This is a genomic window from Vibrio sp. 1CM7H (genome assembly GCF_023161645.1).
Classification (GTDB): domain Bacteria; phylum Pseudomonadota; class Gammaproteobacteria; order Enterobacterales; family Vibrionaceae; genus Vibrio; species Vibrio diabolicus.
The window spans coordinates 230,686-346,028 of sequence record NZ_JALNTV010000002.1 but is presented as its reverse complement, the minus strand read 5'-3'; the positions used below and the strand labels follow the sequence as shown (position 1 = coordinate 346,028).

Below are 115,343 nucleotides of genomic sequence, written 5' to 3'. Positions count from 1 at the left end.
CAATGAAATATTGAATCAACCAAGGGCCGCCAGCGCTGGCTAACGCTGCGATAAACAGCAAAGCAAGTCCTTTAATCATTGGCTTTGGTTGAGATAATGGGTAAGACATCAACCGTTTAAACGTACTGGTCTGGTTCATTCATTATTCCTCCATCGCCTGTTCTAGTTTTTGGTACTCGAACATTTCGGCGTACCATCCCTGATGCGCTAATAAAGCGCTATGTTGCCCACGTTCAGTAATGTGGCCGTGATTCAAGACAATAATCTCGTCTGCTGCTTCCAATGCGGTGAGGCGGTGTGCAATAACGATTAGGGCTTGATCACGGTAGTGTGTTTCCAAATTCTTAAGGATTTGATGTTCGGTCCGGCCATCAACAGCGGAAAGTGCATCGTCCAAAACCAACACTTGGGCATTCAACAGCATAGCGCGTGCTATCGCAATACGTTGTTTTTGCCCGCCGGAGAGTGTAATGCCTTTTTCACCGACTTCTGTTTGGTAGCCTTCAGGAAACTTCTCAATATCGTCATGTATACAGGCTAACTTTGCAGCTCTATAGACTTCTTCTTTCTCTGCATTAGGGTTACCTAAGGCAATATTATCGAAGATAGATTTGGAGAATAGAAACGGGCTTTGATTAACCACGGCAAAGCGGTTGCGCCACTGAGGAAGTAGGGCATCTTTAATCTCAACATCCCCGAATGTAATTGAACCGTTTGTTAGGTCGTGCTGACGCAAAAGCAGCGTTAGCAGGGTTGATTTTCCGCTTCCGACAGGGCCAGCTACTCCCAACATTTTACCGGGCTTGAGCTCGATTTTTATTTCGGCTAGAGCTGGTGGTAAATCACTGGACCAGTGGAAAGCATCGATATCAATTTTTAATGGCAGTGGTTTATCTTCTAATGGTTTATTTCCACTGACAATCTCTGGTGTTTCATCAAAGATCTCTTGTAGGCGATTCCATGCTGCGGAGCCTCGCTCTAAAATATTAAATAAGAAAGCGAAGGCCAGCATAGGCCATATCATCAACCCTAAATACATCGTAAAGGCTGTTAGATCACCAAGCGTGATCTCTCCCTTATCGACAAGGTAAGCACCAGCAGCGACACTGAGAAGGAAAGAGAGGCCGATGGTGAGTTGGATAGCTGGATCAAATCTCGCGTCGACTCTAGCGACGGCGATATTTTTCTGACCGGTATCATCGACTACATCTTCAAAGCGCTGTTGTTCTTGATTCTCTAACCCAAAAGCTCGCAACATTCGCACGCCGTTAAGTGACTCTTGCGTCATGTCTGACATGGTAGAAAAGGCTTCCTGAGCAATGCGGAAACGTTGATGCAGTATACGGACAATAAAAAAGATGATGATTGCAAGAAACGGCATTGGAAGAAGTGCCATAACGGTGAGCTTCCAGCTAACTTGCGTTACCATGATGATTAAAACTGCAATACCCGTGATCAAGGAATCGGCTGCCGTTAAAACCCCTTCGCCGGCTGTCATTACGATGTTACGTACATCATTAGTACCACGCGCCATCAGATCACCGGTCTTATAACGTTCGAAAAATCGGGGTGGTTGTGTCGATAAGTGCCTATAGAGACGATTACGTAGAATGGTTCCGAGTTCCCAGCTTGCGCCGAAAAGCCAAATTCGCCATAAGATACGGCATCCATAAATGGCAAAGATCAGTGCAGTGAGTCCCAAGAGCCACAGAATCAGCGTATTTGTATCTAACGTGTTATCTACGACCCCATCAACGATGATTCCGACCGCTTTAGGAGGAACAAGTTGTAGAGTTGATATCACAGCGAAAAGCAAAATCGATCCGACATAATGCTTCCACTTTTGTTGGAAATACCAACGTAACTGCCAGAATATTCTCATCACGCCTCCCGCTTTAAATTATTGAATTTGTTATAGAACTATTATTGAGCGAAATGATGAGTTTACAAGCACAAATTATTGGCGGTCGGAAAAACGATAGATTGTTTCGATTACGGGCGTGTGCGGTCGCGAATTACTTGTTTTCTCGCTGCAAGCTAACTATGAAACAACATTATGTGAAATAGTTGTTAATAATGGGTTTTGGGGCCAGTATTCTGCTAAAAGCGATGAAAGCACCAAAAGTGCAACTGTTACTTTCACTCACTAGGGGAACTAGCAGTCGTCAGTTTGTATTTTGTAGCTGACTTGGCCACCTGGAGTTTCTGGGTAGTAAACTTCGACATAACACATATGGTCTGGACCAACAGGTTTGTTTGCAAAGCCGATAAGGAAATAGGGTTCGTCCGGGCTGTCTACCCCGTACCAAGTATTGATAGTGAGTTGAGGGTCGAAACCTGCCAGCTCTTTTGCGGGAATGACATTCTTAATAAATCCAAAGTAACCAATTAGGTCGTTATTGCCGTCATTATCTAGATCAATGTTATATTGTTTGCCGCCATCTATCGTCTCTTGAGATTGAATAACGGCTTTAGTGTACACAAAGTTGTTTGCAGTCATGAGCGCTTCCCTCGCGCCATATAGTACTGCCACTCGGGCATCTTTTTGCAGACCAAGAAATTTAGGAAGGGCAATAACACTAACGACACCAAGGATAATGATGCACACAATGAGTTCAATGAGGGTAAATCCTTGAGAGCGATGCACTGCCTTTTCTCCATGAGTCATGAATAGTTTGGCGGCTATTTTGATATAAAAATGCGTAGGTCAAGTATTAAAAAAGGATGGGAAGGGGTGACCAAGCTTGCAGATCTTAAGTATAAAACAAGTTGCTTATTTTTTGCATGCTGTTGGGAGGCGGCTATCGAATAAGAGAAGAGAGTTAAATTCGGGAGGATAAAATACCTCCCGAAATGAGCAATTAAGACTCGTTTGCGACGGCTTGACCGCTGCGCTTAAATACAAATCGCCAAATAAATAAGACAACGGCAATATAGGCTAGACCTACACCTAACGCTTGCCAGTGCATGCCGTTATACATTGCGATTGGCATAAGCGAGATGATGAAAATGTCCGTAATTGAGCCTGGAACATAAGCGATAGCATAGTCGTCTAACACTTTACTGCGCATTTTGGGGTCGACAATGCGTAATAACGCGATACCCATAGCGACTGTACCTGTTAACCATCCCCAAGAGAAAATGCCTTTCTCAAACCAGTCATCTCCCATGATGCGAGGTGCAACCCAAAAGATAAGCCATAGCGTGAACGCGATACCACCAATTGCGAGCACTACCATTGGCATTAAATACTGCGCTAGAACCGTGATCTTAATCGCTGAAATACCAAAGATGATCAGGTAATCCGTACTAATACCCGCTGCGTGTTTGAATGCGCCGTCACATAGGTAATGAGATGCCTTGGTTTGCTTAGCGATGATTCGAACTAACATACCGCCCAGAAAGCCAGTAACGAAAGTCGGAATTTGTACCTTATCGTGGAAAGAAGATAAGTAGTTGGCTGCTACATAAGAGAAAGCCGTTACCACTACAACCAGCGCCGCGTGAATCGCGAAAGAATCGACTGACAATGATGACATCGTATCTTTCATCACAGGTTCTTGATCGTCAGGTTTCACTAAGCCTTTGCGTTCGTGTTCGTCCATGCTGTCGAATGTCGTAAAGCTACGAATCCAGCCCATTTTCAACGCAAACTGAAGCATTAACATGCCCACAGAGATTGAAATAAAGATCCCAACTGTGGCGAACGTTAAACCGAGCGTGAAGCCATCTTCCCAACCAAGTCCCGTGAAGATTTCACCGACTACAGATGCTGAACCATGTCCGCCCATGAATCCAGCGGACATGGTTACGCCAAACCCAGGATTAATCTCAGGCCAACAGAAGGTGGTAAGTACTAAACCAAACATTGCTGCAAACAGCCATTGCGACACGGATGCAATTTGGTTAAACGCCCACAATGAGCCTGCTCGTTGAGCAACCACTTTTGGTGACGGGACATCTGTTGCTAAACCCAACGCAGAAAAAAGTGCAGCAGTTAAGAGGCTTGCGTTTGCGGTAAAGGTATCTGTCCAAGGTAATACGTTAAGCAGAGCTGGGCCAAAAATAAGACCAAATAACCCAGCCAATACAGCAGATGGAATGTACATGCGTTGTAGTAAAGGCATATGTACACGAATTACTTTTGCTGCAATTAATAGTAAGCCAGCGATGGCTAAGTCAGTCAGCATTAGACCTTTTGGCATTTCTTGTCCTCCAGTAAATGCGTTCAAGGGGCTCATCCTTTTAACCAGCCTTGATGTAATAAATAACTTCCAGCACAAAACCACGAAAATAGTCACTCATGTGACATCGCGTCATGGTTGTTCTAGTCAGCACTCTATTGCGCTGTCGAATTTGTATTAACGGATCTGTTGATCCTTAAATCTATAAAGTGAGTGCAATTGTTGTGAGTGCTCACGAAGTGTTGAGAAATTTGAATAAATTCCTCGATCAAGTTTCTGATAGTTCACTCAGGAAGGGCGTGTATCCTAGTCAGTTTGTCAGCGCAATGCAATTGAGCGTCATCAATATTTAGTGCCTAAAAACTGGGCACTTGTAATTAAATATTTGATAAATAAAAATATTGAACAAGAAAAATAATTTGTCGATATGATAACTTTTTGTGATTTGAAGGGGGATTTTGCCACTTTAAGGAGGGATTTTTTGGAGGAATCGAGAAAGTAGTAATATCAGCAAGAGCTAAAGTAGAGTGATTCGTGCAAATATCATGCGTTATAGGGGGGGCCGGAATTTCGCCCCCAGAGCTACAAAGTGCTTGTTTAAATTCGGTTGTCACCAGTACTAAACGCGATAATTTGACTGATTTCGGTCAAGCTTCTTCCACTTTCTTGCTGCCACTGAATAAAGGCTTTATTAGCAGAGTCCAAGGACTTTTTCGTGTCTTTGCCGCCTTCAATGATCTTGCAGTTGCGTAAATAAGCTTCGACATCGTTAGACAGAATAAAAGTGTCCACGCCCATTTGGCGTAAAGTGTAAGGGCCTGTATTTCCCCCCAAACGACTACCATGCTTCTTCAAGTAGCCCCATAGATCCGTGATCTTTTCCCGAGGCCATTCAGCAATCATGTTACTGAACGAGCCATATTCGATTCTTGCTTCATGGATCATGCGAGCGTTGGCCGGAATCGACATGACTTTGGTGAGGTGGCGAATGATGCGTTTGTCGGTTGCTTTGGTTTCCCATTGCTCATCAGACAGCATCAATAGCGGCTCGATTTTAAAGCCGAAAAATACCTCTTCGAAGTTCGGCCACTTGTTGCGAACCACACTCCAAGAAATTCCACTTTGGAATACTTTCATCGAAAAAGCGGCGAGCCAACGGTCATCGGGAATCGCTGCTAATTCCTCTTTACTTAATGGGTGAGACAATAGCGCTTCAAGCTGATCTTCTCCGCCTTTTCGCTCAGCAGCACGTTGATAAATCGCGTCAAATTTTTCGATACTCATAAAAGAAGTTAGTCCTAGTTTATGTCGATATTTGCGAAACATACTACGCTTAAGTGGCTGAATCGTAAATTGATGGAGTGTCACAAATGAAGAAGGTCACATTAACGTTTGTCGGGGAAGGTTCGGAGCGTATCGCGGATAAATTTTATACTTGGCTGGCTGATGGCGGATTAGAAGACAGCTTAATTGAGACTCTATCGGACAGAGAAGTATCGGTGGTCGGTATTAGCGATATGGATAACGAAACGCGCGATGTAGTAATTACGACAGAAATGAATTAGCGCGTTGTACACGACCAAAACCAAAAGAATGCGATACAAAAAAGCCCTTCGTCGGAAGGGCTTTGTACGTCTAACTCGTCTTCTTGTATAGAGTGGGTTTAATGATGAACCAGCGTTAAACCGCTTGGTAGAGCATCACCGAAGACGCGTTTTGATTCGCTTTCTGAAAGCTCTTTCACTTCTTTAACTAGTGATACCCAAGATTCGGGCACTTTACTTTGTTTCAGCTTCGTTAGAACTTGCTCTCGGTAATCGTCAGAAATATCAAACAGGCGGTCACCCGTCTTACGACAAATCATTACGGCTGCGAACGCGATCATTGGCTCTTTCTGCCAGTTTTGTTCCAGTAATTTAGGTAGCCACTGTTCCGCTTGTTCACGAGGAATGACGTTGTGCTGGCTGCCATAAAGTGGCGTTCGCGATGCCAAGCGTCCCAATGCCCACCAGTGCGCTTGTTCAAACTGGTTTTGGTTGATGGCTTTGCTCAAGAACCACGTTGCCAATAGAACTTTGTCTTCGACTTCTAGGTGTTCAAGCGACGCCGCCAATCGAACCATGGATTCATAACCCATGTCTTGTGCCGCTTTAGCTGACTGTGGGTTTTTCATCGCGCCAGGGTGTAGGTATTTCGCGATGTCCGCCAAGATGGTCTCTTGCTGCTCTTGGCTTAAACCACCGGCAATACGACGCCAGAATACCCACCAGTCAGTCCAACCTTGATGGTTTTTAAACTGAATGTTTTGTTGGTAGAGGCCCCAAACTTGCTCAATGCGCCAAGAGTCTGTTGGATCGCCAAAGCCCGGACGCAGTGCAAAGCCCGCCAAACGAAGCCAGTTTTTCTCGTGTTGTTCAGAGCGACGGCGACGTTTACGACCTTGTGCAAAGGTATCAAACAGTTGACGTAGGGTAGTGAAATCCCACTCGTCACGTTTACCGAGCTTCTTCTCAAGATCTTTGGCTAAGGTTTTGATCTCTTTGCCTTCTGCGCTTTTTTTGTTACCGCTGTATAGGCGAGCGATTAGCTCCTTACATTCGTCCAGTTTAGGGTGAAGCTTAACTTGCTCGCTGTCATCGGTTTGCTTGTTACGGACTTCAAATTCGAGTTCCCAACGTTTGTTGTCGTCCTCGGCGCTGACACACTCCATCTTAAGAGTGCCAACTTCTGTTAGTTGACAAGCCAATTGCACTTCGACACGTTCTTTCTGGTTAGCTTGCAGTTCGGCACCTTCACCTTCAAGGGTGGTGATATAAGGCGGCAGCGGAGCAAACAAGTCTGGGTCAACATCAACCATCACGCCATTTTGAATGGCGGTGTTATTGGTTAAGGTATCGTGGGTAGAAGTCAGCAGGTTAAAGCGGACTGGCTCTCCAAGAGTGAGCGAGAAACGACGACCGCTTAAACGGATCTCATGGCCTTCTTCTGTTCCTTTTGCAAGCAAACAGAGCGCTTTGCCCATTTTGTTCTTTTCTTGAAGATGCAAGAAGTAAGAACGCGCTGCACCGCCACCAATTTTAAGCTGCGCACCACGACGTGCTTTACCAAACGCAACAGCACCCAGTGCAACAGACCAATCTGGATGTGGGTTATCTAATACCGTAACTGGTGCGCCGCGCCAGTCAGAAAGTAGGGCGGTGACACGTTCAGTCACCAGATCACTGTTAAACACGCCTCCGTTCAACAACACGCCAACTGGAATCGCGTTTTGTTTATCGTCTTCAATGCCAAGAGCGGCACGAGCGACTTGCTGGTGCTGAGTTAAGAACTCGGCAACGTGCTTGCTCACCGCTGGGTCAGCAACGTATGGAAGGCCAAACTCGACAACCGCGCTGCGGCGTTTGTCTGGTACTTCACTGAAATCTGAAAGCGGGAAGAAGCCATCTAATGCGATTTGGTGCACTTCTTGTTTGCTTAGAGCAATACTCTTTGTGCCCCCAAGTAGCTTAGAGCCGCTACCTAACATGGTGATCTTCACTTCGTCAGGTGCGCTCGCTGAAAGCAGGTTCTCTTTCGCTTTACGTGTTTGCTGAATTAGCTTTGTTAGGCTTGCTGCAGTGAGCTTCTTACTTTTATTGAAGCGGCTTTCTGCAAGGTGTGCTAATGCTAAGTCGAGGTTATCACCACCCAGCATCAAGTGTTCGCCAACGCCAATACGATCAAGGGCTAGCTCATCTTGAGAAGAGAAACTGGCTTCAATCAAGCTTAAGTCGGTGGTACCACCACCCACATCGCACACCAGAATCAGCGGTAACTCTTTGAGCTCATCAGCTGCGGTTTTCTGATGGCGTGCGTACCAGTCGTAACATACGGCTTGTGGCTCTTCGAGCAGGACGATTTTCTTTAAACCTGCCAACTCTGCGGCTTCAAGCGTGAGCTTACGAGCGGTTTCATCGAACGATGCTGGAACGGTCACAACCACATCTTGGTCTTCTAGCTTGTTACTAGGATGTCGGTAGTTCCATGCTTGACGAATGTGGTTAAGGTAGCTTGCGCTGGCAATGACGGGCGAGACTTTATCTACGTCTTGCGCGCCAGCCCAAGGGAGAATGTCTGAGCTACGATCTACCGCTTGGTGCGATAGCCAGCTTTTTGCACTGGATACCTGACGTCCTTCCACCTTCGCGCCTAATTCGCGAGCCCATTCACCAACGATGACATTGTTAATGTCGCCAGCAACAGGTTCGTTGTCCCAAGGAAGAGTGAGGTCAGAAGAGGAGATTTGACCTACAGCTGGATGATAGCGGAAAGAGGGCAGAAGTGGTTTACGAACGACTTCGCCCGGACCAATCAGTTGGTCGATGTCAAATAGGGATACTTCGGATTGTTCAAGGTTGTCGGTGATTTCACAGTAGGCCACCACAGTGTTTGTGGTGCCGAGGTCAATACCAACAAGGAAACGAGGAGATGCCATACAAAACCAAACCTTCGTGTATTTAAAAACGGCACCCGATTGGATGCCGTTTGACTTCTAATTATTGTTCTTCGTTTGAGTCACTTTTCGCGTCTTCGCGCACATCGAACTCAACATGCCATTTTTGCCCGTTATCAGCGGCAATGGCTTCTAAGTAAAGCGTACCAAGCTCTGTTACGCGAGAAGCTAGGGTAACTGGAACCACTTCACCTTCACGACGACCTTCAGATACAGGCAGCGTTACTTGGATTTCTGGTAGCTCTTCAAGCTCTTCTGGTGCCCAGTAGTCAAGGTGAGTACCTGCTAGGTCGTCACGACGAACGGTTGAGCCGAAGAATTGGAAGTTAACTGGCTGGCCGATGATCAAACCAAACTCTTGGCTTGGTACGTCAACGCTTGAGCCTTCTTCCATACCAAATGGTGCTACACACAGTGCTTCCATTGGAGGCGCCATGCCCGGAATCGCAGGCATCGCACTTTCGATACCCACGTAGTACGCCGAAGCAATACCGCCGCGGATACGAACGCCTTGACCACGACGCACAGAGCCGTAGTAAGCCGCACCGCTAGCAACTGCAAGGTCTAGATCCACACCTGTTAGGCGTTTCGCCATTTCTGCGTCTGCTTCAATTAGCCATTCGTTGATCGTGTCTTCTAGACGAGTGGCTAGAAGTTTTGATTTCAGCACACCACCGTTGAATAGGATTGCCGTTGGTTTGATGAAGTCAGCCGATTGCGCTGCATCCGCGCCTGGCATACCTGGCATGTTTGCAAATGGGTTGAAATCTTGAGCTTGCGCTGATTCACCACCGCTTTGCGCTTGTGCTTGCTTAGACAAGAACGCTGCAATGTGACGAGTAATACCCGCATCTTGTGCGTAAGGCAGACCCATTTGTGTTAGTGCGCCACGGTTACGTTGAACAGGGTGGTCCGTAATCGCAACTTGAGGGAAGAAGCCGTCAACCAATGTTTGTTGTACTTCTTCTTGAGTCAGTTCTGTCTTCAACGTTGCGCCAAGCAGTTTAGAACCGCGGCTTGGTACCACGATTGGTACTGACTGAAGTTCGCTGTCGTTCAATAGCGCTTCTTTCGCGTCACGACATGCGTGCGTCATCGCCTGAACTTGCCATGGCTGTAGCTCTTTGCCTTCTTGCGCTAGCTTCATCTTCAAGCGGTACGCAAGTGCAAGGTCCATGTTGTCACCGCCAAGTAGGATGTGTTCACCTACCGCGATGCGGTTCAAAGTTAGGTTGCCGTCGTCTTCAGTTACTTCAACCAAAGAAAGGTCAGTTGTACCACCACCGATATCGACCACAAGCACGATGTCGCCAACTTCAACTTCGTCGCGCCATTTGTCGTTGCTGTTATCAATCCAGTTGTAAAGTGCAGCTTGTGGCTCTTCTAGAAGCGTTAGGTGCACAAAACCAACGTTGCGTGCTGCTTCTGCAGTTAGATCACGAGCAGCAGGATCGAAAGAAGCCGGAACCGTAATGGTAACGTCTTGATCGGCAAGTTTGTGATTTGGGTTCGCGTGATTCCAAGCATCTTTTAAGTGCTCAAGGTATAGCTCGGTTGCGCGAAGAGGGGATACTTTTTCCACTTCTTCTGGGCTACCCGCTGGTAGGAATGCGTCACGACGGTTTACACCACCGTGGCAAAGCCAAGATTTTGCACTTGCAACAAGACGAATTGGTGTTTTTGAACCTAGGTTACGTGCAATTGCACCAACTAGAGCTTTTGGCTCGCTCGACCACGGAAGAACACGTGATTGCGGGTTCATTTCGTGTTCGTGTGGTTGGTATAGGAAAGAGCCTAATTGGCTACGAGTCTCTACCGTACCCGGCGCAGTCAGCTGCGGGATAGGCATAACTTCAACGCGAGCATCTTCGTCATGTGTATCAACAAAAGACATGACACAGTGTGTTGTACCTAAGTCGATACCGACACTGAATTTAGGCGTCTGTTGTGTTTCAACAGACACTTCTTGAGAATGGTTTTCTTGGTTCATGTGTTCCATTACAGCTCAACCTCGGCTGGAGCAATCACAGATGCATCGTAGTTTTCTGCCAGCTTAGGAAGGTTCATCGATGTTGCCTTCCAGCCTTTGTGCACTAACGTGCCTTGGAATGGCGCGCTGCCTGTCACGTTGCCAGTAAGGCGGATTTCTTGTGGGTTGAAGCCTTCTTCAACCGTAATACGAGTTTCTTCGTCTTCGTTGCGAACGTGCGCAAGTGTTACGTAATCGTTCAATACTTTCTGGCCACCAGTATGAATTACGCGAGCTGCTGCGCCTACTTCTTCATCAGAGAATGACGTTAGGTCTTCTTGTAGGAAGTCGATCAGACGAGCTTCTTGCTGCATGATAGAAAGCAGCTGCATTGCAGAGTCTGTTGATGCTGTTGCAAGTTTCGATTCAACTTCAACCACTTTTTCAACGACTTTCTCAACTTCAACGACTTTTTCTACTTCGACGATCTTCTCAACTGGCTTCTCAACTTCGACGATTTTCTCGACCGGTTTTTCTACGACTTTCTCAACCACTTTTGATTTGCGAGAGACCGCGACTAAAAGAAGCAAAACGCTCGATGCGGTTAGGCCAGCGTGAAGCATATCGAACGTTTGAGGAATTAGGTTCAAATCAATGTTCATGACGTTTTTTCTCTTTCTATTGATTATTGGTGCTCAGTATTGGCTCATATGTGTTCACTAAAACGATCGTCTTTGCGATCTTGCACCAAGTTTAGACATTAAAATGATGACGGATGGTAGCATATTCAAGGCTTAAGGCTGTAATAATTCGTGACTATACCGTACGAACAGCGTGAAAAATCGACGATCGGACTGCCCAGCATAGGTTGTTGCTTGATGTTTGTGCGTTGCTAACGCAGTATTTCAATAGATCCCGAAGTTTAACTTACGGAAGTATCAAAATTAAGATATGACACAAAGCACCGCTCACAAGAGCGTTATCAAACGACATTCAGACTCTATTCTAGCTTTTGCAGCGACGTTGTGTGTCACTGCTGGTGTGGTCGGTGCTGCTTATACGATGCAGCAACGGTATACGCAGACGACGTTTGATACATTAGCTGACCGACAAGCAGAATCACTGAAAGCGAACGTCGAAAATGATTTAAAGTTTATTGGTGCAGGTGCAAACTTTTTTCATTCGATTGAACGTACCTATTGGTCTTCGTTCCCAATGTATGCGGAACAAGTAATCAATAGCTCGCGAAGTCTAATCGGACTTCAATGGATGCAAAAGGTCGAATTCGAAGACCTTGATGAGCATATTTTAAAGACCCGTCAAACATTTCCTAATTTCCAACCGTTTACCGTTCCTAAAGATGGCCCCAAAACCTACGGGTACATTTTTGAACACAAAGAGCCAATTTTTATCGCATCGGATATTTATCCAAGAACACCAGAAAACCTTTCTCTATTAGGTTTCTATTTTTCACGTAAACGCTTCGATCTCATCTTGGATGATATATCCACAAATGGGCGAGCAAATGTCTCGGATAAAGTTCGCTTACTGCAAGATGGGTATGACAAGTCCATTCCTAAAACTGGGCTGCTAGTGTTCCATCCAGTGTTTGACTTCGAGAACAAACATTTATTAGGTGTAGTGACAGGGGTGATTCGAAGTACGGTTTACTTTGAGGATTTGATCACGAAAACCGCGACTGAGCTAGATATGTCGGTGCGCGTAGAAGATTTAGGCTTTGACGCAGCAGATGACCCCGTTCTCTTCCAAAGTTCAAACTGGGACAACATTCGAGGAACGGTTATAAGCCGTACCATTCAACTGCCTAATCGTGAGTGGCGGATTGATTTTAAACTTTCTGATGCCGTCTCTGCTTGGGAGCGTTCTATTTTAGCGGGCACGACATTAGCCGGGTTGGTAATCGCCTTTTTGATTAGTTGGATTGTGAATTTGCAGTCACGAGAAAAAGAGCGCTTGGCGGTCATGTTAGAGCTTAAAACCGTCGAATTAAAAAGGATGGCTGAGCGTGACCCTCTAACTCAGTTACTTAATCGCCGAGCGTTTAACGATCATTTGCTTAGCCAGATAAACAAAGGTGTTAGCTTCGCATTGGTTGGTTTTGATATCGACCACTTCAAAGTTATAAATGACAAGCATGGTCATTTAGGGGGAGATGAAGCATTGCAGCATGTGACTAAGCTAGTCAGTGCGAATCTAAAACCTGGAGACCGATTTTATCGTGCTGGTGGTGATGAGTTCTGTATTATTTCTAAAGTCATTGATAAAGAAGCACTGGAAGCTTATCTGGAAAAGTTGCGGAGCATCGTGGCAAGTACGGCTTTTGACTATGGCGATACTTCAATCATTTGCACGTTAAGTATCGGCGCGGCTGTCCATAAAGATGAAGATCCTGAAAGCTTGTATCACAAAATGGATAATCAACTTTATTTGAGTAAAAAAAACGGTCGTAATAATGTGTCGATTGGCGATTAAATGGGCGTGCAAATTCGAGTTTTACACCGTGTTACGGTAGAATCCCACGCTTTAAAATTTTATGTTAGGAATCAAGACAAACTATGAACCATAACCGTATTGTATGCTTCGATTTAGAAATGTGTTGCTGGAACGAAAATGGCGTCGGCAGCACGGGTGAAATTATCGAAGTTGGGTTGGCTGAAATAGATTTGTCTAGAGGCGAGATAGTCAAGCGAGCTCAATACTACGTAAAACCTGAACATGATGAAGTTTCGCTGTTTTGTGCCGAGCTAACAGGTATTACGCCGCGTAAAATTGAAAAACAAGGGCGCCCATTAGAAGAAGTGCTTAAATCCATGGTTAAGAACTTCGGTGGTCGTAACAAGATTTATGCATCATGGGGCCGAGATGACCTCATCCTGCTTGAAGAGTGTAAGCAAAAAGGTATTGAAGCGCCATTTACGGAGTTCATCAACTTAGCGACGCTTTATCGCATTCAAAATCGTCTTAAGGATAAGCGTATTGGTCACCGAGCAGCTCAAGAAGCAAAAGGCATTGATTGGGAAGGGCGCCAACATTCTGGTTATGTGGATGCGTACAATTTAGCGAAGCTTGCTCTGACTATGCTTTAATGGTCCGATATAGATAGACAAACTTGTAATCAAATCGTCATTCAACCATTGTTGTTTTGTCATGGAATCTGTTTAGTGTAGAGCTCGTTAAACACATTCATATCTTGACCAGTATTTTAATAACAATGTCGTTGGCTTATCGAAAAAACGCGCGTAATGCGCGTTTTTTTATGGCTATAAAACTCATCTTCGACATCATTTCACGGTAGACTTGAAATAGCTTGCGCGACTTACATGTTTACCTTGTTGCCTTACTGAGATTGCAACTTTGCTCGAATGAACTCACTGTGATCAACGTAGAGTAGTTCTGCTGTTTTGCGGATCACTGCATCTTCTAGTGGATCAATTTCGCCATCGGCATAAGCCACTTCCCACATGCTTTTGATTAAGTTGTAGCGCGTTTCTTGAGTCAGTTCTCTCAGTTGAGAAGTAAAATCGTACAGAGACGCGGAGTCTTTTATTTTCTGTTGCGCTTGATCTAACAAAGCATTTGATTCTTCTTCATTTAATGACAGAAGCTTCATCAATAATGAACGCTTTGTTTCTTGCTCTTTATCATCGACGTTATGGTCTGCGCCAGATACTTCACACAGCAAGCACGCGATAGCCATATTCGGAGAGAGTGTGTTGGTTTGGCTTAAATCAGAGCCTTCAATGAGCTGTTTAAATAATGAGGTAAGAGAGTTAAACATATTGAACACCGAGCTATTGTTTATTTGGTTAACATGGTCATAAATACGGTAGATCTCAAGGTGTAGTATCAAAATTAGCACGCCGTTGACAGTCAAGAGCTTTGCTCATCTACCCAAATCCCTCGCACTTTTAAGTTCAGTCAGAATGACTTGGCGTCAAGAAAGGGCAAGTCATTTTGGGAGCGAGATTTAGCCTTCGGCACGAGTTGGTGGAAAATGTACCTCTTCACCATCGCTCGTTAGAATGCTAATTTGGCTCGGCTTTCCTTCGTCATCAAGACGTAGCTCACCAATGGCACTGTGGTTAACTAAGCGATAAAAATTGTGCGAACTTGGTGCGCGTTTGTAGATCTTTAGCCGCTTACGTTTTGTGAACCAGTTTAAAGGCGAACGAGGGCTATATAGCAGTCTATCTAGACCATCACAAATATTGAGCAATTGGGTTGGGAACTGATTTTTAATCCCGCTACAGGTGATTTGATAGATATTCGGACTATTTTTTCGGTAGCGAAGTTTAATGTCGTATGCAAAAGAGTAGTGCACGTCGCCAGAGAGAATAACGAAATTGGTCGGCGTCTTAGTATGTGTAAAAATACTAATAAGCGTATTCGCACTCCCGGGGTGCGCCATCCAGTTTTCAGCGTCGACCATCAACGGTTTACCAAGCATTGTCACTACTCGCTGCAGTGCTTCGATAAACTTCACTCCGAACATTGGCGCGGCAGAAACAATGATAACTTTGTCTTGATGAACAAGTTCTTGGTGGAACTCAATCATTGCTTCCCAGTCCATTAACCCAGAGGGCTTGTTCATTTTAGACTCAGAACGCCAGCGTCTGGTTCGCGTATCTAGCACGACAACTTTTGGCGTCGTCGGAATGGTGTAATGCCAATTCTCAAAGCGATACAAATATTGAATAAATGCATCTTGAGTTTGTGAGGAACCCTCGTTGAAAAAGCGTTGAGCGATACTCATAAACTCATCATTGAATTTTTCTGGCGCGTTTCCCCACCCTTGGCAGAGCCAGTAGGCAATCAGGCTGTTCCCGATAATACGTTTCGCAAAGGCGTTGCTGTACGCGGCTTGTTCCCAGCCTATGGTAAGGTTCCAATCGTCGGTGACATCGTGGTCATCAAAGATCATGTAGGTTGGAATGTGAGCAAGTAAGCGTTGAACCTTATCCAGACCTGAGACGAATTTATCTATTTGAGCTTTTTCTTCGCGCCATTGCTGTTGCCATTTGGGTTCGAGAGTTGCTCCGCCGACAGTAAACTCATTTTCTAATAAGCGATCTGTCCGAATAAGCTTCCATAAGGTCGGAGACCAAACCAATAAGTACATTGCAAAGCATTCGGCAAAGCTTATTAGATGGTTTTCACACTCTTTGGCGCTGAATATTGGCGTCCCTCTGTGCGGGAAAAACGTACTCAGTAAACTGCCATCATTCACATAATGAGGCAACAATTTGTCCCGACCATAATAACAAGCTGAGTGCTGGTAGAGGGCATTGGTATTTTTTATCGGCGCTTGCTCGAATTCTTCGCCCGGTAAACCGAGTAGGGCAATGACTTGTTCGATGGCGTCCAGAGTAGGGCCTGCAACATGGTCTGCGTAGATTTGGTCACCACTCATGATGAGCATATCTGGTCTTTCTTCGATGGTTTGAGATGCGATTTTATGATCCGCAGCGACCAATGTATCTTTACTGAAGTGGTGGGGATTCCGGCACGAGCCATGCAGAACATAATCTGCTTTTTCGCTGATTAGGAACTCAACGCCCAAATTTGGACAGTTATCTCGTTCATAAGTCAGATGAGGAAGCATTTCCGTTACTGAGCCGTGTTGCGTTTGTATTTGATAGCGTAACGTTTGATGGGTCGGAAACTCGCCCTTTAATTGCAACAAACAGCACCATGCATTGAGACCGATTTGAAGCTGTTCTTTTTGCTCACTTAAGGGGGCTTGATGAATGACGGAGGCGTTTTCATCCGTAATTTGCACCATACCCTCCAAGCGTTGGGTGGTGACTAGCCAAATATTGATTTCAGTTGCGGTCACTTTGCGCAAAATCGGACCTGCAACGATAAGAGGAAGTGAAGATGTTTCAGTCGTGTTCATCAATGCTGGCAAAACGGCTCCTTATGTGTCAGCTTCTTCTTCTAATATTTCGATAACTTGTGAACTGCTAAGTTCATGTCCCATAAGGAATAAACCTAGCATGGCATCGGCTTTTGACGCGTTATCACTGTCTTCATCCAAAATCTGCTGAAGTCGCGTTCTGATTAGATCTATTTCGTGCTCGACGAAGCCGCGTCCCTCTTCGTCTCCCTGACCATCTTCTGGAGCATTATCAAAGTGCAAAAATAACATGTCACCATCAAGTTGAGTCCCTATCAACCTTTCAGGCAGCCATGCTTCTCCCATCACAATGTCTGGGTCCGTGTCTGCGGGTAAATGATTCAAGGTAGAGATAAGTTCTGATGCTTTCACTTTTTACTTCATTATGTTTGATTTAGAACTAAGCTAGAGTTTTAAGAGCTTGTTACGATAGTAAAAATATTCACAAATAAGCTCATCTAGTCGTGCAATATTAATATAATCTTGGGACTCAAACTGTCACGAGGATGACAACATTTGTCATTGTAACGGCTATCATCAGAAGAACATAAGCTTTAAATGGCAAATCATTGATGTTTGCCTGCTTCTCAACCAACATTTTTCGAACTCATGAAGAGATTAATTCTAACAACACTCACTTTGCCTTTAGCTGCGATGACTTCTTCTGCGTATGGTGTAGAAGAGCAAACGTGGGGAATTGCAGCGATGTATCGCACCGCATCGATCCCGTTTTATACCGCCGATAATGACTCGACGGTGAGTACATTTGTACCAATGATGTTCTTTGAAAACGAGCATTTGTATATCAATGGCATTGAAGGCGGCGTTTTTCTGTATGACGAGAGTGATTCTGACTGGCGCGCGAGTGCGATCATGCGATTGAGATTTGTTGATATTCCCATGTCGCTACAAAATGCCAATGAAGGGGACAGAGTCGACTTTGGTGGTCAAGTTCGTTATAGCATTAACGACAACTGGCGCGCGGAAGTAGAACTAATGACGGACGATGAACTCCAGTTTCACTCTAATTATCGCCTTGCCGCTAATTATGCGTTTGGTGATTGGGAGTTAGAGCCATCTATCACGATTCGATACAAAGACGCTGACTTCAACAGTGAATATTATGCGTTTAAAGATGTTACTGGGGAAAGAATTGGAGCAGGACTTGACGCCAACCTCGGCATCAAAGCGCGTTATCATGTGACTTCCAACTTGTATTTATTGGGGGAGACGAGTGTCACTCGCTTAGATGATAATGCCTACAACAGCCAGCTTGTAGAGGACCGATATCAAGGTGAAGTGTTTGTCGGTTTTGGCTTTTTCAACGATAAAGGCAAAGCTCCGAAATCAACACTGAGCAATAAACCATACCTACGTATCGCGCATGGTTGGGCGACGCCTTCAAATATTGGTGAAATATTTAGCTTTGAGAGAGAAAAAGACCCATACGACAATCAACTTACTTCATTATTTTATGGGCACCCGCTAACGGACGAGTTGTTTGGTTTTCCTCTTGATATTTATTTAACGCCAGGTTTGGTTCATCACTGGTCGTCCAGTGTACAGTCCGCGAGCACAGAATACGTGATGGCGATTAAGGCTTATTATACCGTTAATTGGCCAACGACTTGGCGATTTGGTGTTGCGGAAGGTATGTCATACGTCGACAACATTACCTACATCGAAGGAACCGAAATGGAAGACAAGGGTTATACACCAAGTAAGCTACTGAACTACTTAGACTTCTCGTTTGATGTAAATATAGGTGACTTATTCAACCAAAAAAACTGGGAAAATATGTGGGTGGGTTATTCATTGCATCACCGCTCAGCAATTTTCGAAAGTGCGTCCCAGTTTGGGCGCATTAAAGGCGGAAGCAACTACAATACAATTTACTTCCAGTTCGAGTTTTAGAGCATCGTAAGATGCATATAGGTCGGATTTGCAACTGACTTCTTTATCGCCCATTATGAGTAATGATGAATAATACAATGCTGCTTTCAACGCGAACCTTCGTGTATCGTGCCAAAGTTAAGGCTGTTTGTGATGCATCTGATGAATCGGATGGCATGAGCACCATGAGTATCGACTCCTCATTCAATATTCAAATTGAGGCCATAAACTGTACCAACGATGAATTTGCCAAGCGCTTTTTTTTCGTCCACGGGGAAGGACATTTAGAGAGTGATGAATGGTTAGTGTTGTACGTCAATTCTCTTGAGGTTGACGTTGGAGACGATCTCGAAATTCCGAGTGATGTCGCGTTTGATGCGATGATTGAGAATATGATAAACGAAGCTGAGCAGTCTTTGGAAAAGCTCTATCACGAAGCGCTACACAACTTAGAGAAAGTGAATCGCTCTGGGAGAAATAAGATAACTTCTAAACACGATTAGGGTATTTTGATCGACAAGGGATTGGCGCGAACCAATCCCTTGTTATTTACATTCTACTATCTAGCTTAGGCCAATTTACGCTATCGCTGCAAGTTGGCTCTGCGCTTCAGAAATGCCTTTCGCAGCGAAATCTTCACCCATGTTTAGCGCTTCCGCATAAACAAATTCCACATCAGTGATACCAACGAAACCTAGCACGGTACGCAGGTATGGTGTGACGTTGTCTGTTGGTGAATCTTTATGGATACCACCGCGAGTCGTGATGACAATCGCTTTCTTACCTTCGATCAGGCCTTGAACGCCGTTTTCTGTGTATTTGAATGTCACGCCAGCGCGAGCAATCAAATCAATCCAGTTTTTAAGCTGAGTCGGAATCGTAAAGTTATACATTGGTGCGGCAATAACCAAAGTGTCTGCGGCTTTTACTTCTTCAATAAGGGTATCCGACAGTTCGACAACCTCTTGTTGTTCTTGTGAAAGATCTTCCGTTGCGCGAAGTGCAGTGGCAACGGCGAAGTCCAAAACTGGTAATGGGTTTGCAGCCAAATCACGAACAGTTAGCTTGTCTTGGTCTACATTTTTGATGAAGTCTTCAACCAGTTTGTTTGATTGAGAGTAATCGCCAAGGATGCTTGATTTTAGAGCTAGTACACGAGACATAATGGTTATTCCTTAAATAAGTGCTTTTGACTATGGGAGCCATTATAAGCGAGGCACGTTGGTTAAAAAGTATAGGGATTCGCTGAACATGTTCGAAAAATTTGAATGTGGTTTCGGTTATCTTGTTGCAGATCTTGTGTGATACAATCCGCGCAGTTTTTGTAATGAAAAGAATAGGAAACGCTTTGACTTCGTCACAGCCCCCAAAAAAGAATCCCGCTGAAGAGCAAGCGACACCGTCAAATGGTGTGCAAAAGGCGACAGCGAAACAAGATAAAGCACCTCAGGCTCAAGTGAATAGCGCGGCGTCTCTACGCAAAGCGTTAAGCCAGTGCATGATGCGTGACCGCTTCCGTTTAAGTAAACGCATTTCTGGTGCGAGCAAAATTAAGAAAGATGCAGCACGTAATGCTGTGTTTGATGAAATTGCACTCGACATTGCCAAATCAATGATGGTTGCTGAGCAACGTGGCAGCTACAAGCCAACGATTGAATATCCAGAAATTCTGCCCGTCAGCCAAAAGCGTGACGACATCGCTAAAGCGATCGAAGAAAACCAAGTGGTTATCGTCGCGGGTGAAACCGGTTCAGGTAAAACCACTCAGTTGCCAAAGATCTGTGCAGAACTTGGTCGTGGCAAATTCGGTTTGATTGGTCATACTCAGCCTCGTCGTCTTGCGGCGCGCTCGGTTGCGAACCGTATTGCTGAAGAGATGGAAACCAAGCTTGGTGAATTTGTTGGTTACAAGGTTCGATTCAACGATCAGATCTCTGAAAATACCCAAATCAAATTGATGACGGACGGTATCTTGCTGGCTGAAATTCAGCATGACCGTTTCTTGAATCAATACGACACCATTATTATCGATGAAGCGCACGAGCGCAGCCTTAACATCGATTTCATCTTGGGTTACTTGAAAGAGTTGCTACCACGTCGTCCTGATTTGAAAGTGATCATCACGTCGGCAACCATCGACCCAGAGCGCTTCTCAAAACACTTCAACAATGCACCAATTATTGAAGTGTCAGGGCGTACTTACCCAGTAGAAACCCGTTACCGCCCACTAAGCGGTGATGACGACAATGATCGTGACCAACTTGAAGGCATCTTCGAAGCGGTCGACGAATTGTGCGATGAAGGTTTAGGTGACATCCTGATCTTCATGAACGGTGAGCGTGAAATTCGTGATACCGCAGATGCACTGTCTAAACGCAATCTGAAGAGCACCGAAATTGTGCCGCTTTACGCGCGTTTGTCGGCGGGCGAGCAGAACAAGATTTTCCAACCTCATACTGGTCGCCGAATTGTACTGGCAACCAACGTGGCAGAAACCTCGCTAACCGTTCCGGGCATCAAGTATGTTATCGACCCGGGCACGGCGCGCATTAGCCGCTACAGTTACCGAACTAAGGTTCAGCGTCTTCCAATTGAGCCGGTTTCTCAGGCGAGTGCGAACCAACGTAAAGGTCGTTGTGGTCGTGTGGAAGATGGTATCTGTATCCGTCTGTACTCAGAGGAAGATTTTGAGTCGCGCCCAGAGTTTACCGATCCCGAGATCCTGCGTACCAACCTAGCATCGGTTATCTTACAGATGACCGCACTTGGCTTGGGCGACATTCAAGCCTTCCCATTTGTGGAAGCGCCGGACAAACGTAACATCCAAGATGGTGTTCGTTTGCTGGAAGAGCTTGGCGCGATTAATTCTGAGGTAAAAGACCCGAAAAAACGCCTGACTTCCATTGGTCGCCAATTAGCGCGTTTGCCAATCGATCCACGCTTGGCGCGTATGGTTTTGGAAGCGCCAAAATATGGTGCGCTTAAAGAAGTGATGATCATTGCAGCGGCCTTGTCGATTCAAGATCCACGCGAGCGTCCTTCAGACAAACAACAATCATCAGATGACAAGCACCGTCGTTTCTTCCATGAAGAGTCGGACTTCCTGACGTTTGTAAATTTGTGGGAATACATCCAAAAGCAGCAAAAAGCCTTGTCTAGCAACCAGTTCCGCAAGCAATGTAAGCAAGACTATTTGAACTACTTGCGCGTGCGTGAGTGGCAAGATGTGTACTTCCAAATTCACCAGTCGATGCGTGAAATGGAATTCAAACTGAACGATGAGCCTGCGTCTTACCATGGCGTACACAGTGCGATCTTGGTTGGTTTGTTGTCGCACATCGGTATGAAAGACCAAGAAAAGAATGAATATCAAGGCGCGCGCAACGCTCGTTTCCATATCTTCCCTGCATCGGGTCTATTTAAGAAACAACCTAAGTGGATAATGTCAGCCGAGTTGGTGGAAACCTCGAAACTTTGGGGCCGTATCATTGCCAAGATTCAGCCGGAATGGATTGAGCCATTAGCCAAACACCTTATCAAGCGCAGTTACAGCGAACCGCATTGGTCGAAGAAACGTGCGGCGGTGATGGCGCACGAAAAAGTCATGCTTTACGGCGTGCCAATCGTACCGAAACGTTTGGTGAACTACGGCAGTATCGATTCGACCGTTAGCCGAGAAATCTTTATTCGTAGTGCGCTGGTGGAAGGCGAGTGGGAAACCAAACACGCGTTCTTTAAGCAAAACCGTAAGCTTCTGCAAGAAGTGGAAGAGCTTGAACACAAATCTCGTCGTCGTGACATCTTGGTGGATGATGATGAGCTGTTTGATTTCTATGACCAACGTGTTGGTACCGAAGTGGTGTCTGGTAAACATTTCGATACGTGGTGGAAAAAAGCATCGAAAGAAGATCCTGAACTGCTGAACTTTGAAAAAGAGATGCTGTTCAAGGGCGACGCTAGTCATGTCACCGACTTGGATTACCCGAACTTCTGGCATCAAAATGGTTTGAAGCTCAAGTTGAGTTACCAATTTGAACCAGGCGATGATAGTGACGGTGTCACAGTGCATTTGCCGTTGCCGATTTTAAACCAAGTTGAACCAGCGGGCTTTGACTGGCAGATCCCGGGTTTGCGTCATGAGCTTATTGTTAGTTTGATTAAATCGCTGCCGAAGACGATTCGTAAGAACTTTGTACCTGCGCCGAACTATGCCGATGCATTCTTAGCACGCGTAACACCAATGGAAGCGCCGCTGCTAGACTCGCTAGAAAAAGAACTGCGCCGCATGACGGGTGTAGAAGTGTTGCGTGAAGACTGGAACTTGGAACAGGTGCCTGAACACTTGAAAGTCACGTTCCGAGCGGTTGATCATCGAAATCGCAAACTGAAGGAACATAAAGACCTTCACGAATTGAAAGAGAGCTTGAAAGACAAAGTTCAAGAAACGCTTTCCAAAGTGGCAGATGACGATATTGAACAGCAAGGTCTGCATACGTGGAGCTTCGGTGAATTGCCGAAAGTGTATCAACAAAAACGTGGTGGCTACGATGTAAAAGCCTATCCAGCACTTGTTGATAGCAAAGACAGCGTTGAAATCAAACTCTACGAAACGGAGTACGAGCAGATAACGGCAATGCGTGCTGGTCAGCGTCGTTTGATTTTGTTGAATGTGCCGTCTCCAATTAAATATTTGCACGCTAACTTACCGAACAAATCGAAGTTGGGTTTGTATTTTAACCCTTACGGCAAAGTGCTTGATCTGATTGATGACTGTATCGCCTGTGGTGTCGATAAGCTTATTGAAGAGCAGGGTGGCTTAGTTTGGGAACCAGAGAAGTTCGAAGCGTTGAAAGAACACGTTCGTGCTGAACTGGGTGATACCGTCGTAGAGATCGCGAAACAGGTTGAGACTATTCTGACAACGGCGTTCAGCATCAATAAGAAGCTAAAAGGCAAAATCGACTTCACAATGGCGTTTGCTCTGTCGGATATCAAAGCACAAATTGAAGGCTTGATCTTCAAAGGTTTTGCGACGGAATGTGGCTGGAAACGCTTGCCGGATATTCTTCGCTACATGCGTGCGATAGAGCGTCGTATGGAGAAGTTGCCAATCGATCCAAACAAAGATCGTTTACATATGCTGAAGATTGAATCTGTGACTCAAGACTATAAGGAGTTGCTGAACAAGATCCCGAAAGGCGTGGCCATTCCTGAAAACGTAAAAGAAGTGCGTTGGATGATTGAAGAGCTTCGAGTGAGTTACTTTGCTCAACAATTAGGCACTCCTTATCCTGTTTCTGATAAACGAGTCAAAAACGCGATTGATGCTTGCTAATCAACCAGTAAAATAGCGTCAGATTTGTAATTATCGCGTATGAGGTTACTGGTACACTAATTGCTAGTAACTCAATAAGCGTAAATTTTTAGTTCTGGGAGGCAATGGTTCGCCTCCCTTTATTTGTAGTACCAACGACTGAGTTATGCAGACGTGGGAATAATAAAGAGTAAAGGTAGATGATGAAAAAAACTCTATTAGCAGTGGCGCTACTTGGCGCATCTTCTGCGGCAATGGCAGATTCTTGGATTTACGGTGGTGCAACAGTAGGTCAGTCTGACTACAAAGGTGAGACGGATACATCATACTCTGTTCACGTTGGTACAGGCATTCTACCTATCATTGGTATTGAAGCTGGTGTAACGCAACACGGTGAATTTAACGTAAATGGTCAAGACACTAAGCTAACGTCTTACTACGCAGCACTTAAGCCAAGCATCGACTTTGGTCCACTGCATGTGTATGCAAAAGGTGGTTTCCACCAGTGGGACAAAGAAGTGAAAGGCGGTAAAGACGATGACGATTTGGATCTAATGTACGGTGTAGGTGCTGAGTACTTCATTTTTGGTCCGATGTCTGTTGGTGCTAGCTACATGAACTACACGGCGGGTAAAGACGATATCGGCACGTTCTCTGTTAACGCAACACTGCATTTCCTATAAGCGTCTAGCTTTCTAACATCCATATGAAAAACACCGACTTTATGTCGGTGTTTTTTTGTCTGGAAGTTACAAAACAAAAGTAGAACATAAATTATTCACTTTTGGATCTTAAAATGCTCATGCTTTCCAATATATAGTGGCGATTAAATGCGCATATTTGCGTAATGTTTCGCTTAGGAATCGCTCAGGAAGGGATAGTATGAAAAAAACACTCTCGTTATTAGCTCTAACGTTGTGCTCAACATCAGCAATGGCTGACTCATGGATTTACGCTGGCGGTCAAATTGGTCAATCTGATATTGATAGCGAAAACGATACAACCTACGGTATTCATGTAGGTACTGGTATTTTGCCATTCATTGGCATTGAAGCAGGTTACTTTAATCACGGCAAGGTGGATTTATCACTGAGTGGCAGCAGGGGTAGTGCTGATTTTGATTCATTCTATTTAGCAGCGAAACCAAGCATCGACTTTGGGCCGCTTCATGTCTATGCCAAAGGTGGCATCAATGCATTCAATGTTGATTATGACGGCGGACTGAGAAATCTAGATAAAGATGATGGTGTCTCCTACATGTATGGTGTCGGTGCCGAATACTTCTTGCTCGATAATGTTTCTATTGGGGCAAGCTATCAAGCGTTTGGCGTGGATATTGACAGCGATAGTGACACCGTGAGCAGTGTGACGGGGAATATTACCTTCCATTTCCTATAATAATCAGTCTCTATGAAAACTTTACTGACTTGGTTTCATCGCTATCTTTGAAACCAAGTCAGTGTTACTTATCTCAATTTACGCGCCCATCAATGATAAAGCCACAGAGCGCAAGTATTTCCAGTGCTTTTCGAACGATCAAATTACGATAAAATCAATCGTTAGACCTCATAATTTTTGTGTTGATATTACTTTGTTCTCATCTGCCTTTAACTGAGCCAAAAATGCAATAAATGGCGATTTTTTGCAAAAATATGTGATTGCTGCTAAACTTCGCCCCGCTTTAAAACTTTAGAGTTCAAATTAATGGAGGGCGGTATTGGAGTTCTTCTCACCTGAGGGGCGTTTCAAATTCACGTTAAATTTGTATTTATGGATAATGCATTTAAAAAATATAGTATCGACACAACAGACTATCAGGTTGGACAGGACAACGTTCAAAAGTGGGGATTCGACATACATAACCCCGTTTTTGGCATCAGTGCGGGTCTCGTTGTTTTCTGTCTAATTTCACTTCTTCTTGTTGAGCCAACCACTGCTCGTGATGTATTAAACGGTCTGAAAAACGGAATTATCGAACAGTTTGATGCGTTCTTTATGTGGTCGACAAACTTCTTCTTATTATTCGCTGTTGCTCTTCTTTTTTCTCCGCTGGGTAAAATCCGCTTAGGTGGCAAAGAAGCAACGCCGGATCACTCAACCGTTTCTTGGTTGTCGATGCTCTTTGCAGCTGGTATGGGTATTGGCCTTCTGTTCTGGAGTGTGGCGGAGCCGACCGCGTACTTCACTGATTGGTGGGGAATGCCACTGAACGCAGTGCCATACACCGAAGAAGCGAAATCTCTCGCAATGGGTGCCACCATGTTCCACTGGGGTGTGCATGGCTGGAGTATTTACGCACTCGTTGCACTAGCACTTGCGTTTTTTGCTTTTAACAAGGGTTTACCGCTTTCATTGCGCGCGGCGTTTTATCCAATTTTTGGTGACCGAGCATGGGGTTGGCTAGGACATGTTATCGACATTCTTGCCGTTTTATCCACGCTGTTTGGTCTTGCAACGTCGCTGGGTCTCGGTGCTCAGCAGGCGACCAGTGGTATTAACCATGTCTTTGGTCTAGAAGGCGGCATTGGTACACAAATGATTGTGATCACCTTTGTTACCTTTATCGCGGTGCTGTCAGTAATTCGTGGTATTGATGGTGGTGTTAAGCTACTGAGTAACGTCAATATGGTGGTTGCGTTTGCCCTGCTTATTTTTATTACCTTTATCACGTTTGATACGGCGTGGGGTTCGCTACGCGACACAACAATGGCTTACATTGAAAATATTATTCCGTTGAGCAACCCCCACGGTCGTGAAGATGAAACTTGGATGCACGGCTGGACGGTATTCTACTGGGCTTGGTGGGTATCTTGGTCACCGTTTGTTGGTATGTTTATCGCGCGTGTGTCTAAAGGTCGTACGGTTCGAGAATTCCTGTTCGCAGTGATCGTTATTCCTACTGTCGTTACCTTGATTTGGATGTCTGTATTCGGTGGTATCGCGCTTGACCAAGTGGTGAATAAAGTGGGGGAGCTAGGTGCAAATGGTCTAACTGATATTTCACTGACTCTGTTCCATGTTTACGATGCGCTACCGTATAGCTCAGTGATTTCAATGCTTTCTATCGTGCTGATTCTGGTGTTCTTTATTACATCATCAGACTCTGGCTCACTGGTTATCGATAGTATCACTGCGGGCGGTAAGATTGATGCACCAATTCCACAGCGTATTTTCTGGGCTTGTATTGAAGGTGCAATTGCAGCCGTTATGCTTTGGGTTGGTGGCAAAGAAGCCTTGCAAGCATTGCAGTCAGGCGTGGTTGCAACAGGATTACCGTTTACCTTTGTTCTGTTGTTGATGTGTGTAAGCTTGGTTAAAGGGTTAAGAACCGAACTGTCAGCTTACAAATAAACACTATCCACTATTGAATTTAAATGCCGAGCCTAATGCGCTCGGCATTTTTTATTTCTACTTTTCTTTTTCAATAATTCCGTTACAGTTTGGGATTATTCCCACCTCATTTAACAGCATTATGTCACTGGCTAAACTCATTCTTATTCGTGGACTTCCAGGTTCAGGTAAAACAACCTTAGCAAAGCAATTGGCGATAGAGCTTGGTGCTAAGCATTTTGAAGCTGACATGTATTTTGAAAATGATGAAGGTGATTATCACTTTAATCCAACTGAGTTACCCCAAGCGCATGAATGGTGTTTTCAGCAAACTCGAAAGTGGTTGAACAAAGGGAAAGTCGTGATTGTGAGTAATACGTTTGTTCGGCACTGGGAGATGAAGCGTTACTTGGACTATTGCGTGAAGAAGAGCATTGAGGTGGAAGTTAAGGTGTGTCGCGGAGCGTATCAAAGCATTCATGATGTGCCACCAGCGACCATCGAAAAGATGCGACGCCAGTGGCAAGAGTGATCGTTACCAGAACCAGGGGTTACTGACCTCGTCCGTCAATCATCACAACGAATGTTTTACTCATGATTGAAAGGTCCATTGAAATCCAAGAGTAGAACGAACCCAAGCTGAGTGCGTAACTGTGGTCAAAACCAACTTTACGTCGTACATCTTCAATACAAGCATCATAGCCTTGGTTAACTTGCGCTAGGCCTGTAATTCCTGGTAATACGCCATATGTGCGTTCTACAAAATAAGGGATTTCATCTTCCAACTTTTGGTAGAAAGCAGGGCGCTCTGGACGTGGCCCGATCATAGACATTTCACCTCTCAACACATTAAACAGCTGTGGTAACTCATCTAAACGCGTCTTACGTAAAAAACGTCCTACTGGTGTGATTCGAGGATCATTCTCGGTTGCCCAAACTGCACCGGAGCGTTGCTCCGCATCAATATACATGGTGCGAAACTTCATGATCTGAAAAAGATCCATTTTTTCTGGTGTACAGCGCCCAACACGTAGTTGACGATAGATCACTGGGCCTTTCGATGTGATTTTTATAGCTAGCGCGATAAATGGGAATAGTGGTGCAGTGACGAGCAAAATAAACATTGCAACCAGTACATCAAACGTTCTTTTCGCGTGGCATACATTTGAATCGTAGCGTGAGTTTTTCATGATGCTTTCCTTATTGGTTGACGCGTTTCCAACGTCCATTTTCCATTCCTAGCAAATACTTCATACCGCCGATGAAATTGGCGAGATGACCAATGACGATGTAGCTAATCAGTTTAAAAGGTTTGACTGTGTTAAGTGCAGGCACCAAGTAAGTGACAAGTGCGATACCATAAACACAGGCTTGAGCGAGCAGCATTACTTGAAAAAGCGGGTTGTGTGCCAGTAGTAGTGAACAAACCAAGCAAACAATCATCAAATAGGGTGTTGCTAAGCGCAGAACCTTTCCCGATAGAAATGCAAAGGCAGTGCCACGATAGCGAGGTAGCAGTAATTTCTTTAATTGCATGAGCTGCTGCATGTTACCCGCTGAAATTCTTAGGCGTCGCTTGAAGTCTGCGTCGTCTGAGCTTTGTTCGAGTTCAAGAGCTAGCATGTTAGGTTCGTAGATAGCGTTATAGCCTCGCAAAACGATTCTCATAGGGAGAATAAAATCGTCATTGATGGTGCTGACTTCAAGTGGTTCAAATAGGTGGGTTCTGAATGTATAAAACGCACCGTGAGAACCAATCGTTGAACCCAGCAAGGATTCTTGGTGCTTCACTCGAGACTGGTATTGCCAGTACGCTGCTTCACCTTGGTTATCGGTACTCATTATTTGATATGTCGCGTTAACCACTCCAACCTTCTCATTTTGATAATGCTGACTAGCTAGCAACAGAGAATCGCAAGAAATCAATGCCGATGTATCACTCAGTGCGGTAATGTCCGAGCTAACATGACGCATTTCTTCGTTGAGTAGGGCAACTTTACCGCGATTGACTTGGTGGTCATTAATGATGAACAGTGTATCGGAGCAGATTGCTTCTTGAATCGTCGCTTGAGCAATCTCGGCTGTGTTATCTGTGCAGCCATCACATGCGATCACCACTTTCAATTTATCTCTTGGGTAATCTAAGCTCGCAAGGTTGCGGATCTTTTCTGCTATCCATTGTTCTTCATTGTAGGCGGGCACGATGACAGTAATAGATGGTAACTGACTGTCTGTTTGAGAGGCTTTGTAAGCTCGCTCTACAAATGGTGCTGTGGTTTTTTGCTGTTTTAAAGGAAGCCATTTAAGTAGCAATGGATAACCAACATGATGATAGACAATCAAAAATGCGGATAAACCAAAACCTGTAATCCAAAGTAAATCATTCATAGCTAGCCTCCTTGGCCAAACGTGAGTAGCGACTCACCATGTCTCTGATATCAAAATGTTTGAGAATAAAAGTTCGAGGAGAACCATGGGTTGATTTCAATTGCAGCGACAAAGCTTCCGCCAAAGAGAACACTCGGTTGGCTTCAACCAATGTGCTGTTAATCGGGCAGAGCGTCTCTTTCACGCCACCCACATCGGTTGCGACACAAGGAATGTCACATGCTTGAGCTTCTAGTGTTGAGAGGGGGAAGCCCTCTTGAAGCGACGGCAAACAAAATAAATCGAGGCTTTGGTAAAAGCTGGGCATATCATCGACCAAGCCTAAAAAGGTAACGCGATCCTCAAGTTTTAACGTTCTAACTTGTGCTTCCAATTGAGCTCTCTGAGAACCATCTCCAGCAATGGCTAGGTGTGTGTTTGGCGTAAGATGAGAGAAGGCTTCGATAAGCACTTTATGGCCTTTAACTGCTTCTAAACGTCCAGCTACTCCAATCACGGTTTTGTTGGCTGGAAGCCCAAACAAGTTTCTCTTGGTTGCTTGATTACCGCTTTGAAATTTCTGGCAATCGATTCCATTGTGAATGGTGCAGACTTTGCGGTAATTCAGTTTTGTCTGGATTTGTTCGGCGACAAAGTTCGCATCGGCAACCACATGTGGACGAATCATTTTTAGCAGTAGGGACTGCAGTCGAGCTGACTTTCTGTTATTCAGATGCCAGGCGTCGTGCTCAGTATGGATAATTACTGGCACCTGCGCTAAGCGTGCCGCAATCCCACCATATAAGAGTGGTCCGATATGGTGAGTGTGGACCACATCAGGCTTAAGTCCTTTGAGCATGGAAGTCAGCGTACTGATGGTTGTCCCGCTGAATCCAGGTTTCTTATTGAGAAAGTGCAGTTGGCCTTGGTAGGCCGAGAGTTTTGACCAGCATTGCAGTGCTTGCGCTTTGCTTCCCTCTAAACTTACGACAAACACGGAATGATTTGGTTGCGCAAAACGAAGCATCTCTAATACGAGCGTTTCCAAACCGCCAGGAGCTAAGTGCTGCACGACGTGTAATATCACTTTTTTATTGCGTTGAGTGCTATTTTGTTTTTGTCTGAATTCCATTCTCAAACCCTCGTTGAGTTCTTTGTTTATTTAGGAATTGCAGACTGCGTGCCAATAAATTAAGTGTTTAAAAACATGAGGTTAATGACAATGCATATGAAGGGCGATGTTTATTCTCAATTTGAGATTCATATTAGTGGAAACCTTACACGGAGTTAGAATAAGCACAAAAAGAAAAGCACTCGCTGAACGAGTGCTTGTAATGGAGTGTTAACGGCTGTTAGCTTCCGTATACCACTTTAGGTAGAGTGGTGATCACAGGAACGCCAAGATGCTTTTCTAATGCTCTTTTAGAGCGGATAGAGTTATCTGCTAACTCAAGTATCGTCGCTAATCCAATGCCCAAACCCGCGCCACCGATAAACCCTAAAATAACAAACACAAAACTAGGTAAGTTAGACGGAATGGTTGGTGTGAAAGGTTCATCAATGATTTTCACGCGTTTATTCTCTTCAAATACGCCAAGTGAACCAGTTAATTGAGCCATTTCATAACGCTCCACAAGGTCATCATACATTTCTCTTTTTACCGCGACATCACGAGCTAGGCGGTTGATTTCTGTTGCTGTGCTACCAAATCGATGCGCATTACTTTCTAACTCTTGAATCATTGTTCGTAAGCTATTGGTTTCTTCTGTGAGGGCTTCAAAGCGTCCGCGCATAATTTGCAGTTGGTGAAGCTGAGAGACCAGAAGAGGCTGAGCTTCTCCAAGACTGTTTACGGTGGTATTGCTTGCGATATCCCAAAGTTGGGCGCTGTTTAATTCCGGTTGTTTAGAGTTCAATAGTACTGAGCGCTCTTGCTCCAAGCGGTTTAACTCTCGTAGCTTGCCTTGAACCATGCTATGCGCCTCAGTGTACTTGGCGCGAAGCAAAGTGAGCTCACTACGAATGTCGATGATTTGTTCTTCAAGCTTACCGATAACCGGGTTGGTTTTAGAAAGTTGTTGGTCCAAACTACCTAGGCTTCGGGTAACACCAGCAAGCTCCGCTTCTTTTTCTGCCAAGGTTTGTTTAAGGCTTGCCAGACGAGTCAGGCTTTGTGCTTGCATTTCAGGCGTCGCGTGAGAGTAAGTATTCTTGTATTCCGCGAACGCTTGCTCTGCTTTATCCAGCTCTTCTCTGCGTTTATTAATATGGATGGTTAAAAAGTGACTTGAATCTTTAATTGAAGATCGTTCAGGAGCTAAAAGCTGTTCGACAAAATGTTCGCTGACGGAGAGTAACATCGACTCCATGCCATTCGGTTTGCCACTTCGTAATTGGATTTGAATGAAGTCCTTACCAAGCTGCTGAACAGACAAACGCGACGCGAGATCTTTAATGATGAACTCTTGCTCTTTGGCACTCATTTCGTCACTAATCAGCGCTTGTTCTTTTGCAACTGAGTACAAAACATGTCGGCTTTTTAGCAAGGTACTGAGTGCGCTCAATCGATCTTTCAGCATGGTTGAGACGGCAAGATCTTGAAGGAATGGGTTCATTTTCGCTGTCTCTTGGATAAGCATACTGGTATGAGCGACATAAGTCGTCGGAACCAGTTTACTTACGATGAAACCCAGCACAGGCAATACAAGCATAGGAATAACGATCATGTAGCGACGTCTCCAAGCTCCATGTAACAGTACACTGAGGTTTTCTCTTAAATCGTTCATAGCGCCCTCACTAATTTATCAACTTGGTTGGCTCTTGCTTCCCAGCTTTGCTGTTGAACAAATGACTTTGAATCTGTCGGTGGCGGTAGGAGGTGATCGAGACTGGCACGCACGTCTTCGACATCTTGAACCACATGGAGCATATGTTTGTAGGGCATTAATGCGGGAAAGGGTGTGCTGATAACAGGGGTTCCTGTTGCCAAGTACTCAAGAAGTTTAAGCGGATTACATGCCTTGATTTGAGCGTTATCAACAAAGGGCAACCAACTGGCATCCCAGTGTTGAGAGTAACGTGGCAGAGTGTGATGCGCTCTCGGGCCCAGGTAGTATATGTTGCTTCTTTGTGGAAGTGGATTATCACTGAACTCGTTGGGGCCGATGAACACGAGATCCCAGTCAGGCGCTTGGTCTGCGACTTGGGCAATTAAGTCGTAGTCTAACCATTCAGACAAACTGCCATAAAAGCCCAGCACTTTGCGACCATTATTAGGAAAATCTTCAGCCTTAGGTGCTGGCTCAGAAAATAGACTAAAGTCGACACCGTGAGGCAAAGTGACGGTTTTACCAGATGGAAATTGAGTGGCGAGTTTGTCACTTGCTGTATAAATCACATCAGCCGTGTTAACCAGTGTACGTTCATGCTTGGCAACCGTGTCGTGGTCAACACCAGCTAAAGCGCTAAAGTCATCGCCACAATAGTAAATTAGCCCACGTGAATTCATTTCCGCACAAACATCTGCGGCCGTCGGGAGAGATGTCCAAAATATAGGCTTATCAAAACCAAGAGCGTGTAACTGTTTATTGAGCTGGTATTTCATAATCTTAGCCGCTACTTTTCTTGCCAGCGCAGAACTTGGAGCAGGAATAGTGAGTAGGTTAATGGTGTGAATATTTGGGTTTATTTCAGACTCTAACGTTGGCTTATGCGATCCAGCGTTATTAAACACACGAGTGAGCTTGTTTAACGCACGTTGCATGTCTTTAGCGGTCAGCCTAGGTTGACGCAGACCGATTGAGTTAACCCAAAGGATGCGGTGGCTCGTTGCTAGTCGTTTGACAATGTGTTGAGTGGAGGAGGGTAGCCCGCCAAAATCTTCTCCAAATACTACGATGTCTGTCATGTAGCTCTCCTTGAGTCTTCGTTATTTGATTACTAATCAAGAGAGTAATCACAATACGTGCCAAGGATTTATTTGTTATAAAACAAGTAATTAGACTTTCTATTGGTATTTGAAATTAGGGTTTCTCATTTTGACAATCACTTTGAACGATTCGGCTAACGACAACCGTTAATGCTGCCAGAATGTAAATTGGCCAAGTGAAACCTTGAGTGAGGAAAGTACCTGATACGATGGTCCCGATAAGCCCACTTAAGACTGCGTTTGCTCCAACAGAGAGGGTGTAATCCGATGTTGGCGTCAGTAGTGAAATAGAATGCAAAGAGGTTCGAATCAATGACACAATCAATGTAATGAACACGGCGAGTCCAACAAACCCCGTTTCTGCTAATACGCCAAACCAAGTACTGTGTACGGCGTGATTGATACCATCCCAGTGAGGGCTATAGAAATAGTAATTGAAGTAGAAATTATCAAGCCCAACCCCAGTTAACGGATGGTGGAGAGCCATTTTAAATGCGGCTTCCCACGCGTAAAGTCGCCCCATCGCAGAGGCATCTATACCATCCTCGGCTGCGCCACCCGATTCTCGCCCTGAGATACCAGCAAATGCGTAGAGTACGATGGCTGCGACGGCGCCTAGTACTAAGACTAACGTTTTGCTTTTGATATGCTTAAAGGCAAAGTACGCAAATACCGATAGAGAGCCTAACAAGCCCCCGCGGCTTTGTGTCTCAATAATCGCAAAAAACAATACCAAACAGGTAACAAGTGCGAAGAGTCGGAGATGCTTAGGTGAACGTTTCTCCATCAACTGACTAACGGTAAAGGCGAGGGGAAACATTAATACCAGCGCCAAGTCGTTCGGATCGCCGAGTACTGAACCTATTGAGCGTCCAATCGATACGCGCGTGCCTTCGACTAAATCAATGCCATTCGCTGCGTTTTGTAATGCGACTAAACCAATCAACAATCCGGCGAAAATTATTGCTTTCGACATTTGTGCTAACTGAGCAGGCTTGGTAATAAGCCAGGTGATCGCCAATGTCATAATGATGATTTTCCAATAGGTATTTTTGAAAACTGTAATGGCAATGTCACGACTGGATGCGAAGACGATGCCGATGATCACCAGCCCCCAAAATATGCACAGCCATTTTAATGAAGGGTGCCAAAAAGCCGTAAGCTGGCGACTTATCAAAAGGTGGAAAGCAAGTGCGGCCAGTGCCCCTAGTGATAGTAGCAATGGGATCTTAAAGTTATAGATAACGGGAAACGCTTCATGAATACGGAAGAATGAAAAAATAACGAACAGCGTGACAAGCCAAAACGTTTGGTTGAGAACGAACAGTAAAGCCAGCGGGGCGAAACATAGTGCGACAATCAAAATAGGGTGAGGCATAACAATCCAAAGCAGGCCGATACAGACGGTAATCGTCAGCGCTGCGATGGACTGCTTTCTTCTCACCTTGGTTTCAGTCATAACGAGTATCTCTTCACCTGTCCACGCCACTTCACCATGTATCGAGTGAGCGCATTTAGCGTCTCTTTACTCATATAGCGAGTAGCTATCCCTGCCAGCAAAGTGCATGTCAAAATGCAAATTGCGATGGCGATGCCTATTGATTGTGAAGAGTGAAGCAGGAACAGTGCCACACCGGAGATAATCTGCAATAAAACCATCAGACTTAGGTGAAAAGGCAACGGCATGCATTGTTGACCTACCACATAAGTAAGGCCAAGCTTACACAGTTGAGCGTAATAAAGCGCAATGAAAACTCCATAGATACCCAGGGACGATAGGCCAAACAGCAAAGCAATTGCAACGCATGCTGAGACGACATTAATACCCAGTAACCAGCGAGTACGACGCTTGTACAAAATGGAAATATTAATGAGCTCGCTCCACTCTTTTAGCATAGCGATAGGCAGTAAAAACAAGCTGAACAGTACCGCCTCATGATAGGTTTCTGGTAACAGGTAAGTGATCATCACCATTGCTAATGTGCCGACTGAAACACTTAACCCTGTAATGTAAATCATGCCTAGATGAGTGATGCGCACAGCTTCTGTACTCTTACGACCTTCTAGGTAATTAAATCGACGTGGCATCCACCACATGCCAAATGGCTGAACTAAAATACACATGCCAACCGCAAATTTTACGGCTATCGCGTAAATCCCTAAGGTCGCAAGTGAGGCGTTCGCGCCGATGAACCAGCGTTCAGCGCCATTGAGACAAAACGCAACCAATCCAGCCATCATCATTGGCAGACAGTAATTTAGGTATTGTTTCGCCACTGTCATACTTGGCAGAGTCATGCTGTAGCGGTTAATGATGTGCAGCCAGACAAACTGAGTAATAGCAGCCAACAAGCCACCCCATAAAACAGAAATAACATGTGGGTGAACAGACAGCGCCGTGATGATGAAAATGACCTGAAAAACAGTGGTAGTCACCATGACGTTAAGTAGGGTTCTTGCTTTGTCGTCCTGTGTTCTCAACCAAGCTGTGCCGATTGCGATACTGCCTTCTAGAACGATAGCAAACATAATAATAGCAAACTCGACTCGCGTAAAAGGCGCAGGAATAGGCGCGAGCATAATGATAGCGAGTAGGCATAAAGCCACGATGCCAGCGATGAACAAAGCAAGTGAGTACAGCTGGTTTAGTAGGCTTGTGCGCGTATTTTTATCCTTTTCAACCCCGACGAATCGATACAGCGCTTCATGCAAAGCGAAACTGACGAATAAGGTTGTGACAACGCCAAAGGTGGTAAGCAGTTCAAGCTTGCCCATTTGTTCTGGTGAGAGAAAGTGGGGCAATACAGGCAGCATGATTAAGCTGATGCTTTTGTTTATCACTAACGCGATAGCGAACAGCGACATATTGGTCATTGCTTTAGACATGGTCATATCCTTTGATGTATCGCGGTGTTTTGAGTTTACAATCGCCATTCGGTGCGGATTCTGCTGCAAGGTGCTGAGCGATTGGCAGATAACAACGTTCGGCCGTATAAAGTTGAGAAACGTTGAGAGCTTCGATACCCATTGTCACTTTCATCCATGGAGACTCATTCAAAAGGCGAATTGCGTTATGTAACGACGCCACATTGTTTGGTGTGTACTTGATGCAATTGCGGCCATGCGTCAATACGCGATCCCAGTAGCTATCATCATGTGGGATGACGATGCACATGCCTGCTGCGAGAGCTTCTAGAATGGATAATCCAAAAGGTTCGTTAACACTGGTGGAAACAAACACACCACACTGAGAGCGTAGGTCATCTAGGTTATCTGGGCATTCATGCCATTCAACACCTTTGGTGGTGAAATCTGGTGTTGAATATTCCACACCTGCCACATTTGGTTTGATGTAACACACGGTAGATTTGATCTCTTTTGTCTTATCAAGTGTTAAAGCATCAAGAAAAAGATCGATGTTCTTCCATTTTAGTAAGCTAGCTGCCCAGAAGACGCGGTTTGAAATCGGATTTGCTTGTTTTGGCCAGCGGTCTCTCGATAGTCCGTTAACAAACGTAGAAGCATTCAAACCACACCAATAGCGTTCAGTGGCTGGTTTCTCTGTTTTGAGGTAGACCTGTAAGGCCTCTAGCATCGATTCTCGGGTGTTTGCCAAGTAATAAATTGCGGATGCTTTTACCAAGCAGTAGCCGGAAGATCTTGAACGACCAATTGGACCATGAACCATTTGTACCACAGGCTTTTTGCTGATTAATCTTAGTAAGTACAAAGGCATATCATTACTTGGGCAAGATAGACCTAAAAAGCTATCTATCTTTGGTAGTTTCATGCACGCAAAAATCAGTTGGATAAAGTAATACGCGTTCATTAACCAGTAAGTGAGGCCATGAGTGGAGCTCAGTGGTGATGGTTTGATTTTGATAATCTGCACACGAGGCGTATCACTAAGCAGTGACTCCCAATGTTCTGGGTTCGTGGTCAGCAGATAACCAATTACGTTCAGTTTATCGCACTGTTTGAGGAGCTCTGCATTCGCAATCTTAGAACCACCTTGCATTGGGATGGCGTCGAACATTAATACACGTTTCATGACTGGGCTCCTCAATTGATACTCAACCAGCGTGAAAGAGGCTTCATGCAGTGAGTCATTGGCATTGGTGTAATACTGTTGTTCTCAAGCTCACCTTCATAAATACGTTCAATGGCGCTTATAGATGCTGCAGTCGTGAGGTTTTGGCTAGCATGAAGATAGGCGTTTTCAGCTAGCTTGTTTCTTAGAGCTACATCTTGCATGACTTGTTGGATAGCGTTTAATAAGCTTGCCATTCCGCGATTCTGGTACAGTAGTGCAGAGTGATTATGCTCGAACAACTCAGGAATGCCTCCCGTTTTAGGAGCCACGATAGGCAGTTGAGCTAAAGCCGCTTCCCCGAGCACGAGACCAAAGGCCTCTTCATAGGCGCCGCTAATAAAAGCGTCTGCATTCCCAGACATCCATGCACCTGCATTGCTTTTTTCCCCGACAAAGTGGACTCTGTCTTGGATACCAAGATCCGAAGCAAGTTGTTGCAATGTTTCTCTTTCCTCGCCATCGCCAACGATAACAAGATGAGGATTATCGTGATGGTAATTGTGCATGCGCACAGCGCGAATAAGGCGGTCGAATCCTTTTCTTTTAATCAACGAACCTACCGAGAGAAAGGTAAACGCTTGTGGAGGTATTCCGAGGTGAGCCTTGATATCAATGGGCGTATCAGAGTCCAGAAGCGATACACCGTTGTGCACAACATAAAGCTGGTCTTCTGGGTAACCGTCCTGAATAATTTCACGACCGACATCTTTACTAACGCAAATCAATTTTGGGGAGAGGTGTAACCCAAGAGAGAAGCGATCTCGCAATGTATAGTGACAATGAAGTTGGGTGACAAGTGGGATGTGATTCATGCGTGCAGCCAAGCACATCCATTGACAAGGACCACCGCTATTAACGTGTACCAAGTCGATATTGTGTTTTTCAATCAGTGCTGAGCCCTGTTTGATAAGGCTATTCCATCCGCTAATATCCCAGCGAGGTGCACTCCAGCCACCAACGAGATTGAAAACAGAATGTTCCGCTTCAATTCCGAGCGATTGACACTTATCGATTAGTGGCTGGCAGTTTGACCACACGAATGGCTCAAACTTATCACGGTCAATCCCTGAGATGAGATCCAGAAGTACCACTTCACTGCCGCGAATCCAGTTATCACCATAATGAACATATAGAATGCGTTTTGGAGTAGTCATAAGTCACCTCTGTCTCATCATTAACTTGTGTTAACTGCTGAGTTGCAACAGAGATGCCAAAATATGCCATTAGTTTATGTGTTTGAATATTATTAGATATTTGTGCTTGGCCTTAAGGGGATAAGCAATATTCTCATATTGAGAACCAATATGGCTTATTGCTCCGTTTCAATTTGATATTTTCGTAGCAATACAGGAATAACGCTTTGCGCCGAGAAATCATCAATAATGGTCTGCCGAGCGTTTTGACGAATGTGAGATTGCTGCGCTTCATCAAGAGACATCCAATGTTTAAGGCATTGAGCGAGAGATGGGACGTCATCGACAATAAAGCCATTTTCGCCAGTTTGGATAATATCGGGCAAGCGACCCACGCGTAGGCTCATCACGACTATTCCTCTAGCCATTGCTTCAAGCGCCGCCATAGGCAGGCCTTCATAGCGAGAAGAAATTACCAGCACGCCAATGTTTTTCCAAACGGTCTCCATTTCAGTTTGATGACCGAAAAATGTCACATTTGAAGGGGCAATGTGGGCGAGTGATTCTCTTTCGGGTCCATCACCGTAAACACTAAACTGCAGTGTTGGGCAGAGCTTAGCCACTTCGATAAATTGGTCGGCACCTTTTTCTTGGCTCAATCGGCCGACGAAGGCGATTTCTTGATAGTTGAGATTACAATCGGGAATCGAAACAAAGTTATTCAGCAGTTCCGAAGGGAAAATGACTTTGCGCTGAATGCTTGGGCTGACGGAAAAGCAGTGGTTAGAGAGGTAGCCTGAACTTCTATCAAGCCAATCATAGAGCCACATTTTGCCCGAGGATGATTCTCCTGCATGATAAGTTGAAATCAAGCGAGGAAATGTGCGCGTGAGTAGCTTGGCACAGCGCGCTAAGATTGACGCTTTGTAACCGTGGGAGTGAATGACCGATGGTTGGTGATTGGCGACCGCGCTTGTTAGGTGTTTGATCTTTAATGCCTTATGTGGCTCACCAGACAAATGGTTCAAGTAACTCACAGGGATGGTGGATTCTTCTGCTTTCTCTACAATCTGTGCTGGTGGCGAGTACTCAGTCGTTAAGACAACACGTGCTTTGTGCCCAAATGTCATTAATCCACGAGCAAGCTCTATGACGTGACTTTCGATACCGCCAAACAGGCGGCTATCAAGAAAAATCCAAATTTCACCAACGGCAAGTTTCTCAAGATTGTTCGAGATTAATTTCATCCGCTTCCCACGCTTGTTTTTTTCGGTAAACCGTAGATGGGCTTAGCTCCAGCATTACGGCGGCATTGAGTACGTTGCCATCACAGTATGCGATTGCGTTTTGAATCGCCTCACGCTCCACTTGCCACATAGGGCGAATGGTTCCATCAGAGTTAAAGTACGGCGAGGCAACCGCTGAGGATTGTATGTTAGGTTCCGGTGTCGGTATTGACGGTTCTCTAGCGGGGGCCGATTGTTCCTCAATATACACAGGTTGGGATGTTATTGTTGGAGGGGTTGCTGGCTCTTGAGTTACATGTGCGGGAGTGGATGTTCTCACCGTTTTAGACTTTCTAGTCAGTTGAGCGGGTAGGTGATTCACCGTGACTTTTTCGTCATTATTAAGCACCACAATGTTACGTATGATGTTTTGCAATTGCCTTACATTACCCGGCCATTCGTAGTGCTTGATGATATGTTGAGCTTCGCTGTCGATTGTTGAGAATTTCTTTTTGTCCTGTTTAGCATAAGTGGTCAAAAAGTGTTTGGCTAACGTGACGATGTCACTTCCTCGCTCGCGCAGAGGGGGCATATCGATAGGTATTACGTGTACACGGTAATACAAATCTTCACGAAAACGACCTTCTTCCACTTCTGTTAATGGATCTCGGTTGGTGGCACAAATGATTCGGACATCCACCTTCATCTCTCGAGTGCCGCCAAGCGGTGTGTAGGTTCCTGTTTGAAGAAAACGGAGCAACTTCTTTTGCATCTCAAGTTCCATTTCACACAGTTCATCGAGAAAAAGCGTACCACCGTGAGCCTGCGTCGCAGCACCTTTTCGGTCTGTTGTGGCTCCGGTAAATGCGCCTTTAACATGGCCAAAAATCTCACTTTCCATTAAATCTCGTGGGATAGCCCCGCAGTTTATAGCAATAAAAGGTTTGTCTTTACGATCGCTCTGACGGTGCACGGCTTCAGCACAGACTTCTTTACCTGTGCCGCTTTCACCCACAATAAAGACACTGGCAGATGTTGGAGCAACGGCATCAATGGTTTTATATACCGCCTGCATTGGGAGGCTTGAACCGATGAATCCGTGATAGTTATGGCGATCAAACTTGGACTGAATGTTTTCTACTAAATCTTCCAATTTGGCGCGTTTGAGGTGTAATGCAACAGAAGTTTTTAGGCGATCGGCGTTAATAGGTTTTTCTAAGAAATCTTCCGCACCTTTTTGAATTAGGTTAACGGCTAAGTCTACGCTGCCGTGCGCTGTAGCAATAATAACTGAGGTAGGAATGTCATTCTGGTTGATCCAATCCAACACGTCTTCACCAGACATATCGGGCAGTTTCAAATCGAGAATGATGAGCTGAGGTTTGCTTCTTTCAATAAATTGAATTGCTTCGCGACCTGTTTCGACATGAAAAATGTCATAAGGTTCGTCTTTGACATACTGCTTATAAAGTATGGCTAGTGAAGTAGAGTCTTCTACCAGTAACACCCTTGGTCTCATAGTCCTATCCCAACGTAGTTCGTTTCATTTTTATGATTTTTGTCAGCACTATTATTTGTATTTGGCGTGATGAGCGAGTTATATGGCTTAGTGCTCTCTAGTGCTGAATATTCTCAATTTGAGAAAAGCGTTATCTAAGTATTAGCACAAGGTGGGAAATTTGCGAAAAATCCATACTTTTTAATTGATTAAGTTAAATTGTAAATGTCTTAGATGATATCGGCATCGCACTTTAATAAGTGCGATGATTCATAAGATAATTTATTATTGAAACGGTTACTCGAACCCTTGATCTTTTCGCTTTTCTAGCGCGTCAAACGATTCATTTGCCAGCTGGGAAAGAGACTCACAGAGAGCCAATGCTTCTAGTGTTTTCCCTTCCACACAATATTTCTCAATCATTCTTGCTTGTCTGGAAAGCGTTCGGTTACCTAAAGCAAGGGCAGAGCTGCCGAGTGTATGAACTTCGAACTCTAATGTTTGGAGGTCTCTCGCGCTTAATGCTTGCTCTATTTTCTCCATGCGCTCTCGTGACTCTTCAATATAGTGTTCAATCAGCGTAGGGATGATTTCGGCGCACGTATCTTTGATCATTTGCTGGAGAATGTGTTCATCCACCAATTCTTGTTCGATAGTCGGTGTGTTATTTGCAGTCATATTGGCGCTCCCTATAACATAAACAGTTCACTTTTCTTAATTTGTTGAGATATCTTTTCTTTCCACTTTTTGGGTAAAAAGCGTAGCTTGGAAACTTGGCGGATCAACTCATCTTTCAGGCTAGGTGTATGCTTCATATTCAGCACGGAACCAATCAAATTCGCATCGCTAGCATCAAGTAGTTTTTTGGCTTGTTCGAGTTGGGTTGCCGTCGTAGAGCCATAATGTGCGACTAATAAGGTGGCATCACATACGCCCGCAATCACTTGAGGGGCAATATTGCTTCGGTTGACACTCAGAAGTGGAGATGTGTCTATCACGACGCGCTCGTATTGCGTTAACCACTCTGCAATATTGCGCTTCAGCATTGTCGGGTCTCGGTACGCCAATTGAGTGCTGGCGAGAGATGGAGCAGGGAGACCGACTAAGGTTTGATGCGTATTTTCTCTAGTGATCAGGTGGCCAACTTTTTCGGCATCATCAAACTCGTGAATGGTGCGATAAGCGGGCTTGAACAGGTTAAGATCCACATACAAAGTATTGTGTCCAGCTAAAACCAGACGCTCTGCTAGAGATGAAGCAACGGAAGTGACGCCGTCTTCAGACTTACAACCCACAACACAAATCGTTTTGTGGCCTTTCTGTTCACTCTGAAGATAAATTTGCTCAATCTCAGCGTGAGTGGCAGGAATAGTCATTACAACGCTCCTATTAACACGATGGTTGTGGTGATTTGTAAAATATCTCTTAATCCGGCTCTCGCTTTTTCAGCAAAGCTTTCGTCTTTATGTGGAATGTAAATAGTGTCGCCTGCACGGATGACTGGTAAATCATAAATGTTGGCGGTTTTGCTAAAGTTCACCAAATCAAATGTTCGAGCTTGGCCCTGACAGCAAGACATGTTGACCACACTGATTTTTTCAAGATACGCATTGTTTGTCGGGCCTCCTGCTTCGGCCAGCAAGTCAAGTACCGTCATGTTGTCATTAAATACATAGCGCCCAGGGTCTCTTACTTCACCTAATACACGCACGGTGGATTCTTTGGAGCGATCCAACCAGTTTTTGTTTTTTTCCGGAATGTAAATGGTATCGCCGGGACGAATGTGGGGCAGAATAGACTCATCGCCCGTTTCAAAGTACATCGACAAATTCAATTTACTCACTTTGGCATAGCCTAGGCCACGGTGCGTCACACGAATATTGTGAATATCGGCATCCATTGTTGGTCCATCGGCGGCAGATAAAATATCCAGAAAGTGCATCTCTTCGGTAAAGCGATAGCGGCCTGGGGCATTGATTTGACCGAAAACATATATCGAGGCATCAGAGCTCTGGCTTACCCATTGCGATTTGTTGTCTGATGGATCGTCAGGTAATGCATGGACTCTTACTACCGTGCCAGCAGAAACTTGGGGCAGATTCGATGTTGGTGAGCCATCTAAAATGTACTGATCTAAATCGAACTGTGTCATTTGACCATTATTGGCGACTTCAATTTTGGTGGTGTCAGCTCTACGTGTTGGGCCGCCAACATGCGCAAGCAGATCAATTAAATCCATTTCGTCTGACCATTCAATACGTCCCGGGCGCACGACTTCTCCCATCACAGCGACCGCTCGACTTGGCGCCACTTTTAGCCATGACTTCTCGTTGAAATCGGTTTTCTCAGGGACGAAAATCGCGTCTCCAGGTCCGACATTCGGTGGTCTAACCGAAGACAGCCCCTCGGTATGCGCGGTTAGGTCGAATTTGATGACCTTACCATCGGCTTTTATGACACGAATTTGGCGAGATTCTGCATAGCGAGTAGGCCCGCCTGCATTGGCGAGAATATCCATGAAGCTAGCGTCTTGCTTTCCTTCATACGCGCCAGGGTGGGCAACTTCACCCATGACATAAACCACATTTGCGCCCGCTTTGATTTCTTCTTCCTGTTTTGGAACAAAGATGGTGGCACCCGGTAGGATTTCTGGTAGTAAGCTTTGATCACCCGTATCCAGATACTTTTTCAGATTAAACATGGTTGGGTTGTTATTTGTGATCACGCGAATTTGCTCAACACTGGCATATCGTGTTACGCCGCCAGCTCTCATCACGACATCAACGAGCGTGGTGTTCGGTTTGTAAGAGAATGAGCCGGGAGCATTAACTTCACCAAAGACTTTGATGGCACGAGCGGAGTCTGCGCTATCGCCTGAGTTCGCGAGTTTTGCTGCATCAAATTCTTGCTCAATATTCCCAACGAGTGGAGATGCTGGAACAAACAGTACGTCCAGCGATTCCAATTTCGGGAGCTGGCTATTATCACCAGTATCAAGGAAACGTTTGTAGTCAAACTCGATGTTTTTGTCGCCGCGTTTAACGATCATTTTATCGAGCTGAGCACCAGCGCGAAGGCCGCCAGCTTCGTATACAAACATTTGAATGTTGGAACCTGAAGGTAAGGTATATTCCCCGGGTTTGACCACGTAGCCTTGGACTGACACTAATAACTGTTGTTGTTTGATAAAGACTCGAGCGTTGTTTACGTCACGATACACGGTTTTTAGCGTTTCGATAATCACGTCTTGGAGCTGTTGTTCATTATATCCAGCAACAAATACAGGGCCGACTTCCGGTAAGTTAATACGCCCACGGCGATCGACTTGAAACCCTTTATTTAAAGACGCTTCTCCAGGTAGGTTAATCTGAATTAAATCGCCAACCTTAACAGTATTGTTTCCATCTGCTGACGAAGTAGGTACCCAAGCAACCAAGCACAAAAGAACTAAGGTGATAAATGGTTTCATCGTGTTCATAGCGCACCTCCTACAGATAGATTGCGATTTACTGAGGTATCGCTATCTGAATTAGGGCTAATAACCTCGATGCTTACGCGGCGATTGGTTAAACGCACGGCAGGTGTTTCACCCTCGTAAAGCGGCAGGCTATCTCCCACAGATTTGGTGGTTACGCGTTCTGAAATGATGCCAAATACAGTCAGGTAACGCTTCACTTGTTCTGCACGCGCTTGAGCGAGTTTCTGGTTGTAATCTGGTGAGCCAGTGACATCGGCATGCCCAGTCACCACAAGAGTTAGGTTAGGGTGGTCACGTAAAATGTAGGCAGCTTCTGCCAAATGTCCCATGTACTTTGGATTAATTTCTGCTGAATCGACAGCAAATTGATTATCAATATTGAGGAGTGCATAAATTTCAGCGACGACGTTCAAATCGCTACGCAATGCTTCAATATCATCGGGTGGCGTACAAGTGGTTTGGCTTAATACATAGTCGAGTTGCTGTTCAAGTTGGTTTAAACGTCGACGCTGAATCACCAGGTCGTTAGCAGCATCGAGTAGAAGTCCGCCTTCTAACTCACGTGCGATTCTGTTTTGCTTCTCAAGTGCTTGCACGACTGCTGCAGGAAAGCACCAGCGTGCGCCTTCTTGAATCAACGCGTCTAGGTGTAGCTTGGTGAGTTGCCAATCAAACCTCAACCCATGCTCTGGACCTAACGGTTCATCGGGCATGACTGGGGAAAACTGATAATTTTCAATTGAGATATCTTGATAGTTTTCCGCCAAGCCACCTTTTCCGTGGTCTGGGTAGTCAAACGACGAACAACCAAACATGCCGACAACAAGAGCGCTTACTACATATCGTCGTATAAGATTTACCATGCCAACCTCCGTTTAAACCGGTATTTTTAGTGTCCTTTTGAGTTAACGGGAATAGCATGGTTAATACGAAGCAAGCTCATGATTTCTAAAGGTTGGCCTGATACGTTTTCAATACTCATGCTTCTTTCACGTTCAACTAGACGCTTATATAAGTAAACAATGGCACCAATCCCTGAAGAATCAAGAAATTGGACGTGCTGTAGGTTAATTTCGACTTCTTTGTGATGATTGTCGTGAATTACTTCATCAATGTGATGTTGTGCTTGTCGACAGCCACTTGCGTCTAAGTCACCAAAAAATTCAATGGCTAATTTGTCTTGATTAATTTCTAGTTTGCGTAATTCCATGACTCTATCTCCGTTTGTTTTCTCTACTTGGATATAGAGCAGGTAACGTGCCAGATTTAAATGCGTATAAAATCAGATAGTTATGATTTTTGGTTGATGTCATTCAAATTGAGAAGGAATAGGTTCTCAATTTGAGAATCAAAAACGCATAGACAAACGGCTTGTTCAGGAGAGAGGTCGAATTAATATCGAGTGCTAAAGCAAGAGTCTCATCGAGATTAGGTTGCGACTTGATTTGAGACTCACTCATCCTATTGTGAACAATGTGTAAATATTAAATGCAAAATCTGTCTAAAGTTTATGATTGTCCTTGCAAATCATTACTTAAGTTGATTGTTCTGAGTCGAAGAATGACTAGTAACAAATAGGTCATCGAGAGGAGTTACGGTTCAATAAAGGCGCTTTTTTGTACAAGGTCTTCTTATGCCATTAAAAATGACATTAATCGCGCTGGCTGTTATGACAGCGTCTTCACAGCTTCAAGCTGATACTTCTCTCACGCCTCCAGTTTCTCTTGCGCAAAGCTATCAAGATGGTATCGATGTATCTGAATACTGGTATAGCGAAAAACTCGACGGCATTCGCGCCTATTGGACCGGACAACATCTTGTGACGAGAAATGGTAACCGAATCTACGCTCCAGATTGGTTTATAGATTCACTACCTGACTATCCGTTAGATGGTGAGCTATGGGCGGGACGAGGCAATTTCCATCTCGTACAACAAACGGTTTTGGATAAAACGCCTGTGGAGTCAGCTTGGCGAAACATTGATTTTATGATCTTTGATATGCCGTATTCTGCTGGTGATTACCGGAAGCGTTATTACAACATCAAAGACTTAGTGCTCGAAGTAGACCAACCTCATATCAAATATGTCGAACACCGTGCGATCCAAAATGAAGCTCACCTGTTTGCGCAATTGGATAAGATTTCAATATCCGATGGTGAAGGGGTGATGCTACGTAAGGTATCAAGTCGTTATCAAGCTGGACGTGGTAGTGATTTACTTAAACTGAAACGATACGCGGATGATGAAGCGCTAGTCGTGGGCTACAAGCCAGGCTCGGGGCGTTTATTGGGTATGATGGGGGCGATGTTAGTTCGCTTACCAGATGGTACAGAGTTTTACATTGGTAGTGGGTTTACCGATGAAGTGCGTCGTCAGCCTCCGAAAATAGGTTCAACCGTCACGTTCAGGTACAACGGTTTTACTCATACCGGTAAGCCACGTTTTGCCCGATTCTTGCGTGAGAGGCTGGAGGAATAGAACGCTCTGTACTTACTATTTACCAACGGTTACGCCGCATCGCTTGAAGAGACCCTGCCAAAACTGAACGTGGTTTAGGGTTTCTTGTCTAAAGGTTTTGTGTGCCTCTTTTATACCATATTGATGACCATGAAGTTGCATACGCTTTTCTATCAAGGTGGCGCCATCATGAAGTTGCTGATAGGTACTGTCTAAATAGGCTAAGTAAGGTTGCACTTCTTCAACATAAATGGATTGAAAGACATTTCTTAGGTAGCGGAACTGGGTCACGTTTCGGTTTGGCCCGCACAACACATTATTCTGATGTTGTTCAAGTAACTGAGTCGTAGCTTTTAGCCAGTGAGAAGCGTTTATCATAGAATAGTAAAGCCGTCCGATTAAACGAGATTTCTCTAGCTCTTCTTGATATTGCACAATCTCAATATCGGGCAGACGTGAAATGGCGCGATGAGGCAAGCCGTGCATTTCACTGAAAAGGCGATAGACGTCGTTAATACGTGCAACATCATTTGGTGTTTCTTGAGATAGCCAATCCGACGCCGTTAGCTGCTTTTGCATTGCATCACTCGCGAGTAGCAAGTTGTCAAGATGAGTACCTAAATGTTGCCACTTAGTCGAATAAAGCTCTGTTAATGTAGTACGTTCTTCATCGCTGAGCTGAAATTCGGATAGGCATCGATTCATGACTCGTAACAGTGAAGTTTGGTAATCAAAATCATGAAATGCATCCTGCACCTTACCAAGTTGCGAGTTTTTCTCGGCAAGTAGATTGAATAATCCACACTGGCGTAATTGGTAGCTTTCTAGTAAACCAATCGATAGCCTTGGAAGTGGCTCGAATAAGTCACGTTTTGCAGGTATGGTCACAGTAGGTTGCGATTCGATTGGAAGAGTAGGAGCGTCCAACACATTGGCGACACGTTGGTGATACTTGTCAAACATGGCGTTTTCTGGGTTGAACCAGCTATCGCAACCGTTAAGAAACAAGACTAAGAACAATAAAATAGACCGCACAAATATCCTTTTTATAACTTCGTATTCGTCACCCAGAGAGCAGACTCTACTGGCTCACAAGCTTGCTATAAGTATACTCAACAGCGTTATTATTCGATCAAAAAAGCCAGCGTGTGCTGGCTTTTTTCTTATTATCACTGAACTGAAAAGTTCAATTGCACCTCTGGTTCTTGGCGGTGCATCCAGCGCATTCTTACCCCTAACATAAGTGCGGCAGAAGAAAGGCCGATGATAAAGCCTAGCCAGAAACCTTGCGCTCCCATTGGCTCGACGATCCAGTCTGTGCGGCCAAGGACGTAACCCATTGGTAAACCAAGAATCCAGTAGGCGATAAACGTACGGTTGAAGATGGCTCGCATATCTTTATAGCCACGCAGTGCACCTGCCGCGATTACCTGAACTGCGTCCGTACATTGATAAACAGCAGCAAATACGAGCAGTTGCATCGCTAGAGTGATGACTTCTGGGTTGCTAGTGTAAAGTTCGGCAATCCATCCACGAGACAATACGGTTAATATCGCTGTAAGAACAGATAGACCTAGACCAACCATTATGCCCACTCGTGAAGCAACGCGAGCGCCATCAACGTTTTCTTCGCCAAGTCGGTGTCCGACACGAATACTCACTGCCGCACCGATACTCATTGGAAGCATAAATACTAGCGACGAGAAGTTAATCGCAACCTGATGCGCAGCAACGATGATTGGTCCTAGTGGTGAGACCAATAATGCAACGACAGCAAATAGTGTCACTTCAAAAAACAGCGCTGCTGCAACAGGAAAACCGAGCCTGAACAGACGAACTTGCGCTTTCCATTGTGGTCGATGCCATTCACCAAATAAGTTGATGCTTTTAAGTCGATCTGATGTCATTACATAAAGCAATAGTAGGGCAAACATAACCCAGTAAACAATCGTGGTTGCAACACCACAGCCAACACCGCCTAATTCAGGTGCACCAAACTTGCCATACACGAAAATCCAGTTTAGAGGAATGTTGAGCAGTAAACCGATAAAGCCAATGACCATTGCTGGTTTCGTCAATGACATACCATCCGTAAAGCTTCTAAGCGTTTGAAAAAGCAAGAAGGCAGGGACTGCTAAGATAACAGCATGAATGTACCCCACTGTTTTTTCTGCCATCAGCGTTTCAACATCCATAAATCCGAGAATAAATTGGGTTTGAAGCAGCACTGCAATAATCGGCACACTGATCAACAATGCCAAAACGACGCCTTGTTGAATTTCAAACGGGATTTTTACTCGACGACCAGAGCCATTTAACTGTGCGACAACAGGGACTAACGCCATTAACAAACCCACACCAAATAAAATGGATGGAAGCCAAATACTTGAAGCGACAGAAACCGCAGCCATGTCGGTGGCACTAACGCCTCCGGCCATAACGGTATCAACAAACCCCATACCAGTTTGAGCAACAGATGCGATCAATACCGGGGTCGCCAATTTGATGAGACTTGATGCTTCTTCTTTATAGCGATGCACGAAAAATACTCCAGAGCGGAACAATAAGTTGAAAGAATGAGAGCGCTCGAGGACAAAAGATGTGGTGAACTGATCTGATGGTTGATTTTAGTCACGATAAGGTGAAAAAATGCCTCGGAGAAACTCCGCGCAAATGATAAACAATTGTATGTTTATATTCCATAGTTAGGTTGCGAATAGTGGATAACACTAACTTAATGCTCGCTAAGCTCAGGATACGCTAATACTGAGAGCTGTAATAAATCATGTTAATGTTAGAAGCATGTATGAGAACAAGGCTCCATTTTTCAATAGGTCGTTGCTCTATAATCTACAGGTTTTATCTCGATACACAGTGCTGTGCTTAAGGCTCTGTCATCGATTGCAGCTTGTATGAAATCAATAGGTAAAAAGAATGTTTACAGGAATAGTTCAGGGTACGGCGAAGGTCGTTAAAATTGATAAAAAAGAACGCTTTCAAACGCATGTTGTCGAGTTAAGCGAAGAGCTTTGTAAAGGATTAGAAATAGGTGCATCTGTCGCTCACAATGGCTGCTGCCTGACCGTGACCAAAATTAATGGCAACCTTATCAGCTTTGATTTAATGCAAGCGACATTGGCTCTCACCAACTTAGGCGAGCTAGTTGAAGGTGGCAGCGTAAACATTGAGCGAGCTGCCAAGTTTGGTGATGAAATTGGCGGACACAGCATGTCTGGCCATATTAGTTTGATGGCTGATATTGTCGAGATCATCGATACGCCTAATAACCGCACGATTTGGTTCCAACTGCCGCAAGAATCAATGAAATATGTATTAGCGAAAGGTTATATCGGCTTGGATGGTTGTTCTTTGACGATTGGTGAGGTTGAAGCGTGTCGTTTTTCAGTACACCTAATTCCAGAAACCTTGCAACGAACACTCTTTGGAGTAAGACAAGTAGGGGACCGCGTTAATATTGAGTTTGACCCTCAGACTCAAGCCATAGTTGATACTGTTGAGCGAGTTCTCGCAGCAAAACAGCTTTAGAATGATAAAAAGGAGCCAAGCGCTCCTTTTTAATTCAAGTGACTTTGTGTTTCCAACGCTTACATGCTCGAGTTGTTATTCGTAATTGTCATCGATAAACAGTTCGACTTTATCTTGCAGCTCATCTACTCGCATATTTAAGTGAATGGCATGGCAACAAGCTGGGCAATCATCATAAAACTCTTGGTCACCATTACTTGCATCTAGTGTAATGCCGATTGAATGTCCACAATGGGGGCATTTGACATGCCTTTCGGTATAATTTTTCATACAACAACTCCTAATATCGCAGGGCTTTTAAACACTCTATTCTTTAAGGAAGTACAGCCCTTCACTTACTTTGCCTACAAGGAAAATAGGCACAATCCAAAGTTAAGTCTCCTTTGATATTAGGTGGAGTTGTTGCTAATTGAGTCGAAATAAGTATAAAACTTGACCCCAAACTCAACCTTGAGCTTAGGGTCATTTTCTGTAGTGATGTGCCTCGAGGTTTTACATCTCGAAATATGCAGTGGCTTCCAAATTAATAAGAAATAATTTTATTAATAACTTGTTGAGCCTGCTCCAAGTAATGGCCGCCAAATAAATTGCAATGGTTGAGAATATGGTAAAGGTTATAGATATCTTTACGCTCTTGATAACCAGCAGAAAGTGGCATAACAGATTCATAACCTTGATAAAATTCCGGCTGAAATCCACCAAACAGCTCAGTCATCGCAATATCACACTCCCTGTCACCCCAGTAGCAGGCGGGGTCGTAACAGATAGGGCCACATGCCGTGAGAGCCGCATTCCCATTCCATAAATCGCCATGCAGCAAGGAAGGCTCTGGAGCATGGTTTGCTAGCAGTTGTTTTACGACATCTATAAAGTCGTCGATATCAACTAAAGTGACGCCTTTTTCTTTAAGAAGTTGTAATTGCCACCCTATGCGTTGTTCAGCAAAGAAGACACACCACTTCTTGTGCCACTTATTGGGTTGTAGAGTGGATCCGAGATAGTTATCCGTATCAAAACCAAATTCCTTTTGCTCGCCCCATTGATGAAGGTGAGCTAATTGCTGTCCTAATTTAAAGCTGTTTGGGCCATCTTCTAATGGCTTTGTTGGAAGGTAGTTAAGAATTAGGAATGAGGCGTTTTTGGTTTTACCAACCAATACAACCTCTGGAACAAATAGGGTAGATGTCTCGCGCAAAAGATGCAGACTTTCTGCCTCAACTTCAAACTTAGACAAAAACTCGCGATCGTTAATTTTCACGAAATAGCGTTGTTCGCCGTCATTGATCATGTAGCTTTCACTGATATCCCCACCAGACAGTCTTACTTTTTCCGTGATCTGGTACTCGAATAATAAAGTATCAGAAAGCTGTTGCGATATTGCTTGCCACATACAAAACCTCGCGAATCTATTTGACCACCAACAGTTTAGGATAAAAAGCAAGGTGTTGGCGCTACGTTGAGCATACTTCGTAAAGAAACCTTCCTCTCAGTGTAGTCAATTTGTATAAATGTGAATCAAATCGCTTATAAGCCTCTGATTTGTCGGCATAGCATATGGAGATGAACGTATACAACAGGTATTATTATTTTTTTGACGTTAGTTCCATTGGTGACATGAAAATACTGATATGTGATGACTCAGCGGTTGCAAGAAAGCTCATTGCGCGCTCCATCGTACAAGATACATCATTGCACCTGATCGAAGCTCAAGATGGGTATGAGGCGCTAAATATTCTTGCGGAGCAAAATATCGATATTTTGTTTCTCGATTTAACGATGCCGATCATGGACGGTTTTGAAGTCCTCGAGTCATTACCTGTTAGTCACTACCAGACTAAAATCGTCATTATTTCTGGAGATGTTCAACAAGAGGCAAAACAGCGCTGCATAGAGCTAGGTGCTCAAGCTTTTATCGCTAAGCCTCTGACAGAAGAGCAGGTGATACCGCTCTATGAACAATTGGGGCTGCACTATGCGTTCAAGCCTAGCCATTCGATTGATCCTAAAATCCAGATTTGCGAGGAGTTCTCCTCATTAGCCAAATTCCGCGAGATTGCAAACATTGCCCTTGGTAAAGGGGCTGCGATTATGGCAGACCACTTACACGAGTTCATCCAACTTCCTGTTCCACATGTTGGTCCGTTATCCTATGGCGAACTTCATATGACGCTTGTCGACGTTGTTGGGCGTGATGGCTCCGTCGCGGTTGCGCAGAGGTTTGTTGGTGGCGGTATTCATGGTGAAGCTCTGGTGTGTTTACGTGGTAGAGACATCAATCAAATTGGTGAGAAGTTAGGCTATCTGCTTGAGTTTACGCCTCATAATGAAATCATTTTGAATATCTCGAACTTACTGGTTTCTTCATTTCTCACATCGTTAGGGGATCAGCTCGACAAGCAATTCTCACTTCGTCAGCCAGGCATTGTGGATACGTTAACGCCTTACTGTGAAGAGCAGGGTGAATTAGGTGAGCTGTTTACTATCGAATACACCTACATGGCAGAAGCGCTCGATTTTGAGTGTGAGGTACTGTTTTTAATTGATAAACCATCCGTAGAAATTATTTATGAAATCATGGAGCTAATCTAATGTCCGATATTACGCTGGACATAGCAGACTTTCATTGGGTCACACAAATTCTCGATACGATGGATTCAGGGCTTATCGTGTTGGATCAAGAGTATAAGGTCTGTGTGTGGAACAGTTTTATGCAGTCATACAGTGGCGTTCTGTCACAAGAAATCCTTGGCCAATGTTTATTTGATCATTTTGAAGAATTGCCAAAAACTTGGCTAGAAACCAAGATAAAAACCGCCGCCGATCTGGAAACTCGTTCCTTCTCTAGCTGGGAAAACCGACCGTACCTTTTTAAATTCAACAATTTTTCTCCGGTTTCAAACAGCAGTGATTTCATGTATCAAGACATCGTAATCACCCCGTTAATCGGGCTCTCAGGAGAGGTCAGCCACATTGCTATTCAAGTGAATGATGTCTCTGAAACGGCAAGAAATCGCATTCATTTGAAAGAAACAAATCAACATTTGTCTGAAATCAGTCGCAAAGATGGTTTAACAGGTTTATTTAATCGTGCTTATTGGGAGCAATCGCTGAAAGAAGAGTTTGCTCACCTAAAAGTTATCGACGGACCATGCTCATTAGTAATATTTGATATCGACCACTTTAAAAAAGTGAATGATACCTATGGTCACCCGACGGGAGATGAAGTCATTCGTCGTACTTCTTCGTTATTAAGAAAGACAGCAAGAAGCAGTGATGTGTGCGGTCGTTTTGGTGGAGAAGAGTTTACGGTATTGCTTCCTCATACGAATCAAGAACAAGCTTGCTATTTCGCGGAGCGTTTACGTAAAAGAATTGAGCAAGAGATCGTGAAAGTGGAAGATTTTTTGATTAATTACACGATAAGTATTGGTGTTTGCGAGTATAAACCTTATTTTGAAACTCACACTCAATGGTTAAAGAGTGCCGATGCTGCGTTGTATCGTGCAAAAGAAAACGGTCGTAACCAAACTTGTTTGCATGAAAATGACTGAAATACAAAAAGGTTTGAAGAAACCCTGTATCCGAACGCAGTGAGGCAAAGCGCAATTGTTTGAAAAACATCCAGTTGGTTCGTGAATGTTTGTTAATATGAAATAAGTTAATGAAATTTTCTCGGCATGTCTTACTATTGAAACTATTCCGCTTTCAGCTTCGAAGGCTTGCAATAAACGGAGAAAAACAGTGGTTTTAGAAACCGATGGATATCTCGCTCTTATCGAGCACTTGTCGCTAAATCTAGATATTTTCACGACTGAAATTGGCGACACTGGATCCGAAAGCATCGAAGATGTCGTCACCGATATGGTGGCTTCAAACATCATGGCGATCTTTGAGCAAAACCCAGAGCTTCACTCAAGCGTACGCTTCAAATTACTAAAAGAAGCGGATGCGGTTGTTGAAGATCTTGGTGAGATATTGGCTGGTGTATGGCATAAAAAAGCGACTAATGAACAGATCACGTTCCTTGATGAATACATCGCTTTGGTTAAAAACCTATTCGATACTGCCGTTGCTACTTACGATTGATATTGTTTGATACCAGTCATCTCCAATTCTAAAAGTAAGAAGAGTTACATTGTAACTCTTCTTACTTGCCAAAACTTAGATGCCCAGTATGGGTTGTCGATTCTTGAAATGATCACACCTTTAGACGTTGACGCATGCATGAACTGCTTGTTACCCAAGTAAATCCCTACATGATAGGTCGTCCGTCTTGTCTTAAAAAACACCAAATCTCCTTGTTTGGCGTCCGTCCAATGTAATTCCACACCTTGTTTCGATTGTTGTCTCGTTGTCCTGGGTAACGATAGCTGATAAGCCTCAACAAAGGCTTTTTGCACAAATGCCGAGCAATCAATACCAGATTTTTGTGTGCCGCCTAAGCGATAAGGTGTGCCATGCCATTCTGTATAAAACTGGAACAAGTCAGGGTTATTGTCCAATAACTGATTTGTAGGTGTTGTCACTTGCACTTGCTCGCTAGGTTCAGGCCCAGAAGAGCAGGCGCTTAGTAGCACACTGATTATCAAAGGAAAATATACTCGACGCAAATCACCACCTGTCATCTCTACGACTCACAACTGAAATATTAGTGTCATAACCAATCCATAGTATGGGCTGCAAATCACGGTTTTGTCTCACAAATGTGACGGAATCACTGCAAAACCGATTCAACCTTAAGAAAGAATAAAAATTGATTATGGCAAAGCGAAAACGCTCACGCACATCACTTTCACTGATTCAGGCTGTTAGTGCAACATTTTTAACTATCATAACTCTTGTTATAGCCCTTTCTGTCTCAAGTTTCAAAGGAATGGAACAGGTAGGAGAGCAATTTGAAGACTTGTCGCAAAAAGCGTTACCAATCGCGATGGCGAACGCAAAGTTAACCAGGAATGTATTGGAGATGGTTAAGCTACTCAACCATGGTATGCAAATTACTGAGCCAAAAGAGTTGTCTCTAATAAAAGAGCAAATCGATTCACTTGCGACTCAAAGTAAAAGTTTGGTTGGAGAAGCTTCTGGTGTTGCTGAGCAACTCTCTGAGGAGTTAGATACAAATTTAGCGCGTTTACGTAACATCACGCAGTCCATTTTACTGAAGCAATCTTCAGTGATAAAAATTCAAATGGATATTGATGCAGGAGTTGGTGGGTTCCGCTATGGACTCAGCTCTATCGGCCCGGAAATGAATCGAATCAGCTCGTTTCTTAGTGCCGAAAATCCTGAATCGAGTGATGCCGCCAACCGATTTATTGCCTCAGCGAGCTCAATGGAAAGCACGTTCTTAGTAATGATGATGCATTCTGAACTGAGCAAAGCCGAAAAAGAATACCGAGAAATGCGTAACCGTATTGCAGGTATTAATCTCGCCTATGAAGATTTCCAGTCTTTACATCCAGAAGTAAGCGAATACGCAAGCCTAACGGCACCGTACGAGATGGTGAAGCAAGGCTTTAGTGAAAAGGGCGTGCTACGTTTGATCCTCGCCAAACTAGAACAAGGGAAAATGCAACGTTCAGAGTTTAAACAGGCTTCGATTCTTGCGGATGAAACCATGCGGTTACTTGATCAAATATCACAAGCAGCTGGTGAGTTGATTGCGGATAAAGAGAGTGTGGTCAATGACACTATTCAGTCAGTGAGTGTTATGATCGTTTTTGCTGCGTGTGTGATTTCTTTCATTATTCTGATCACTTGGTTCAGTCTGAAGTCATGGACAAACCGAGGGTTAAGAAATGTACTAACGCGTCTTTCCGCACTTACCGAACATGACTTCCGTGACAATGCACAAGAGGTTGGCCCTTATGAGCTGAAAGAAGTAGCAAGAAAACTAAACCAAGTGATTGATTCAACAAACAACTCTATCCAAACAGTTACACGTAACTGTGAGACGCTTTATCAGACGGCTGAAGTAAGCCACAGTGCAGCTGAACAAACGAGCGATGGGCTGACGACACAAAATGAAGCATTGGCGAGTATGATCACGACCATTACGCAACTTGAAGCCTCCATTCGTGAAATCGCAACAGTGACAAATGCCTCGTCACAGGACTCGATGCTTGCTACCCAGCACACTGAAAAAGGCGTTCACGTTGTGGAACAAAACCGTGAACGTTTGGAATCACTTGAAAGCTCTTTGGATATGAATGAGCGATCTATGTTAGAACTAGACCAGCGTGTTAAGCAGATTCGTGAAATGGTCGACATGATCAGTGGTATTGCTGACAACACAAACTTGCTTGCTCTCAACGCAGCAATAGAAGCCGCTCGAGCTGGTGAGCAAGGGCGTGGGTTTGCGGTCGTCGCAGATGAAGTCCGCAAACTAGCAAGTGATACTTCTCAACAAACAACGAACATCCGAGCAATGATGAGTGAGCTTATTACCGCAGCAGAGCGTTCTCGCCAAGCGGTAAGTGATTCAAGAGAAGAAATGGCCCACGCGCTGCAGTCCAGCAATGAAGTGAAATCGACATTCTCTGATATCAACCTTGCGGTCAAACACATTCAAGAACGTGTTGAGCAAATCTCTGTTGCCACGGAAGAGCAAGAACGTGCGACGGCGGATGTGTCTCAATCCATCAATAATATTTCCGAGCTTGGAGAGCGTACAAAGCTACAACTTGAATCCATGGTTGAAAGCTCTGAACAAGTGGCAGAAATTGCAGGGCATCAACAAGCGATGTTGCATAAATACGAGCTACATCAGTCCGCCTAAGTGACATGTTTTTATCTTCTATAAGCAGAACTTCGGTTCTGCTTTTTTGTTGCTTCTACGCAACTTCTCATCGCTATTCAAATCGCAAAAGTGAGTTATATCGCATCTTGCTCATTTCTTAAGGGCTGAGTTATCACTACGTGGTGTTAATGCTATCTCGGTGAAACAAGATGGCTAGAATGTTGTCCGAATTCAAAGGAATGAATCATGCAACTTCATGCGATTCCTTTATATCCAGAACAAGCCAAAGCTTTCTGCTTAAACAACGAGGAGTGGTTTTGTGATCGATAAAGTTTGTCCCGTCGTTCTGCGTAAGCAAAACCAAGAGCTCCTACTTTTTAAACATCCGTTGGCGGGTATTCAGCTCGTCAAGGGCACTATTGAGACGTTTGATGAAAGTTACATCACGGCTGCAAAGCGGAAGCTTGCTGAAGAATCTGGAATTACGCACGTTATCTCCGCTCGGTATTTATGCTCATGGGACAGTGGCTTTCAAAATCAAGTATGGCACTTTGTTTCGTGCGAGTGTGCTGACCTAGCGGATTCATGGACGTTTCATACGCAAGACGATGGCGGACATGATTTTGCGTTCTTTTGGCACGATATAGGGAGCGATATTTCCTCACAAGCGCATACCGTTTTTCAGAACGCACTGGAAAAAGTTCGAAAACTGATAGACCAAGGAGCGGTTTGAATGAGACTTCTGTTCTAACATTGGTGTATTTGAGCGAAATGCCAAAGCTAACACTATGCTTCTATCAGGAGCGAATAAATTTCTTTCGCACGCCTCACGTACTGTTTAAAGGCACTGTCGATCTCAAAAATGGCTATGAGATTACAAATGTTTAACTGACTTCTATATGCTTTGCGCATTCATTCAGATAAGGAAACGATAATGGATAAATTCGTCGTGTTTCTCTTATGCCTTTTTATGACAGTTGGCGGTGTGGTTCATCTTTATGACAACATTGCTAACGGTTTTTTGCCTTATGATTTTGCGCCACGCTGGTTGAATATTTATTGGAGCGCATTGGGGCTGTTAGACTTACTAGCGGTGTATCTGTTGGTGAAGCACCTTCGTTCCGGATTAGTACTTATGCTATTGATTCTGACGACCAATGTTATTTTTAGCTCGCACGCTCACTATACATTAGAAATATTGGACAACAATGCCGCACTTCAAATGAAAACACTCTTTTTAGGTTTTTCATTCGGCGTATCTATCTGGTTATGGAACGCGCGTAAACATCGACAATCACGCCAGATATTTCGTTAACTTTCACTTTTCATCACTCAATTAAGGATAGTAAACAGGGATTCGTTATGAACGATTTTAAAGACTTGGCCAGTTTCGCTGGTTTCAGCGTATTGACAGGTTTAAGCTTTGGTACCACTTTCTTCAGTCTGGCTTTTCTATACAGCTCAATAGAAGCACAACAAGCAATGAATACTAATGCTTTGGTGTGCACGGTGCTTGGTGTGGTTGGTTTATTTGTTGGTATTACTCAGTTAAACAAAAAACGTCAACTAACGGAGAGTGAATCCACTAGCTAGCATCGTAAGGATGAAGTGGTGTTTAACTGGTTGGTGTTTAGGTTTAGTCTATTCGCTTTGTTTACGCACTTCATCCACAAAAACTTTTCTTCAACTGTTGCGTCTTCTTCGGTTATAGCGAAAAGGTTGAGTTAACAGCTTGTCTAATCGTTGTTCTGCTTCATTCCTAATTTCCGGTATACCAATTACGACATCATCATGGCCAAGTTCAGGCTGAGCTCGATATGTCCCAAAAAGTCGGTCCCAAACAGAAAGGAAGAAACCGAAATTCGAGTTGGTTTCTTTTGCTATCACGGAATGATGAACGCGATGCATGTCTGGCGTCACTATGACGTTTCGCAGTTTCTGATCCGCTGATAAAGCCAGTTTTGCATTACTGTGATTAAACATCGCACTGGCATTGAGCACTATTTCGAATACCACGATAGCGATAGGAGAAACGCCTAAGATAAATACAGTGGCAATTTTGACACCCATCGAGATGATGATTTCGATGGGATGAAAACGTGCGCCAGTAGTGACATCAATGTCGAGATCGGCATGGTGCATTCGATGAAGCTTCCACAGTGGCTTTACATAGTGAAAGACCACATGCTGAACGTAAATGACTAAATCAAGCAGAATAACCGCTAGAAGCACGTTTAACCAAGCGGGCAGGGAGAGCAAATTAAATAGTCCCCATTGTTGCTCCTGAGCGATAATTGCAGCTTGAAAGGCGGCGATAGGCATGACTAACGCAACAATCAAGCTATTCACAGCAACCAGTGATAAGTTATTGACCCAGCGAAACCCGCGTGAAGCGGTAAGTGTTTTTCTCGGCAGTTTGTTTTCCCAAAGGGCACAAAGTAATAATACGCCGAGAAAAAAGCCTAATCTTATCCACGAGGGATCTTGAAACGTCGTTTCTGTCACTGTCATTTCCTTATTTATTACTTTATCTATGACCGAGATAAGAGTGAAATTATTTCAACAAACAGTAAGGTGCTTTGAAGGGCTTATCTTGAGGCGAAACCATAATGTCAGTAGAATCGCGCTCTACTTTTTACTTGGCATTACTTACCATGAGAATTCACGCTTTCCACCGTTTATATCAGTACCGACAATCTATCTCAACCAAGCCTTTCAACGCGCGTGGATGTAAAGTGGTTCGTTGTCAATATTGCCAGGTTTCTGAGCAACACTGTTTGTGCGAGCTTCAGCCAAACATCAAGGCTAATATTGCATGTATGTTGATTGTTTCTGAAAACGAAGTATTTAAGCCAAGTAATACCGGTCGTCTAATAGCTGATACGATTCAAGAGACTTACGTGTATCAATGGAATCGAACAGAGCCGTCTGAGGAGATGCTGGAGCTATTACAGGATGACAACTACCAACCAGTGATTGTATTTCCTGCAGACTATGTGGATGACCCATCTCGTTTAATTGAAGATCTGGAGCCTGCGCGATTAATAAACGAAGAGGCTCAGAACAAAAAATGGTTGCTGATCTTTATTGATGGTAGCTGGCGTGAGGCACGAAAAATTTTCCGTCGCTCTGAGTTTTTACAGTCTCTACCAGTTTTATCTATCGAGCCGGAGTGTTTATCAGAATACATCATGCGCCGTTCTGAGAACGAGCAGCATCTTTCGACCGCCGAAGTTGCGACTTTAGTTTTGAAACAAGCCGGTGAGAACAAAGCATCGGAATGCCTTCAATTGTGGTTTGAAGCCTTTAGAGAAACCTACATGTTGACCAAGACCCGAGTCAAAAACGATCCCAACCGACCGCATTTAAAACGTTTCAAAGAGTGGGTGAAAACCGAGAGCTGACTCTAAGGAATGAACTTTTGTTGATGGCATGTTGTTCAACTGGCTGCGGTGAGGGTATAAATCTGCATTCGGTCACGGTTTGCAGGCGTACAGATATGGATAATGCCATTAGTTTATACTTTTGACTCCAGCCATTTTTGGAGTCGTTTAAGCATTTTTTAGGAGAGAAATACATGTATTACGGCTTTGATGTCGGTGGCACTAAAATTGAATTTGGTGCATTTAACGAGAAGCTTGAGCGTGTAGCGACGGAACGTGTACCTACACCAACAGACAACTACGAGCTGCTGGTTGATACCATTGCGGAATTGGTTAACAAATACGATGCAGAGTTTGGCTGCGAAGGTACGATTGGTCTTGGCCTACCAGGTATGGAAGACGCCGATGATGCAACTGTACTAACAGTTAACGTTCCTGCGGCAAAAGGCAAACCACTTCGTGCTGATCTGGAAGCTAAAATCGGTCGCAGCGTAAAAATTGAAAACGATGCAAACTGTTTTGCGCTATCAGAAGCATGGGACGAAGAGCTTCAAGATGAGCCTTCCGTACTTGGTTTGATCCTAGGCACTGGTTTTGGTGGCGGTTTTATCTACGATGGTAAAGTTTTCTCTGGTCGTAACCACGTAGCAGGTGAGGTGGGCCATACTCGTTTACCTATCGATGCTTGGTTCCACTTAGGCGAAAACGCACCTCTGTTGGGGTGTGGCTGTGACAAGAAGGGTTGTTTAGACAGTTACCTTTCTGGTCGAGGCTTCGAGCTTCTTTATGCCCATTACTACGGTGAAGAGAAGAAAGCGATCGACATCATCAAAGCGCACGCAGAAGGTGAGGCGAAAGCCGTCGAGCACGTTGAGCGTTTTATGGAGTTGCTGGCTATCTGTTTTGCAAACATCTTTACAGCGACTGACCCACATGTTGTTGTGCTGGGTGGTGGTCTTTCAAACTTCGAATTGATTTATGAAGAGATGCCAAAACGCATCCCTAAACACTTATTGTCTGTGGCTAAGTGTCCTAAGATCATCAAAGCAAAACACGGTGATTCAGGCGGTGTACGCGGTGCTGCGTTCCTAAACATCAAGTAGTGACTGAAACGTTACTCGATATAAAGTAAGAAGAAATCTACGCCCCGTTTAGACCATCAAGGTAAAAACGGGGCTTTTTACTTATATATAGAAGTAACTCATATACCCAAGTAACTTCTATATGCTTGGGTATAGAGCACGAACAAAAATAGCATGCATAAAAAAACTCGCGACGAATCGCGAGTTTTCTGTTTACAGCTAAGCTTATTTGTTCTTTTTGCCTACGCCTAGGTTTTCTTTTTGAGCTAGGGTAATTTTGCTAAAGCCTAATTTTCTGAAGTAGTTATCGCGGTAGTTGCGCACAGCTTTAGTGTCAGATACTGCTTCGATTTGTTGCTCCATCTTTAGGAACTCAGTGATATCGATACCTTCTGCTTCTGCAACCGCTTCTTGAATGTTGCGGTGCTGCTGGTATGAGAACGTCAGTTCTTTGTCTTGGTCTTTGTAAGTGTAAAGAATGGTGCGAGCCATAGCTGTCTCTCTGAAAAGGTTTCTGTATTAAACAAAAAGGCCAGACTCGCTGACCTTTGAATTTCTAGTTTGGGCTAGATTCTGCCTTGAAGTGGGATAATTGTCACGCTTTCTCCCGCTTTTACTGTATCAATAGCTGGGGAGATTTCGATCAAACAGTTCGCCTCACTCATTGAGCGCAAAATACCAGAGCCTTGCTTGCCTGTTGTACGAACGGTTAAACGGCCAGTGTTATCCAGTTCATAGATTCCTCGACTAAACTCGGTACGACCTTGGCGAGAACGGAGGTTTTCTGTGGCAATGGCACTGACTTTGAGTGGCTTCCAGCCTTGCTCACCTTGTATCTTACGCAGTGCAGGCTCAACAAAATTAATGAAAGAGACCATCACGGCAACAGGGTTGCCCGGCAGACCAAAGAACGGCTTGTTGTTGATTTGACCAAACGCGAGTGGACGTCCCGGACGCATGTTGATTCGCCAAAAATCGATTTGACCAAGTTTATCCAAGGCAAGTTTGATGTAATCCGCATCACCAACGGATACGCCACCAGAAGTCATAACCACGTCCGCTTGCGTCGATGCGTTTTCCAACGCTTCAATCATTAACTGTTCGTTGTCTTCCAGAATACCGAAATCCAAGATCTCGCAGCCGAGCTTTTCAAGCATGCCCATGATGGTAAAACGGTTGGAATCGTAGATAGAATTCGCTTTTTGCTCTGTTCCCGGCGCTTGTACTTCGTCACCGGTGGAGAACACGGCAACTTTCAATTTGCGGAACACATTCGCTTCACCAAAACCGAGAGAAGCGATCATGCCCATTTCTGGAGAGGCTAGGCGAGTGCCTGCGGTAAAGACGTCACTGCCGATAGCGAGATCTTCACCTGCTTGACGAACGTTTTGGCCTGCTTTGATATTCGCACCATTAAAGGTGACCTTGTCACCTTCTTGAGAGGCTTGCTCACGCATGACCACTGTGTCGCCGTTAAGTGGTGTTGGTGCGCCGGTCATGATCTTCACCGCTTGACCAACTTCCAGAGGCTGATCGTAAGCATGGCCCGCCATCACTTCAGCAACCACTTGGTAGCTATCGCGCTCAATATCATCACTGCGGATGGCATAACCGTCCATCGCGGAGTTGGTGTATTGCGGCACACTTACTGATGAAATGATATGTTCCGCGAGAACGCGGCCATAGGCGTTTTCAATCTTGCATGCTTCTATTTCCGAAACCGTGTTCACCAAAGAAAGGATTTTTTCTTGGCCTTGAACCACAGAAAGGAAAGCAGGAGAAAGTGTGTCGCAACATGCGGCCTCTTTCTCTTTGTTTTTTGGCACTTTCGCTTCTTGAACATACTGAATAACGAACTGAGCAATCGCTTCAAGATCATTGATGTTCATTTGTGGCAGTTCAGAGTCCAACTCCGCACTGTCGGAAGCGATAGCAATGATGTTTTCATCGTGAGGGTAAAGCCAAGGCTTACCCACTTCTTCACGATGCAATTCAATTTTAGGAAACGCGATGTTTTTACAGCCTTCAACTAAAACCACATCAAGCTTGTCTTCATCAAAACGTGTTAAGAGGTATTCAAACTCTGCTTCGGCCTCTGGCGTTTCTGTCATTAACGCAAAACGGTTGCGAGAAGCAATCAGCATTTGAGACGCGCCAGCTTTGCGTAAACGGTAGCTGTCTTTACCCGGCTTATCGACATCGAAGTTGTGGTGCGCATGTTTTAGCATGCCAATGCGTAAACCTGCTTCAGTCAGCTTTGGCAATAGCGCTTCAAGTAGCGTGGTTTTGCCTGTGCCTGAATAAGCTGCAAAACCAAGAATAGGAATATTTAGCGTGTGTTTCATGATTCTAATTGTCCAAATTGCGCCAGTTCTTCCGGAGTGTTCAAGTTGACGAAACAGTTTGGTGAGTCGCTAAAGTCAACGTAACTGGTGTTGCACTCTTTGTAGAGCAGAATGATTTTTCGGTCGCCACGTTCTAAAAATGCGGTGAGTTTTGGCAGTACGCGCTTGTGGTAGAGCGTAAAAACAGGTTGCTGATGGTCACCATCATGAGCGACCAAAATATCACTGTCTTCTTTGGCGGCTTGGCAGAAACGCTCGACAAGGTCGGTGTTAATTTGTGGGCTATCGCAAGGTACAAATCCGACCCAGTCAGTTTCAGCATGCATCAAACCCGCGTGAATACCGCCCATAGGCCCAGGGAAATCTTTGAATTGATCACTAAATACGAAACCAAATTTGCTGTACGCATCTTGGTTTCGGTTGGCATTAATTAAAATGCGTGGTGTTTGTGGAGATAAACGTTTTATAACGTGTTCGATGAGTGGCTTCTGATTTAATTCAATCAGACCTTTATCTTTTCCACCCATACGGCTGGCTTGGCCACCAGCCAAAATGACCCAACTAGTTTGTGTTGGTTGAAGCATATGCATTCTCTTGGGATGTTTCTTTTGGTATGACATACAACAGAGGAGACTCTATCAAAGTCTTGTCTTTAATCCACCACTGTTTTTTACATAAGTCGGTCAGTGCGTTGGTTTGATGGCTTGTCACCACGATACTGGAACCACGATCCAAAAGATCTTTCGCCATCACCACCAACCGTTCAATGGATTCTTGGTCTAAAGACGCACTTGGCTCATCCATCAATAAAATCGACGGTTTTAAGATCCAAGCCCTTGCCATGGCAACGCGCTGTTTTTCACCGCCGGACAACACGGAAATATGTTCGTCCGCTAAGGTTTCTAAACCTACCATGCGCAGCGCGTGAATAACTTGAGCTCGCTTATCTTTTGGTGTGTCTTGTTGATATTTCACGCCATAGACTACGTTCTCATATACAGTGCCGTCAAAAAGGTAAGGGGATTGATGGAGATAAATCACATCGACACGACCATTGCGACGCGTCAGCCTTTTCAGCCACGTATCTTTTGGCGCAACAACATCGCCAGTAGAGGGTTTGAGCAAGCCGGCAAGGATTTTGAGTAGGGTAGTTTTGCCCACACCATTGTCACCCTTGAGATAAATGGCATCATTTGGGCCGATGGCTAACTCAGGGATGTGGAAAAGCACACGCTCTTTAAAGCGCATGGATAACTGCTCGGCGGTGATTTTTATAGTCATAATGCGCCTCTACATGGGGTTAATGGTGAGTCGTTTGTTTGCTTCATGTTCTATGTTCTGAGGTAGCCTTTGCCTCTCATACTTGATAAGAAGAAGTTTAGTGCCAACGCTAAAGATAGTAATACAATTCCTAATGCAACTCCTTGCGCAAAAGCACCTTTGCTGCTTTCCATTGCGATAGCGGTCGGAATATTGCGCGTTACGCCCATAATGTTTCCGCCTACCATCATTGAGCAGCCCACCTCGGTTACGATACGTGAGAACCCTGCAATGATAGCTGCGAGTACAGGAAAGCGGGTTTCCCAAATCATTGTAGCGGCCACGCGCGGAATGGAGACGCCTAGCGTGATGGCAGTTTCCACAGCGCGACGGTCGCTAGATTGCAATGCACCATGCATCATCGATACCAAAACAGGGAAACAGATCACCATTTGGCCGAAAATCATCGCCTTCTGAGTGAACAGCATTTGCCAGTCTCCCCAAGGGCCAGCGCGCGACAGCAACATGTACAGCAACAGGCCAATCACGACGGTAGGGACCGCTTGCAGCGTATTCACGATCGACAACAAAAACCATTTACCGCGAAAGTCGGTATACGCCAGTACAAAGGACATCAAAATAGCCGGCAATACCACTAAAGATATTGCCGTGATAGAAACACTAAAGGAGACCGCAACGATCTCCCATAGGTCTGCATCAAAATTCACCAGTAAGCGAAGCGCTTCCAGTGTTGTATCAGCAAGATTCATATTGCGTTATTTGCTCTCAGCATTCGCAACAAACAGTTGTTTACCGTTTAGGCGGAAACCATTGATAAGTTCCTGTCCGCGAGGGTTCACCAACCAATCACTGAATGCTTTCGCGCCTTGGTAGTTGATTGTTGGGTAACGCTCAGGATTAACAAGAATAACTTGGTACGGGTTAAACAGTTTTTCATCGCCTTGGAACAGAATTTCTAGATCCAATTTGTTTTGATAAGCCAACCATGTGCCGCGGTCTGTCATGGTGTAGCCTTGCATTTCAGACGCCATGTTCAGAGTTGGGCCCATACCTTGACCTACGCTGCGGTAACCGCCAAAGTTTGGTTCGATTTTAGTTTGAGCCCAGAAGCCCATTTCTTTTTTGTGCGTACCAGAATCATCGCCGCGAGAGATGAACGTTGCGTTTTTGTTTGCGATCTCTTTGAATACATCTAACACGCCTTCGTCATTTTTGATTTTTGCTGGGTCAGCTTTCGGGCCAACAATTACAAAGTCGTTATACATCAGTTTACGAGGTAGAACGCCGTAGCCTTTCTCAACGAATGTGCCTTCGGCTTTTGGTGCGTGTGTCATCACCAAATCTACGTCACCGTTTTCGCCCATTTTTAAGGCCTTGCCAGTACCCGCAGCGATAACATCGACTTTGTAGCCCGTGTCTTTTTCAAATTGTGGAAGCAGGTAATCAAGTAACCCTGAATGGTAAGTACTGGTAGTGGTTGCTAGGCGAACGTGCTCGCCATCTTGAGCGGAAAACGCAGAGTAACTTACAAGCGTGATTGACGTCGCAGCCAGAGTTAGCGCAATTTTTTTCATTTTTATATGTTCCTTTCCAATGATTCTTTGGCTTTTCTCCCGATGTATTGGGAGAGGCCTCTTGGGCGAGAGCGATTAGTTCAAAGTGCAAGTTGTCTTAGGGTGTTGGAATAACAAACACCAACATCCTGAGATCACTTGAATACGCCCTGTAGCCACCTCATAGCAAACAAGATGCCAACCTTTTACAAGCGAAAAGTGCTCGATTTATGCACTAAATCATGGGGTTATTTGCACAAAAGTTTGCGTTGGTACAAAATGTCGCACTTTTTGTAGGGTATCTCTGTTTAAACTTGGTACACTCTGTCTCATCCGAAGCCATCTGGGGTAAATATGTCTACTCAATCCCATATTAGTACAAACCAACAATATAACGCCTTTTCCGTACTGGTCGTTGATGATGAATTGGGCATGCAAGCCATTTTGAAAAAGGCATTGGGGAAGCTTTTCTCACATGTCGACACTGCTGGCAGCATCGAAGAAGCAGAGCAACTGCGTAATTCTCGACATTATGATCTGATTTTACTGGATATTAATCTGCCGGGGCGCTCTGGGATTGAGTGGGAAGAAGCGTTTGAAGATGACGACAAACGTGCCGATGTGATCTTCATGACGGGCTATGCGGATTTAGAGATTGCTATTCGCGCACTTCAACTTGGTGCTTCTGACTTTATCCTAAAGCCCTTCAACCTAGAACAAATGCTAAAAGCGGTCAGTCGCTGCATGGACCGACGTCTAAACGAGCGCATGCAGTACGCCATGAAGCGCGATTACCAACGTCACAATACCTCCGAGATCATCGGTGGTTCAGAGAAAACGCGTCAGCTTAAGCAGCTTATTAACCAGTTTGCACCGTCGCGTGCTTCTGTGTTGGTCGAAGGTGAGTCGGGTACGGGTAAAGAGCTGGTTGCGCGAGGTATTCACCAAGCGAGTGGGCGAACGGGCCCATTTGTGCCAATCAACTGTGGCGCCATTGCGCCAGAGCTACTTGAAAGTGAGTTATTTGGTCATACATCGGGCGCGTTTACCGGTGCGAAAAAATCTCGTGAAGGTTTGTTCCGCGTAGCAAATGGCGGCACCTTGTTCCTCGATGAAATCGGGGAAATGCCACTTGCAATGCAAGCGTCGCTGTTACGCGTTTTGGAGCAGCGTACTATCCGTCCTGTTGGTTCAGAAAAAGAAATCAGCATTGATGTCCGTATTGTTGCAGCAACCAACCGAAACCTTCAAGAAGAGGTCAATCAAGGCAACTTCCGCAGTGACCTGTATTACCGTTTAAACGTTCTGAAAATTGAAGTGTGTCCTCTGCGTGAGCGCAAAACCGATTTGTTTGAGCTCGTGCCATTTTTCAGCAATATGCTGACGCGCGAGCTCGGTATGCCTGCGCCAAAATGGGCGCACGAGGACATGGAAGCCATGAGTGAGTACGATTGGCCGGGAAACATTCGTGAGCTGAAAAACTTGATTGAGCGATGCATTTTGCTTGGCAAACCGCCTGCGCATTATTGGCGGGAGCTAAATGGTGGACACTCATTGCCTAATGTGTCGATTACTGTTTCTCACTCTGCTGAACTACCGACATTTAAAGAAGGTAGAGAGTTCACCGGTGAGGGGTATCCAAACAACTGGACTCTGAAAGAAGTCGAAAAAGCGCATATAAAACAGGTCGTTAATTTGCACGAAGGCAACAAGTCAGCCGCTGCTCGTGACTTAGGCGTTGCGCGTAAGACCTTAGAACGTAAGTATAAAGAATGGGATTCTGAGGATGAGGAATATGCCGACTAACGGCCCGAAGCACAAAGGATTGTCGAAATGGACGCACCGTTTTAAAACCATGGTGCGTTATCGCTTATTATTTTTAACCTCCGCACCTATCTTTCTGACTTTGATAGCCCTGATCGGGATTACCATTTATTGGTCCATCCATTATACGTGGCAAAATGCACTGCTTGATGTTTCTGAGCGTCTTGGTGTTGCGAATAACAGCGTAACGTTGTTACAGCAAAAGCAATCGAATTACGTACGTGCGTTTGCTGACTCATACGATTTTCGTATTCGCATCAATCAAGGGATACCGCAAGATGAGCTGCAAAAGTGGGTCACTGAGCAGAAGAAACGATATGCTTTAGATTTTCTCTCTTTCCAACGCGTCAACTCGATGGAAAACAAATTCCGCTTTATGGATCTCACTAAGCGAGAATCGTTTTTTGATGTACTCAATAAAGAAGAACTCGAACGCCTCGATCCTGAACTCGCTAAACGAGCGGAAGTGCCTATTCTTGCCAACGGGGGCATGGAAGCACGTGGGCTAGTCAGTCGAACCGTGATTCCTGTGCATAGCCAAACGAATGATTTGATCGGCTTTCTTGATGGTGGTTTGCTTCTCAATAACAGCACTGTATTGGTAGATCAAATTCGCGACTTAATCTATCTCAGCGATAATGATCGCCTTCGTCCCGTTGGCACATTGACCGTATTTCTTGATGATTTGCGTGTGAGCACCAACGTTCCTCTAGACAGCGAGCATAGGTTAGGGCGCGCCATAGGCACTCGCGTGAGCGCAGAAGTGTATAACCAAGTACTTTCAAAAGGTGAGCAGTGGGTTGACCGAGCCTATGTGTATGACGCTTGGTATATTACGGCGTATCAACCGATCAAAGACCAATACGACAACGTCATTGGTATGCTTTATACCGGTTACCTAATGTGGCCATTCGTTAAAGCCTACATGACCAACATTGCAGAAATTAGCTTGATTACGGTTATGTTATTGCTGGTTTCCGGCGTGATGGTATATCGCGGTTCTTATGATCTGTTTCGACCGATCGAACGCATCCATAAAGTGGTGAAGCAGGTCCAACAAGGAAAAGAAAAACGGATTGGTCCGTTGGGATTGGATGCCGATCATGAACTTGCGCAGTTAGCCAGACAGTTTGATGATATGTTAGACGCGCTAGAAGAGCGCAAAATTGAACTGAAGAACTCCGCAGCGCAACTTGAATGCAAAGTTCAAGAGCGTACGGCAAGCCTTAGAGAAAAAACCCAAGATCTAGAGCTGCATATTCAATTGCTTAACCAAACCCGCGACAAACTCGTTGTTCATGAAAAACTGGCAGCACTGGGAGAACTCACCGCGGGGATTGCTCACGAAATCAATAACCCAACCGCCGTGATCCTTGGCAACGTGGAGTTGATCCACTTTGAGTTGGGTGACGATGCAAGTCGAGTACAAGAGGAGATTGATGCGATTCACGCGCAAATCGACCGTATTCGCAATATCACGCGCAGTTTATTGCAATACAGTCGCCAAGGTGGTGTTCAAGATGAAATCACTTGGCAACATGTCAATCCTATTATTGATGAAAGCATCACCTTGGTTAAAACGGGCACCAAGAAACGCGACGTTGAGTTTGTGACTGACCTGCAAGCGCATACGTCCGTTGAGATAAACCGTCACCACTTGCTACAAATCTTAGTTAATTTGCAAATGAATGCCATTCACGCAATGAACGGCAAAGGCACGTTAACAGTAGTCAGTGAAGACTGGATTGACGAGGGCGAAGTGAAAGGAGCCTCGATTCATGTCATTGACGAGGGTTGCGGTATTAAGCCAGAAAACTTGAATCGAATCTTCTCACCATTTTACACGACGAAGCGAGAAGGCACAGGGTTAGGGCTGTCGGTCTCCCAAAGTATTCTTAGCCAAACGGGTGGTGAGCTAAAAGCCGAGTCGGAATGGGGAAAGGGCAGTAAATTCAGTATTTATCTACCTAAAAAAGCCGAACTGATCCTAGAGGTGACGAATATCGCTTAGTCACTTGTTGTAAGCATTACGGAAGAAAGAGCCAGTTATAATACTGGCTCTTTTTTGTATTCAATGACGCATTTGTGCTTGAGCTTTTTGCTTTGAAGAAGCACTGCGATGGTTTCACTAGCGATGAATTAATAAAAACAACACTTGCAGTATGTAGCATGAACAAGTACCGTTGCCCGGTTTTTCTAAATACACCCCAATTGCTAAGGTAAAGGTTTTGATCTCCACAGCGAATATTACTCAACAATTCGGCGCTAAGCCGCTATTCGAAAACATTTCAGTTAAGTTCGGCGAAGGTAATCGCTACGGCTTAATTGGAGCTAACGGTTGTGGTAAATCAACCTTTATGAAGATCCTCAGCGGCGAGCTTGAGCAAACCAGCGGTAACGTGAGTTACGATCCAAACGAGCGCGTTGCAAAACTAAACCAGGACCAGTTCGCTTACGAAGAATTTACGGTAATCGATACCGTTATCATGGGTCATAAAGAGCTATGGGAAGTGAAGAAAGAGCGTGACCGTATCTACTCACTTGCTGAAATGAGTGAAGAAGACGGCATGAAAGTGGCTGACCTAGAAGTTCAGTTTGCGGAAATGGACGGCTACATGGCAGAAGCCAAAGCGGGCGAGCTTCTTCTTGCGGTGGGTATTCCAATGGAGCAGCACTTCGGCCTAATGAGTGAAGTGGCGCCGGGCTGGAAACTTCGTGTGCTTCTAGCGCAAGTTCTATTCGCAGACCCAGACGTTATGCTGCTTGACGAACCTACCAACAACTTGGACATGGATACGATCCGTTGGTTGGAAGACACGCTAAATGCGCGTAACTGCACCATGATCATCATCTCGCACGACCGCCACTTCCTAAACTCAGTATGTACGCACATGGCTGACTTGGATTACGGTGAACTGCGCATTTACCCAGGTAACTATGATGAGTACATGACAGCAGCTTCTCAAGCTCGTGAACGTCTATTAAACGACAACGCGAAGAAGAAAGCACAAATTGCTGAGCTACAAACGTTCGTTGCACGTTTCTCAGCAAACGCATCGAAAGCAAAACAAGCGACATCTCGTGCTAAGCAAATCGACAAGATCAAACTGGATGAAGTTAAAGCGTCTAGCCGTCAAAACCCATTCATTCGTTTCGAACAGTCGAAAGAGCTGTTCCGTAACGCTCTGATTGTTGAAAACCTAAGCCAAGGTTTCGAAGAGGACTTGTTCTCAGACTTCAGTGCAATTTTTGAAGTGGGTGAGCGCGTTGCGATCATCGGTGAGAACGGTGTGGGTAAAACAACACTTCTAAACACGCTTGCTGGTGTGCTTGAACCGCGTGCGGGTGAGTACAAATGGTCTGAAAACTCAAACATCGGTTACTACGCGCAAGACCACGCGCATGACTTTGCAGAAGACATGAACCTAACGGATTGGATGGGTCAATGGCGTCAAGAAGGTGATGACGAGCAAGTCGTTCGTGGTTTCCTTGGTCGTATGCTGTTTGGTCAAGACGACATTAAAAAGTCAGTAAAAGTACTGTCTGGTGGTGAGCAAGGTCGTATGCTGCTTGGTAAGCTGATGATGCACAAGCCAAACATGCTGCTAATGGACGAACCAACCAACCACATGGACATGGAATCGATTGAATCTTTGAACACCGCGCTTGAGCAATACAAAGGCACGTTGTTCTTCGTATCTCACGACCGTGTATTCGTAGACTCGCTAGCAACGCGTATTATCGAAATCCGCGATGGCAAGATCACGGACTTCAAAGGCACGTATTCTGAGTTCCTAAAATCTCGTGGCGTTGACGCGTAATTACTCGTAAAGCGTTTAAAAAGCAAAAGCCTCGCTATTTAGCGAGGCTTTTTTAATTGGTCTTAATCCTTAAACTGACCGGTTATATACGCATATATGCCGACGACACCAAATGTAATGATCATTGAGAGCATGATGCCACTGGGCGTGAGCAAAAAATTCCACAGTTGGTCATTGTCCATAGTTCACATCCTTTGTGAATGAGCTGTAGTTAGCATCAATTAAAGCAAGCGTTGTTATTGCTACAACACATGTTGCTATTTCTGACTTATATCGTTTAATTAAGCCTTCATAACGTGATGATTTACTTATCCCAATTGTTATAAGTTTACACGAATCGACGGTTTTGTATTATTTTCTCGTCAACGAGATGCACTTTCGCCTTTCACATCAAACTCAATCTTGTCGGCTCCGGTAAATACTTGGAAGCGTAAACCTTTTGCTCGCGCAATCGTCGTAATGCCAAATTGTTTCGCAAGATCTAACCCCATTTGAGTAACGCCAGAGCGAGAAAGCAGAACAGGAATGCCCATTTGGGCCACTTTAATCACCATCTCTGAAGTAAGGCGACCAGTTGTGTAGAAAATTTTATCTTCACCTGTTTCTTCTTTGAGCCACATCTCACCTGCAAGCGTATCCACTGCATTGTGGCGGCCGACATCTTCCACAAATGACAATACCTCATTGCCTTTGCAAACCGCACAGCCATGCACCGCACCTGCTTTTTTGTAGGTGTCGTTGTAATGAGTAAGCGCTTCTAGTGCGGAATAGATTTCTGATTGTTTAAGCGGAACTTGAGGCACTTGGTAGTTTTCAAGCTGCTTCATCACGTTGCCATACATGGTGCCTTGACCACAGCCAGATGTGACGGTTTTCTTTTTCAGAGCGCCTTCTAAATGTTCGGTATTTTCTTTAGTAATCACCGCTGCGGAATGCGTTTCCCAGTCAATAATGACGGATTCAATCGCTGCTGGATCGGACAGGAAGCTTTGGTTTTTCAAATAACCCAGTACTAACGCTTCTGGACGCGAACCTAGCGTCATGAGCGTGACCACTTCTTTCCAGTTCAGCATGACCGTAAGAGGGCGCTCGCACGCGATTTGCTTCGTGAGCTTTTCGCCGTACTCGTCGTACACATCGACTTCAATGGTTTGCAGGGGATTTTCACTGGTTTTAATAATATTTGGTTTCAGCACAGTCGTGTCCTAGTGATTAAGAGCGTTAGGTTGCTACGCATTTAGCTTGCTAAGTGGTTAGCAAAGCAAATCTCGTTCCAAAATAGCGGTTCCCACAATAATTGCGAGGTTTTATGTCAACAACGCATTAAAACTGCGAGTTCGCAGTAATGACACATCAGTACATTTGAGTTTCGGCTAGTTTGGTACTTATAGCCAGAGGACATGAATAGGCTAAGCTTTATCAGTGTGGCTCGTTTATTGCTTATAAGTCAATAAAATGGTCGAAAGTAAGGTCAAAGTGTCCTGCTTGCTTTCAGACCAAAATAGAAAAACTGGGTGAGTTATGTCGGATAAGAAAGATTTCGAGAACAATTACGAGAAGACTGAAGACGCATGGCCAATTGGCGTAGAGCTTGTTGAGCATGAGATCAGTACAGGGATTTGGGTGACAACCCAATGGCAGTTGACGGGATTTGCGCTAAATCCGACGGAAGAGACTCCTGATGTTTGTCTATTGCAACTGCACAAAGACGAGCGTACAGACTACCGCTTTAACTTAAGCTCTCAGCAACCTAAACTTTTTTTAGTGATGGATAACGTCGAGTCTGGTGAAAAACCAGCGATACAGTTACTAACGGCTTCACAATCTGTCGCGGCGCAATATATGGATGGCGACAATCTTGTACTATCCAACGATATGCCGTTAGCCGTTCAGGCTTGGATGGAAGCCTTCATCGGTCGCCACGGTGAGTTGTTAGAAGTAAGACGTAAGAAACGCAAAGGAGCGGGCAGAGCAAATGGCAACTAGTTTTTTAAGCCGTTGGTCGAAACGTAAATTAGAAGAACCTTCCCAACATGATGAAGAGATCACGCCGATAGCAGAGACGGAGCAATCCGAAGATTGTGTCACAGCGCTTTCAAACGCTGACGAAAGCTCAGACGCTTTGAACGTCAACGAGGTTAGTCAGTCACCAGACATTACCGCGAGTGTAGAGACTGAAAAGCCCGAAGAAATGTCTGTGGCGCAACTGCTGGTTTCTGAAGCTTCAGAAAGTGTTAAGAAAGCCGCGCTGCGCAAAATGTTCTTGTCCGAAGAATTTAACGTGCGTGATGGCCTAGACGATTACGATGATGATTACAGTAACTTAAAGTCACTTTCTAAAGACGTCGCAGAGACGCTGCGTGATTGGGTTAAAGAAAAAGTGGAAGAAGAACCAGACGCTGAAACGGCGCAAGGATCTGAACTTAACGCTGACGATATCGCATCTGAGGTGGTTGAAGACTCAGAACTAAACGCCGAAAAAAGTGCCGGAATTACCCAAGATGAAAACGAACTGTATATAAATACAGTATCTGGTGAAAGTGATACTTTTGCTGAGGAATCACCGCCTAACGAGGTGAGACAAAATATACCACACAAAGAATAGGTACATTTTGACTAAACACTCAATGAACCGGCTGGGACAAAATGTCTCAACCGGTTTTTTTATCCCTACTATTTGCCGGTAAAATGTCTAAGTGATTGAATTTTAATTGATATTTTATTGGCATGACATTTGCTATTTGTTGCTCAATACCAATCTGGTTGAAGTTAGCACGGACGCACTGCGTAGTATTCATCGCCTATAGATGGCGGAATAAGAATGCTCATTGATAAGATAATCAGCAGAATCTCCGGCGCTAACTACACTAAGAGATGGAAAAGACTATCCATGTTCATAAATGGAATTGAGCAATGCTGAAACAATTATTAGAACAAGCAACTTCCAATAACGGTAAAGCGAGGCTGTACGCTTTCGAAAATACCGTAGAGTTGACCAATCTTATTCCACCAACCGTAAGCTATGAAAGCGGCGGTAATACTTTGATTGTGGGCCCAACGGCAATCATCGAAAGTGCGGCAGCGCAATTGTCGCAAATGAACAGCCTAACGCTGCTTTCTACCGATGGCGAAAAGGGCACAAATCCCGAGCTTTATTACGCCAATTCGGTTCAGGTTTCAGGGTTCTTAGGTACGTTTGAAGTTCTGATTGAAAATCATGGTTCGACCAACAATCTTGCCAAGGTCGCGATCAATAGCGATTGTTTCGATATCGTACTCGATCTTTGCCTTAACAGCTGCATGTCGGAAGAAGTCCCAGTACCGGGCTACTACCCAGTAGGTCGTGGCTATCCGAAACTGGCTGAAGCGTTGGAAGAGATTCCAACCTTAATGGGGACGTTCGATAAACCGAAATTCTTCCGTTTAGATACCGATTTATGTGCACACAGCTCTCGTGGCGTAAAAGGTTGCGAACGGTGTGTGGATGCTTGTCCGGCAGGGGCACTATCTAGTGAAGGCAGCGACAAAACGGGCCATCGCATCGAGATCAACCCATACCTATGTCAAGGCGTCGGTACTTGTGCTACAGCGTGTCCGACAGAAGCGATTCATTACGCACTGCCAAACCCTGAAGATACGCAAAAGTTTATTGAACGTACGCTCGCCAACTATGAGCAAGCGGGTGGTTTAGAGCCTATCGTATTGATTTGCAGTTCTCGCCACGAGAGCTACAACGTGATGGCACTAAAAGCATTGCCAGATAATGTGATTCCAATTGTGGTGGAAGAACTGCCTTCGGTTGGTATAGATACTTGGTTCGCTGCGCTTGTGAACGGTGCCACTCAGGTGCTGTTTGCGGCTTCGCGTTTTATGCCGCAAACCATTATTCGTGTGCTGAATAGCGAAGTAGGTATTGCTCAAGAGCTGCTCGACCAGCTTGGTATCGCCAAAGAAACCATCGACATTCTGTATCTAGAATCACTACGTGAAGGTGCTCCGACACTTTGTACCGAGTCTTTTGATTTGGCATTAGGTGATTTGCAAGGTAACAAACGTCAGCGTCTATTTACGGCGTTGGATGCGTTGTCAGCATCGCGTATTCCAGTTGAGAACATTGTTGAACTGCCAGCGAATGCACCTTACGGCACGGTTTCTTGTGAAAGCAAAGATTGTACGTTGTGCATGAGCTGTGTGGCGGTGTGTCCAACGCGTGCATTGCATACGGACGGACAATCTCCGTCGCTTAAATTCGTCGAGCAAGACTGCATTCAATGTGGGCTGTGCGAGAAAGCGTGTCCAGAGAAAGTGCTGACGCTTACTCCTCGTATGAACTGGGTGAAAGAAGAACGCCAGAAAGCGGTTGTGATTCATGAAGAAAAGGCAGCCGAGTGCATTCGCTGTCACAAGCCTTTTGCTCCGCAATCGATGATCGACATGCTGCAAAACAAGCTTCGTGGTCATTCTCATTTCTCTGATGAAGCCGCCATTAATCGCATCGCCATGTGTGAAGACTGTCGTGTGATCGACATGTTTGAGTCGATGGCTGCTGATCCAATGAATCAATTGAAATACTAGGAGCTCGCAGTGGATACACAACAAGAACAAACACTGAGAACGGACATTTATCTCGTTCTATCCGCACTTTTTCGTAGTGCGCCAAGTGATGAAATGCTGGCGTTCTTGAAATCGCTAGAAATTGAACCGTCTGAGAGCGCGATGCAAAAAGCTTGGCTCGCACTGCAACAAGCCGCGAACGAAGCGCAGCGAGAAGCGTTAGAAGAAGAATATCAAGATCTGTTTATTGGCATTGGACGTGGTGAAGTTGTGCCATTCGGATCTTGGCATCGCACTGGCTCGATGATGGAAAAACCGTTAGCGGAAATTCGTCGCGATTTGGATCTTTTAGGCATCGAACGAGAAGAGAACGTGAAAGAGCCTGAAGACCATATTTCTGCACTGTGCGAAGTGATGGCAATGCTGACAGGTGAAGAGGAAGAACTTCAACAAGCGGTGTTTAACAAACACATCGCCCCTTGGTTCCAATCTTTTACGCGCCAACTAGAGAGCGCAGAAAGCGTGAACTTCTACAAGCCAGCTGCACAGCTTTGCGATGCATTTTTAACGTTAGAGCAAGTGCGCTTTAGCGTGAACACCAAAAGCAGTAAGAGCAAATTAAAAATTGATGTGAAAAACGTCACTGATTACGAGTAATCGAGCAGTACTTGGTCATATCGATAGAGAGGCATGAGTCTCCAAAGATCTACCGTAAGGTAAGGAAGCAATGATGAAAGATAATAAAGAAATAAACACAAGCCGTAGGGATCTCCTAAAAGGCTTCACAACCGCTGCCGTTGCTGGTGCTGTTGTTGCGGGAACCACGAAAGTGGCCGTTGCTTCAGAAACGGTTGAGCCTTCTGAAAAAGACGTGAAGAAGAAAGGGTATCGTGAAACTCAACACATTCGCGATTACTACGACACACTTTAGGAGATAACGGATGAAACTTGTCAAACGCTCCGACAGTGTGAGCAAAGAAACGAACCAGCTTGGCGTATCTCGTCGTGCATTCATGAAAAACACTTCGCTTGCCGCTGGTGGCGCAGTGGTTGGTGCTAGTCTATTCGCACCGGGAATGATGAAAAAAGCGCAAGCAAAATCAGTCGATCCAGAAGCGAAAACAGAAGTGAAACGTACTATCTGTTCTCACTGTTCAGTGGGTTGTGGTATTTACGCAGAAGTTCAAAATGGTGTTTGGACGGGTCAAGAGCCTGCATTCGACCACCCATTTAACGCCGGTGGTCACTGTGCAAAAGGCGCCGCACTGCGTGAACATGGTCACGGTGAGCGCCGTCTTAAATACCCAATGAAGCTTGAAAACGGTAAGTGGAAAAAGCTTTCTTGGGATCAAGCGATCGAAGAAATCGGTAACAAGGTGATGGACATCCGCAAAGAGTCTGGCCCTGATTCGGTTTACTTCTTGGGAAGCGCAAAGCACAGCAACGAACAAGCGTACTTGTTCCGCAAAATGGCATCACTTTGGGGCACTAACAACGTTGACCACCAAGCGCGTATTTGTCACTCAACAACCGTGGCGGGTGTAGCGAACACTTGGGGTTACGGTGCGATGACCAACTCTTTCAATGACATGCACAACTGTAAGTCGATGCTGTTTATTGGTTCAAACCCAGCTGAAGCACACCCAGTAGCGATGCAGCACATTCTGATCGCGAAAGAGAAGAACAACTGTAAGATCGTCGTAGCGGATCCTCGTCGTACACGTACGGCAGCAAAATCGGATCACTATGTATCACTTCGTCCTGGTTCTGACGTTGCATTCATTTGGGGTGTGTTGTGGCACATCTTCGAAAACCAATGGGAAGATAAAGAGTTCATCCGTCAACGTGTATTCGGTATGGATGAGATCCGTGCTGAAGTGGCGAAGTGGACGCCAGCAGAAGTTGAGCGTGTAACAGGCGTAAGCGAAGAAGACGTTTACCAAACAGCAAAACTGCTTTCTGAAAATCGCCCAGGCTGTATCGTTTGGTGTATGGGTGGTACTCAGCATACTACCGGTAACAATAACACACGTGCTTACTGTGTGCTTGAGCTAGCACTTGGTAACATTGGTAAATCAGGCGGCGGCGCAAACATCTTCCGTGGTCACGATAACGTACAAGGCGCAACCGACCTTGGCGTACTTTCTGACACGCTACCGGGCTACTACGGCCTTTCTGAAGGCGCTTGGCGTCATTGGTCAAAAGTGTGGGAAATCGATTACGAATGGATTAAAGGTCGTTTCGATGACAACGCTTATAGCGGTCAGAAACCAATGCACAGTGCAGGTATTCCTGTATCCCGTTGGGTGGATGGTGTACTGGAAAACAAAGACAACATTCGTCAACGCGAAAACATCCGTGCAATGTTCTACTGGGGACACGCAGTGAACTCTCAAACACGTGGTGTTGAGATGAAAAAAGCGATGCAGAAGCTGGACATGATGGTGATCGTGGACCCATACCCAACGGTTGCTGCGGTAATGAACGACCGTACCGACGGCGTTTACCTGCTTCCTGCAACAACGCAGTTTGAAACATACGGCAGTGTTACCGCTTCTAACCGCTCTCTACAATGGCGTGATCAGGTTATTGAACCTTTGTTCGAATCAAAACCAGACCACGAAATCATGTACCTGCTTTCGAAGAAACTGGGCTATTCAGATCTTCTGTTCAAAAACATCCGTGTTGAAAACAACCAGCCAGTTATTGAAGACCTAACGCGTGAATTCAACAAAGGCATGTGGACGATTGGTTACACAGGCCAAAGCCCAGAGCGTTTGAAAGCGCACCAACAAAACTGGCATACGTTCCACAAAACCACATTGGAAGCGGAAGGTGGCCCTGTGAACGGTGAAACCTACGGTCTACCTTGGCCATGTTGGGGTACACCGGAAATGAAACACCCAGGTACACACATTCTGTACGATACGTCTAAGACGGTTGCAGAAGGTGGCGGTAACTTCCGTACGCGCTTTGGTGTGGAATTTGAAGGCAAGAGCCTTCTTGCAGAAGACAGCTACTCGAAAGGCTGTGAAATCAAAGATGGTTACCCAGAGTTCACTGACAAGTTATTGAAACAACTTGGTTGGTGGGACGATCTAACTGCTGAAGAGAAAGCGGCAGCGGAGGGTAAAAACTGGAAGACTGACCTTTCTGGCGGTATTCAGCGTGTCGCGATCAAGCACGGTTGCATTCCATTTGGTAACGCGAAGGCGCGTGCGATTGTTTGGACGTTCCCAGACCGCGTACCGCTGCATCGTGAACCACTATACACACCACGTCGTGACCTTGTAACGGACTACCCAACTTGGGACGACAAAGATGCCATCTTCCGTGTTCCTACGTTGTATAAATCCATTCAAGAGCAAGACAAATCTGGCGAGTACCAAATCGTTCTGACTTCTGGTCGTCTGGTTGAATACGAAGGTGGTGGTGAAGAGACGCGTTCAAATCCATGGCTTGCCGAGCTTCAACAAGAAATGTTTGTTGAAGTGAATCCGAAAGACGCGAACGATCTTGGCTTTAGAGATGGTGATGATGTTTGGGTTGAAGGTGCAGAGAAGGGACGCATCAAAGTGAAAGCGATGGTTACACGTCGTGTGAAACCTGGCTTGGCGTTCATTCCGTTCCACTTTGGCGGTAAGTTCGAAGGTGAAGACCTACGTCCTAAATACCCAGAAGGTACACAGCCTTACGTTGTTGGCGAATCGGCCAACACGGCAACCACTTACGGTTACGACCCGGTTACCTTGATGCAGGAAACCAAAGTAACCCTATGTAACATTCGTAAAGCGTAAGGAGTCTGACAATGGCACGAATGAAATTTCTATGTGACACCAAACGCTGTATCGAGTGTAACGGCTGTGTTACTGCATGTAAGAACGAAAACGACGATGCGCTTGAATGGGGCATTCAACGTCGCCGCGTGGTAACACTAAACGACGGTGAAGCTGGTGAAAACTCTATCTCTGTTGCTTGTATGCACTGTACCGATGCGCCTTGTATGGCAGTTTGTCCAGCTGATTGTTTCGAACATACCGAAGACGGCATCGTTCTTCATAATAAAGATCTGTGTATCGGTTGTGGTTACTGTTTGTTTGCTTGTCCGTTTGGCGCACCTCAATTTCCTAAACAAGAGGCGTTTGGTGAACGTGGCAAAATGGATAAATGTACTTTCTGCGCGGGCGGCCCAGAAACAGAGCCTGGCTCTGAGGAAGAACGTCAAAAATACGGTGCGAACCGTATCGCAGAAGGCAAGTTACCGATGTGTGCATCGCTTTGTTCAACCAAAGCGCTGCTTGCGGGTGACGCAGAGAAAGTCTCTGACATTTTCCGTCAACGTGTGGTAGAACGCGGCGCGAAAAACGCAGGTTGGACAGACGGAAACGATCTTTCTTACGATGCGACGAAAAGCTAAGTAAGGAGAGGCACATGTTAAACACGCTTAAACGTGCATCTCTAGCAATGCTGTCAATGATGACGGCATTGCTGCTGACTTTTGCAATGCCTGCTTCAGCAGAGGAACAATCTTCTAAAGTTATTCAACAGGAGATTACGCAACTCGCCGGGGCAGACTATTGGCGCGAGGTCAGAGAGGGGCAAGAGGGCTATACCACGTCTCAATCGCCAGAACATGGCGTATTGATCAGTAAACCTGGTGAGACTTGGTACATTCTAAAAGAGAAATGGATGTCTCCCGCTGGTGCTGTCGCGATTTTCGGCAGTATTGCAATGGTAATCATGGCTTACGTACTCGTTGGCCCTTTAATGCTTAGCAAGCCGCGTACTGGCAGAAAGATGAAACGTTGGTCTCGTTTAGACCGCGCGCTTCACTGGAGTATGGCGTTTACATTCTTAACGTTGGCATTCAGTGGTTTGATGCTGGTTTACGGTAAGCACTTCTTAAAACCGTACGTTCCTACTGAGTTCTGGGGCTTTATCGTCATGTTGGCGAAGCAGTACCACAATTACATGGGACCATTGTTCTTCATTTTGCTGATGCTCGTGCTCTTTAAATGGTGGCGCAAGTCGATTCCAAACATGACTGATGTTCGTTGGTTCATGAAAATGGGCGGTATGGTTGGTAAACACAAAGGCACACATCCGTCAGCTGGTTTCTCAAACGGTGGCGAGAAGGCAATCTATTGGTTATTGATCTTCTTTGGTGCTATCGCGGCAGTGAGTGGCTTAGTTCTAGATTTTCCTATCTTTGGCCAAACTCGCCGTGACATGGAGCTTTCTAACTTAGTTCACGCGATTTCGGCACTGATTCTAATCTGTGGCTTTATCTTCCACATCTATATTGGTCTATTTGGTATGGAAGGTGCGTTAGAAGGCATGGTGACTGGTGAAGTTGACGAGACATGGGCGAAAGAACACCACGATCTTTGGTATGAAGAAGTGAAGTCCAAAGAAGCGATGGGCGAAACAGATACGGCACAAACGGAAGCAAAAGGAGCGAAAGCGAATGAACAAACCTCATAACGGGATTTGGGTTACGTACATCCTGAGCTGTCTGACCCCGTTTACGTTTCTGATCTCAGGCGTTATCGCAATTATCTATGCTGGTTACCGATTAGATAAGGGAGAAGACAGCGACGTAGTGATTTCTCATTACTACGGTTTAATTCGTACCTTCTTTCTCTACCTGACGTTTTTTGTTGTGTTGATCGTCACCGTCGCGACTTCTAACGGTGTACTCGTTGGCGTGAGTGATTATTGGTTGCATAGTACTTTGCTTGAAACCATCGCTTACTTTATTCCTTGGATAGGGATGGTGTTTGCTGCATTAGCCATCTTGGTGTGGTTTATGCGAATGTTTCAAGGGATGCAACAACTGCGCAATAACCAACCACACAGACCATCGACAGGTCCAAACCTTTAATCAGTATTCTTTAAGCAAAACCGCCGTAATAGGCGGTTTTTTTGTTGCTGTCATGTCTCAAATATGAAGCGCTGAGTCCCACAGGTGATACTTGATGCAACTTATTGAGTGAATTTACGTAACTGGGCAGAAAATCATAGTTAAGTAAGAAACATGTAAAAAAATCGCGTCGCGATGAGACATTAGTCTCACTCACGCTATTGTTCATTTACTCAGGATTCATCGTCCCGTTAAAGTACGCTGCGCTCAGAAATTCAAAGAGTTGCATACGTGAAAATTGCCATCAATACATTCAGTCTACGCATACAGAGGAATCTCTATCGGAGGATGTTTGACTAAGGCATCTTGCTCTCACAAATAAAAAGAGCGAAACGAGCATTAAATGATGCGGCAAGGTAAGAAAAGGACAAACACGTTACGGCTATGATCCCTCAATTCGTCATTCCTATCACGAATCGCTTTGGCGAAAGTTATCACTTCTCTGGTCAGTTACTTACTAGCGGCGAACCTAAAACATTCGTGACCAAACAAGAGGCAATAGAGTTTCTTGAGAGCTTTGGTGAGCTTGACCTTCGCTCTGTCGAAGACTTGTTCTATTTGATTGGTCAATTCAAGCCAAACATACCTGACGGTGAGCTTACTTCCCAACACTATAATTCAACGTTTGCCAATGCTTTGGTGAACGGTGACTTGCATGTTGCTCGAATTGTACCGACCGGAGAAAACTACGCACTCTCCTCTGCGGTTACGCCTCCACCGACTCAAAATACCGTCAATGCAAAACCATCGAAGGGAAAGGGGAAGTCGAATAAAAAGAGTGGAAGAAGTGCCGCATCTGCTAAGCCTCAACAACAAAGTAGCGAAAAACATGAGAAAGCCGGTGATCCTGTATCACTTGTGACGGGTGAAGAAATTCTCGAACTCTATGATATCGAGCTACAACAAGGTACTACTTGGCAGCGTACTTACCGCTCATCGCAGTCGGATGTAAATCATGGAATGGGCTTTGGTTGGCGACATGCATTTCAGTTTGAATTGCACGAGAAGACCGACGAGAAAGACAATGTTATCGCTTGGAAGTTTGTTGACGATAAGGCAGATATCACAGAATTTGAGCCAGTAGATATTGGAGCGACAAGTTACCAGATATACGCTGGTGCGAGCTGTTATTTCCTAAATTCAGCAACTCGGATCGTGACGCTCGCTAATGGGCATCAATATCGATTTGAACAGAAAGATGATCGTTGGCTTGTTAAACAAGTCAGAAATGGCACGTTTTCAACGTTTCAACTGCAGTATTCTCGAAACCATCGATTGATCGAGATTGCATATAACAAGCGTCCGGTTCTTGAATGTCAATATGATAAGCAAGGACGCCTTGTAGAGCTGCTTAATGCAAAGTCCCAAAAAGTTCTGACAACTTATACCTATGATGAGCACGATGATTTGGTCAGTGCAACCAATCATTTGGGCTTGAAGGAACAGTACCAATACCGCGGCCATTTAATTGTTAAGCGTGTACGACCAACTGGCTTTACTCATTATTTTGAATGGGATGGCGAAGGTGCTAACGCGAAATGCATCAGGAACGTTGGGGACGCAGGAATTTATGACTATCGCTTCCATTATCAGGGAAATCATTCTTCTTATTCTGACTCGTTAGATCATCAATGGTCTTTCTTGCATGACGAGCAGGGTAACTTACTCGAGAAAATAAGCCCCACCGGTAAAACTTGGCGATGGCAATATGATGAATTAGGACGAAAAGCACAAGCTATCTATCCTGATCAGTCAACGGTCAATTATCAATATAATCAGCATGGTCAATTAGTTTCTAAGTTTCATTCCTCTGGCAAAGAAATTCAATATGGTTATGACGGCTTAGGTAAGTTAGTTAAAACGGTTTCACCTGACGGGGATATCGAGAAGGCTTACTACAATAGCCTCGGTCAAAGAGTTTGGGATACCGATCAGTTCGGCTGTGTCACGGAATATGATTACGATAAACACGGTCAAGTCGTCAAAAAAGAGTCTGAAGATGGTAAGAAAAGTCAGTGGTGGTGGGATGAACAACAAAGACTTATCGCGAATGAAATAGACGGTACATTACTTCGTTACAGCTATAACGAAGAAGATCTAGTGAATGGCGTCGCTTATCCCGATGGGTGTATTGCTCAACTCGCTTATGATCAATTTGGCAGGCGTACATCAGTTCGTTATTTTAACGACGAAGACAAAGTCGGTTATAGCGAAGAATATTCTTACGATGAGCACAGCCGTGTTGCTCAGATTCGAACGCCAGCAGGCATTACCTCGTATCAGTGGGGAGCACTCGCGCAACAAGAAGCAGTCATCTTCCCCGATGGCAGCCATATTTCTTATGAATACGATCAACAACGTAACCTGACTAAATTAGTTCGGAGTGACGGCTTAGAATTCGAATTCCTGTATGACGATGAAGGCCAGCTATCAGGAACTGTTGGGTTTGATAATCTACAAAGCCAATTTGATTATGACGATATGGGGCGCATCCATCGTAAGCAAGTCGCCGATAGGACCGTGCTGTACCGCTATGACGCTGCGGGTTATCTCAAGCACGTCAAAGCAGGAAATGGTAGCAGTATTGTAGAGAACCACTTCAATTATACGTTTGGTGGGCGACTTACTTTCGCATCCAATCGCCATCAAACATTGCAATACCAATACTCTTCATTCGGGCATTTAACAAAGCGCCTTCAAGGTCAGTTTGAGATAGCGCAGGAGTTTAACAGAGTTGGCCAACGCGTATCTCAGGTACTGCCAGATAATACGGAGCTGAACTTCTCTTATGATCGATATGGGCGTTTTTCAGCGATTCGATTTGGAAACCTAGATTTACCTCAAATCAAATTTCATTACGATGAAATGGGACGAGTTTCGCAAATTAAAACGGCACATTTTAATGAGCGCATCATTTATGATGGTGTTGGTCGTTTGGTTGAACAACATTGGCCAGATAGAGAGAAAAAGTACGTTTACAACGCGCAAAACCGCATTTCATCAATCATTGATAATACGGCAGGAGCAACGCATTATCAGTACGATGCCTTAGGGCAACTGAAACGAGTCAATGCTTCCGGAGAAGTGACTAAGTTTGAATACGATAGTTTTGGCAATCCTACTTTGCCAACTTCAGAGGTATTCGCTGATCGTATTGAAGTGCACGATGATGTCCGGTTCAAATATGACGCGCAAGGAAATCAGACAAAACGTGAGGGGCAAGGACACGTTCAGACTCGAGTGTTTGATGCGTTAAATCAGCTCATTGAAGTTCACACCGACGATTGCATCAGTCAATATGAATATGATGCTCTAGGGCGCAGAACGAAGAAAATTACACAAAAATGCGTTACAGAGTTCTTGTGGGAAGGTGAACGTTTAATTGGTGAACGCTCTTCAGGTGCTTTCCGCTGGTACCTATATCAACCAGAAACCTACACGCCAGTGGCACTGTTAGAGAATGACGTTATTTATTGGTACCAGTGCGATCAAGTTGGTAAGCCAGAACGACTAATCGATTGCGAACGGAATGTTGTATGGAGTGCAAGTTACGATGCTCACGGCTTTGCTCATGTACATATTGAAAAAGTAGTAAATCCATTACGTTTTCAAGGGCAGTATTTCGATCAAGAAACCAACTTACATTACAACCTCGCTCGGTATTACGATCCTAAGCTAGGACGCTTTATCCAACAAGATCCGATATCTATTGCTGGTGGTATTAATCATTACCAATACGCAGTCAACCCTATCCAGTGGATTGACCCAACAGGCTTCTTGTGTGAAGAAGGGCTAAAACGCTTACAACAAATGCTGGCTGAGTATCAGGCGCAAAACAACGTTCCCCAAGAGGTTTGTGATCAGATTTTAGAGGCAGCAAAAGAGTCATCTGTCGGAGAAGATGGCGTTCGCTCGCAAGTCAAAATCCGAAAACCCAATGGTAAAAACAATATTCGATATGAATACGATTTAGACCATATTGATTGTGAGAAGAACGAGATTACTTTTTATCGTCATATCAATCACTCAGATGGCACCAGACACGAAGTGCAGTATGTTGTTGGGATTGAGGAATTTGTAAATGCGCATGTTTTTGACTCAGAGAAAGTCGGTGGAGATGAAGGTTGTACTATCTTAACCGAGGAGCTAGTGCTTAATGAAGCGGATTACAAAGAGAACTCAAAATTCAACGATAATGATAAATACAAACTCTCTGAAGAGTGTAAAGAGAAGATTGAAGAGTGTTTAGTGGAACGTCAAAAGGCAATGGACGCTCGGACTGGTCAAGATGGATATAACGCGCAAATAGGTAAAATCAATAAACAATCGGCAAAAATTGGTGAATTGGCGGCGGATGATTTTGTTCGGAGTAAATGTCCTAATGCTAAGCTAATTCATCCCAAAGATATTGGAACTTCAATTTCGAAGCCGGGCGACTTTGATATGGTTTACAAGGTGGAAGAGCCACCACCTGGTGAAATTATAATTGTTGAGGCTAAAGGTGGCAGCAGTTCGCTCGGTAGCCGTAAAATTGGCAATGAAGCATATCAACAAGGGACAAGCAAATATGCGGCGCAAATCGTTAAATTAATGTCTGAACAAAAAGCTGGTACAACAGAAAGAGCTGCTGCAGACGAAATTACATCAGCAGTGCAAGATGATATTCCAGTCAGGTATTTACATACCCAAGCAGAAATTGATGCTTCAGATGGCGTATCTAAAGTGAATGTAAAAGAGTTTGATATTAGCCTCGAAGAATTAGGTTAAGGGAAGTACAGTTAGTATGAAAAAGATAAATAGAAAAGCAGCCTACGAGTTGAATACTGAGGAACTTAATTACTATACAAAACAAATAGAAAAAAACTTAGAGAAAAGAAAACATCGTATCACAATAAAGCGCGAAAACTTGATATATCTAACAGACGGGGTTTGGGAGCAAGTTAGGTTATATACTTTGTTTCCAGTGTCTGAACTAAATGACCGAATAGGAACGCTGCGTCTATTTGAAGCCTCGATAATGCAAGCTAGCTATCATCGACTGGCTCAAAAACCTGAAAGCCCTTTGACGGTTAAGGTACCTGATCATCCTGAAATAACTTGGAAAGGCGAAGGTATTTTAAAAACAGGCTTCATTTGTCCCTCAATGTGGCTAGATGCGTATTTTACCTCTGTCATCGTTCGTGACGAAGCTAGCATGAATGTGTTGGCGAACTTTCCGATTTCTTTGATGAGACAGAGCTCTACCAAAGCGGGTGAGCTGTCTTATATGCTAGTAGACGTCATTCAGTCGTTCCACAACCGCACATCGGATTATCCTGATAAGCTGGTTGCAGCAATGGACGCAGCGGTAGCTCAAGGGGATAATTGGGCGTTGGAAATTGCGATGGGGATTCTAGAAACCTTCGCAGCGCTTACCACCGACATTGGTTATGATTTTGAGGAAGTGCTCGTTAAAAACCTACAACTCCAAGAAAAATATCATCTTCGAGAATTAGGACCCGACAGGATAGGCATCCGAACTTTTATTAACTTCCCTCTTCTTGGCATGGCCTGTATGTGGTACGACAAAGGCAACCGTTTATCTATTGAAACTGGTTGGCTTCCTCCCTATCTTGTCGAAGGACGTTGGCTAGAAGATGTAAAAGCAGGGAAGATCACTCGATAAACTCCTTTAGTTAGCAATTCAGTATATAAGCCACCTCTCATGAGGTGGCTTTTACGTTTTGTTGAGCTATATGGTGCGCATTATGTTGGTGCACTAAAACCATATTGGTGCATTTATTAGCGTGTTAAGCACCATTTCAAGAATGCCTAATTTTATTAAAGTTCATACAAAACAATAAATTAAAGTGTAAGTGTTAGAAATGTAAATTATGGAATGAGAATTGCTCTGTTAGACGCTCTATAAATTAAGTTCACCAAATTGGTGATGAGCCTAACTTTGATGCACAGGATAAGTGCGCTACAGATCAACGGAGACAATCATAATGAGTGTAACTGCCAATCAGGTACACGGCGCTGTACAAACTCTCACGCAAAGTTCCGACACACTTTTCTTACTACTTGGCGCAATCATGGTTTTTTTGATGCATGCTGGTTTTGCTTTTCTTGAAGTAGGAACCGTGCGCCAAAAGAACCAAGTTAATGCTTTAGTTAAAATCTTGGCCGATTTCGGTATTTCCGCCATTGCGTATTTTTTCATTGGATACTGGGTCGCTTATGGCGGCACCTTCTTTGCTGATGCAGAGACGTTATCTCAAGGCAATGGTTACGAGTTGGTGAAGTTCTTTTTCTTGCTGACCTTCGCTGCAGCGATTCCTGCTATTGTTTCTGGTGGTATCGCAGAGCGAGCTCGTTTTTATCCGATTCTAATCGCAACATTTTTCACTGTCGGCATCGTATACCCGTTATTTGAGGGAATGATCTGGAACGGAAACTTTGGTGTTCAAGCTTGGTTTGAAAATACCTTTGGTTATGGCTTTCACGACTTTGCAGGTTCAGTCGTTGTACATGGTGTTGGCGGCTGGATAGCGTTGGTTGCCGTTGTGTTTTTGGGCATGAGAAAAGGCAGAGTTCGAGCAGGAAAGCATACCAACTTTGCACCTTCGAATATTCCGTTTTTGGCTTTGGGAGCTTGGATCTTATGTGTGGGGTGGTTTGGCTTCAACGTCATGTCAGCTCAAACCGTGTCAGGCATAAGTGGCTTGGTGGCTATGAACTCATTGATGGCAATGGTCGGAGGCATTGTCGCGTCATTGTTGGCTGGTAAGAATGACCCCGGCTTTATTCATAACGGCCCACTAGCTGGCTTGGTTGCTGTATGTGCGGGCTCAGACTTAATGCATCCTATCGGTGCTTTAGTGACAGGTGCGATTGCTGGCGTGCTATTTGTTTATCTTTTTACCTACCTACAAAACAAAACCAAGATTGATGATGTGTTGGGTGTCTGGCCTTTACACGGTTTATGTGGCGCTTGGGGTGGTATTGCTGCGGGGATCTTTGGTCAAAGCGCGTTGGGTGGGCTAGGTGGCGTGAGCTTTCTCGTTCAGCTTCTAGGAACGCTTTTGGGCATTTCTATCGCAGTGATTGGGGCACTTGCAGTCTACGGCGCGATCAATGCCAGTATGGGACTAAGGCTTTCGGAAGAAGACGAATTCAATGGCGCTGACCTAGCCATTCATAAAATATCTTCTACCAACGAGGATTGAGGCCAATGTGGGAGCGGCGTAAAGCCGCTCTTTTAGCAATTGCCTTTTTTTGCTTGGCCAGGGGGACAGAAATCTCCATTACCACGATGGTTATCGTCATTGGTGCTGACTCTTACTTTTACGTCGTCCACTTCGCCTTCAACATTGGTTAGTTGGCAACCTGCTAAAGTCGTAAGTAATATAAGCGCTAGAGATACTTGTCTCATTGCTGTTCCTCTTAAATTGTAATTCTAATAGTGACCATTACGACCATGGTCTAATCCATATTACTACTGTTGCTATTCTTTCAGTGTTAAGCTAATGAAAAAACAGCAAGGATGAGTTATGAATTTCCCTTATAGAAATATTGTAGTACTTACTGGTGCAGGTATCTCGGCCGAATCTGGTATTCAAACATTTCGTGCGCAAGATGGCCTTTGGGAGAATCACCGTATTGAAGATGTAGCAACACCTGAAGGGTTTGCTCGCGATCCGGACCTTGTTCAAGACTTTTACAACCAACGCCGCAAGAAACTTCAAGACAATGCGATACAGCCGAATGCCGCGCATAAGGCACTGGGTCGTCTAGAGGCTGAGTTAGAAGGTAAAGTGACGGTCATCACTCAAAATATAGACAACCTTCACGAAAGAGGCGGTAGCCATAACGTCATTCATATGCACGGTGAGCTTTTAAAAGCGAGATGCAGTGAATCAAACCAAGTTATAGAACATAGTGAGGACATTAAGACTGGTGAGCTTTGTCACTGCTGTCAGATCCCGTCACAAATGCGACCACATATTGTTTGGTTTGGTGAAATGCCACTACGAATGGGGGATATCTACGCAGCATTAGAAGAAGCTGATTTATTTATTTCTATCGGGACTTCTGGCGTCGTATATCCCGCAGCAGGTTTTGTTCATGATGCAAAAATGCATGGCGCGCACACCATCGAAATTAACCTCGAGCCTAGTGCGGTAGAAAGTGAATTTGAGGAAAAACGCTACGGAAAAGCAAGCGTCGAGGTTCCAAAATTAGTTGACGAGATACTGGCTCTAGAAGGAAAAGAAAGAGCGTAATAATTCTCACAGAGGAGAGCTTTTGTCTTGTCATTAAGAACAAAAAAAGCGGCTCATGAGCCGCTTTTTCATATCTTTAAAACTAACGAATTAGTTGTTCACTTTTAGCTTTTGGAAGTACTCATCGTACATTACGCTCGCTTCGCCAACTTCATCTTGCCAAGTACCGCTGTCCATCACTTCTTGTGGTGGGAAAATGCTTGGATCGTTAGCAAATTCTTTCGGTAGCAGTTCGTGTGCCGTTTTCACTGGAGTAGGGTAACCAATCTCTAGTGCGATCTTAGCTGCGTTTTCTGGGCGCAGTAAGAAGTCAATCATCTTATGAGCCGCATCAACGTTCTTCGCGCCAGCTGGAATTGCCAGGCTGTCCATCCAGAAGATCGTTCCTTTTTCTGGCCAGATGATGTCGATGTTCGCGCCTTCTTGACGAGCCATGTAAGCAGAACCATTCCAAAGCATACCAAGTGAAACTTCACCCGCTAGGTAAGGGTTTGCAGGAAAGTCTGAGTTAAATACTAATACGTTTGGCATTAGCTTTTTCAGTTCTTCGTAAGCGGCTTTGATTTCTTCTGGGTTAGTCGTGTTTGGTGAGTAACCAAGCTTAGTCAATGCAATGTGGAATACTTCGCGAGAATCATCCATCAACATTAGTTGACCTTCCCACTTGCTATCCCAAAAATCATCCCACTTAGTAACAGATGATTTGTCTAGCATGTCAGCATTGATACCAATACCTGTCGCACCCCAAATGTAAGGGATAGAGTAGTTGTTGTTCGGATCGAACGGCTTGTTAAGGAAGTTAGTATCAAGATCGGCAAAATGAGACAATTTCTCTTTGTCGATCTGTTGCAGCATGCTTTCTTTACGCATTTTAGAGACGAAATAGGTAGACGGTACTACCAAGTCGTAACCAGAACCTTGGGTTTTAAGTTTTGCGTACATACTCTCGTTAGATTCATATGTAGAGTAAATAACTTTGATTCCAGTTTCTTTTGTAAAGTCTTCAAGAACTTCGTTTGGAATGTATTCCGACCAGTTGTAGAAATACAGTTCTTGATCAGCAGCCATTGCAGGGGTAGCGATGAGCGTCGCTGCACATAGAGCGCTTGCGTAGAATTTACTTTTCATTTGTTTTCCGTTTTGTTTCGCGATTGGACAAGTCAATACTAGCTGGAGTTATCAAGTTGATCCAAATCGCAGTAAGCACAAATCTGTTTATTTAGCTCGAGGGCTGTATCTCCGCTTTGTGAGAAGATAAAACTAGACATCGAGCCAGATAAACCTAGCAACGCATAATTATATCAGTCAATTACAAAAATAGGCAGCGTATTGCTGCCTATTTTCTTTTAGTCGATGACTTGTTACACAAGCTCGATTACTGTCCCGCTTTCAGCTTTAGGAAGTAATCTTCGTACTTAACGGTTAGATCACCAACCGCATCTTGCCATTCCACTCGATCAAGATCTTCTTGAGAAGGAAATAGCGGTGCAACATCTTTAAACTTAGCGTTCGATTCCTCTACCGCTGTTAAGTAACCAGTATCACGTGAGATTTGCTCTGCGATTTCTGGACGTAGTAGGAAGTCGATCATCTTGTGAGCTGCTTCTACGTTCTTCGCACCGGAAGAGATAGCGAAGTTGTCAACCCAACCGATACCGCCTTCTTTAGGAAATACGAGTTTAAGGTTTAGGCCTTCATTTTGAGCAGCTGCAGCGCTGCCGTTCCAAAGCATACCAACGCCCACTTCACCAGACATGTAAGGTGCGCCTGGGTTGTCAGAGTTGAAAACTAGAACGTTTGGCATCAACTTTTGTAGCTCAGCGTACGCTTCATCGATTTGTTTAGGGTCTTTTGAGTTACCTGAATAGCCGAGTTTACGAAGTGCGATGTGGAAGACTTCACGAGTGTCGTCCATCAGCATTACTTGACCTTCAAGCTCAGGCTTCCATAGATCTGCCCAGCTTTGGAAGTCGTTTGGATCGTACATATCTGCGTTAACCGCTAGACCTGTAATCGCAACAACGTGTGGAATAGAGTAGTCGTTATTTGGATCGTAAGGCTTGTCTAGATAGTTCTTATCTAGGTTGCCGAAGTTTTTCAGCTTAGTCTTATCGATCTTTTGTAGCATACCTTCATCGCGCATTTTTGCTACGAAGTACGTTGAAGGTACCACTAGGTCATAACCTTGGTTATGAGTTTTTAGCTTTGCGTACAAAGTTTCATTCGACTCGTAAGTCGAGTAGATCACTTTGATACCAGTTTCTTTGGTAAATTTCTCTAGGATATTACTGTTGATGTAAGGCCCCCAGTTCATAAATACCAATTCTTTATCGTCCGCTGCCGCTGAACCTGAGAACAGAGAAAGCGCACATGCACTACCAGCTAATAGAGTAGCCCATTTTTTCATTGACGTTAGCTCCAAACCAAACGTTGTCCAAATCATTTTGGACGGTAGATAGAAAAACAGAATGGCATGTAACCATTCTGTTTCGTGATGTTAACGGCTGTGGATTTTACTTTACTTTTTCTCTTGCGAGCAACTGAGAAATTACGACAAGAATTAAAGAAACCACCAACATGACCGTTGCAAGAGCATTCACTTCCGGTGAAATACCCACCTTAACCATCGAGTAAATTTTCAATGGTAGGATTTCATACGTTGGACCTGTTACGAACGAACTGATAATTACGTCGTCCAGAGACAGGGTAAAGCTAAGCAGCCAGCCTGCCGCAACTGCTGGTTTTGCAAGAGGAAGGATGATCTGCTTTAAGATAACCCATTCACTTGCGCCAAGATCTTTTGCTGCTTCCAACATCTTCACATCGAAGCCATTTAAGCGGCTGTATACGGTTACCACCACAAATGGCAAACAGAAGGTGATGTGGGCAATCAATAGAGTAAAGAAGCCCAGCTGTGCGCCTAATACTAGGAACAAAGCAAGTAATGAAATCGCCATGACAATATCTGGAGACATCATTACGACAAACAGCATGCCGTTTACAGCACCTTTGCCTTTGAAAGAGTAACGGAATAGGGCAACAGCTGTTAAGCTCCCAATAATAGTAGCCGCTGTTGCAGAAAATACCGCCACGTTCAATGAGTGCCATGCAGCCTGCATTAGGCTGTCGTTGTTGACTAGGGTTTCATACCATTTCGTGGTGAAACCACCCCATTTCATACCAAATTTATTGGCGTTAAATGAGTTTACGATTAGTACAACGATTGGCAGATACAAAAATGCATAAACCAACGCCATAAAGCTAAATCTAACTGTGCGTCCCATTAGTCTAGCTCCACTTTCTTATTCAATAATTTTCCTGCTCGGTAGTAAGCGTAAAGCATGACCGCCATTGCGAAGGTGAGGGCGATACTGGTCGCAGCACCAAATGGCCAATCACGAGCGTTCAATACCTGACTCTTAATTACGTTACCAATCAGTAGGTTCTTCGCACCGCCTAGAAGATCTGAGATGTAGAACATACCCAGCGCAGGTAGTAGAACCAACAAACAGCCACCGATAATGCCAGGCATTGTCAGAGGTAGAATTACTTTAGTAATGGTTTGGAGCTTGTTCGCACCGAGGTCTTTTGCTGCCTCGATGTAAGTGTTGTCCAACTTCTCGATTGCCGAGTAAAGCGGCAGAATCATGAAAGGAAGTAGGATGTATACAAGACCAATCATTACAGCCGTTTCGGTATACATAATACGCAACGGCTTGTCGATGATTTCCATTGCCATCAGCGACTTGTTCAAAATGCCCTGTGTACCGAGAACAATCTTCAGTCCGTAAGTTCGAATCAAAGAGTTCGTCCAAAATGGTACGATCACCAAAAACAGCATAAACGGACGCCATTTTTCAGGCATTTTCGCTACGATATAAGCAAACGGGTATCCAATGACTAAACACAACAACGTTGCCACAATTGCCATGTAGAACGAGTGCATCAGCACTTTCGCATACAGTGGGTCCAGCAGACGCAAGTAGTTGTCGAAAGTGAATGTCATTTCGATTAAGTTTGCTTCATCACGCGTTAAGAAACTGGTACCAATAATCATCACGTTTGGTACCAACACAAACAGTGTTAGCCAGCCTACGATTAAGGCAATGATCGCGTTCTGAAGATTAATCTTCTTGCTTATCATTGAGTACTACCTCCCAGCTCTCAACCCAAGTGATAGCGACTTTCTGGCCAAGTGAGTGGTCCACATCAGGATCATCTTCGTTAAAGAACTCGCTTACCATTACACGCATACCTGAATCCAATTGGATAACAGAATCTAACGTCATACCTTTATAAGTACGCTCAGTGACGTGACCTACAATGCCTTTTTCTTCAGACTCTTTGATTTCTTCGATACGTAAGTCTTCAGGGCGAAGTAGTACTTGTAGTTTGTCGCCTTTCTGTGCTTCCTTATCGTAGTAAACGACGGATTCAACACCTTCAATTTCTGCGCGGATGCGTTTGTCATCGATGCGCTCTAGCATGGTTGCATTGAATACGTTGATCTCACCAATAAAGCGAGCAACAAACAGGTTCTTAGGCTCTTCGTAAATCTCACGCGGAGAGCCATCTTGTTCGATAACGCCATCACGCATCACGATAATGCGGTCTGACATCGATAGGGCTTCTTCCTGGTCGTGTGTTACAAAGATAAAGGTAATACCAAGTTGACGCTGAAGCTGCTTCAACTCGATCTGCATTTGTTTACGCAACTTGTAGTCCAGCGCCGATAGCGATTCATCGAGCAGAAGTACTTTTGGTTTATTAACAACTGCACGAGCAATTGCGATACGCTGTTGCTGGCCACCAGAAAGTTGGTGCGGTTTACGCTGTGCCATTTTTTCTAGACGAACCATGCGTAATGCTTCCATTACTCTTGGTTCAATCTCTGCTGCAGGCGTTTTCTGCATACGAAGACCAAAAGCGACATTGTCAAAAACGGTCATGTGTGGAAACAGTGCGTAGCTTTGAAATACCGTGTTGACGTGTCTCTGCTCAGCAGGAACCTGTGTTACATCTTGGTCATCCAAAATGATTTGACCGTTATCCGCCGCTTCAAAACCAGCGATCATTCGTAAAACTGTCGTTTTACCACAACCAGAAGGCCCAAGAATCGTCAGAAACTCACCATGATTAACATCCAGATTTAAATTACCGATGATTTCCTTACCATCGAAACTTTTACTAATACCAGATAAACGAATAACTGGCTTTCCTGCTTGCGGTTTTGCGTTCAACGTCTGTATTTCCCCCACGTTCAAGCTGGGATAATCCCAGCTGATGTGACACTAGCCATTCACTTTTGAGGCGCGCATCATAATCACCAAAATTGTGAAATTAAAGCATTTTCTTATCTTGAAACAGAAAAAATTTTGCAGGCAAAAGTCATCATTCCTTACCATACTGTTTTTATAAGATTAATTGGCATTTAAACACAGTTTGATAGCACTAAGCTCTGTACAATAATTGTTTTCAATTTCATAACCTTGTGAGTGGTTAATTATCAACCATACAGTTGAGATTGCAAGGATAGTACGTGAGTTGTGATGTTAGATGTGGAAAGATTTCTTTATAATAACGGCCACATTAATTGACTGGAATTCCAGTGAAAATTTTACAAGTTAATCTTGGATAAACTATGAACGACGATTTTGAGAAAGATTTCAATCTTGGGGGGAGTGTAGAGCGAGCTTTGTCTGGCAACTACGAGCTTAAAGCTGGGGCTGTTTTCAATGAAGCTTGGCGAGCAACCATCCAGCACTTTTTATCCTTTTCTCCTGCTATTATTGTATTGCTTTTTGTCCAGTTAGGTATTTTCTATATCGCATTACAACTGCAGTTGGGTGATCTGACCGTTATTCTTGATGCATTTGAGAATCCAGAATCATTCACTAACGATATTGTGTCTTCTATTTATGTCGCGAACTTTAGTTATGAGGTGATCAGCGCCCCAATTTATGCAGGGATCAGCTTGATGGCGATGAGCCATATCGCGGGCCTAAATACTAAGTTGCGCCATGTAGGCAAAGGGCTGCAGTTTACTATTCCCGTGATCCTAGCAACGCTGATGAGCCTAATGCTGCAAGGCGTAGTTGGTATGATCTTCCCTCTACTGTCCTTGTATCTTTCTTTAGCGTTTAGTCACTCTATCTTGTTGATTTGTGAAAAAAGAGTGCCACCAATGCAGGCGCTACTGTTATCACTTCGCGCTATTAACAAGAAGATTTTTGTTGTCGCAGGGCTTTACTTAGGCGTGATGTTGATGTTTATTGTCGCAGCGATGTTCTACGGTATTGGCTTGATTTTTGTGTTGCCATTCTTCTTTCATTTGAAAGGCATACTCTACCGCGAAATGTTTGGAATTAAGCTCAAGATCGTTGCAACACAGAAAAACGACAATGATCACGATGGTAACTCACAGGTGTTTGATGCCTAATTCTTTAAAATTAATAAGTTTACGAGTGGCGGCTACCTGTATAGCCGCCACTTTCATTTCCATTGGACCGTATTTACACTACGAGCAACAGTTTAAATATGTTGAGAATCCTGATGTGCTGTCCGGGACAATTAAGCATGTCGATTTATCTCATTTGCCATACATTGGTGATATTCCTGACTTCAACGCAATAAAAGACACTAAAGAGAAAAAAGCGGCGTTTTTTGATTTCTTAAGGCCTAAAATAGCACTTGAGAATCAACGAATTCGTCATGAACGAGCGTTTCTTACTTCTTTAAAGGTGGGACAAATCACTCAAGAGCAAGAAGAGTACGCTCAGCGACTAGCGGCTCTGTATTCTTTGCCTTTGAGCGACAACAAAGTCGATCACGCGTGGTTGGGAGAAATGCTTGTGCGAGTGAATGTCTTACCAGAAGCGCTGGTTCTAACTCAAGCAGCAAATGAATCTGCGTGGGGCACTTCTCGTTTTGCCACTCAAGCGAACAACTTGTTCGGCCAATGGTGTTATAAAAAGGGTTGTGGAATTGTTCCTGCGCAACGTGGCGCAGGCAAAGCTCATGAAGTTGAAAAATTCGATTCTGTACAGCAGTCGGTTCATGGCTACTTTATGAATGTTAATCGAAACCCAGCGTATGCTGAACTACGTGAAATCAGAGCTTCTCTAGCCGAAAAGAACAAAGACCTGTTATCGGTCGCAACGGCGTCAGAGTTAACTCATGGATTGCTAGCATATTCTGAACGTGGCATTGCTTATGTACACGATCTTCGCGCTATGATTCGTCATAATAACGCCTACTGGACACAATAAAATAACGGATAAAATGAAAAAGTTAAGCCTAAGTCTATTGGGAAGTGCGGCGCTAATTCTTGTATCGCCAATAACCCAAGCTCAAGAGTACATGTTCACGTACTCAAAGTTATACACCCAACTCAAAAACAACAATAAAGAAGGGCATGACAACGTGAAAGTTGGCGTCTTCTTTGTGGACGCAAAAACTAAGCAAATTTGTACAATAGAAAAAGCTTGGATGGAAAAAGAAGAGCACTATGAAGAGTTTGTTATCCCTGCTTCACAAGAGTTGCCTCTGCCAGTCGATAAAAACTTAAAGTCAGCGAATCCGTTGGTTTTTGTCGATACTCCAAAAGATACTCGCTGCGATTACTCACTTGTCGTGATGACCAAAGAACCATTACAGGGTAACGTTTCTTACGAACAACTTAAGCCTCTTCTACCTCAAATGCAGACGATGCTGGAAGATTTAGGCGGTATGTTTGCGGGTTGGTTTACACCTGAAGTTCAAGGTGTGACGATGGAGTTTGCAAATCAACTGAATGATAAAGTGATTTTCTCAAACGGAACCGAAAAGCCAATTGTCAATGGCAAGATACAAGTCGCACTAAGTGAAATAGGGCAAGGTGGCACAATGACACTACCAGAACCGACGATGCGAGTGCTACCTTATCTGCCTAACGCAAAGAAGTGAACACTGAGAGTTTAGAAAGGGCTGCAATTGCGGCTCTTTTTTCATTTGTGACGGTAACTAAGCTACCTTTCGTGTCCTTTTCTTAATGTCTCAATAAGACAAGCATTTAATCCAGCGTAAAAAGCTCGTATAATCCACGCCCCAAAGAAACCCATGTTAGGAAGTCCTAGTCGATTTATCGGCGATGTGAGAGCCCGCAATGAACCAAATAGATACAAGAAAAGAAACCCTAGAATTCAACAAGCTTCAGAAACGCCTGAGAAGACATGTTGGAAATGCCATTACTGATTACAACATGATCGAAGAAGGCGATGTTGTGATGGCATGTATTAGCGGTGGTAAAGATTCATTCGCGATGCTTGATATCCTGTTGAATCTTCAAAAAGCTGCGCCAATCAAATTTGAAGTGGTTGCGGTAAACCTAGACCAAAAACAACCGGGCTTCCCTGAGCATATTCTGCCTGAGTATTTCGAAACACTGAATATCCCTTACTACATCGTAGATAAGGACACGTATTCAGTCGTAAAAGAGAAAGTGCCAGAAGGCAAAACCACTTGTGGTCTGTGTTCGCGCCTGCGACGTGGTACGCTGTATTCATTTGCAGAGAAGATTGGTGCAACTAAGCTTGCGCTAGGTCATCACATGGATGACATCGTCGAAACAATGTTCTTGAATATGTTCCACGGCTCTCGCCTTAAAGCGATGCCACCAAAATTACGCTCTGATGATGGTCGTAACGTGGTCATTCGTCCATTAACTTACTGTCGTGAAAAAGATCTGATCAAATACGCTGAGCACAAGGATTTCCCAATTATTCCGTGTAACCTTTGTGGCTCTCAAGAGAACCTTCAGCGTCAATCTATAAAAGCAATGTTGATTGAATGGGATAAGAAGACGCCAGGGCGTGTGGAAGCGATTTTTAAATCAATTCAAAACGTAAGCCCAAGCCAACTAGCAGACCGCGAATTGTTCGACTTTGTTAACTTACCGCTAGATCGCGAAGGTAACCGCGAAGAGTATGAATTTAATGAGGCTGTCGTTTCTTCGACGAATATTGATGAATCAATGTTCATCGATGTTACGAACATCTAACTCGTAAAAAGGAGGTCAATTAGACCTCCTTTTTTGTGCCTAACGCTCTAACTGCTCCAAACCAAAATCCCCCTGTATTGGGGGGATTTATTAGCGTCTGTTTGAAAGCGCTCAATATAGCAATGTTACAAAGAGATTAGGTTGCTGTGTTTGGATCAAGAGGACTAATGTAGCCTTTTGGTTTTAGAGCCAATACATCGCAATTTATTTTATCGATCACGTGCTCAGCTGTATTACCAATAAAGACAGCAGAAAGCCCGGTTCGCCCTGTGGTGCCTAAAATAACCATTGCAGCATTCAAGCGCTCTGCTGCTGCTGGAATGACATCTTCAGGTAAGCCTTGCTCAACAATCGTTTGCTCTTCATCAAGGCCGTGTTTTTGGCGTAATGCTTTCATCGCAGTTAAGTGATGACCTCGAACGGCATCGGTATAAGTCGTTGGATCAAACTCAGGAAGTTCGATGGTAATGTTCGCCGGTGTAACGGGATACGCATTAACAAGGTATGGTTTGGCATCCAGTCGGGTGGTGACTTCTTTTAGTCGCTCGACCATGGCATCGTTGAGATCAATATGAGTTGGATTTTCAGAGCCTACGTGCACCGAGGCAAGAATGCTTGCTTGTTCTGGCCAATCTGCATTTTTAATCAGAAGTACTGGGATAGGGCATTTACGTAACAAGTGCCAATCGGTCGGAGTGAAAATCACAGATTCTAACACGTCGTGCTTACGTGTGCCTTTAATGACTAGGTCATGGCTGCCTGCATAGACCTCAGCGATAATTGCTTCGTAAGGACGGTTGTGCCAGACGACACATACATCAAAGTCGAAGCCATCGTTTAGATAAGGTTGAGCAATTTTACGCATCCACTGCTCACGTTGATGGATAACACCTCGACGCATAGCATCTCTTTCATCCACTGATAGCATTGACGTCATGTCATAAGAGAAATCGTAAATGGATAAAAAGAAAGTGATTCGGCTTCTAGATACACTTTTTTGAGCTAATTGAACAGCTCTTGCAAGTGCGGGCTGCTCATCATTATTGATGTCAGCTACAACAAGGATCTTACTGTATATACTCATAACTAAGCCCACTTCTATTGCAAAACCAGATACTGAATATAAATTAAATCAGTATTTTGGAGTACTCACCGTACATTTTTACTGTAGCTTAGTTTGGGTAACTTTTTGAGGACTTTCGAAAGGAATTTATGAGAAATATGATGTAGCTCATTTTCGAGCCACATCAATAATTGGGGTGTATTATTCTTTAGTTACACCAGCAAGTTCCATCAATGCATCGTGGTCTAAGATAGTGATATATTTACCTTTTACACTTAGGATCTCGGATTTCTGGAAACGACCCAACAAGCGACTGATTGTTTCCACTGTAAGACCAAGATAGTTACCAATATCACCACGAGTCATCGTTAAACGAAACTCTCTAGGGCTGAAGCCACGTTGAGAAAAACGAGTTGATAGGTTGTATAGGAAAGCCGCTAGACGTTCTTCTGCATTCTTTTTAGAAAGAAGCAAAATCATTTCCTGATCACCTTTAATTTCGTTACTCATCAAACGCATAATTTGCTGGCGAAGCTTAGGCATTTTACCTGATAGGTCGTCTAAAATTTCGTATGGGATTTCACATACCATCGACGTTTCAAGCGCTTGAGCAAAGCTAGGGTGGGAGTCACCTGTAATGGCATCGAAACCAACTAGGTCTCCGGCCAAGTGAAACGCTGTGATTTGCTCATCACCTTGCTCTGTGATCGTATAGCTCTTGATGGTACCAGAGCGGATAGCGTACAGAGATTTTAGCTCGTCACCAGCCTTAAAAAGCTCTTGTCCTTTTTGGATAGGCTTCTTACGTTCGATGATTTGGTCAAGCTGATCAAGTTCTGCCTCATTCAGAGTGAACGGGATACACAGCTGACTAATGCTACAATCTTGGCAATGAATGGCGCAACCGCCTGATTGGATACGCTTTGTTGCAGGTTTTTCAGAAATCATAACAACCTTTCACTATTTGATATACATCAATATTTTAGCATCGCTTAATCCTAAAGGGTAGCAAAAATGTCACCTCAATAGAGTTTAACGTTATATGAAACCGAGTAACTCTAAAGCTCCTACAGCAGTGTACGAACCATACCCAATAAGGATTAATGCTGAAATATTTCTAAATATTAACGATTTTTGTAATTTCTGAAAATGGTTGGCACCATATCCAATAATCAGCATTGCCGGAAGTGTTCCGAGGCCAAACGCGAGCATAATAAGACCACCGTTTATTGCGCTGCCTGAAACCGCCGACCAAGTTAGCGCAGAATAAACCAAGCCGCATGGTAACCAGCCCCAAATGAAGCCAAATGGTAAAGCATGAAGAGGGTGCTTTAATGGCAACAAACGCTTACCAGCAGGTGAGATAAAGCGCCAAATGTGCTGTCCTAACTTTTCTATTAACAGTAAACCTTGCCACCATCTAGCAATATAAAGCGCAACCAGAATCATGAACAGTGCGGCAATCAGCCTTAACCAAGCAAGAGAATGCGTTAATCCACTTAGCTCAGATAAACCTGATATTGCTCCGCCTACTAATGCACCGATTACGGCATAGCTGCTCAATCGCCCTAGGTTGTAGAAGAGTGGAATAAGGGGGGAGCTTTTACTTGTAGAAGAGCCCATGGTAAGCAGAGACGCGATACCACCACACATTCCCATGCAATGACCGGCCCCGACGAGGCCGATCATCAAAGCACCAATAAAGTCAGGAGTCATAAAGGTTGCTATTTTTTATCACTATTAGATTTGTCTTCTTCATCAAGAAGAATGTTATGTCCTTGTCGTTCTAGATCTTCAAACTGATCACTTCTTACTGCCCAAAGAAAAACGGCAACAGCAACACAAACGAGAACGATAGCGATGGGAATCAATATATAAAGACTTTCCATGTTTGCTTTCTCTACTTATTTCTCTTTGAGCAGGCGCAAAGAGTTAGATACAACGATAATTGAGCTTGCAGACATGCCAACTACTGCAATGTAGGGAGCCACTAAACCAGCGACAGCTAAAGGCAAAATTAACAGGTTGTAACCCAAAGACCAAGCCAAGTTTTCTCGAATAATCTTTCTTGTACGCAGTGCAAGCAAACGTGCCTCTAGTAGCTTTTCGAGATTATCCCCAAGTAACGTCATATCTGCAGATGCTTTAGCGACATCCGTACCACCGCCCATTGCAACAGAAAGATGAGCTCCGGCGAGAGTAGGTGCGTCATTGATGCCATCGCCAACCATCATTGTGATACTGTCTTCATCAAGACTCTTAAGGTACGCGAGTTTGTCTTCTGGTTTTGCTGACGCAACGACGTGATCGATACCAATTTCATTCGCTACAGGTCGAGCGTTTGAGAGAGAGTCACCTGTTAGCAGCGTGGTCTTAATTCCAGCGTCGGCAAAACGTTGAACAAAGGCTTTGCTTTCTTTTCGGATAGGGTCGCGGTAGTAAAAACTAGCGACATGCTCGCCATCAACTGAAAGATAGACCGCGTGGCTTTCTTCGCTTTCCTTGCCTTGAACAAAAGCCGCACTGCCTATCTTAACGACTTTGCCATTCCAGATCCCCTCAATCCCTGAACCAATCACGTTTTGCACTTCATACACAACAAAGTCATCATTGGCGTAACTTGCAAAAGAGCGAGCGATAGGATGGTTTGCATGAGCTTCTAATGTCGCGGCTAGAGAGAGACAATCTTCTTTTGGAAGATCACTCAACACTTTTGTATCACAGATCTCAATATCGCCTTTCGTTAGAGTACCTGTTTTATCTACAACTAAGTGGTTGATCTTACATAGCGTCTCGAACACATGACCTTTACGAAGCAAAATGCCAAAGTTTCCCATACGAGAGGTAGCACAGGTGAGAGCAGTTGGAGTCGCAAGAGATAGGGCACATGGACAGGTGGCTACCAACACGGATAGCATGATCCAAAACGCATCATCTGGTTTTGTTTGATGCCAGTACAACCAAGTACCAGCAGAAATAATAAGAATCGCTCCAACAAAGTAACGAGCAACAACGTCTGCAATTTCTGCGATTTTAGGTTTGGAGTGTTGAGCTTCATCTTGTAAACGCACGATATTGGAAATCATTGAGTCGGCTTTGGAACACATGACCTCTAGCTCAAACGACTCATCACCATTTAGTGTTCCTGCATAAACCGCATCGCCTTCTCGTTTCACAACATGTACGGATTCACCGGTTAGCATGGATTCATCAATATGAATACGACCCGAAATAACTTTGCCGTCAGCTGGGATATGTTCACCAGGAAGGACGCGAATACGATCTCCAACTTTAAGAGTTTTCACTGGTATTTGCTCGCCATCCAGCGTTGTGGCGATCGCTGGAATTAACTTTAATAGGTTACCACTCGCCGCAGCGGCTTTGCGACGCGCTCGCATCTCTAAAAATCGTCCAACTAATAGGAAGAAAGTGAACATTGAAATCGATTCGAAGAAGACTTCGCCCTGTTCTGTAACGGTTGCAATTAAGCTGGCTACGTAGGCAAAAATAAGTGCAATCGAGACAGGCACATCCATACCGAGGGTTCGGCCTTTGATGCTTCGCCACGCATTTAAGTAAAACGGAAGAGCAGAGTAGAGTAGGACTGGCGTAGCAAAGATCAGACTTACCCAACGAAAGTAATTTTTAAACTCCGGTTCTAGGTCACCAAAAACTTCTAGATACAATGCGACGGCTAGCATCATAACTTGCATGGTAGCTAAGCCAGCAATACCTAATCTGTATAAGTATTGCTTCATCATTCGATGATAAGAGGCTTCTTGCTTATCAGCTTCAAATGGTGCGGCTTTATAACCCAATTTATGAATGACAGATAGGAGCTCACTTAATCGCACCTGAGTCTTATCCCAGGCTAGTAATGCGCGGTTAGTGGTTGTATTCACGCGGATAGACACTAACCCGGCCGTATTAGAGACTTGCTTTTCGATTAACCACGCACAAGCTGCACATGAAACGCCTTCTAAAGAAAGAGTTACTTCAGAGACATTTTCACGATTTCGCACAAATTCTGATTGTACATCTTCATTATCATAATGAATTAAAGCTTGGAGTTGCTCTGGTACTAAATCTGCTTTTTCCGCAGGCGCAGTTCTATATTGATAGTAGGATACTAAGCCGCTGTCTACGATGGTTTGAGCAACCGTCTCGCAGCCAGGACAACACATCTTTCGGGATTCACCGAGTATATCAACTTTAAAATCCGTGTTGGCTGGTACATCTTCACCACAGTGATAACAGGATTCACACATATGCTTACTTCATTAACGGTGTTGACGAGGCAGGAAATTCAACTTTACCTTGGATCATCCATTGTTGGTCATGTGGTTGTAGTTCGACAAACCAAGGACCTTGAATAGATTCTTCTGCCGTTAGGCGGTAATTACCAGATGCATCCGCCGTAACGAGCTTTGTAAAGTCACGGTCAGGAAGAGTACGATGAGTGAAAGTGGCCGTTAGAGCAGGGTAATGAGATAGCTTCCCTTTAGCGAAAACAATCACAACATTGTTATTTTCAGAAGAAATCTCTGCGTTAAGACCTAGGTCACGAGCGACATTCATTTTACTAATGTCGATGTTAATGCCTTTGCCTTTTTTATAGTAATCCTCGGCGACTAAAGAAACAGAGTTGTTCGAGAAAACGACCACAGTAATCACAGTCCAAACTACGACAGTAAGAGGAAGGATGATTAGGAACCACGGCCAAAATTGTTTATACCAAGGCTTTACCATAAAAAAGTTCTCAACAGCTAAATGAAAAAATGTAAGGCGTTAAATTTAAAGGAAAGACAGCCCCTATGAAAGGGGCTGTTATTGCTATGTTACTTAATATCTCAGTTACTTACTCTCTGAGTTACTTAAGCTCCAGACATAAGAGGCAACGAGCTGAACTTTATCTTCACCCAAAATGTCTTTCCACGCGGGCATTACACCTGAGCGGCCGTTCATTACGGTTTCGGTTACAGCTGCACGAGAGTCGCCAAATAGCCAATCTTGGTCTGTAAGATCAGGTGCACCGACTGCAGGGTTACCCTTACCATCAGTACCGTGACAAGCTGCACACACGACGAAACGTGCTTTACCTGCCGCTGCTTCACGAGCATTCACTTTACGACCAGATAGGCTAAGTGTGTAGCTTACAACTTCTTGCACACCTTGCTCACCAAGCGCATCTTTCCATGCTGGCATTTGACCAATACGGCCATGCATGATGGTTGTTACGATTGCAGCTGGTTCACCGCCGTATAGCCATGCATCATCAGTTAGGTTAGGGAAACCTTTCTGACCACGAGCATCAGAGCCGTGACATTGAGAACAGTTTTGCAAAAACAAACGTTGGCCAACTTTCAATGCTTCAGGATCTTGCGCAATTTCAGGTATTGGACGCAAACCACTATCATTGTGCGCAAGTTTACGGAATGCTTCGCCGAAGTATGCATCTGCGTCATCCAGTTCTTTTGCGTATTGGTTTAGTTGCTTGTTCTCTTGTGCTTTAGCGATGGCTTCTTTTGACTCTTCCAGTGAACGTACTGTTTGAGCAGAACTCTGCCAGTTTAAAAAGCCCTTGAAGCTACCTAGACCTGGGAATAGGGCAAGGTAAACTGCTGCAAACACAAATGTACTTACAAACAGATAAGTCCACCACTTTGGTAGAGGGTTGTTTAGCTCGCGAATACCATCGTACTCGTGGCCCATGTCTTCCCCTTCCTCGACGCCCATTTTATCTTTAGCGCACCAAGTTAGGAGAATCGCACAGCCTACCAGCGTACCGACAGTAATCACGATAATCCAGAGACTCCAGAATGTAGTCATTACTTCTTCACTCCTTGGTTATTTGGGGTCGTTTGTTCTTCGTCAGCAAACACCAAGTTGGCATCTTCTTCAAAGCGTGCTTTACGCTTTTTACTAAATGCCCACCATACGATGCCGATAAAACTAGCGAAGAGTACAACGGTATAAATACTATGAATTGTACCGAAATCCATATGATCCCCTTACTTCATTGCATGACCAAGAGACTGAAGGTAAGCGATGATTGCATCCATCTCTGTTTTACCTTCTACTTCTTTAGCCGAATTCGCGATCTCTTCATCAGTGTATGGAACACCGAACTGATCACGAAATAGCTCAAGTTTCTTCTGCGTTAGCTTACCGTCTAAAACGTTTTCAGCTAACCACGGGAAACCTGGCATGTTTGACTCAGGCACAAGCTCACGAGGATCTAGTAGGTGAACGCGGTGCCATTCATCAGAATAACGACCACCAACACGAGCTAAATCCGGACCTGTACGCTTAGAGCCCCAAAGGAATGGGTGTTCCCAAACACTCTCACCGGCGACAGAGTAGTGACCGTAACGTTCAGTCTCTGAGCGGAAAGGACGAACCATCTGGCTGTGACAAACGTTACAACCTTCACGGATGTAGATGTCACGACCTTCCATCTCCAGAGGAGTGTAAGCACGCAGATTCTCTACAGGTTCAGTCGTTTGCTTTTGGAAAATCAGAGGAGTGATCTCTACAAGAGCACCCCAGCTGATAGCAAACACGATAAAAATAGCCAACAAACCGACATTACGTTCTAAGATTTCGTGGCGATTATTAGAATTATTACTCATTCTTAAATCTCCTTATGCCGGATGTGGGATAGCTTTTAGGCTTTCTTTTGGTGCACTTACCGTTTTGTACGTGTTGTATGCCATTAGGAACATACCAGATAGGAAGATAAATCCACCTAAGAAACGTACAAAGTAGAACGGATAAGACGCTTCTACAGACTCAACAAAGCTGTAAGTTAGCGTACCGTCAGAGTTAACCGCGCGCCACATCAGACCTTGCATTACACCAGAGATCCACATCGCAACGATGTAAAGAACGGTACCGATTGTTGCTAGCCAGAAATGCACATTCACGAGACCAACAGAGTACATACGCTCTTGGCCAAATAGGCGAGGTACTAAGTGATATACAGAGCCGATAGAAACCATCGCAACCCAACCTAACGCACCAGAGTGAACGTGACCAATGGTCCAGTCTGTGTAGTGAGAAAGTGCGTTAACTGTCTTAATCGACATCATTGGACCTTCAAAGGTAGACATACCGTAGAATGACAAAGAAACGATTAGGAAACGTAGGATAGGGTCATAACGAAGCTTATGCCATGCACCAGATAACGTCATAATACCGTTGATCATACCACCCCAAGAAGGAGCAAATAGAACCAGCGACATCACCATACCTAGAGACTGAGTCCAGTCCGGTAGCGCTGTATAGTGAAGGTGGTGAGGGCCTGCCCAAATATATAGAGAAATAAGCGCCCAGAAGTGAACGATAGATAGACGGTAAGAATAAACAGGACGTTCAGCTTGTTTAGGAACGAAGTAATACATCATGCCTAGGAAACCAGCGGTGAGTAGGAAACCTACCGCATTGTGTCCATACCACCACTGAACCATCGCATCCACTGCGCCTGAGTAAATCGAGTAAGATTTACCAAGTGACACAGGAATAGCCATGCTGTTCACGATGTGAAGTACTGCTACTGTGATAATAAAGGCACCGAAGAACCAGTTTGCCACATAAATATGTGACGTGTTTCGCTTCACCAGTGTGCCGAAGAACACCACCGCATATGATACCCATACTAGCGCAATTGCGATATCAATAGGCCATTCTAGCTCAGCATACTCTTTACCCGATGTTAAACCGAGAGGCAAAGTAATGGCTGCTGCCAGGATGATTGCTTGCCAACCCCAAAAGGTGAAGGCAACGAGTGGGCCACCAAAAAGACGTGTTTGACATGTGCGCTGTACAACATAATAAGACGTTGCGAACAGAGCACTTGTACCAAACGCAAAAATTACCGCATTAGTATGCAGTGGACGTAAGCGACTGTACGTCAACCACGGCGTATCAAAGTTTAGCTGTGGCCAAACTAATTGAGCGGCAATCAAAACACCAACAGCCATACCAACTATGCCCCATAAAATGGTCACAAGGGTAAATTGGCGAACGACTGTATAGTTGTAGTTTTGTTCAAGCTGCTTTACTTGGCTCATTTGCATGCTTCCAATTTCTAATTAACTACACTTTTACTTCCAACACGACTTGCGTCGTAACACCACCCAAGTAAACTCTAGAATTCAAGTGTTATCATCACCTTATTTCCATTGCTGACTTTAATAAAAAGTGGCATTTTCAGCGTGACACTATACTTGAATTAACAATTCAATGACAGGGTAGTAACCTTACTGGCCCCCTGGAAATCATTTTTTATTTAAAAAGTTTGAAGTTTGTAACAAGGATATTAGTAATTATGCCTGCACAAAAGTTAACAAAGGCGCGACTTGCACAAATCTTAATCATGCTCAGTGTGTTAATAGGCGCATTTTTCTGGCGTACCTTTACACACGAGAGCGTTACTAGCATTGACTGTTCACAAAAAGAACGATGTGATGTAACAATTGAAGGTGAAATAATCACAATTAATCGTGACTCGGCGGGAATTTTGCTCGAAACGATGAAAAGTAGCACTCTAAAAATTGATCTAAATCAATCTGGCGAATTTATCAATCTCGATCGGGAACATAAGAGAATAGAATGGGACACAATGCCTGAATCAAAAAAAATCACCTTTAAAAAAGGCGAAAACATTGTTGTAGTTCAATTATAAATACGATCTGTCACGAGATAATCGCAACTTCTTAATGAATTTTTCACCTTCTTACCTAGAGAAAATTGGTTGGAATGGTATAACAGCAGAGTGATACCCAATTATAAAATCGTATGCATTGCCAATCAGTTTTTACTCATATTAAAGATGAAGACTCAGCGATAGAAACGCTTAGGTCCGAACTGACACAACAGAACTTGTCTTATGTGATGTGCTACTACACGGAAGAGTACGACTTCGAGTTAATTCGAAAAGCGTTTCTTGAGCATTTTCCCGGTGTGCCTTTTCATGGAGCTAGTTCATGCCAAGCAGTAATGACAGACCAGGGGTTTCATACGGGCCCAGTGATTGCGGCGCTCGCAATTTATGATTCAGGTCCTCATGCTTATGGCACTGGTATTTCTAACCATGATTCAGGTGACAGTGTAACTAGAGCCTTGGATATGGCTCTTGAGAACGCTAACCGCGTAGGAGAAGTGCCAAACTTAATACTGCTTCATGCAACTCCAGGGCAAGAGGAATCAATCATTGCATCTATAGATGAAAGGTTTGGTACGCTGATCCCAATTATTGGTGGTTCAGCCGCTGATAATCATATCGCGGGAAAATGGTCTGTTATTACCGCCCAAGGATCTCAAACTGCAGGTTTAAGTCTGACATTATTTTACTCCTCACAGCCTGTTGATATTGCTTTTAGTGCTGGGCACACTCCAACCAATATCAAAGGGGTTGCAACCAAAACTAGCGATAGGTGCTTACTAGAAATTGATGACGAACCAGCCCTCAATGTTTATAGAAAGTGGACAAACCATCAAGATAACCAAGTAGGCAAAAACAACCTGCTATTTACAAACTCGAGCGCTTATCCACTAGGGCGTGTCGCTGGCCACCTCTATGAGCGTCCATATTACAAATTGTCCCATCCAATTCGTGAGACGCGAGATGGAGGAATTGAGCTATTTACACGAATAGAAGAGGGTGATGAACTCACTTTAATGAAAGGAAGCAGAGAACACCTCGTTGCACGCGCTGCTAAAGTTGTAAATGCAGCCTTTAATCAAAAATTAGAAGAATCTCGAAAAATTGGGGTGATAAACATCTTTTGCGCAGGTCCTATGTTGCACTTAATGCAAGACATGAATAGCGTTTGTGAACAAATTAACCAAGAACTAGAACAGTTACCTTTTATTTGCCCTTTTACTTTTGGTGAGCAAGGTAGATTTATTGGTGGTGAGAATGGACATGGAAACCTGATGATTTCATCAGCGATATTCCATAAACCTTATGAAAGATAAATACTTAGACATATACCAACAGGAAGCGCTGCAAGAAGCGTTAGTCGAACTAAAACAGGCTAGGCAAAGAGAACGACTGCTCGCCGATGAGAATAAAGCTATTCTTTCAGCGATATCCGCGATGAGTGAAGCAAAAAACCGGCACGAGATATTTACGGGATTAAATAATGTCCTTAAGAAGTACATCAACTTTGATGATTTTATCGTTCTAACTCGTGATGATGAGAGGTACCCCTTCAAAACGTTGATATCGACAAATAGTGTATTTGATAACATATCTTGGTTACACGGTAACGCATCTGAGAGGGCGCTGAATGGCGAATGTATTCTGCTGTTCGAACCAGATAGGCTTGCGGAGTTTATTAACCTGAACAGCTTTATAAAAAGCCATGTAAACTCGGTAGTCCTAACGGGCATACGTTCAGAAGTAACACAAACAGTCATCTTACTCATTGGTGCGAAGAAAGGGCACTTTAGCATAGAAAATAAGGAAACCTTAAGACGCTTTCGGCCTTTAATAGAGAGAGCTGTCATCGATATCGAGACCAAAGAGAAGTTACAACGTATTGTTGAAGTGCGGACAACTCAGCTTGCTAAAGCAAGAGAAGAAGCAGAGCTTGCAAATCGCTCAAAGTCAGAATTCTTAGCGATGATGAGTCATGAAATTAGAACCCCTCTAAATTCCGTCCTTGGAATGCTCGATATTCTGAAACAATCCACCTTATCAGAAGAGCAAATCGATGCCCTGAGCCAAATGGAATGCTCAGCGGAGTTGCTTCTCGCGATTATCAGCGACATCCTTGACCTCTCAAAAATTGAATCAGGTCGCTTTCAACTCAATGAGCAGTGGGTTAATTTAAGAGACACTGTCACTTTTGTTATTTCTCAACAAAAACAAATAGCTAAGAAGAAGAGCCTTCAATTTAAACTCAATTGCATGGTAACTAACGACAAACAGTTTTGGATTGACTCTACGCGATTATCTCAAATCCTGTTTAATCTTATTGGGAATGCAATAAAGTTTACTGATGAAGGAGAAGTAAAAGTTTCAGTATCTGAGCAAGACACCGAGCTTGTAATTTCAATATCAGACACCGGAATTGGTATATCTAAAGCCAAGCAAGAACATCTATTTACGGCATTTCATCAAGGTGACCGTTCCATCACGAGACGCTTTGGTGGCACAGGACTAGGGCTTGCAATAACCAAGCATTTAGTTGAAATGATGCGCGGCAAGATTATCGTTAAAAGTGACGAGCATGTCGGCTCAACATTTACTATTAAGATTCCCGTTTTAACTCGTTGCAATCAAAATCGTCCAGTTAAAATAGAAAACAACCAACCAACAAAAGCGATGGATCTTCTCGTAGTCGAAGATACCGAATCGAATCAGTTTGTAATAAAGCTCATTTTAAATAAGCTTGGTCATAATGTTCATATCGCAAGTCATGGAGCAGAAGCATTAACGTTCTTAGAGGAAAATGAGGATTTAATCGACCTGATTCTTATGGATGTCTCGATGCCAGTAATGGATGGGATTACTGCAACAAGGCTTATCCGAGATAAAGGCTTCAAGACACCAATCATCGCATTAACCGCTCATGCGCTAGAAAGTGATAGAGATAAATGCCTCGACGCAGGTATGGATGGATTCATTTCCAAACCAGTTCGAAGACAAGATATCTTTGAAGCTATACAGCCATTTCTGTAAGTAGAAAAAGCATTAATATAGATCTTAACAATCGATAGATTATTAAGATCTATATTAAGTATTTTATGGTAAATAGCCATTATGTTTAATGGTTATGATGGAGACCTTAAATTTCAAATCCACAGGGGAATAGGAGTGCTCATTGGCAACATTTGGCGTACGAGCACATTTCATTTAACATAACACATATAATGCGCACTGATATAGAGGTTCCTGTGGACTTGCAATCACTAAAGCCAATCCGGCACAAACCATTGAAATGCTTGATAATCCAAGTCCGTTATACTTTTTTGCTATTCCTTCCCATACTGCTTTTATCTGCGGATTATTATTGCGAGATGATTGGTTTATGGCTCACCTGTAGTCTGCATTCCCAACCAATTCACGAGAGCCACTTCATTTTCATCTAGTTCATCGAGTCTGAAAGCTTTGCGCTCTTGCTGCCCGATGCTTCTAATCAACATTGAAATCACGAACCTGTGGCTATATGAAGCCGAATATACTTTTCTGGATATTTATAACGATAGCGTTTTCCTTTCCTCAAGTTGGATTTCACATACCGACAAACTTTTTTGTCACCACTACTGGTTACTCTTTTTATTACTGCTTTTTTACCTTTGTGTTCCATCTCTATCATGACATCGCAATAACCTTGGTAGCCATCAAATTTATTGTCCGCTTTCCTTTGAATCTTAGTTTTAATCTTTTTAGCCAATGGGTTCGTTTCCGAGTCGTCAGACAAAGCTGGAGTGCTTACGAAGAGTAAGAACATTAAAGTTACAACGTATCGCATAATTTAAGCCCGTTTATCTTATTGATTAATCAATGATAAATAATTTTTCTATAGATACGAAAATGGGACGCTATATTGCGTCCCATTTAACACGATTAAGTAACTGATATGTAATTAAGCTCGCTTCTTGCCTTTGCTCGCTTTGAAACCTTGATGCGGAAAAACGTTGCGAATCCGCTGTTGGATTTTTTTGGGAACGTCCTTGGAGAAGCTCAAGCGCATGCCGGTTCGTTGGCTATATACCTTCATTTCACCACTAAACGGATTATGTTCACTAATATCTTGTAAGTTATGTTTGAAAGAAGGTGGTAGATGCCCCTTTACGTTACTGATATGGCCGTTATCAAACTTTACTTTTAGCACTGGTCTATCAACTGCGATCAACCAAAAGATCACGATGGCAGCAATTAAGATTACATATAACATTTGGCACTCCCTATCCTAGCTAGATAGCAATTTACTCAAATCCTCTTTGATTGAGGTAACTTTTTGACTCGCTTTCTCACTTCTCGATGCTTCAGAAAGTAGATATTCAATTGCGTCAGATAATGTACAACCGAGCTCGTTTGCTCTACTAGAAAGCTTTTCCCAAACTCGGTAATCTAAATCAATGGATTTTTTCTTTGTATGGACTTGCTCTGCATTAAAGTGGCGTTTCCGTTTCGCTCGGATAGCCTGCTTGAGTTTATTGTCTAACTCTTCTGACATGTGGTTTTCTATCCAAGCCAAGACAAGTGTAGGCTCATGTTCAAGGCGTTTTAGCTCTGTAACCGCGGCATCTGCTTCACTTGTATCAATATGTCGGGTAATCGCTTCACCATCTTTCCATTTCTTGATGAGATACTTCCATTTCCACCCACACTCTAGATTCTCAAGCTGCTGATATTTCATTTATTCCGACCCATAAACATAACCTAGTGACAGCGTAACCCAGATAATTTACTTGGGCAAATAAAACTCTTAGAAGTATCGATGTTGATCACTCATTTGTCTAAGTATTGTTCATTGAGTGTTGAATGCCGTGAGCGAACCAAATTGGTGCTAGGGTGTTATAGTCCATTTCGTTATAATGTCGGCAAGATTGAATTACGATGAATTTTAATGAACCAACTTAATTGGCAAGACGTAACACCTTCACTTGAGCAGTACGAAGCACTTTTAAA

At 44.3% G+C, this 115,343-nt stretch carries 105 protein-coding genes and 1 pseudogene (2 of these 106 only partly in view); 45 read left to right on the top strand and 61 right to left on the bottom strand.

What is annotated here, in order from left to right:
- The 5 genes from MSG33_RS09885 to MSG33_RS09865 form a co-directional block, all read right to left on the bottom strand.
- On the bottom strand, nucleotides 1-139 hold the 5' end (the start) of the coding sequence (locus tag MSG33_RS09885; RefSeq protein ID WP_248380862.1) for an ABC transporter transmembrane domain-containing protein. 1,637 nt of this gene lie to the left of the window's left edge; the window shows 139 of its 1,776 coding nt (coding positions 1-139); it begins with the start codon at nucleotides 137-139; the stop codon falls past the left edge of the window.
- A gap of 3 nt (nucleotides 140-142) precedes the next feature.
- Nucleotides 143-1,882, bottom strand: a complete 1,740-nt coding sequence (locus tag MSG33_RS09880) for an ABC transporter transmembrane domain-containing protein (RefSeq protein WP_053807375.1) — start codon at nucleotides 1,880-1,882, stop codon at nucleotides 143-145.
- Nucleotides 1,883-2,155: 273 nt separating this feature from the next.
- Entirely contained in the window at nucleotides 2,156-2,647 is a 492-nt protein-coding gene (locus tag MSG33_RS09875; RefSeq protein WP_104974136.1) for a type II secretion system protein, read from the bottom strand.
- Between the two features lie 214 nt (nucleotides 2,648-2,861).
- Nucleotides 2,862-4,205: a sodium:glutamate symporter gene (locus MSG33_RS09870; protein WP_248381200.1), complete on the bottom strand. Its 1,344-nt coding sequence runs from the start codon at nucleotides 4,203-4,205 to the stop codon at nucleotides 2,862-2,864.
- Between the two features lie 576 nt (nucleotides 4,206-4,781).
- Nucleotides 4,782-5,468 carry a DNA-3-methyladenine glycosylase I gene (locus MSG33_RS09865; protein ID WP_012841859.1) on the bottom strand — a complete coding sequence of 229 codons (687 nt, stop codon included), beginning with the start codon at nucleotides 5,466-5,468 and terminating at the stop codon, nucleotides 4,782-4,784.
- A gap of 86 nt (nucleotides 5,469-5,554) precedes the next feature.
- Here MSG33_RS09865 and MSG33_RS09860 point away from each other — a divergent pair, with 86 nt between their 5' ends.
- Complete coding sequence (locus MSG33_RS09860) at nucleotides 5,555-5,749, top strand: hypothetical protein (protein ID WP_005394200.1); 195 nt, start codon at nucleotides 5,555-5,557, stop codon at nucleotides 5,747-5,749.
- A 98-nt stretch (nucleotides 5,750-5,847) separates the two neighbouring features.
- Here the strand turns inward: MSG33_RS09860 and MSG33_RS09855 are convergent, their stop codons facing one another.
- From MSG33_RS09855 to MSG33_RS09845, 3 genes are all read right to left on the bottom strand, one after another.
- Nucleotides 5,848-8,658: an Hsp70 family protein gene (locus MSG33_RS09855; RefSeq protein ID WP_248380860.1), complete on the bottom strand. Its 2,811-nt coding sequence runs from the start codon at nucleotides 8,656-8,658 to the stop codon at nucleotides 5,848-5,850.
- Between the two features lie 61 nt (nucleotides 8,659-8,719).
- Nucleotides 8,720-10,675, bottom strand: coding sequence for an Hsp70 family protein (locus MSG33_RS09850; protein ID WP_248380859.1), 1,956 nt, complete (start codon nucleotides 10,673-10,675; stop codon nucleotides 8,720-8,722).
- Complete coding sequence (locus MSG33_RS09845) at nucleotides 10,675-11,307, bottom strand: DUF2760 domain-containing protein (RefSeq protein ID WP_005394205.1); 633 nt, start codon at nucleotides 11,305-11,307, stop codon at nucleotides 10,675-10,677. The genes MSG33_RS09850 and MSG33_RS09845 overlap by 1 nt, the downstream gene beginning before the upstream one ends.
- Before the next feature lie 289 nt (nucleotides 11,308-11,596).
- Between MSG33_RS09845 and MSG33_RS09840 the strand changes: the two genes are divergently transcribed.
- The gene (locus MSG33_RS09840) at nucleotides 11,597-13,138 is read left to right on the top strand and encodes a sensor domain-containing diguanylate cyclase (RefSeq protein WP_248380857.1); all 1,542 of its coding nucleotides are present in this window, start codon (nucleotides 11,597-11,599) and stop codon (nucleotides 13,136-13,138) included.
- Between the two features lie 83 nt (nucleotides 13,139-13,221).
- Entirely contained in the window at nucleotides 13,222-13,752 is a 531-nt protein-coding gene (locus MSG33_RS09835) for a 3'-5' exonuclease (RefSeq protein ID WP_005394213.1), read from the top strand.
- A gap of 251 nt (nucleotides 13,753-14,003) precedes the next feature.
- Here the strand turns inward: MSG33_RS09835 and MSG33_RS09830 are convergent, their stop codons facing one another.
- The 3 genes from MSG33_RS09830 to MSG33_RS09820 form a co-directional block, all read right to left on the bottom strand.
- A complete protein-coding gene (locus tag MSG33_RS09830; protein ID WP_046875238.1) occupies nucleotides 14,004-14,444 on the bottom strand; it encodes a TerB family tellurite resistance protein in 441 nt (146 codons plus the stop codon).
- 189 nt (nucleotides 14,445-14,633) lie between these two features.
- Nucleotides 14,634-16,574: an alkaline phosphatase D family protein gene (locus MSG33_RS09825; RefSeq protein WP_248380856.1), complete on the bottom strand. Its 1,941-nt coding sequence runs from the start codon at nucleotides 16,572-16,574 to the stop codon at nucleotides 14,634-14,636.
- A gap of 9 nt (nucleotides 16,575-16,583) precedes the next feature.
- The gene (locus MSG33_RS09820; protein ID WP_005377676.1) at nucleotides 16,584-16,934 is read right to left on the bottom strand and encodes a hypothetical protein; all 351 of its coding nucleotides are present in this window, start codon (nucleotides 16,932-16,934) and stop codon (nucleotides 16,584-16,586) included.
- Between the two features lie 237 nt (nucleotides 16,935-17,171).
- Between MSG33_RS09820 and MSG33_RS09815 the strand changes: the two genes are divergently transcribed.
- Together MSG33_RS09815 and MSG33_RS09810 are read left to right on the top strand one after the other, a co-directional pair.
- Nucleotides 17,172-18,476 carry a MipA/OmpV family protein gene (locus MSG33_RS09815; protein ID WP_248380855.1) on the top strand — a complete coding sequence of 435 codons (1,305 nt, stop codon included), beginning with the start codon at nucleotides 17,172-17,174 and terminating at the stop codon, nucleotides 18,474-18,476.
- Between the two features lie 65 nt (nucleotides 18,477-18,541).
- Nucleotides 18,542-18,958, top strand: a complete 417-nt coding sequence (locus MSG33_RS09810; RefSeq protein WP_248380854.1) for a hypothetical protein — start codon at nucleotides 18,542-18,544, stop codon at nucleotides 18,956-18,958.
- A 75-nt stretch (nucleotides 18,959-19,033) separates the two neighbouring features.
- Here the strand turns inward: MSG33_RS09810 and MSG33_RS09805 are convergent, their stop codons facing one another.
- Nucleotides 19,034-19,618: an FMN-dependent NADH-azoreductase gene (locus MSG33_RS09805; protein ID WP_167426600.1), complete on the bottom strand. Its 585-nt coding sequence runs from the start codon at nucleotides 19,616-19,618 to the stop codon at nucleotides 19,034-19,036.
- A gap of 185 nt (nucleotides 19,619-19,803) precedes the next feature.
- Between MSG33_RS09805 and hrpA the strand changes: the two genes are divergently transcribed.
- The 5 genes from hrpA (at nucleotide 19,804) to MSG33_RS09780 (ending at nucleotide 27,631) form a co-directional block, all read left to right on the top strand.
- On the top strand, nucleotides 19,804-23,790 hold the full coding sequence (gene hrpA, locus MSG33_RS09800; protein ID WP_248380852.1) for an ATP-dependent RNA helicase HrpA: 3,987 nt from the start codon (nucleotides 19,804-19,806) through the stop codon (nucleotides 23,788-23,790).
- A 182-nt stretch (nucleotides 23,791-23,972) separates the two neighbouring features.
- Complete coding sequence (locus MSG33_RS09795) at nucleotides 23,973-24,452, top strand: outer membrane beta-barrel protein (protein ID WP_005394221.1); 480 nt, start codon at nucleotides 23,973-23,975, stop codon at nucleotides 24,450-24,452.
- A gap of 199 nt (nucleotides 24,453-24,651) precedes the next feature.
- Complete coding sequence (locus tag MSG33_RS09790; RefSeq protein WP_005394222.1) at nucleotides 24,652-25,167, top strand: outer membrane beta-barrel protein; 516 nt, start codon at nucleotides 24,652-24,654, stop codon at nucleotides 25,165-25,167.
- Nucleotides 25,168-25,539: 372 nt separating this feature from the next.
- Entirely contained in the window at nucleotides 25,540-27,120 is a 1,581-nt protein-coding gene (locus MSG33_RS09785; RefSeq protein ID WP_005394224.1) for a BCCT family transporter, read from the top strand.
- A 121-nt stretch (nucleotides 27,121-27,241) separates the two neighbouring features.
- Entirely contained in the window at nucleotides 27,242-27,631 is a 390-nt protein-coding gene (locus tag MSG33_RS09780; protein WP_248380850.1) for an ATP-binding protein, read from the top strand.
- Between the two features lie 19 nt (nucleotides 27,632-27,650).
- Here MSG33_RS09780 and MSG33_RS09775 read toward each other — a convergent pair whose 3' ends face one another.
- The 16 genes from MSG33_RS09775 to MSG33_RS09700 all read right to left on the bottom strand — a co-directional run bounded on the left by MSG33_RS09775 (nucleotide 27,651) and on the right by MSG33_RS09700 (nucleotide 46,032).
- Complete coding sequence (locus MSG33_RS09775) at nucleotides 27,651-28,289, bottom strand: sugar transferase (protein WP_005394228.1); 639 nt, start codon at nucleotides 28,287-28,289, stop codon at nucleotides 27,651-27,653.
- Between the two features lie 10 nt (nucleotides 28,290-28,299).
- The gene (locus MSG33_RS09770) at nucleotides 28,300-29,487 is read right to left on the bottom strand and encodes a glycosyltransferase family 2 protein (RefSeq protein WP_046875243.1); all 1,188 of its coding nucleotides are present in this window, start codon (nucleotides 29,485-29,487) and stop codon (nucleotides 28,300-28,302) included.
- On the bottom strand, nucleotides 29,480-30,598 hold the full coding sequence (locus MSG33_RS09765) for a glycosyltransferase (RefSeq protein WP_248380849.1): 1,119 nt from the start codon (nucleotides 30,596-30,598) through the stop codon (nucleotides 29,480-29,482). Before MSG33_RS09765 ends, MSG33_RS09770 begins: the two co-directional genes overlap by 8 nt.
- 220 nt (nucleotides 30,599-30,818) lie before the next feature.
- The gene (locus MSG33_RS09760; protein WP_006742947.1) at nucleotides 30,819-32,252 is read right to left on the bottom strand and encodes a chain-length determining protein; all 1,434 of its coding nucleotides are present in this window, start codon (nucleotides 32,250-32,252) and stop codon (nucleotides 30,819-30,821) included.
- A complete protein-coding gene (locus MSG33_RS09755; protein ID WP_248380847.1) occupies nucleotides 32,249-33,373 on the bottom strand; it encodes a glycosyltransferase in 1,125 nt (374 codons plus the stop codon). Before MSG33_RS09755 ends, MSG33_RS09760 begins: the two co-directional genes overlap by 4 nt.
- A gap of 115 nt (nucleotides 33,374-33,488) precedes the next feature.
- A complete protein-coding gene (locus MSG33_RS09750) occupies nucleotides 33,489-34,853 on the bottom strand; it encodes an O-antigen ligase family protein (protein ID WP_006742945.1) in 1,365 nt (454 codons plus the stop codon).
- Nucleotides 34,850-36,280, bottom strand: a complete 1,431-nt coding sequence (locus MSG33_RS09745; protein ID WP_248380846.1) for a lipopolysaccharide biosynthesis protein — start codon at nucleotides 36,278-36,280, stop codon at nucleotides 34,850-34,852. The genes MSG33_RS09750 and MSG33_RS09745 overlap by 4 nt, the downstream gene beginning before the upstream one ends.
- Nucleotides 36,273-37,445: a glycosyltransferase family 4 protein gene (locus MSG33_RS09740; protein ID WP_047008757.1), complete on the bottom strand. Its 1,173-nt coding sequence runs from the start codon at nucleotides 37,443-37,445 to the stop codon at nucleotides 36,273-36,275. The genes MSG33_RS09745 and MSG33_RS09740 overlap by 8 nt, the downstream gene beginning before the upstream one ends.
- An 11-nt stretch (nucleotides 37,446-37,456) precedes the next feature.
- Nucleotides 37,457-38,641: a glycosyltransferase gene (locus tag MSG33_RS09735; RefSeq protein ID WP_248380845.1), complete on the bottom strand. Its 1,185-nt coding sequence runs from the start codon at nucleotides 38,639-38,641 to the stop codon at nucleotides 37,457-37,459.
- A 155-nt stretch (nucleotides 38,642-38,796) separates the two neighbouring features.
- Nucleotides 38,797-39,867, bottom strand: coding sequence for a glycosyltransferase family 4 protein (locus MSG33_RS09730; RefSeq protein ID WP_248380838.1), 1,071 nt, complete (start codon nucleotides 39,865-39,867; stop codon nucleotides 38,797-38,799).
- Nucleotides 39,842-41,365, bottom strand: a complete 1,524-nt coding sequence (locus MSG33_RS09725) for a sigma-54 dependent transcriptional regulator (protein ID WP_248380835.1) — start codon at nucleotides 41,363-41,365, stop codon at nucleotides 39,842-39,844. The genes MSG33_RS09730 and MSG33_RS09725 overlap by 26 nt, the downstream gene beginning before the upstream one ends.
- Nucleotides 41,366-41,641: 276 nt before the next feature.
- Nucleotides 41,642-42,022, bottom strand: a complete 381-nt coding sequence (locus tag MSG33_RS09720) for an Hpt domain-containing protein (protein ID WP_005394262.1) — start codon at nucleotides 42,020-42,022, stop codon at nucleotides 41,642-41,644.
- Nucleotides 42,023-42,033: 11 nt separating this feature from the next.
- A complete protein-coding gene (locus MSG33_RS09715; RefSeq protein ID WP_053807396.1) occupies nucleotides 42,034-42,720 on the bottom strand; it encodes an AAA family ATPase in 687 nt (228 codons plus the stop codon).
- Entirely contained in the window at nucleotides 42,720-44,822 is a 2,103-nt protein-coding gene (locus tag MSG33_RS09710) for an SLBB domain-containing protein (RefSeq protein ID WP_248380834.1), read from the bottom strand. Before MSG33_RS09710 ends, MSG33_RS09715 begins: the two co-directional genes overlap by 1 nt.
- Nucleotides 44,819-45,685, bottom strand: coding sequence for an OmpA family protein (locus MSG33_RS09705; RefSeq protein WP_248380833.1), 867 nt, complete (start codon nucleotides 45,683-45,685; stop codon nucleotides 44,819-44,821). Before MSG33_RS09705 ends, MSG33_RS09710 begins: the two co-directional genes overlap by 4 nt.
- Nucleotides 45,686-45,711: 26 nt before the next feature.
- Nucleotides 45,712-46,032 (bottom strand): STAS domain-containing protein, encoded by a 321-nt coding sequence (locus tag MSG33_RS09700; protein WP_005394270.1) that lies wholly within the window; start codon nucleotides 46,030-46,032, stop codon nucleotides 45,712-45,714.
- 423 nt (nucleotides 46,033-46,455) lie between these two features.
- Between MSG33_RS09700 and MSG33_RS09695 the strand changes: the two genes are divergently transcribed.
- On the top strand, nucleotides 46,456-47,301 hold the full coding sequence (locus MSG33_RS09695; protein ID WP_248380832.1) for a DNA ligase: 846 nt from the start codon (nucleotides 46,456-46,458) through the stop codon (nucleotides 47,299-47,301).
- Nucleotides 47,302-47,316: 15 nt separating this feature from the next.
- Here the strand turns inward: MSG33_RS09695 and MSG33_RS09690 are convergent, their stop codons facing one another.
- Nucleotides 47,317-48,315, bottom strand: a complete 999-nt coding sequence (locus MSG33_RS09690; RefSeq protein WP_248380830.1) for a DUF3080 domain-containing protein — start codon at nucleotides 48,313-48,315, stop codon at nucleotides 47,317-47,319.
- A 134-nt stretch (nucleotides 48,316-48,449) separates the two neighbouring features.
- A complete protein-coding gene (locus tag MSG33_RS09685; protein ID WP_248380829.1) occupies nucleotides 48,450-49,820 on the bottom strand; it encodes an MATE family efflux transporter in 1,371 nt (456 codons plus the stop codon).
- A 394-nt stretch (nucleotides 49,821-50,214) separates the two neighbouring features.
- On the opposite strand from MSG33_RS09685, the gene MSG33_RS09680 reads away from it, so the two are divergent.
- Nucleotides 50,215-50,826: a riboflavin synthase subunit alpha gene (locus tag MSG33_RS09680; protein WP_248380828.1), complete on the top strand. Its 612-nt coding sequence runs from the start codon at nucleotides 50,215-50,217 to the stop codon at nucleotides 50,824-50,826.
- Nucleotides 50,827-50,901: 75 nt separating this feature from the next.
- On the opposite strand, the gene MSG33_RS09675 is transcribed toward MSG33_RS09680, so the two are convergent.
- Nucleotides 50,902-51,096, bottom strand: a complete 195-nt coding sequence (locus MSG33_RS09675) for a CPXCG motif-containing cysteine-rich protein (RefSeq protein ID WP_005396219.1) — start codon at nucleotides 51,094-51,096, stop codon at nucleotides 50,902-50,904.
- Between the two features lie 253 nt (nucleotides 51,097-51,349).
- A complete protein-coding gene (locus MSG33_RS09670) occupies nucleotides 51,350-52,216 on the bottom strand; it encodes a fructosamine kinase family protein (RefSeq protein ID WP_114322350.1) in 867 nt (288 codons plus the stop codon).
- 224 nt (nucleotides 52,217-52,440) lie between these two features.
- On the opposite strand from MSG33_RS09670, the gene MSG33_RS09665 reads away from it, so the two are divergent.
- The 3 genes from MSG33_RS09665 (at nucleotide 52,441) to MSG33_RS09655 (ending at nucleotide 54,912) form a co-directional block, all read left to right on the top strand.
- Nucleotides 52,441-53,415 (top strand): response regulator, encoded by a 975-nt coding sequence (locus tag MSG33_RS09665; protein WP_046875314.1) that lies wholly within the window; start codon nucleotides 52,441-52,443, stop codon nucleotides 53,413-53,415.
- Nucleotides 53,415-54,377, top strand: coding sequence for a diguanylate cyclase (locus tag MSG33_RS09660; RefSeq protein WP_005396213.1), 963 nt, complete (start codon nucleotides 53,415-53,417; stop codon nucleotides 54,375-54,377). The genes MSG33_RS09665 and MSG33_RS09660 overlap by 1 nt, the downstream gene beginning before the upstream one ends.
- Before the next feature lie 190 nt (nucleotides 54,378-54,567).
- The gene (locus MSG33_RS09655) at nucleotides 54,568-54,912 is read left to right on the top strand and encodes a DUF3802 family protein (RefSeq protein WP_005396212.1); all 345 of its coding nucleotides are present in this window, start codon (nucleotides 54,568-54,570) and stop codon (nucleotides 54,910-54,912) included.
- 44 nt (nucleotides 54,913-54,956) lie between these two features.
- Here the strand turns inward: MSG33_RS09655 and MSG33_RS09650 are convergent, their stop codons facing one another.
- Nucleotides 54,957-55,451: an NlpC/P60 family protein gene (locus tag MSG33_RS09650; protein ID WP_065646735.1), complete on the bottom strand. Its 495-nt coding sequence runs from the start codon at nucleotides 55,449-55,451 to the stop codon at nucleotides 54,957-54,959.
- Between the two features lie 134 nt (nucleotides 55,452-55,585).
- Between MSG33_RS09650 and MSG33_RS09645 the strand changes: the two genes are divergently transcribed.
- The 4 genes from MSG33_RS09645 to MSG33_RS09630 all read left to right on the top strand — a co-directional run bounded on the left by MSG33_RS09645 (nucleotide 55,586) and on the right by MSG33_RS09630 (nucleotide 59,158).
- Nucleotides 55,586-57,604: a methyl-accepting chemotaxis protein gene (locus MSG33_RS09645; RefSeq protein WP_248380825.1), complete on the top strand. Its 2,019-nt coding sequence runs from the start codon at nucleotides 55,586-55,588 to the stop codon at nucleotides 57,602-57,604.
- Nucleotides 57,605-57,884: 280 nt separating this feature from the next.
- Nucleotides 57,885-58,298, top strand: coding sequence for an NUDIX domain-containing protein (locus MSG33_RS09640; protein WP_248380823.1), 414 nt, complete (start codon nucleotides 57,885-57,887; stop codon nucleotides 58,296-58,298).
- 201 nt (nucleotides 58,299-58,499) lie between these two features.
- Nucleotides 58,500-58,880, top strand: a complete 381-nt coding sequence (locus MSG33_RS09635; protein WP_248380821.1) for a hypothetical protein — start codon at nucleotides 58,500-58,502, stop codon at nucleotides 58,878-58,880.
- Between the two features lie 47 nt (nucleotides 58,881-58,927).
- Nucleotides 58,928-59,158, top strand: a complete 231-nt coding sequence (locus MSG33_RS09630) for a hypothetical protein (protein ID WP_170902029.1) — start codon at nucleotides 58,928-58,930, stop codon at nucleotides 59,156-59,158.
- A gap of 90 nt (nucleotides 59,159-59,248) precedes the next feature.
- Here the strand turns inward: MSG33_RS09630 and MSG33_RS09625 are convergent, their stop codons facing one another.
- Entirely contained in the window at nucleotides 59,249-60,070 is an 822-nt protein-coding gene (locus MSG33_RS09625; RefSeq protein ID WP_248380819.1) for a sterol desaturase family protein, read from the bottom strand.
- Nucleotides 60,071-60,219: 149 nt separating this feature from the next.
- On the opposite strand from MSG33_RS09625, the gene MSG33_RS09620 reads away from it, so the two are divergent.
- Together MSG33_RS09620 and nagK are read left to right on the top strand one after the other, a co-directional pair.
- Nucleotides 60,220-60,969: a tRNA-uridine aminocarboxypropyltransferase gene (locus MSG33_RS09620; RefSeq protein ID WP_248381199.1), complete on the top strand. Its 750-nt coding sequence runs from the start codon at nucleotides 60,220-60,222 to the stop codon at nucleotides 60,967-60,969.
- Nucleotides 60,970-61,142: 173 nt separating this feature from the next.
- On the top strand, nucleotides 61,143-62,051 hold the full coding sequence (gene nagK, locus MSG33_RS09615; protein WP_006742573.1) for an N-acetylglucosamine kinase: 909 nt from the start codon (nucleotides 61,143-61,145) through the stop codon (nucleotides 62,049-62,051).
- Nucleotides 62,052-62,255: 204 nt separating this feature from the next.
- On the opposite strand, the gene MSG33_RS09610 is transcribed toward nagK, so the two are convergent.
- The 6 genes from MSG33_RS09610 to MSG33_RS09585 form a co-directional block, all read right to left on the bottom strand.
- Nucleotides 62,256-62,522, bottom strand: a complete 267-nt coding sequence (locus tag MSG33_RS09610) for a DUF2960 domain-containing protein (protein ID WP_005377584.1) — start codon at nucleotides 62,520-62,522, stop codon at nucleotides 62,256-62,258.
- Between the two features lie 74 nt (nucleotides 62,523-62,596).
- Nucleotides 62,597-64,375, bottom strand: a complete 1,779-nt coding sequence (locus MSG33_RS09605; protein ID WP_248380816.1) for a bifunctional molybdopterin-guanine dinucleotide biosynthesis adaptor protein MobB/molybdopterin molybdotransferase MoeA — start codon at nucleotides 64,373-64,375, stop codon at nucleotides 62,597-62,599.
- Nucleotides 64,372-64,959: a molybdenum cofactor guanylyltransferase MobA gene (gene mobA / locus MSG33_RS09600; protein ID WP_053807405.1), complete on the bottom strand. Its 588-nt coding sequence runs from the start codon at nucleotides 64,957-64,959 to the stop codon at nucleotides 64,372-64,374. The genes MSG33_RS09605 and mobA overlap by 4 nt, the downstream gene beginning before the upstream one ends.
- A complete protein-coding gene (locus MSG33_RS09595; protein ID WP_005396189.1) occupies nucleotides 64,937-65,656 on the bottom strand; it encodes an energy-coupling factor ABC transporter ATP-binding protein in 720 nt (239 codons plus the stop codon). Before MSG33_RS09595 ends, mobA begins: the two co-directional genes overlap by 23 nt.
- 50 nt (nucleotides 65,657-65,706) lie before the next feature.
- Nucleotides 65,707-66,405, bottom strand: coding sequence for an ABC transporter permease (locus MSG33_RS09590; protein WP_053807406.1), 699 nt, complete (start codon nucleotides 66,403-66,405; stop codon nucleotides 65,707-65,709).
- Nucleotides 66,406-66,411: 6 nt separating this feature from the next.
- Nucleotides 66,412-67,230, bottom strand: coding sequence for a substrate-binding domain-containing protein (locus MSG33_RS09585; protein WP_005396187.1), 819 nt, complete (start codon nucleotides 67,228-67,230; stop codon nucleotides 66,412-66,414).
- 333 nt (nucleotides 67,231-67,563) lie between these two features.
- On the opposite strand from MSG33_RS09585, the gene MSG33_RS09580 reads away from it, so the two are divergent.
- The 3 genes from MSG33_RS09580 to MSG33_RS09570 all read left to right on the top strand — a co-directional run bounded on the left by MSG33_RS09580 (nucleotide 67,564) and on the right by MSG33_RS09570 (nucleotide 72,854).
- Nucleotides 67,564-69,015 carry a sigma-54 dependent transcriptional regulator gene (locus MSG33_RS09580; protein ID WP_005396186.1) on the top strand — a complete coding sequence of 484 codons (1,452 nt, stop codon included), beginning with the start codon at nucleotides 67,564-67,566 and terminating at the stop codon, nucleotides 69,013-69,015.
- Nucleotides 69,005-71,044, top strand: a complete 2,040-nt coding sequence (locus tag MSG33_RS09575; protein WP_248380813.1) for a cache domain-containing protein — start codon at nucleotides 69,005-69,007, stop codon at nucleotides 71,042-71,044. The genes MSG33_RS09580 and MSG33_RS09575 overlap by 11 nt, the downstream gene beginning before the upstream one ends.
- A 217-nt stretch (nucleotides 71,045-71,261) precedes the next feature.
- Nucleotides 71,262-72,854, top strand: coding sequence for an ABC-F family ATPase (locus MSG33_RS09570; protein ID WP_005396183.1), 1,593 nt, complete (start codon nucleotides 71,262-71,264; stop codon nucleotides 72,852-72,854).
- Nucleotides 72,855-73,216: 362 nt separating this feature from the next.
- Here the strand turns inward: MSG33_RS09570 and MSG33_RS09565 are convergent, their stop codons facing one another.
- Nucleotides 73,217-74,050 (bottom strand): formate dehydrogenase accessory sulfurtransferase FdhD, encoded by an 834-nt coding sequence (locus tag MSG33_RS09565; RefSeq protein WP_005396179.1) that lies wholly within the window; start codon nucleotides 74,048-74,050, stop codon nucleotides 73,217-73,219.
- Nucleotides 74,051-74,375: 325 nt separating this feature from the next.
- Here MSG33_RS09565 and MSG33_RS09560 point away from each other — a divergent pair, with 325 nt between their 5' ends.
- From MSG33_RS09560 to MSG33_RS09505, 12 genes are all read left to right on the top strand, one after another.
- Nucleotides 74,376-74,840 (top strand): DUF3305 domain-containing protein, encoded by a 465-nt coding sequence (locus MSG33_RS09560; RefSeq protein WP_005396177.1) that lies wholly within the window; start codon nucleotides 74,376-74,378, stop codon nucleotides 74,838-74,840.
- Entirely contained in the window at nucleotides 74,830-75,459 is a 630-nt protein-coding gene (locus tag MSG33_RS09555; protein ID WP_069518938.1) for a DUF3306 domain-containing protein, read from the top strand. Before MSG33_RS09560 ends, MSG33_RS09555 begins: the two co-directional genes overlap by 11 nt.
- 308 nt (nucleotides 75,460-75,767) lie before the next feature.
- On the top strand, nucleotides 75,768-77,429 hold the full coding sequence (locus MSG33_RS09550; protein WP_031816373.1) for a 4Fe-4S dicluster domain-containing protein: 1,662 nt from the start codon (nucleotides 75,768-75,770) through the stop codon (nucleotides 77,427-77,429).
- Nucleotides 77,430-77,438: 9 nt separating this feature from the next.
- On the top strand, nucleotides 77,439-78,065 hold the full coding sequence (locus MSG33_RS09545) for a molecular chaperone (protein WP_248380810.1): 627 nt from the start codon (nucleotides 77,439-77,441) through the stop codon (nucleotides 78,063-78,065).
- A gap of 73 nt (nucleotides 78,066-78,138) precedes the next feature.
- Nucleotides 78,139-78,339 carry a twin-arginine translocation signal domain-containing protein gene (locus MSG33_RS09540; RefSeq protein ID WP_005396171.1) on the top strand — a complete coding sequence of 67 codons (201 nt, stop codon included), beginning with the start codon at nucleotides 78,139-78,141 and terminating at the stop codon, nucleotides 78,337-78,339.
- Nucleotides 78,340-78,349: 10 nt separating this feature from the next.
- Nucleotides 78,350-81,205: a formate dehydrogenase subunit alpha gene (locus tag MSG33_RS09535; protein WP_248380808.1), complete on the top strand. Its 2,856-nt coding sequence runs from the start codon at nucleotides 78,350-78,352 to the stop codon at nucleotides 81,203-81,205.
- An 11-nt stretch (nucleotides 81,206-81,216) separates the two neighbouring features.
- Entirely contained in the window at nucleotides 81,217-81,825 is a 609-nt protein-coding gene (gene fdh3B, locus MSG33_RS09530) for a formate dehydrogenase FDH3 subunit beta (RefSeq protein WP_005377536.1), read from the top strand.
- 14 nt (nucleotides 81,826-81,839) lie between these two features.
- Complete coding sequence (locus MSG33_RS09525; protein ID WP_047008778.1) at nucleotides 81,840-82,892, top strand: formate dehydrogenase subunit gamma; 1,053 nt, start codon at nucleotides 81,840-81,842, stop codon at nucleotides 82,890-82,892.
- Nucleotides 82,876-83,292: a hypothetical protein gene (locus tag MSG33_RS09520; RefSeq protein ID WP_248380807.1), complete on the top strand. Its 417-nt coding sequence runs from the start codon at nucleotides 82,876-82,878 to the stop codon at nucleotides 83,290-83,292. The genes MSG33_RS09525 and MSG33_RS09520 overlap by 17 nt, the downstream gene beginning before the upstream one ends.
- Before the next feature lie 423 nt (nucleotides 83,293-83,715).
- Entirely contained in the window at nucleotides 83,716-88,098 is a 4,383-nt protein-coding gene (locus MSG33_RS09515; RefSeq protein WP_248380805.1) for an RHS repeat-associated core domain-containing protein, read from the top strand.
- 16 nt (nucleotides 88,099-88,114) lie between these two features.
- A complete protein-coding gene (locus tag MSG33_RS09510) occupies nucleotides 88,115-88,996 on the top strand; it encodes an immunity 49 family protein (RefSeq protein WP_248380803.1) in 882 nt (293 codons plus the stop codon).
- 322 nt (nucleotides 88,997-89,318) lie between these two features.
- Nucleotides 89,319-90,539 (top strand): ammonium transporter, encoded by a 1,221-nt coding sequence (locus MSG33_RS09505; RefSeq protein ID WP_114322338.1) that lies wholly within the window; start codon nucleotides 89,319-89,321, stop codon nucleotides 90,537-90,539.
- Between the two features lie 32 nt (nucleotides 90,540-90,571).
- Here MSG33_RS09505 and MSG33_RS09500 read toward each other — a convergent pair whose 3' ends face one another.
- Entirely contained in the window at nucleotides 90,572-90,745 is a 174-nt protein-coding gene (locus tag MSG33_RS09500) for a hypothetical protein (protein ID WP_012841833.1), read from the bottom strand.
- Nucleotides 90,746-90,863: 118 nt separating this feature from the next.
- Between MSG33_RS09500 and cobB the strand changes: the two genes are divergently transcribed.
- Nucleotides 90,864-91,595, top strand: coding sequence for a Sir2 family NAD+-dependent deacetylase (gene cobB, locus MSG33_RS09495; RefSeq protein ID WP_046875294.1), 732 nt, complete (start codon nucleotides 90,864-90,866; stop codon nucleotides 91,593-91,595).
- Between the two features lie 90 nt (nucleotides 91,596-91,685).
- Here cobB and MSG33_RS09490 read toward each other — a convergent pair whose 3' ends face one another.
- The 5 genes from MSG33_RS09490 to potA form a co-directional block, all read right to left on the bottom strand.
- Entirely contained in the window at nucleotides 91,686-92,723 is a 1,038-nt protein-coding gene (locus MSG33_RS09490; RefSeq protein WP_005396470.1) for an extracellular solute-binding protein, read from the bottom strand.
- Nucleotides 92,724-92,970: 247 nt separating this feature from the next.
- On the bottom strand, nucleotides 92,971-94,002 hold the full coding sequence (locus MSG33_RS09485) for an extracellular solute-binding protein (RefSeq protein WP_047008782.1): 1,032 nt from the start codon (nucleotides 94,000-94,002) through the stop codon (nucleotides 92,971-92,973).
- Nucleotides 94,003-94,108: 106 nt separating this feature from the next.
- Nucleotides 94,109-94,879 carry a spermidine/putrescine ABC transporter permease PotC gene (potC, locus tag MSG33_RS09480; protein WP_005396472.1) on the bottom strand — a complete coding sequence of 257 codons (771 nt, stop codon included), beginning with the start codon at nucleotides 94,877-94,879 and terminating at the stop codon, nucleotides 94,109-94,111.
- On the bottom strand, nucleotides 94,879-95,739 hold the full coding sequence (gene potB / locus MSG33_RS09475; RefSeq protein ID WP_012841831.1) for a spermidine/putrescine ABC transporter permease PotB: 861 nt from the start codon (nucleotides 95,737-95,739) through the stop codon (nucleotides 94,879-94,881). The genes potC and potB overlap by 1 nt, the downstream gene beginning before the upstream one ends.
- Entirely contained in the window at nucleotides 95,720-96,835 is a 1,116-nt protein-coding gene (gene potA / locus MSG33_RS09470) for a spermidine/putrescine ABC transporter ATP-binding protein PotA (protein WP_005396475.1), read from the bottom strand. The genes potB and potA overlap by 20 nt, the downstream gene beginning before the upstream one ends.
- Nucleotides 96,836-97,236: 401 nt before the next feature.
- Here potA and MSG33_RS09465 point away from each other — a divergent pair, with 401 nt between their 5' ends.
- From MSG33_RS09465 to ttcA, 4 genes are all read left to right on the top strand, one after another.
- On the top strand, nucleotides 97,237-98,034 hold the full coding sequence (locus MSG33_RS09465) for a hypothetical protein (RefSeq protein ID WP_248380801.1): 798 nt from the start codon (nucleotides 97,237-97,239) through the stop codon (nucleotides 98,032-98,034).
- The gene (locus tag MSG33_RS09460; protein WP_248380792.1) at nucleotides 98,027-98,863 is read left to right on the top strand and encodes a glucosaminidase domain-containing protein; all 837 of its coding nucleotides are present in this window, start codon (nucleotides 98,027-98,029) and stop codon (nucleotides 98,861-98,863) included. Before MSG33_RS09465 ends, MSG33_RS09460 begins: the two co-directional genes overlap by 8 nt.
- Nucleotides 98,864-98,876: 13 nt before the next feature.
- Nucleotides 98,877-99,539: a DUF2987 domain-containing protein gene (locus MSG33_RS09455; RefSeq protein WP_053807421.1), complete on the top strand. Its 663-nt coding sequence runs from the start codon at nucleotides 98,877-98,879 to the stop codon at nucleotides 99,537-99,539.
- A gap of 199 nt (nucleotides 99,540-99,738) precedes the next feature.
- Entirely contained in the window at nucleotides 99,739-100,632 is an 894-nt protein-coding gene (ttcA, locus tag MSG33_RS09450) for a tRNA 2-thiocytidine(32) synthetase TtcA (RefSeq protein WP_005377502.1), read from the top strand.
- A gap of 136 nt (nucleotides 100,633-100,768) precedes the next feature.
- Here ttcA and uspE read toward each other — a convergent pair whose 3' ends face one another.
- The 10 genes from uspE to ccoN all read right to left on the bottom strand — a co-directional run bounded on the left by uspE (nucleotide 100,769) and on the right by ccoN (nucleotide 109,767).
- A complete protein-coding gene (gene uspE, locus MSG33_RS09445; protein WP_053807422.1) occupies nucleotides 100,769-101,716 on the bottom strand; it encodes a universal stress protein UspE in 948 nt (315 codons plus the stop codon).
- Nucleotides 101,717-101,896: 180 nt separating this feature from the next.
- The gene (locus MSG33_RS09440; protein WP_005377497.1) at nucleotides 101,897-102,643 is read right to left on the bottom strand and encodes an FNR family transcription factor; all 747 of its coding nucleotides are present in this window, start codon (nucleotides 102,641-102,643) and stop codon (nucleotides 101,897-101,899) included.
- A gap of 90 nt (nucleotides 102,644-102,733) precedes the next feature.
- A complete protein-coding gene (locus MSG33_RS09435) occupies nucleotides 102,734-103,411 on the bottom strand; it encodes a sulfite exporter TauE/SafE family protein (RefSeq protein ID WP_145474025.1) in 678 nt (225 codons plus the stop codon).
- Between the two features lie 8 nt (nucleotides 103,412-103,419).
- A complete protein-coding gene (gene ccoS, locus MSG33_RS09430) occupies nucleotides 103,420-103,584 on the bottom strand; it encodes a cbb3-type cytochrome oxidase assembly protein CcoS (protein WP_012841826.1) in 165 nt (54 codons plus the stop codon).
- Nucleotides 103,585-103,599: 15 nt separating this feature from the next.
- Complete coding sequence (locus tag MSG33_RS09425) at nucleotides 103,600-105,963, bottom strand: heavy metal translocating P-type ATPase metal-binding domain-containing protein (RefSeq protein WP_248380789.1); 2,364 nt, start codon at nucleotides 105,961-105,963, stop codon at nucleotides 103,600-103,602.
- Nucleotides 105,964-105,967: 4 nt separating this feature from the next.
- Nucleotides 105,968-106,444, bottom strand: coding sequence for a FixH family protein (locus MSG33_RS09420; RefSeq protein ID WP_005396484.1), 477 nt, complete (start codon nucleotides 106,442-106,444; stop codon nucleotides 105,968-105,970).
- 105 nt (nucleotides 106,445-106,549) lie between these two features.
- Complete coding sequence (gene ccoP, locus MSG33_RS09415; RefSeq protein WP_005396485.1) at nucleotides 106,550-107,524, bottom strand: cytochrome-c oxidase, cbb3-type subunit III; 975 nt, start codon at nucleotides 107,522-107,524, stop codon at nucleotides 106,550-106,552.
- On the bottom strand, nucleotides 107,524-107,697 hold the full coding sequence (locus MSG33_RS09410; RefSeq protein WP_005396487.1) for a CcoQ/FixQ family Cbb3-type cytochrome c oxidase assembly chaperone: 174 nt from the start codon (nucleotides 107,695-107,697) through the stop codon (nucleotides 107,524-107,526). Before MSG33_RS09410 ends, ccoP begins: the two co-directional genes overlap by 1 nt.
- Nucleotides 107,698-107,706: 9 nt before the next feature.
- Nucleotides 107,707-108,327 (bottom strand): cytochrome-c oxidase, cbb3-type subunit II, encoded by a 621-nt coding sequence (gene ccoO, locus MSG33_RS09405; RefSeq protein ID WP_005377475.1) that lies wholly within the window; start codon nucleotides 108,325-108,327, stop codon nucleotides 107,707-107,709.
- A gap of 12 nt (nucleotides 108,328-108,339) precedes the next feature.
- Nucleotides 108,340-109,767 (bottom strand): cytochrome-c oxidase, cbb3-type subunit I, encoded by a 1,428-nt coding sequence (gene ccoN / locus MSG33_RS09400; RefSeq protein ID WP_005396488.1) that lies wholly within the window; start codon nucleotides 109,765-109,767, stop codon nucleotides 108,340-108,342.
- A gap of 257 nt (nucleotides 109,768-110,024) precedes the next feature.
- Between ccoN and MSG33_RS09395 the strand changes: the two genes are divergently transcribed.
- From MSG33_RS09395 to MSG33_RS09385, 3 genes are all read left to right on the top strand, one after another.
- A complete protein-coding gene (locus MSG33_RS09395) occupies nucleotides 110,025-110,381 on the top strand; it encodes a hypothetical protein (protein ID WP_248380787.1) in 357 nt (118 codons plus the stop codon).
- A 113-nt stretch (nucleotides 110,382-110,494) separates the two neighbouring features.
- On the top strand, nucleotides 110,495-111,676 hold the full coding sequence (locus MSG33_RS09390) for an FIST N-terminal domain-containing protein (protein ID WP_248380784.1): 1,182 nt from the start codon (nucleotides 110,495-110,497) through the stop codon (nucleotides 111,674-111,676).
- Complete coding sequence (locus MSG33_RS09385) at nucleotides 111,666-113,387, top strand: ATP-binding protein (RefSeq protein WP_176319456.1); 1,722 nt, start codon at nucleotides 111,666-111,668, stop codon at nucleotides 113,385-113,387. Before MSG33_RS09390 ends, MSG33_RS09385 begins: the two co-directional genes overlap by 11 nt.
- Nucleotides 113,388-113,561: 174 nt before the next feature.
- On the opposite strand, the pseudogene MSG33_RS09380 reads toward MSG33_RS09385, so the two are convergent.
- The 4 genes and pseudogenes from MSG33_RS09380 to matP all read right to left on the bottom strand — a co-directional run.
- Nucleotides 113,562-113,729: pseudogene (locus tag MSG33_RS09380) on the bottom strand (DUF3693 domain-containing protein); the annotation flags it as partial.
- A gap of 127 nt (nucleotides 113,730-113,856) precedes the next feature.
- Nucleotides 113,857-114,180, bottom strand: coding sequence for a hypothetical protein (locus tag MSG33_RS09375; protein WP_031780560.1), 324 nt, complete (start codon nucleotides 114,178-114,180; stop codon nucleotides 113,857-113,859).
- Nucleotides 114,181-114,294: 114 nt separating this feature from the next.
- Nucleotides 114,295-114,606, bottom strand: coding sequence for a DUF3634 family protein (locus MSG33_RS09370; protein WP_005396496.1), 312 nt, complete (start codon nucleotides 114,604-114,606; stop codon nucleotides 114,295-114,297).
- Nucleotides 114,607-114,621: 15 nt separating this feature from the next.
- Complete coding sequence (gene matP / locus MSG33_RS09365) at nucleotides 114,622-115,071, bottom strand: macrodomain Ter protein MatP (RefSeq protein ID WP_248380782.1); 450 nt, start codon at nucleotides 115,069-115,071, stop codon at nucleotides 114,622-114,624.
- 210 nt (nucleotides 115,072-115,281) lie between these two features.
- On the opposite strand from matP, the gene MSG33_RS09360 reads away from it, so the two are divergent.
- Nucleotides 115,282-115,343: the start of a Lon protease family protein gene (locus tag MSG33_RS09360; protein WP_053807435.1), read on the top strand. It continues 1,579 nt past the right edge of the window; 62 of the gene's 1,641 nt are visible here — the first part of the coding sequence; its start codon is at nucleotides 115,282-115,284; the stop codon falls past the right edge of the window.

Bases quoted from the DNA above. Each gene is read 5' to 3' on its own strand.
- MSG33_RS09880 (WP_053807375.1), bottom strand. From the start codon at position 1,882: ATGAGAATATTCTGGCAGTTACGTTGGTATTTCCAACAAAAGTGGAAG.
- MSG33_RS09870 (WP_248381200.1), bottom strand. From the start codon at position 4,205: ATGCCAAAAGGTCTAATGCTGACTGACTTAGCCATCGCTGGCTTACTA.
- MSG33_RS09865 (WP_012841859.1), bottom strand. From the start codon at position 5,468: ATGAGTATCGAAAAATTTGACGCGATTTATCAACGTGCTGCTGAGCGA.
- MSG33_RS09860 (WP_005394200.1), top strand. From the start codon at position 5,555: ATGAAGAAGGTCACATTAACGTTTGTCGGGGAAGGTTCGGAGCGTATC.
- MSG33_RS09855 (WP_248380860.1), bottom strand. From the start codon at position 8,658: ATGGCATCTCCTCGTTTCCTTGTTGGTATTGACCTCGGCACCACAAAC.
- MSG33_RS09850 (WP_248380859.1), bottom strand. From the start codon at position 10,675: ATGGAACACATGAACCAAGAAAACCATTCTCAAGAAGTGTCTGTTGAA.
- MSG33_RS09845 (WP_005394205.1), bottom strand. From the start codon at position 11,307: ATGAACATTGATTTGAACCTAATTCCTCAAACGTTCGATATGCTTCAC.
- MSG33_RS09840 (WP_248380857.1), top strand. From the start codon at position 11,597: ATGACACAAAGCACCGCTCACAAGAGCGTTATCAAACGACATTCAGAC.
- MSG33_RS09835 (WP_005394213.1), top strand. From the start codon at position 13,222: ATGAACCATAACCGTATTGTATGCTTCGATTTAGAAATGTGTTGCTGG.
- MSG33_RS09830 (WP_046875238.1), bottom strand. From the start codon at position 14,444: ATGTTTAACTCTCTTACCTCATTATTTAAACAGCTCATTGAAGGCTCT.
- MSG33_RS09815 (WP_248380855.1), top strand. From the start codon at position 17,172: ATGAAGAGATTAATTCTAACAACACTCACTTTGCCTTTAGCTGCGATG.
- MSG33_RS09810 (WP_248380854.1), top strand. From the start codon at position 18,542: ATGAATAATACAATGCTGCTTTCAACGCGAACCTTCGTGTATCGTGCC.
- MSG33_RS09805 (WP_167426600.1), bottom strand. From the start codon at position 19,618: ATGTCTCGTGTACTAGCTCTAAAATCAAGCATCCTTGGCGATTACTCT.
- MSG33_RS09795 (WP_005394221.1), top strand. From the start codon at position 23,973: ATGAAAAAAACTCTATTAGCAGTGGCGCTACTTGGCGCATCTTCTGCG.
- MSG33_RS09790 (WP_005394222.1), top strand. From the start codon at position 24,652: ATGAAAAAAACACTCTCGTTATTAGCTCTAACGTTGTGCTCAACATCA.
- MSG33_RS09785 (WP_005394224.1), top strand. From the start codon at position 25,540: ATGGATAATGCATTTAAAAAATATAGTATCGACACAACAGACTATCAG.
- MSG33_RS09780 (WP_248380850.1), top strand. From the start codon at position 27,242: ATGTCACTGGCTAAACTCATTCTTATTCGTGGACTTCCAGGTTCAGGT.
- MSG33_RS09775 (WP_005394228.1), bottom strand. From the start codon at position 28,289: ATGAAAAACTCACGCTACGATTCAAATGTATGCCACGCGAAAAGAACG.
- MSG33_RS09770 (WP_046875243.1), bottom strand. From the start codon at position 29,487: ATGAATGATTTACTTTGGATTACAGGTTTTGGTTTATCCGCATTTTTG.
- MSG33_RS09765 (WP_248380849.1), bottom strand. From the start codon at position 30,598: ATGGAATTCAGACAAAAACAAAATAGCACTCAACGCAATAAAAAAGTG.
- MSG33_RS09760 (WP_006742947.1), bottom strand. From the start codon at position 32,252: ATGAACGATTTAAGAGAAAACCTCAGTGTACTGTTACATGGAGCTTGG.
- MSG33_RS09755 (WP_248380847.1), bottom strand. From the start codon at position 33,373: ATGACAGACATCGTAGTATTTGGAGAAGATTTTGGCGGGCTACCCTCC.
- MSG33_RS09750 (WP_006742945.1), bottom strand. From the start codon at position 34,853: ATGACTGAAACCAAGGTGAGAAGAAAGCAGTCCATCGCAGCGCTGACG.
- MSG33_RS09745 (WP_248380846.1), bottom strand. From the start codon at position 36,280: ATGTCTAAAGCAATGACCAATATGTCGCTGTTCGCTATCGCGTTAGTG.
- MSG33_RS09740 (WP_047008757.1), bottom strand. From the start codon at position 37,445: ATGAAACGTGTATTAATGTTCGACGCCATCCCAATGCAAGGTGGTTCT.
- MSG33_RS09735 (WP_248380845.1), bottom strand. From the start codon at position 38,641: ATGACTACTCCAAAACGCATTCTATATGTTCATTATGGTGATAACTGG.
- MSG33_RS09730 (WP_248380838.1), bottom strand. From the start codon at position 39,867: ATGAAATTAATCTCGAACAATCTTGAGAAACTTGCCGTTGGTGAAATT.
- MSG33_RS09725 (WP_248380835.1), bottom strand. From the start codon at position 41,365: ATGAGACCAAGGGTGTTACTGGTAGAAGACTCTACTTCACTAGCCATA.
- MSG33_RS09720 (WP_005394262.1), bottom strand. From the start codon at position 42,022: ATGACTGCAAATAACACACCGACTATCGAACAAGAATTGGTGGATGAA.
- MSG33_RS09715 (WP_053807396.1), bottom strand. From the start codon at position 42,720: ATGACTATTCCTGCCACTCACGCTGAGATTGAGCAAATTTATCTTCAG.
- MSG33_RS09710 (WP_248380834.1), bottom strand. From the start codon at position 44,822: ATGAACACGATGAAACCATTTATCACCTTAGTTCTTTTGTGCTTGGTT.
- MSG33_RS09705 (WP_248380833.1), bottom strand. From the start codon at position 45,685: ATGGTAAATCTTATACGACGATATGTAGTAAGCGCTCTTGTTGTCGGC.
- MSG33_RS09700 (WP_005394270.1), bottom strand. From the start codon at position 46,032: ATGGAATTACGCAAACTAGAAATTAATCAAGACAAATTAGCCATTGAA.
- MSG33_RS09695 (WP_248380832.1), top strand. From the start codon at position 46,456: ATGCCATTAAAAATGACATTAATCGCGCTGGCTGTTATGACAGCGTCT.
- MSG33_RS09680 (WP_248380828.1), top strand. From the start codon at position 50,215: ATGTTTACAGGAATAGTTCAGGGTACGGCGAAGGTCGTTAAAATTGAT.
- MSG33_RS09675 (WP_005396219.1), bottom strand. From the start codon at position 51,096: ATGAAAAATTATACCGAAAGGCATGTCAAATGCCCCCATTGTGGACAT.
- MSG33_RS09670 (WP_114322350.1), bottom strand. From the start codon at position 52,216: ATGTGGCAAGCAATATCGCAACAGCTTTCTGATACTTTATTATTCGAG.
- MSG33_RS09665 (WP_046875314.1), top strand. From the start codon at position 52,441: ATGAAAATACTGATATGTGATGACTCAGCGGTTGCAAGAAAGCTCATT.
- MSG33_RS09660 (WP_005396213.1), top strand. From the start codon at position 53,415: ATGTCCGATATTACGCTGGACATAGCAGACTTTCATTGGGTCACACAA.
- MSG33_RS09650 (WP_065646735.1), bottom strand. From the start codon at position 55,451: ATGACAGGTGGTGATTTGCGTCGAGTATATTTTCCTTTGATAATCAGT.
- MSG33_RS09645 (WP_248380825.1), top strand. From the start codon at position 55,586: ATGGCAAAGCGAAAACGCTCACGCACATCACTTTCACTGATTCAGGCT.
- MSG33_RS09635 (WP_248380821.1), top strand. From the start codon at position 58,500: ATGGATAAATTCGTCGTGTTTCTCTTATGCCTTTTTATGACAGTTGGC.
- MSG33_RS09630 (WP_170902029.1), top strand. From the start codon at position 58,928: ATGAACGATTTTAAAGACTTGGCCAGTTTCGCTGGTTTCAGCGTATTG.
- MSG33_RS09620 (WP_248381199.1), top strand. From the start codon at position 60,220: ATGAGAATTCACGCTTTCCACCGTTTATATCAGTACCGACAATCTATC.
- nagK (WP_006742573.1), top strand. From the start codon at position 61,143: ATGTATTACGGCTTTGATGTCGGTGGCACTAAAATTGAATTTGGTGCA.
- MSG33_RS09610 (WP_005377584.1), bottom strand. From the start codon at position 62,522: ATGGCTCGCACCATTCTTTACACTTACAAAGACCAAGACAAAGAACTG.
- MSG33_RS09605 (WP_248380816.1), bottom strand. From the start codon at position 64,375: ATGAAACACACGCTAAATATTCCTATTCTTGGTTTTGCAGCTTATTCA.
- mobA (WP_053807405.1), bottom strand. From the start codon at position 64,959: ATGCTTCAACCAACACAAACTAGTTGGGTCATTTTGGCTGGTGGCCAA.
- MSG33_RS09595 (WP_005396189.1), bottom strand. From the start codon at position 65,656: ATGACTATAAAAATCACCGCCGAGCAGTTATCCATGCGCTTTAAAGAG.
- MSG33_RS09590 (WP_053807406.1), bottom strand. From the start codon at position 66,405: ATGAATCTTGCTGATACAACACTGGAAGCGCTTCGCTTACTGGTGAAT.
- MSG33_RS09585 (WP_005396187.1), bottom strand. From the start codon at position 67,230: ATGAAAAAAATTGCGCTAACTCTGGCTGCGACGTCAATCACGCTTGTA.
- MSG33_RS09580 (WP_005396186.1), top strand. From the start codon at position 67,564: ATGTCTACTCAATCCCATATTAGTACAAACCAACAATATAACGCCTTT.
- MSG33_RS09575 (WP_248380813.1), top strand. From the start codon at position 69,005: ATGCCGACTAACGGCCCGAAGCACAAAGGATTGTCGAAATGGACGCAC.
- MSG33_RS09560 (WP_005396177.1), top strand. From the start codon at position 74,376: ATGTCGGATAAGAAAGATTTCGAGAACAATTACGAGAAGACTGAAGAC.
- MSG33_RS09555 (WP_069518938.1), top strand. From the start codon at position 74,830: ATGGCAACTAGTTTTTTAAGCCGTTGGTCGAAACGTAAATTAGAAGAA.
- MSG33_RS09550 (WP_031816373.1), top strand. From the start codon at position 75,768: ATGCTGAAACAATTATTAGAACAAGCAACTTCCAATAACGGTAAAGCG.
- MSG33_RS09540 (WP_005396171.1), top strand. From the start codon at position 78,139: ATGAAAGATAATAAAGAAATAAACACAAGCCGTAGGGATCTCCTAAAA.
- MSG33_RS09535 (WP_248380808.1), top strand. From the start codon at position 78,350: ATGAAACTTGTCAAACGCTCCGACAGTGTGAGCAAAGAAACGAACCAG.
- fdh3B (WP_005377536.1), top strand. From the start codon at position 81,217: ATGGCACGAATGAAATTTCTATGTGACACCAAACGCTGTATCGAGTGT.
- MSG33_RS09525 (WP_047008778.1), top strand. From the start codon at position 81,840: ATGTTAAACACGCTTAAACGTGCATCTCTAGCAATGCTGTCAATGATG.
- MSG33_RS09520 (WP_248380807.1), top strand. From the start codon at position 82,876: ATGAACAAACCTCATAACGGGATTTGGGTTACGTACATCCTGAGCTGT.
- MSG33_RS09515 (WP_248380805.1), top strand. From the start codon at position 83,716: ATGATCCCTCAATTCGTCATTCCTATCACGAATCGCTTTGGCGAAAGT.
- MSG33_RS09510 (WP_248380803.1), top strand. From the start codon at position 88,115: ATGAAAAAGATAAATAGAAAAGCAGCCTACGAGTTGAATACTGAGGAA.
- MSG33_RS09505 (WP_114322338.1), top strand. From the start codon at position 89,319: ATGAGTGTAACTGCCAATCAGGTACACGGCGCTGTACAAACTCTCACG.
- MSG33_RS09500 (WP_012841833.1), bottom strand. From the start codon at position 90,745: ATGAGACAAGTATCTCTAGCGCTTATATTACTTACGACTTTAGCAGGT.
- cobB (WP_046875294.1), top strand. From the start codon at position 90,864: ATGAATTTCCCTTATAGAAATATTGTAGTACTTACTGGTGCAGGTATC.
- MSG33_RS09490 (WP_005396470.1), bottom strand. From the start codon at position 92,723: ATGAAAAGTAAATTCTACGCAAGCGCTCTATGTGCAGCGACGCTCATC.
- MSG33_RS09485 (WP_047008782.1), bottom strand. From the start codon at position 94,002: ATGAAAAAATGGGCTACTCTATTAGCTGGTAGTGCATGTGCGCTTTCT.
- potC (WP_005396472.1), bottom strand. From the start codon at position 94,879: ATGGGACGCACAGTTAGATTTAGCTTTATGGCGTTGGTTTATGCATTT.
- potB (WP_012841831.1), bottom strand. From the start codon at position 95,739: ATGATAAGCAAGAAGATTAATCTTCAGAACGCGATCATTGCCTTAATC.
- MSG33_RS09465 (WP_248380801.1), top strand. From the start codon at position 97,237: ATGAACGACGATTTTGAGAAAGATTTCAATCTTGGGGGGAGTGTAGAG.
- MSG33_RS09460 (WP_248380792.1), top strand. From the start codon at position 98,027: ATGCCTAATTCTTTAAAATTAATAAGTTTACGAGTGGCGGCTACCTGT.
- MSG33_RS09455 (WP_053807421.1), top strand. From the start codon at position 98,877: ATGAAAAAGTTAAGCCTAAGTCTATTGGGAAGTGCGGCGCTAATTCTT.
- ttcA (WP_005377502.1), top strand. From the start codon at position 99,739: ATGAACCAAATAGATACAAGAAAAGAAACCCTAGAATTCAACAAGCTT.
- uspE (WP_053807422.1), bottom strand. From the start codon at position 101,716: ATGAGTATATACAGTAAGATCCTTGTTGTAGCTGACATCAATAATGAT.
- MSG33_RS09440 (WP_005377497.1), bottom strand. From the start codon at position 102,643: ATGATTTCTGAAAAACCTGCAACAAAGCGTATCCAATCAGGCGGTTGC.
- MSG33_RS09435 (WP_145474025.1), bottom strand. From the start codon at position 103,411: ATGACTCCTGACTTTATTGGTGCTTTGATGATCGGCCTCGTCGGGGCC.
- ccoS (WP_012841826.1), bottom strand. From the start codon at position 103,584: ATGGAAAGTCTTTATATATTGATTCCCATCGCTATCGTTCTCGTTTGT.
- MSG33_RS09425 (WP_248380789.1), bottom strand. From the start codon at position 105,963: ATGTGTGAATCCTGTTATCACTGTGGTGAAGATGTACCAGCCAACACG.
- MSG33_RS09420 (WP_005396484.1), bottom strand. From the start codon at position 106,444: ATGGTAAAGCCTTGGTATAAACAATTTTGGCCGTGGTTCCTAATCATC.
- ccoP (WP_005396485.1), bottom strand. From the start codon at position 107,524: ATGACTACATTCTGGAGTCTCTGGATTATCGTGATTACTGTCGGTACG.
- MSG33_RS09410 (WP_005396487.1), bottom strand. From the start codon at position 107,697: ATGGATTTCGGTACAATTCATAGTATTTATACCGTTGTACTCTTCGCT.
- ccoO (WP_005377475.1), bottom strand. From the start codon at position 108,327: ATGAGTAATAATTCTAATAATCGCCACGAAATCTTAGAACGTAATGTC.
- ccoN (WP_005396488.1), bottom strand. From the start codon at position 109,767: ATGAGCCAAGTAAAGCAGCTTGAACAAAACTACAACTATACAGTCGTT.
- MSG33_RS09395 (WP_248380787.1), top strand. From the start codon at position 110,025: ATGCCTGCACAAAAGTTAACAAAGGCGCGACTTGCACAAATCTTAATC.
- MSG33_RS09390 (WP_248380784.1), top strand. From the start codon at position 110,495: ATGCATTGCCAATCAGTTTTTACTCATATTAAAGATGAAGACTCAGCG.
- MSG33_RS09385 (WP_176319456.1), top strand. From the start codon at position 111,666: ATGAAAGATAAATACTTAGACATATACCAACAGGAAGCGCTGCAAGAA.
- MSG33_RS09375 (WP_031780560.1), bottom strand. From the start codon at position 114,180: ATGCGATACGTTGTAACTTTAATGTTCTTACTCTTCGTAAGCACTCCA.
- MSG33_RS09370 (WP_005396496.1), bottom strand. From the start codon at position 114,606: ATGTTATATGTAATCTTAATTGCTGCCATCGTGATCTTTTGGTTGATC.
- matP (WP_248380782.1), bottom strand. From the start codon at position 115,071: ATGAAATATCAGCAGCTTGAGAATCTAGAGTGTGGGTGGAAATGGAAG.